Annotated in this window: 95 protein-coding genes and 1 riboswitch (1 of these 96 running past the window's edge); of the genes, 33 read left to right on the top strand and 62 right to left on the bottom strand. The window is 34.0% G+C overall.

Annotated features, from left to right (window positions below):
• The 13 genes from ACNQGJ_RS07290 to ACNQGJ_RS07230 all read right to left on the bottom strand — a co-directional run.
• Positions 1-111, bottom strand: partial view of a leucyl aminopeptidase family protein gene (locus tag ACNQGJ_RS07290; protein ID WP_417971557.1) — the beginning only. 1,323 nt of this gene lie to the left of the window's left edge; only the first 111 of its 1,434 coding nucleotides appear in the window; it begins with the start codon at positions 109-111; the stop codon falls past the left edge of the window.
• 85 nt (positions 112-196) lie between these two features.
• Positions 197-1,333, bottom strand: a complete 1,137-nt coding sequence (locus tag ACNQGJ_RS07285) for an alpha/beta hydrolase (RefSeq protein WP_417971555.1) — start codon at positions 1,331-1,333, stop codon at positions 197-199.
• A gap of 140 nt (positions 1,334-1,473) precedes the next feature.
• Positions 1,474-2,073 carry a bifunctional phosphoribosyl-AMP cyclohydrolase/phosphoribosyl-ATP diphosphatase HisIE gene (gene hisIE / locus ACNQGJ_RS07280; RefSeq protein WP_417971553.1) on the bottom strand — a complete coding sequence of 200 codons (600 nt, stop codon included), beginning with the start codon at positions 2,071-2,073 and terminating at the stop codon, positions 1,474-1,476.
• Positions 2,074-2,120: 47 nt separating this feature from the next.
• Complete coding sequence (gene hisF, locus ACNQGJ_RS07275; RefSeq protein ID WP_417971551.1) at positions 2,121-2,876, bottom strand: imidazole glycerol phosphate synthase subunit HisF; 756 nt, start codon at positions 2,874-2,876, stop codon at positions 2,121-2,123.
• A 23-nt stretch (positions 2,877-2,899) separates the two neighbouring features.
• Positions 2,900-3,205: an NIPSNAP family protein gene (locus ACNQGJ_RS07270; RefSeq protein WP_417971549.1), complete on the bottom strand. Its 306-nt coding sequence runs from the start codon at positions 3,203-3,205 to the stop codon at positions 2,900-2,902.
• Positions 3,206-3,225: 20 nt separating this feature from the next.
• Positions 3,226-3,951 carry a 1-(5-phosphoribosyl)-5-[(5-phosphoribosylamino)methylideneamino]imidazole-4-carboxamide isomerase gene (hisA, locus tag ACNQGJ_RS07265; RefSeq protein WP_417971547.1) on the bottom strand — a complete coding sequence of 242 codons (726 nt, stop codon included), beginning with the start codon at positions 3,949-3,951 and terminating at the stop codon, positions 3,226-3,228.
• A 52-nt stretch (positions 3,952-4,003) separates the two neighbouring features.
• Positions 4,004-4,585 carry an imidazole glycerol phosphate synthase subunit HisH gene (hisH, locus tag ACNQGJ_RS07260; RefSeq protein ID WP_417971545.1) on the bottom strand — a complete coding sequence of 194 codons (582 nt, stop codon included), beginning with the start codon at positions 4,583-4,585 and terminating at the stop codon, positions 4,004-4,006.
• 89 nt (positions 4,586-4,674) lie between these two features.
• Positions 4,675-5,811 (bottom strand): bifunctional histidinol-phosphatase/imidazoleglycerol-phosphate dehydratase HisB, encoded by a 1,137-nt coding sequence (gene hisB, locus ACNQGJ_RS07255; protein WP_417971543.1) that lies wholly within the window; start codon positions 5,809-5,811, stop codon positions 4,675-4,677.
• Positions 5,812-5,834: 23 nt separating this feature from the next.
• Positions 5,835-6,884 carry a histidinol-phosphate transaminase gene (gene hisC / locus ACNQGJ_RS07250; RefSeq protein ID WP_417971541.1) on the bottom strand — a complete coding sequence of 350 codons (1,050 nt, stop codon included), beginning with the start codon at positions 6,882-6,884 and terminating at the stop codon, positions 5,835-5,837.
• Positions 6,874-8,166 (bottom strand): histidinol dehydrogenase, encoded by a 1,293-nt coding sequence (gene hisD / locus ACNQGJ_RS07245; RefSeq protein WP_417971539.1) that lies wholly within the window; start codon positions 8,164-8,166, stop codon positions 6,874-6,876. Before hisD ends, hisC begins: the two co-directional genes overlap by 11 nt.
• Positions 8,167-8,232: 66 nt before the next feature.
• Positions 8,233-9,090, bottom strand: a complete 858-nt coding sequence (hisG, locus tag ACNQGJ_RS07240) for an ATP phosphoribosyltransferase (protein WP_417971537.1) — start codon at positions 9,088-9,090, stop codon at positions 8,233-8,235.
• Between the two features lie 281 nt (positions 9,091-9,371).
• Positions 9,372-9,881: a hypothetical protein gene (locus tag ACNQGJ_RS07235; RefSeq protein WP_417971535.1), complete on the bottom strand. Its 510-nt coding sequence runs from the start codon at positions 9,879-9,881 to the stop codon at positions 9,372-9,374.
• Positions 9,882-10,010: 129 nt separating this feature from the next.
• A complete protein-coding gene (locus ACNQGJ_RS07230; protein ID WP_417971533.1) occupies positions 10,011-10,145 on the bottom strand; it encodes a hypothetical protein in 135 nt (44 codons plus the stop codon).
• 102 nt (positions 10,146-10,247) lie between these two features.
• On the opposite strand from ACNQGJ_RS07230, the gene ACNQGJ_RS07225 reads away from it, so the two are divergent.
• Positions 10,248-12,347, top strand: coding sequence for an LTA synthase family protein (locus ACNQGJ_RS07225; protein WP_417971531.1), 2,100 nt, complete (start codon positions 10,248-10,250; stop codon positions 12,345-12,347).
• A 52-nt stretch (positions 12,348-12,399) separates the two neighbouring features.
• On the opposite strand, the gene ACNQGJ_RS07220 is transcribed toward ACNQGJ_RS07225, so the two are convergent.
• Positions 12,400-13,398 (bottom strand): zinc dependent phospholipase C family protein, encoded by a 999-nt coding sequence (locus tag ACNQGJ_RS07220; protein WP_417971529.1) that lies wholly within the window; start codon positions 13,396-13,398, stop codon positions 12,400-12,402.
• A 99-nt stretch (positions 13,399-13,497) separates the two neighbouring features.
• Between ACNQGJ_RS07220 and ACNQGJ_RS07215 the strand changes: the two genes are divergently transcribed.
• A complete protein-coding gene (locus tag ACNQGJ_RS07215) occupies positions 13,498-14,247 on the top strand; it encodes a YoaK family protein (protein ID WP_417971527.1) in 750 nt (249 codons plus the stop codon).
• Here ACNQGJ_RS07215 and ACNQGJ_RS07210 read toward each other — a convergent pair.
• The 15 genes from ACNQGJ_RS07210 to ACNQGJ_RS07140 form a co-directional block, all read right to left on the bottom strand.
• Positions 14,231-15,100 carry a YeiH family protein gene (locus ACNQGJ_RS07210; protein ID WP_417980330.1) on the bottom strand — a complete coding sequence of 290 codons (870 nt, stop codon included), beginning with the start codon at positions 15,098-15,100 and terminating at the stop codon, positions 14,231-14,233. The genes ACNQGJ_RS07215 and ACNQGJ_RS07210 overlap by 17 nt on opposite strands.
• A gap of 183 nt (positions 15,101-15,283) precedes the next feature.
• Entirely contained in the window at positions 15,284-16,180 is an 897-nt protein-coding gene (locus tag ACNQGJ_RS07205) for a LysR family transcriptional regulator (protein WP_417971523.1), read from the bottom strand.
• A gap of 19 nt (positions 16,181-16,199) precedes the next feature.
• Positions 16,200-18,227, bottom strand: a complete 2,028-nt coding sequence (locus tag ACNQGJ_RS07200) for a hypothetical protein (RefSeq protein WP_417971521.1) — start codon at positions 18,225-18,227, stop codon at positions 16,200-16,202.
• Positions 18,228-18,294: 67 nt separating this feature from the next.
• Positions 18,295-19,041, bottom strand: a complete 747-nt coding sequence (gene fabG, locus ACNQGJ_RS07195; RefSeq protein ID WP_417971519.1) for a 3-oxoacyl-[acyl-carrier-protein] reductase — start codon at positions 19,039-19,041, stop codon at positions 18,295-18,297.
• Positions 19,042-19,115: 74 nt separating this feature from the next.
• Positions 19,116-20,438, bottom strand: a complete 1,323-nt coding sequence (locus ACNQGJ_RS07190) for a Na+/H+ antiporter NhaC family protein (RefSeq protein ID WP_417971517.1) — start codon at positions 20,436-20,438, stop codon at positions 19,116-19,118.
• A 63-nt stretch (positions 20,439-20,501) separates the two neighbouring features.
• Positions 20,502-20,598, bottom strand: a riboswitch (SAM-I-IV-variant riboswitch).
• A gap of 134 nt (positions 20,599-20,732) precedes the next feature.
• Positions 20,733-21,155, bottom strand: a complete 423-nt coding sequence (locus tag ACNQGJ_RS07185; protein WP_417971515.1) for a hypothetical protein — start codon at positions 21,153-21,155, stop codon at positions 20,733-20,735.
• Between the two features lie 217 nt (positions 21,156-21,372).
• On the bottom strand, positions 21,373-22,245 hold the full coding sequence (gene sucD, locus ACNQGJ_RS07180) for a succinate--CoA ligase subunit alpha (RefSeq protein WP_131916671.1): 873 nt from the start codon (positions 22,243-22,245) through the stop codon (positions 21,373-21,375).
• Positions 22,246-22,339: 94 nt separating this feature from the next.
• Positions 22,340-22,702, bottom strand: a complete 363-nt coding sequence (locus ACNQGJ_RS07175; RefSeq protein WP_417971513.1) for a nuclear transport factor 2 family protein — start codon at positions 22,700-22,702, stop codon at positions 22,340-22,342.
• Position 22,703: 1 nt separating this feature from the next.
• Positions 22,704-23,633 carry a UDP-3-O-(3-hydroxymyristoyl)glucosamine N-acyltransferase gene (locus ACNQGJ_RS07170; protein WP_417971511.1) on the bottom strand — a complete coding sequence of 310 codons (930 nt, stop codon included), beginning with the start codon at positions 23,631-23,633 and terminating at the stop codon, positions 22,704-22,706.
• Positions 23,634-23,740: 107 nt separating this feature from the next.
• Positions 23,741-24,307 (bottom strand): elongation factor P, encoded by a 567-nt coding sequence (gene efp, locus ACNQGJ_RS07165; protein ID WP_417971509.1) that lies wholly within the window; start codon positions 24,305-24,307, stop codon positions 23,741-23,743.
• Positions 24,308-24,440: 133 nt separating this feature from the next.
• Positions 24,441-25,226, bottom strand: a complete 786-nt coding sequence (lpxA, locus tag ACNQGJ_RS07160) for an acyl-ACP--UDP-N-acetylglucosamine O-acyltransferase (protein ID WP_417971507.1) — start codon at positions 25,224-25,226, stop codon at positions 24,441-24,443.
• A gap of 71 nt (positions 25,227-25,297) precedes the next feature.
• Positions 25,298-26,686, bottom strand: coding sequence for a bifunctional UDP-3-O-[3-hydroxymyristoyl] N-acetylglucosamine deacetylase/3-hydroxyacyl-ACP dehydratase (locus tag ACNQGJ_RS07155; RefSeq protein WP_417971903.1), 1,389 nt, complete (start codon positions 26,684-26,686; stop codon positions 25,298-25,300).
• On the bottom strand, positions 26,679-27,722 hold the full coding sequence (gene lpxD, locus ACNQGJ_RS07150) for a UDP-3-O-(3-hydroxymyristoyl)glucosamine N-acyltransferase (RefSeq protein WP_417971505.1): 1,044 nt from the start codon (positions 27,720-27,722) through the stop codon (positions 26,679-26,681). The genes ACNQGJ_RS07155 and lpxD overlap by 8 nt, the downstream gene beginning before the upstream one ends.
• 40 nt (positions 27,723-27,762) lie before the next feature.
• On the bottom strand, positions 27,763-28,992 hold the full coding sequence (locus ACNQGJ_RS07145) for an HD domain-containing protein (protein ID WP_417971503.1): 1,230 nt from the start codon (positions 28,990-28,992) through the stop codon (positions 27,763-27,765).
• A 123-nt stretch (positions 28,993-29,115) separates the two neighbouring features.
• Entirely contained in the window at positions 29,116-29,910 is a 795-nt protein-coding gene (locus ACNQGJ_RS07140; RefSeq protein ID WP_417980328.1) for a 3-keto-disaccharide hydrolase, read from the bottom strand.
• A 256-nt stretch (positions 29,911-30,166) separates the two neighbouring features.
• On the opposite strand from ACNQGJ_RS07140, the gene ACNQGJ_RS07135 reads away from it, so the two are divergent.
• The 4 genes from ACNQGJ_RS07135 to ACNQGJ_RS07120 are packed head-to-tail and all read left to right on the top strand — an operon-like array spanning position 30,167 to position 36,370.
• Positions 30,167-30,655, top strand: coding sequence for a GbsR/MarR family transcriptional regulator (locus ACNQGJ_RS07135; protein ID WP_417971499.1), 489 nt, complete (start codon positions 30,167-30,169; stop codon positions 30,653-30,655).
• Between the two features lie 27 nt (positions 30,656-30,682).
• Positions 30,683-31,798, top strand: coding sequence for an efflux RND transporter periplasmic adaptor subunit (locus ACNQGJ_RS07130; protein ID WP_417971497.1), 1,116 nt, complete (start codon positions 30,683-30,685; stop codon positions 31,796-31,798).
• A gap of 11 nt (positions 31,799-31,809) precedes the next feature.
• Positions 31,810-34,980, top strand: a complete 3,171-nt coding sequence (locus ACNQGJ_RS07125) for an efflux RND transporter permease subunit (protein WP_417971495.1) — start codon at positions 31,810-31,812, stop codon at positions 34,978-34,980.
• On the top strand, positions 34,970-36,370 hold the full coding sequence (locus tag ACNQGJ_RS07120) for an efflux transporter outer membrane subunit (RefSeq protein WP_417971493.1): 1,401 nt from the start codon (positions 34,970-34,972) through the stop codon (positions 36,368-36,370). The genes ACNQGJ_RS07125 and ACNQGJ_RS07120 overlap by 11 nt, the downstream gene beginning before the upstream one ends.
• 116 nt (positions 36,371-36,486) lie before the next feature.
• On the opposite strand, the gene ACNQGJ_RS07115 is transcribed toward ACNQGJ_RS07120, so the two are convergent.
• Positions 36,487-36,813: a hypothetical protein gene (locus tag ACNQGJ_RS07115; RefSeq protein ID WP_417971491.1), complete on the bottom strand. Its 327-nt coding sequence runs from the start codon at positions 36,811-36,813 to the stop codon at positions 36,487-36,489.
• A gap of 19 nt (positions 36,814-36,832) precedes the next feature.
• A complete protein-coding gene (locus ACNQGJ_RS07110) occupies positions 36,833-37,372 on the bottom strand; it encodes a GNAT family N-acetyltransferase (RefSeq protein ID WP_417971489.1) in 540 nt (179 codons plus the stop codon).
• Positions 37,373-38,132: 760 nt separating this feature from the next.
• Between ACNQGJ_RS07110 and porX the strand changes: the two genes are divergently transcribed.
• From porX to ACNQGJ_RS07085, 5 genes are all read left to right on the top strand, one after another.
• Positions 38,133-39,686, top strand: coding sequence for a T9SS response regulator signal transducer PorX (porX, locus tag ACNQGJ_RS07105; protein ID WP_417971487.1), 1,554 nt, complete (start codon positions 38,133-38,135; stop codon positions 39,684-39,686).
• Between the two features lie 80 nt (positions 39,687-39,766).
• On the top strand, positions 39,767-40,174 hold the full coding sequence (tsaE, locus tag ACNQGJ_RS07100) for a tRNA (adenosine(37)-N6)-threonylcarbamoyltransferase complex ATPase subunit type 1 TsaE (RefSeq protein ID WP_417971485.1): 408 nt from the start codon (positions 39,767-39,769) through the stop codon (positions 40,172-40,174).
• A 9-nt stretch (positions 40,175-40,183) separates the two neighbouring features.
• The gene (locus ACNQGJ_RS07095; RefSeq protein ID WP_417971483.1) at positions 40,184-40,657 is read left to right on the top strand and encodes a GNAT family N-acetyltransferase; all 474 of its coding nucleotides are present in this window, start codon (positions 40,184-40,186) and stop codon (positions 40,655-40,657) included.
• Between the two features lie 94 nt (positions 40,658-40,751).
• Positions 40,752-41,951 carry an alanine dehydrogenase gene (locus ACNQGJ_RS07090; RefSeq protein ID WP_417971481.1) on the top strand — a complete coding sequence of 400 codons (1,200 nt, stop codon included), beginning with the start codon at positions 40,752-40,754 and terminating at the stop codon, positions 41,949-41,951.
• A gap of 36 nt (positions 41,952-41,987) precedes the next feature.
• Positions 41,988-42,362, top strand: coding sequence for a DUF4258 domain-containing protein (locus ACNQGJ_RS07085; RefSeq protein ID WP_417971479.1), 375 nt, complete (start codon positions 41,988-41,990; stop codon positions 42,360-42,362).
• 169 nt (positions 42,363-42,531) lie between these two features.
• Here ACNQGJ_RS07085 and ung read toward each other — a convergent pair whose 3' ends face one another.
• Positions 42,532-43,212, bottom strand: coding sequence for a uracil-DNA glycosylase (gene ung / locus ACNQGJ_RS07080; RefSeq protein ID WP_417971477.1), 681 nt, complete (start codon positions 43,210-43,212; stop codon positions 42,532-42,534).
• Between the two features lie 113 nt (positions 43,213-43,325).
• Between ung and ACNQGJ_RS07075 the strand changes: the two genes are divergently transcribed.
• From ACNQGJ_RS07075 to ACNQGJ_RS07060, 4 genes are all read left to right on the top strand, one after another.
• Entirely contained in the window at positions 43,326-45,491 is a 2,166-nt protein-coding gene (locus tag ACNQGJ_RS07075) for an endonuclease MutS2 (RefSeq protein WP_417971475.1), read from the top strand.
• Positions 45,492-45,609: 118 nt separating this feature from the next.
• Positions 45,610-45,816: a GIY-YIG nuclease family protein gene (locus ACNQGJ_RS07070; RefSeq protein WP_417971473.1), complete on the top strand. Its 207-nt coding sequence runs from the start codon at positions 45,610-45,612 to the stop codon at positions 45,814-45,816.
• 217 nt (positions 45,817-46,033) lie between these two features.
• Positions 46,034-46,450, top strand: a complete 417-nt coding sequence (locus ACNQGJ_RS07065) for a thiol-disulfide oxidoreductase DCC family protein (RefSeq protein ID WP_417971471.1) — start codon at positions 46,034-46,036, stop codon at positions 46,448-46,450.
• Positions 46,451-46,526: 76 nt separating this feature from the next.
• Positions 46,527-46,649 (top strand): hypothetical protein, encoded by a 123-nt coding sequence (locus ACNQGJ_RS07060; protein ID WP_417971469.1) that lies wholly within the window; start codon positions 46,527-46,529, stop codon positions 46,647-46,649.
• Positions 46,650-46,716: 67 nt separating this feature from the next.
• Here the strand turns inward: ACNQGJ_RS07060 and ettA are convergent, their stop codons facing one another.
• The 3 genes from ettA to holA form a co-directional block, all read right to left on the bottom strand.
• A complete protein-coding gene (ettA, locus tag ACNQGJ_RS07055; protein WP_417971467.1) occupies positions 46,717-48,411 on the bottom strand; it encodes an energy-dependent translational throttle protein EttA in 1,695 nt (564 codons plus the stop codon).
• Between the two features lie 70 nt (positions 48,412-48,481).
• Positions 48,482-48,664, bottom strand: a complete 183-nt coding sequence (locus tag ACNQGJ_RS07050; RefSeq protein ID WP_417971465.1) for a CAL67264 family membrane protein — start codon at positions 48,662-48,664, stop codon at positions 48,482-48,484.
• Positions 48,665-48,729: 65 nt separating this feature from the next.
• Positions 48,730-49,734: a DNA polymerase III subunit delta gene (gene holA / locus ACNQGJ_RS07045; protein WP_417971463.1), complete on the bottom strand. Its 1,005-nt coding sequence runs from the start codon at positions 49,732-49,734 to the stop codon at positions 48,730-48,732.
• A gap of 101 nt (positions 49,735-49,835) precedes the next feature.
• On the opposite strand from holA, the gene ACNQGJ_RS07040 reads away from it, so the two are divergent.
• Genes ACNQGJ_RS07040 through ACNQGJ_RS07030 form a run of 3 tightly spaced genes read left to right on the top strand, consistent with a single transcriptional unit; the run spans position 49,836 to position 52,181 of the window.
• Positions 49,836-50,285: a type I restriction enzyme HsdR N-terminal domain-containing protein gene (locus ACNQGJ_RS07040; RefSeq protein ID WP_417971461.1), complete on the top strand. Its 450-nt coding sequence runs from the start codon at positions 49,836-49,838 to the stop codon at positions 50,283-50,285.
• A 13-nt stretch (positions 50,286-50,298) separates the two neighbouring features.
• A complete protein-coding gene (locus ACNQGJ_RS07035) occupies positions 50,299-51,306 on the top strand; it encodes a glycosyltransferase family 2 protein (RefSeq protein ID WP_417971459.1) in 1,008 nt (335 codons plus the stop codon).
• A gap of 41 nt (positions 51,307-51,347) precedes the next feature.
• Positions 51,348-52,181: an OmpA/MotB family protein gene (locus tag ACNQGJ_RS07030; protein WP_417971457.1), complete on the top strand. Its 834-nt coding sequence runs from the start codon at positions 51,348-51,350 to the stop codon at positions 52,179-52,181.
• A gap of 115 nt (positions 52,182-52,296) precedes the next feature.
• Here the strand turns inward: ACNQGJ_RS07030 and ACNQGJ_RS07025 are convergent, their stop codons facing one another.
• From ACNQGJ_RS07025 to ACNQGJ_RS07015, 3 genes are all read right to left on the bottom strand, one after another.
• Positions 52,297-52,917, bottom strand: a complete 621-nt coding sequence (locus ACNQGJ_RS07025) for an L-threonylcarbamoyladenylate synthase (protein WP_417971455.1) — start codon at positions 52,915-52,917, stop codon at positions 52,297-52,299.
• Positions 52,918-53,031: 114 nt separating this feature from the next.
• Positions 53,032-55,368, bottom strand: coding sequence for an ATP-dependent helicase (locus tag ACNQGJ_RS07020; RefSeq protein ID WP_417971453.1), 2,337 nt, complete (start codon positions 55,366-55,368; stop codon positions 53,032-53,034).
• Between the two features lie 125 nt (positions 55,369-55,493).
• Complete coding sequence (locus ACNQGJ_RS07015; protein WP_417971451.1) at positions 55,494-56,264, bottom strand: sulfite exporter TauE/SafE family protein; 771 nt, start codon at positions 56,262-56,264, stop codon at positions 55,494-55,496.
• Positions 56,265-56,394: 130 nt separating this feature from the next.
• Here ACNQGJ_RS07015 and ACNQGJ_RS07010 point away from each other — a divergent pair, with 130 nt between their 5' ends.
• The gene (locus tag ACNQGJ_RS07010; RefSeq protein ID WP_417971449.1) at positions 56,395-56,916 is read left to right on the top strand and encodes a DUF7935 family protein; all 522 of its coding nucleotides are present in this window, start codon (positions 56,395-56,397) and stop codon (positions 56,914-56,916) included.
• A 37-nt stretch (positions 56,917-56,953) separates the two neighbouring features.
• On the opposite strand, the gene ACNQGJ_RS07005 is transcribed toward ACNQGJ_RS07010, so the two are convergent.
• Positions 56,954-59,017, bottom strand: coding sequence for a M1 family metallopeptidase (locus ACNQGJ_RS07005; protein WP_417971447.1), 2,064 nt, complete (start codon positions 59,015-59,017; stop codon positions 56,954-56,956).
• 103 nt (positions 59,018-59,120) lie between these two features.
• On the opposite strand from ACNQGJ_RS07005, the gene ACNQGJ_RS07000 reads away from it, so the two are divergent.
• Positions 59,121-59,858 (top strand): Dph6-related ATP pyrophosphatase, encoded by a 738-nt coding sequence (locus ACNQGJ_RS07000; RefSeq protein WP_417971901.1) that lies wholly within the window; start codon positions 59,121-59,123, stop codon positions 59,856-59,858.
• Positions 59,859-59,893: 35 nt separating this feature from the next.
• On the opposite strand, the gene ACNQGJ_RS06995 is transcribed toward ACNQGJ_RS07000, so the two are convergent.
• The 5 genes from ACNQGJ_RS06995 to ACNQGJ_RS06975 form a co-directional block, all read right to left on the bottom strand.
• A complete protein-coding gene (locus ACNQGJ_RS06995; protein WP_417971445.1) occupies positions 59,894-61,114 on the bottom strand; it encodes a sensor histidine kinase in 1,221 nt (406 codons plus the stop codon).
• Between the two features lie 309 nt (positions 61,115-61,423).
• Positions 61,424-62,908 (bottom strand): aminopeptidase P N-terminal domain-containing protein, encoded by a 1,485-nt coding sequence (locus ACNQGJ_RS06990; protein ID WP_417971443.1) that lies wholly within the window; start codon positions 62,906-62,908, stop codon positions 61,424-61,426.
• A gap of 253 nt (positions 62,909-63,161) precedes the next feature.
• Positions 63,162-63,587 (bottom strand): hypothetical protein, encoded by a 426-nt coding sequence (locus tag ACNQGJ_RS06985; protein WP_417971441.1) that lies wholly within the window; start codon positions 63,585-63,587, stop codon positions 63,162-63,164.
• A 202-nt stretch (positions 63,588-63,789) separates the two neighbouring features.
• Positions 63,790-64,335: a DUF1697 domain-containing protein gene (locus ACNQGJ_RS06980; RefSeq protein ID WP_417971439.1), complete on the bottom strand. Its 546-nt coding sequence runs from the start codon at positions 64,333-64,335 to the stop codon at positions 63,790-63,792.
• 66 nt (positions 64,336-64,401) lie between these two features.
• Complete coding sequence (locus tag ACNQGJ_RS06975) at positions 64,402-66,318, bottom strand: ATP-binding protein (RefSeq protein WP_417971437.1); 1,917 nt, start codon at positions 66,316-66,318, stop codon at positions 64,402-64,404.
• Positions 66,319-66,602: 284 nt separating this feature from the next.
• Between ACNQGJ_RS06975 and recG the strand changes: the two genes are divergently transcribed.
• The 6 genes from recG to pheT all read left to right on the top strand — a co-directional run bounded on the left by recG (position 66,603) and on the right by pheT (position 78,035).
• Positions 66,603-68,708, top strand: a complete 2,106-nt coding sequence (gene recG, locus ACNQGJ_RS06970) for an ATP-dependent DNA helicase RecG (protein ID WP_417971435.1) — start codon at positions 66,603-66,605, stop codon at positions 68,706-68,708.
• 288 nt (positions 68,709-68,996) lie between these two features.
• Positions 68,997-70,055, top strand: a complete 1,059-nt coding sequence (locus ACNQGJ_RS06965; RefSeq protein ID WP_417971433.1) for an efflux RND transporter periplasmic adaptor subunit — start codon at positions 68,997-68,999, stop codon at positions 70,053-70,055.
• Between the two features lie 68 nt (positions 70,056-70,123).
• Positions 70,124-73,219 carry an efflux RND transporter permease subunit gene (locus ACNQGJ_RS06960; RefSeq protein ID WP_417971431.1) on the top strand — a complete coding sequence of 1,032 codons (3,096 nt, stop codon included), beginning with the start codon at positions 70,124-70,126 and terminating at the stop codon, positions 73,217-73,219.
• Between the two features lie 87 nt (positions 73,220-73,306).
• Positions 73,307-74,620 (top strand): TolC family protein, encoded by a 1,314-nt coding sequence (locus ACNQGJ_RS06955; protein WP_417971429.1) that lies wholly within the window; start codon positions 73,307-73,309, stop codon positions 74,618-74,620.
• A 28-nt stretch (positions 74,621-74,648) separates the two neighbouring features.
• Positions 74,649-75,512, top strand: a complete 864-nt coding sequence (locus tag ACNQGJ_RS06950; protein ID WP_417971427.1) for a bestrophin family protein — start codon at positions 74,649-74,651, stop codon at positions 75,510-75,512.
• Positions 75,513-75,614: 102 nt separating this feature from the next.
• Positions 75,615-78,035: a phenylalanine--tRNA ligase subunit beta gene (gene pheT / locus ACNQGJ_RS06945; protein ID WP_417971425.1), complete on the top strand. Its 2,421-nt coding sequence runs from the start codon at positions 75,615-75,617 to the stop codon at positions 78,033-78,035.
• A 120-nt stretch (positions 78,036-78,155) separates the two neighbouring features.
• On the opposite strand, the gene ACNQGJ_RS06940 is transcribed toward pheT, so the two are convergent.
• From ACNQGJ_RS06940 to ACNQGJ_RS06910, 7 genes are all read right to left on the bottom strand, one after another.
• A complete protein-coding gene (locus tag ACNQGJ_RS06940) occupies positions 78,156-78,710 on the bottom strand; it encodes a fasciclin domain-containing protein (RefSeq protein ID WP_417971423.1) in 555 nt (184 codons plus the stop codon).
• A 166-nt stretch (positions 78,711-78,876) separates the two neighbouring features.
• On the bottom strand, positions 78,877-81,555 hold the full coding sequence (locus tag ACNQGJ_RS06935; protein WP_417971421.1) for a DUF7619 domain-containing protein: 2,679 nt from the start codon (positions 81,553-81,555) through the stop codon (positions 78,877-78,879).
• A 270-nt stretch (positions 81,556-81,825) separates the two neighbouring features.
• Positions 81,826-83,421: a T9SS type A sorting domain-containing protein gene (locus ACNQGJ_RS06930; protein WP_417971419.1), complete on the bottom strand. Its 1,596-nt coding sequence runs from the start codon at positions 83,419-83,421 to the stop codon at positions 81,826-81,828.
• 4 nt (positions 83,422-83,425) lie between these two features.
• Positions 83,426-83,992 (bottom strand): leucine-rich repeat domain-containing protein, encoded by a 567-nt coding sequence (locus ACNQGJ_RS06925; RefSeq protein ID WP_417971417.1) that lies wholly within the window; start codon positions 83,990-83,992, stop codon positions 83,426-83,428.
• 393 nt (positions 83,993-84,385) lie between these two features.
• Positions 84,386-86,164, bottom strand: coding sequence for a 30S ribosomal protein S1 (gene rpsA, locus ACNQGJ_RS06920; RefSeq protein WP_417971415.1), 1,779 nt, complete (start codon positions 86,162-86,164; stop codon positions 84,386-84,388).
• A 448-nt stretch (positions 86,165-86,612) separates the two neighbouring features.
• A complete protein-coding gene (locus ACNQGJ_RS06915) occupies positions 86,613-87,224 on the bottom strand; it encodes an ATPase (RefSeq protein WP_417971413.1) in 612 nt (203 codons plus the stop codon).
• The gene (locus ACNQGJ_RS06910; RefSeq protein ID WP_158616090.1) at positions 87,217-87,381 is read right to left on the bottom strand and encodes a hypothetical protein; all 165 of its coding nucleotides are present in this window, start codon (positions 87,379-87,381) and stop codon (positions 87,217-87,219) included. Before ACNQGJ_RS06910 ends, ACNQGJ_RS06915 begins: the two co-directional genes overlap by 8 nt.
• 551 nt (positions 87,382-87,932) lie before the next feature.
• Between ACNQGJ_RS06910 and ACNQGJ_RS06905 the strand changes: the two genes are divergently transcribed.
• Positions 87,933-88,226, top strand: a complete 294-nt coding sequence (locus ACNQGJ_RS06905; RefSeq protein WP_417971411.1) for a hypothetical protein — start codon at positions 87,933-87,935, stop codon at positions 88,224-88,226.
• A 69-nt stretch (positions 88,227-88,295) separates the two neighbouring features.
• Positions 88,296-88,928: a hypothetical protein gene (locus ACNQGJ_RS06900; RefSeq protein ID WP_417971409.1), complete on the top strand. Its 633-nt coding sequence runs from the start codon at positions 88,296-88,298 to the stop codon at positions 88,926-88,928.
• A gap of 131 nt (positions 88,929-89,059) precedes the next feature.
• On the opposite strand, the gene ACNQGJ_RS06895 is transcribed toward ACNQGJ_RS06900, so the two are convergent.
• The 10 genes from ACNQGJ_RS06895 to ACNQGJ_RS06850 form a co-directional block, all read right to left on the bottom strand.
• On the bottom strand, positions 89,060-90,436 hold the full coding sequence (locus ACNQGJ_RS06895; RefSeq protein ID WP_417971407.1) for a nucleoside permease: 1,377 nt from the start codon (positions 90,434-90,436) through the stop codon (positions 89,060-89,062).
• Positions 90,437-90,513: 77 nt separating this feature from the next.
• On the bottom strand, positions 90,514-91,206 hold the full coding sequence (cmk, locus tag ACNQGJ_RS06890) for a (d)CMP kinase (RefSeq protein ID WP_417971405.1): 693 nt from the start codon (positions 91,204-91,206) through the stop codon (positions 90,514-90,516).
• Between the two features lie 62 nt (positions 91,207-91,268).
• On the bottom strand, positions 91,269-92,291 hold the full coding sequence (porQ, locus tag ACNQGJ_RS06885; protein ID WP_417971404.1) for a type IX secretion system protein PorQ: 1,023 nt from the start codon (positions 92,289-92,291) through the stop codon (positions 91,269-91,271).
• A 166-nt stretch (positions 92,292-92,457) separates the two neighbouring features.
• The gene (gene lon / locus ACNQGJ_RS06880) at positions 92,458-94,908 is read right to left on the bottom strand and encodes an endopeptidase La (protein ID WP_417971402.1); all 2,451 of its coding nucleotides are present in this window, start codon (positions 94,906-94,908) and stop codon (positions 92,458-92,460) included.
• 361 nt (positions 94,909-95,269) lie between these two features.
• Positions 95,270-96,595 carry an MFS transporter gene (locus ACNQGJ_RS06875; protein ID WP_417971400.1) on the bottom strand — a complete coding sequence of 442 codons (1,326 nt, stop codon included), beginning with the start codon at positions 96,593-96,595 and terminating at the stop codon, positions 95,270-95,272.
• A 377-nt stretch (positions 96,596-96,972) separates the two neighbouring features.
• Positions 96,973-97,788, bottom strand: a complete 816-nt coding sequence (locus ACNQGJ_RS06870) for a M48 family metallopeptidase (protein WP_417971398.1) — start codon at positions 97,786-97,788, stop codon at positions 96,973-96,975.
• Between the two features lie 89 nt (positions 97,789-97,877).
• Entirely contained in the window at positions 97,878-100,277 is a 2,400-nt protein-coding gene (locus ACNQGJ_RS06865) for a glycoside hydrolase family 31 protein (protein ID WP_417971396.1), read from the bottom strand.
• Between the two features lie 195 nt (positions 100,278-100,472).
• Positions 100,473-102,380, bottom strand: coding sequence for a 1,4-alpha-glucan branching protein GlgB (glgB, locus tag ACNQGJ_RS06860; protein ID WP_417971394.1), 1,908 nt, complete (start codon positions 102,378-102,380; stop codon positions 100,473-100,475).
• 69 nt (positions 102,381-102,449) lie between these two features.
• The gene (locus tag ACNQGJ_RS06855; RefSeq protein ID WP_417971392.1) at positions 102,450-103,730 is read right to left on the bottom strand and encodes a glucose-1-phosphate adenylyltransferase; all 1,281 of its coding nucleotides are present in this window, start codon (positions 103,728-103,730) and stop codon (positions 102,450-102,452) included.
• On the bottom strand, positions 103,727-105,148 hold the full coding sequence (locus ACNQGJ_RS06850) for a glycogen synthase (protein WP_417971390.1): 1,422 nt from the start codon (positions 105,146-105,148) through the stop codon (positions 103,727-103,729). Before ACNQGJ_RS06850 ends, ACNQGJ_RS06855 begins: the two co-directional genes overlap by 4 nt.
• Positions 105,149-105,313: 165 nt before the next feature.
• On the opposite strand from ACNQGJ_RS06850, the gene ACNQGJ_RS06845 reads away from it, so the two are divergent.
• Genes ACNQGJ_RS06845 through ACNQGJ_RS06835 form a run of 3 tightly spaced genes read left to right on the top strand, consistent with a single transcriptional unit; the run spans position 105,314 to position 107,263 of the window.
• Positions 105,314-106,180, top strand: a complete 867-nt coding sequence (locus ACNQGJ_RS06845; RefSeq protein WP_417971388.1) for an alpha/beta fold hydrolase — start codon at positions 105,314-105,316, stop codon at positions 106,178-106,180.
• A gap of 41 nt (positions 106,181-106,221) precedes the next feature.
• Positions 106,222-106,611: a peptide-methionine (R)-S-oxide reductase MsrB gene (gene msrB / locus ACNQGJ_RS06840; protein ID WP_417971386.1), complete on the top strand. Its 390-nt coding sequence runs from the start codon at positions 106,222-106,224 to the stop codon at positions 106,609-106,611.
• Between the two features lie 4 nt (positions 106,612-106,615).
• Positions 106,616-107,263 (top strand): endonuclease III domain-containing protein, encoded by a 648-nt coding sequence (locus ACNQGJ_RS06835; protein WP_417971384.1) that lies wholly within the window; start codon positions 106,616-106,618, stop codon positions 107,261-107,263.
• A gap of 38 nt (positions 107,264-107,301) precedes the next feature.
• Here ACNQGJ_RS06835 and ACNQGJ_RS06830 read toward each other — a convergent pair whose 3' ends face one another.
• On the bottom strand, positions 107,302-108,924 hold the full coding sequence (locus ACNQGJ_RS06830) for an amidase (RefSeq protein WP_417971382.1): 1,623 nt from the start codon (positions 108,922-108,924) through the stop codon (positions 107,302-107,304).
• Positions 108,925-109,643: 719 nt separating this feature from the next.
• Here ACNQGJ_RS06830 and ACNQGJ_RS06825 point away from each other — a divergent pair.
• Positions 109,644-112,040, top strand: coding sequence for a glycosyltransferase (locus tag ACNQGJ_RS06825; RefSeq protein WP_417971380.1), 2,397 nt, complete (start codon positions 109,644-109,646; stop codon positions 112,038-112,040).
• A 1,131-nt stretch (positions 112,041-113,171) separates the two neighbouring features.
• Positions 113,172-115,343 (top strand): SprB repeat-containing protein (locus ACNQGJ_RS06820; protein WP_417971378.1); only part of this gene is annotated, 2,172 nt, incomplete at its 3' end.

Here is a 115,343-nt window from a genome sequence, read left to right as displayed (position 1 = left end):
TTCCAATCCATTGTACACAATAGGAACAATACTTTTTGAATACGTTTCATAAACCGGAATCAAAATTGTTCCTGAAAAATCAGTTATGTTTTGTACTATATTTGTTTTCATTTGATCGTTTAATTTTTGTCTGCAATGGATTGATTCATATAAATGCAGTACGTTTTCTTTAGTTGAGACCGGATAAATAGAATATTTACGATTCTTTTGTATTAAAAAATAACCATTCTATTGCTTTGGGAAATTCATCACTCCAAAAAGTTTCATTATGTTTTCCTTGCCTATTAATGCTTAAATTAATCATCGATTTGACTTTTACAAATTCACTCAAAAGTAGATTTTCTTTAAAACTTTTTACATCCTCAATCATGGTTTTACTTTCATCTCCCCCAGCATAAAGATAGATTTTTGTATCTGCTGAATAGGCCTTTTTCGAATTAATTTTAAGTTCAGGAACTACCCAAAGCGACGGCGAAAAAATCATTAATTTACCATAAACTTCCGGGTTTCTCAATCCACTAAAAATAGTGATTAATCCGCCCATAGAACTTCCTCCAATTCCGGTAAATTCACGTTCTTTTTTAGTTCTAAAATTACTGTCTACGTATGGTTTTAGTGTATCCGTTAAAAAACGGATGTATTTTTTTCCATGTCCTTTTCCTAATACTGTTTTACCCACATTGTATTCTTGTACACGATCCTCTTCCGCATGTTCAATGGCGATTATAATAATTTTACCAATTTTATATTCTGACATTACCGCCAATTTTTTATCAATTTCCCAATTGCCAAATTCGGCTGATTCATTGAATAAGTTTTGGGCATCCTGCAAATACATCACCGGATAGCTCTCGCTTGAGTTATCGTAATCATGTGGTAATAAAGCCCAAATTTTCCTGGTTGTATTGAGCTGTGGAATTATAAATTCATCTGAAATCAGCTGAACTTGTGGTAAAAAAGATTGCTTAAACGGCAACCAATTTTTTCTCCATCTTGCTACATGTTCTTTTTGAACACCAGTATGATTAAGCGTCGAACGATTTTCTGTTCGATTACCATGGCTGTCAATTTCTACTTCACTCCAATCACCTTTTGTAAATTTATACAAAAGCGCTGCAGGATAATCAAAATCATGGTGAAATTTATAATGGTATAAACCAATACCCATTCTCTCCATCATAAATTCTTTGTCCTGAGTAAGCCAATTATTAAAATTTCCTGAAATATATACCGGTCTTGAATCATCTTCATCTGTTGTAAGGATTATATGTAGACCTGTATTTAGTATTGAATTATTTATCTGTTCTGGAAATATGGTATTATCTGAATTCATCACTTGCATTGGGGACTTTTAATTGTAAAATAATAGTAAATATAGGGGATTGGCATTTGAAATAAAAGAAAAAAGAAAAACCCAATAGTATATTCATTTACTATTGGGTTTTATTGATGTAAATTCTTTAAAAGAAATTTCTATTTTTGACGTGTTTTTAATACTTCAACGACGTCATTCAGCTTATATCCTTTGGCTTGTAATAAAATAAGATAATGAAAAAGCAAATCTGCACTTTCGCTTAAAAACAAATCATCGTTATCATCTTTGGCTTCAATAACTACTTCTATCGCTTCCTCTCCTACTTTTTGTGCAATTTTGTTGATCCCTAACTTAAACAATGAGGCAACATAACTTTTTTCAGAGTCTGCATTTTCTTTTCGAAGTTGAATTGTATGTTCTAAATTCGAAATAAAGCCATAATGTGCTGTATTTTCGTCCGCCCAACACGTATCGGTACCTTTATGACAAGTTGGTCCATCTGGTTTCACTTGAATCAATAACGTGTCGTTATCGCAGTCATTTTTGATGTCAATCAAATTCAAAAAGTTGCCACTTTCCTCTCCTTTTGTCCAAAGTCTTTGTTTTGTGCGACTATAAAATGTTACTTTTTTAGTTTCAACAGTTTTTTGGTACGCTTCGGCATTCATGAAACCTAACATTAAAACTGTTTTAGTTTCGCTGTCCTGAATTATTGCGGGAATTAATCCATCTGTATTTTTTGAGAAATCTATGTTCATGTTTTTTTAGTCTAAAGTTTAAAAGTCGAATGTCGTAATGGAAATATCTAAATTCTGACTTCTATATTATTGTTTTTAAGGGCTGTTTTTAATGTTTTAATTTTAATTTCTTTAAAATGAAATATACTTGCGGCCAATGCTGCATCGGCTTTTCCAACCACAAAAGTATCTACAAAATGTTGAATATTTCCTGCTCCTCCCGAAGCAATTATAGGAATATTAACTAATTCCGAAAGTCTTGCCAAAGCGTCATTTGCAAATCCGTTTTTAGTTCCATCATTGTCCATGGAGGTAAACAGGATTTCACCTGCACCTCTTTGTTCCACTTCTTTGGCCCAATCAAACAGGTTCAATTCAGTTGGCACTTTTCCGCCCACTAAATGAACAATCCATTGTCCATCTATCTGTTTGGCATCAATCGCGACAACAACGCATTGGCTACCAAATTTTTGTGCCAAGTCATTGATCAACTGCGGGTTTTTCACTGCAGATGAGTTAATGGAAACCTTATCAGCTCCGTTTTGCAATAAAATTTCTACGTCACTGACAGATGAAATTCCACCACCAACGGTAAACGGAATATTAATCGTCGAAGCGACTTTTCGTACCAAATCAACCAAGGTTTTTCGTCTTTCTTCCGTTGCCGAAATATCCAAAAAAACCAATTCATCAGCACCTTCATCCGAATATATTTTGGCCAATTCCACTGGATCTCCTGCATCACGCAAGTCCACAAAATTAACACCTTTTACGGTTCTTCCGTTTTTTATATCAAGACAGGGAATAATTCTTTTTGTAAGCATTTTAGTTGTTGTTAAAATCTTTTTTATTCAAAAACAGGACGTAAAAAGGTTCGTTCATAACTCAATATACATTTCGTGTCTTCTGCAATTTTGAAGGCTTCTATACACTCTTGATCTTCTAAAATCAGCCTTCTATAATTTTCGTATTCGGATAAACTAGGAAACGAAAACATTGCAAATGCTATATTATTTGCGCCTTCAGACGGCAAAAAATAACCGTGATGCTGCCCGCCAAAACGGTTGACTAATCTAATCCATCTTTTACCATACTCTTCAAAAATATCCAATTGAAAAGGGTCAATAATATATTTTACGTAACAAGTTATCATAATTTAAGCTTTGAGTTTGACTATTTACTAATTATAAACTGTTCCAATTGTTTCAACGAAATTCGTCCTTCATAAATGGCCTTACCAATTATTGTTCCTTCACAACCCAATTCAGCTAGCTTTGGTAATTCATCAAAAGTTGAGATTCCTCCTGAAGCAATCAATTTTATACCGCTGGCTTCCGCCAAAATTTTCGCGTATAAATCAAATGATGGTCCTTCAAGCATGCCGTCTTTGGCAATATCGGTACAAATTACATACTGAATTCCCTTTTTTTGATACTCTTGTATAAAGGGAATCAAATCTTCATTCGAATCCTCCAGCCAACCAGAAACTGCTACTTTTTCATTGTTGGCATCTGCTCCCAAAATAATTTTATCAGCGCCATATTCTACAATCCATTTCTCGAAAACTGCTCGGTTTTTTACTGCGATACTTCCGCCGGTAATTTGATTGGCACCACTCTCAAAAGCAATTTTCAAATCGGAATCGGATTTTAATCCACCACCAAAGTCAATTTTCAGTTTGGTTTTAGAAGCAATTTGTTCTAATATCTTATAATTGACAATTTGGCTTGATTTTGCGCCATCTAAATCAACTAAGTGAAGGTATTCTATTCCGTGCGCTTCAAATGATTTGGCCACTTCAAGAGGATTTTCATTGTATATGATTTTGGTATTGTAATCCCCTTTTGACAAGCGAACACATTTTCCGTCGATAATATCTATTGCGGGTATTATTCTCATTTATTTAAGTCTTAAAGTGTAAAAGTCAAAAGTCATAAAGACCCAACTTAATTTATAATTTTAAAAAATTACCAAGAATTTGCTCTCCAACGTCACCACTTTTTTCGGGATGAAATTGAGTTCCATAAAAATTTTCGTTTTCTAATGCTGAGGAATATTCTAGCTCGTAATTAGTTGTGGCAATAGTTTTTGTACAAAGAGGAGCATAAAAACTATGGACCAAATACATGTATTCATTCTCGGCAATTCCTTTGAACAGGTCTGATTTCAAATTGTAAATTTGGTTCCAGCCCATTTGTGGCACTTTTACTTTTGGCGTAAATTTGATCACATCAACATCAAAAATCGCCAAACCTTTTGTATTCCCTTCCTCAGATTTGTTGCACATCAGTTGCATACCCAAACAAATTCCTAAAACGGGTTGTTTTAAGTTTGGAATCAATGAATTCAAACCACTTTCTAAAAGCATTTTCATTGCTGAACTTGCTTCTCCAACGCCTGGAAAGATCACTTTATCGGCTGCTTTAATTTCGTCCGGATTATTGCTCAAAACTGCTTTAAATCCCAATCTTTCGATGGCAAACATAATGCTTTGAATGTTTCCTGCGCCGTAATTTATGATTACTATTTTCATTTATATTGGTCTTAAAGTTGTAAAGTCAAAAGTCATAAAGTCAGTACCGAACCACTTTTAGACTTTAAGACTTTTGTCTTTCGACTGAATTAAAGCATTCCTTTCGTACTTGGCAAAATCATCTTTTCGGTATCCCGCTTTACGGCTACTTTTATTGCTTTGGCGAAAGCTTTAAAAATGGCTTCAATCTTGTGATGTTCGTTTGTTCCTTCGGCTTTGATGTTGATATTGGCTTTCGCACCATCCGAGAAGGATTTGAAGAAATGATAAAACATCTCTGTTGGCATTTTTCCTACCATCTCCCGTTTGAATTCGGTTTCCCAAACCAGCCAGTTTCTGCCTCCAAAATCAATAGCCACTTGGGCTAAGCAGTCATCCATTGGCAAACAAAAACCATAACGTTCAATACCTAATTTATTTCCTAATGCTTTTGCAAAAACTTCTCCAAGTGCAATCGCTGTATCTTCAATCGTGTGGTGTTCATCTACTTCTAAATCTCCTTTCACAAGGATTTCTAAATCCATTTGCCCGTGACGTGCAATCTGGTCCAGCATGTGGTCGAAAAAAGCAATTCCGGTTTCAATTTTACTTTTTCCTGTTCCGTCCAGGTTTACGTTGATGTAAATATCCGTTTCGTTTGTTTTTCTCTCTATTGAAGCGGAACGTTCTTCTAATTTCAAAAACTCATAAATGGTTTTCCAATCCGTAGTTTGCAAGGTAATAACATCTTCCAATTCGTGTCTTTTGGAGGATATTTCATCACCGCCTAATTCTTCGTCCGTATTGATAAAAATCGCTTTTGAACCTAAGTTTTTGGCCAATTCCACATCTGTTATTCTGTCTCCGATGACGAATGAATTTTTTAAATCATACTCTGGATTATTAATATATTTTGTCAGCAAACCTATTGCTGGTTTGCGCGTTGCTGCATTTTCGTGTGGAAATGTTTTGTCAATTAATACCTCTTTGAAAACAACGCCTTCATTTTTAAAAGCTTTCATAATTAAATTATGCACGGGCCAAAAGTTAATTTCCGGATGCGAATCAGTTCCTAAACCATCTTGATTGGTTACCATCACCAATTCGAAATCCAGTTCGTTAGCTATTTTTCCAAGGTATTGAAAAGCTTTTGGATAAAATTCTAATTTTTCAAAACTATCCAATTGATAATCATTTGGTTCTAAAACCATTGTTCCGTCACGATCTATAAAAAGTATTTTTTTCATTAAAAAAGTTTAAAGTTGAAGATTTAAAGTTGTTTTAAAACCTCAATTAATTTCATATTTTCTTGTTCAGTTCCAACAGTAAAACGCAAACAATTATCACATAAAGGTTGGGTTGTTCTGTTTCTAATTACGATTCCTTTTGCAATCAATTCATCATACCTTTTATTGGCATCATCCACTTTTATCAAAATAAAATTAGCTTCTGTCGGATAAATTTTTTCGACAAAATTTACATTAAGTAATACTTTAAGTAACTCTTCTCTTTGCTCAATAATAGAGCTAATTTCAGCTTTTATTTGTTCTAAATTATCTAAACGTTGCAAAGCTTTTTTTTGAGTAAGTTCATTCACATTGTAAGGGGGCTTTATTTTATTTAAAACCTTAATCACTGCGGCAGAGGCATAACAAATTCCTAATCGGATTCCAGCCAATCCATATGCTTTAGATAACGTTTGGGTAATGACTAAATTTGGATATTCATCTAATTCATTAATCCAACTATCTTTTTTAGAAAAATCAATATACGCCTCATCAATCACCACTAGGCCGTTAAAATTTTTCAGTAAATAAACTACGCTTTCATCCAAGAAAGAATTCCCGGTTGGGTTATTTGGCGAACACAAAAAGATTATTTTGGTGGTTGAATTGATAGCTTCTATAATTTTTTCAATTTGAGGTTGAAAATCTTCTGAAAGCAAGACTTCTTTATTTTCTACGGCATTAATATTTGCCAAAACGCCATACATTCCGTAGGTTGGAGGCAAAGTAATTACATTATCTTTTTTTGGTTCGCAAAATGCTCTGAATAACAAATCCAGTACTTCATCGCTTCCATTACCAAGCAAGATTTGATTTGTTTTGACATTTCTTAGTTTAGCCAAAACCTCTTTTACACTAACTTGTTGTGGATCTGGATACCGATTTATACCATTTTCAAAAGGATTTTCATTGGCATCCAAAAAAATCATATCCTTAGTGTCAAAATCTTCAAATTCATCACGAGCCGAAGAATATGGTTTCAATTGCTTTACGTTTTCTCTAACCAAATTATTTATATCGAAATTATTTCCCATTTTGAATCGCTTTTAATCGTAATGTAACTGCATTCTTGTGTGCTTGTAAACCTTCTGCTTCTGCCATAATTTCGATTGCTCTGCCGATATTTTGTATTCCTTTTTCAGTTATTTTTTGAAAAGTCATCGCTTTAGTAAAACTATCGAGATTTACACCGCTATAATTCTTGGCATAACCGTTGGTTGGCAAGGTGTGATTCGTTCCTGAAGCGTAATCACCAGCACTCTCAGGAGTGTAATTTCCTATGAACACAGAGCCAGCGTTATAAACGCCATTGCTGTAAAAATCATCAAATTCAGAACAAATAATAAAGTGTTCCGGTCCATATTCATTTATTAATTCCAAAGCGATTTTATCATTTTCGACAAAAATTAATTTAGAATTAGCAATCGCTTTTTCAGCAATGGCTTTTCTTGGCAACGCTTTTATTTGGATTTGTATTTCATTCTCAACAGCATCAATTAATTTTTTGGAAGTAGAAACTAAAATTACCTGACTGTCAGCTCCGTGCTCTGCCTGTGATAACAAATCAGAGGCTACAAAAGCCGGAATAGCAGTATCATCGGCTACGATCAATAATTCCGAAGGACCAGCCGGCATATCGATTGCCACTCCAAATTGCGTTGCCAATTGTTTAGCGACCGTAACATATTGGTTTCCAGGACCAAAAATTTTATATACCTTAGGAATCGTTTCCGTACCAAAAGTCATTCCTGCAATCGCCTGAATGCCGCCTACTTTCAAAATTTTGGTTACGCCACATAAATTTGCAGCATATAAAATTGCGGGATTTATAGCGCCATTTTTATCCGGAGGAGAACATAAAACAACTTCGTTACAACCTGCAATTTCTGCAGGAACGGCTAACATCAATACTGTCGAAAATAATGGAGCTGTTCCTCCAGGGATATATAAACCTATCTTTTGAATCGGTCTTTTTTCCTGCCAACAGTTAACTCCTTCGATTGTTTCTACTGCTACTCTTTTCGTTTTTTGTGCTGTATGAAATTTTTTAATATTTAACTTTGCAAGTGAAATCGCTTCTTTTAAATCTGTAGAAATTGATGCAATGGCTTGTTCAATTTCAGCTTTAGTAACTTCAATTGTATCTATTTTAGCACCGTCAAAAAGTGATGTATATTTTGCCACAGCAATATCTCCCTTTTTTTGTACTTCCTTAAATATTTCTTTTACTGTCGCCTCAATATCATCAACAGTTTTTGTAGGTCGTTCTAAAATGGAGGTCCAGGTTTCTGGTTTTGGATTGTATATTTTATTCATGATATTATTTTTAAAAGCAAAGTCCACAATGAATTTTCAGATAAAATTCTTTAAAATTTAAAACTCTTATAGTACCATTTTTTCGATTGGGCAAATTAAAATTCCCTCGGCTCCTGCTTCTTTTAATTGATCAATCACGTCCCAAAAACTGTCTTTATCAATTACCGAGTGCACACTGCTCCAGCCTTCCTGTGCCAAAGGTAGTACGGTAAGACTTCGTAAAACGGGAAGAATTTTACCAATAGCTTCAATTTTATCGTTAGGAACATTCATCAAAATGTATTTTGATTTTCTGGCCCTTAAAACGGATTCAATTCTGAATTGTAATGTATCTATTAATTTTTGAACTTCTGGAGTGACTTTTGGGGAAACAGCTAACACCGCTTCGCTTTGCAAAATAACTTCTACTTCTTTCAGATTATTTTTAAATAAAGTACTTCCACTGGAAACAATATCGACAATTGCATCTGCTAAACCTATATTTGGAGCAATTTCTACCGAACCTGAGATTTGGTGAATATCAACCTTTAGTCCAAAAGAACTGAAATAATCGTTTACTGTATTCGGATACGATGTTGCAATACGCATCCCGTCTAAATCTTTTAATGAATTGTATTCGAACGTTTTTGGAACAGCAACAGAAACTTTACATTTTGAAAATCCTAATTTTTGTGCAATTATAATATTTTTCCCTTTTTCAACTAAAAGGTTATCTCCAACAATAGCTGCATCTACAACGCCATCAATTAAATACTGAGGAATATCAGAGTTTCGAAGAAATAAAACTTCTAACGGAAAATTTGTTGCTGATGCTTTTAGTTGATCATTTCCATTATTTATAGAAATACCGCAGTCTTTTAAAATTTGAATGCTGTCTTCGTTTAATCGTCCTGATTTTTGAATTGCAATTTTTAATGTACTCATTTTGTCTTTTTTGTTTTGTTTAAAATATTTTGATTGAGTACAAATATTGGGTAATAAAAAACCCGTTTGATGTACTCAAACGGGTTTTTAGAATATGATGATTTACACACATATTATTAACACATCGCTTGAGAGCAATAATGAAAATGATGATGATGCAATTGATTTGTAAACATTTTTGTGTGTCTTTTAGAATTAAATTCTTTTGCAAATATAAGAGATAAATTAATTAAAAAGCAATTTTTATTCTAACTTAAATATTAATTTTTGTTAAATTAAATTTATTTAACATCCTCTTTGTATTCTTTATTAATAGTTGAATTTTCATTTACAGTTTTGGAACCAACAGGAACGTCTCTAATTTCTGTATGTCGAATTTCACCTCCGGTTGTCCCTACTTTTTGGAGTAAAAAAAGACTTGCAATTCCCAAACCAAGAATCAAAAACGAAATTACTTTTTCTTTAGAATTATTCCTGAAACTTAAAAATAAAGTCAAGAGAGATAAACCTCCCAGAGCGTATAATAAAAGCGCCAATTTTTCTGCTAATTCTTCATGTTCATGAATAATAGCTTTACCAATATTTGGGAAATCCTCAACCATCTCCTCTGCTCCTTCGCCTGTTCCCATACTGAGCGCTCCAAAAATAGCCGCAGTAATGAACACAACGTAAGCCGTATTTTTAACCGAAATATTATTCAAAAACATTCCTGCAATTAAAATTGCAATTCCAAAAATGGTTCCGATTAAAGGAAAATGGTTTACAACCATGTGTAAATGAGCATCATTCATATTATTTGTATTTAATTAATTAGTTAAATCGAAAACAGCTTTTTTTAAAATTCTTGAAGAAGTATTAATTAATGTACTAAGAAGTGTTTCGGCAAATTTTCTCGATTTCTCGTTAACTTTGACATCAACTTACTTAAATGGATCTTCGTTTTTTTGATTCGGCAGTAAAAGTACGAAATTTTTGTTGTTTTCTGTCATTATAGCTTCAGATGGAATTGTCATCCCTTTTTCGATAGCAGTTATAATTTCAGCTTTTGCAAACATTCCTGTTACTAATTTTTTACTTTATAGCTTCGTTTAAAACAGTACGCAATTCTTAAAAGAAAGGTGAAAATTATGCATACTTTTGTTCACAAAAACTGCACAATGAATTTTCTTAAAAAATCGTCACCTTTCTATTTTTTATTGCTCTTTTACATTACCGTAAGCTTTTTTTTACGAGTTGTCCTCTACTTTCATCCCATAACACAAACATCATTTTCTTGGACTGATACACTGTCCCTTTTTGTGTTTGGGTTTATATCTGACTTTTTTATTTTTGTTTTACTCAGTGGATTTTTATGGCTTTACCTCATTTTTATATCCAATTGTAAATATTTAAAACCGTACAGTTATATTGTTTTAGGATTATTAGTCGCTCTATTGCTTTATGTTTCATCCGGAAAAACCATACTCAATGAATATGGCAGTGCTTTACCCAAAATTGCAATAAGTTTTGTAGCAATAAAGACATTTTTGTTTGGATTATTACTTTTCCTTCCAAAATACCGAAACCAAATCAGGTTTTGGTTGTTCACATTTGTAATTTTTCTTTACGTGATTTTAATTTTACAAAATGGAATCAGCGAATACTTTTTTTGGAATGAATTTGGCGTAAAATACAATTTTATCGCAGTAAATTACTTGGTGTACACCAATGAAGTTCTTGGAAATATTATGGAATCGTATCCTGTAATCCCATTGTTTTCAGCACTCTTTATTATTGCAGGGATAATAACGTATCTCATTGTAAATAAATCAAAAAACTATATTGAAAACATTCCTGGTTTAGTAGAAAAAATAAAATTGTCTGGAATATATGTAGTGCTGATTGGCCTTTCTTTGCTAGCGATACCATTTTTGTCCGCTAAAGAAAAATCTCAAAATGTTTTTGCAAATGAACTACAAGCCAATGGTATCTATAAATTCTATCTGGCATTTATGCACAGTGAACTGGATTATTTTAAATTTTACAAAACAATTCCGAATAGCGAAGCATTTGCACAATTAAAGCAACAAATTCCTTCTATTTCAGGAGAGACAACGTTGCGACAAATAAAAAATGAAGCTGCGGAAAATCATAAAAATGTGGTACTGATAACAATCGAAAGTTACAGTGCGGAGTTTTTGAAGATGTATGGTAACGAAAAAAATATTACGCCATTTTTAGACAGTTTGGCAACCAAAAGTTTAGTTTTTACAAACCTCTATGCTGTAGGTAATAGAACGGTTCGTGGTCTTGAAGCCGTTACTTTATGTTTACCGCCTACCGCTGGGGAAAGTGTGGTGAAACGTGAAGACAATAAAAATAAATTCTCAACGGGACATTTATTCAAACAAAGAGGCTATGCCGTAAAATTCATGTATGGAGGCGATGCTTTTTTTGACAATATGGAAGATTTCTTTTCAGGAAATGATTATGAAATTGTTGACAAAAAAACGTTTGCACCAAATGAAATTACTTTTGCTAATATTTGGGGCGTTTGTGATGAAGACATGTATAATAAAGCAATTCAAGTAATGAACAAAGAAGCAGCTGCTGATAAGCCGTTCTTTAATCATATTATGACCGTGAGCAATCACAGACCTTTCACTTATCCAAATGGTAAAATTGATATTCCAGGTGATGCAAAATCTCGTGATGGCGGTGTAAAATACACAGATTATGCAATGAAAAAATTCTTTGAAATGGCCAAAAAACAACCTTGGTTTACCAATACCGTTTTTGTAATACTAGCCGATCATTGTGCTTCCAGTGCAGGAAAAACAGAACTTCCAGCAGATAAATACAGGATTCCGGCAATGATTTACAGTCCTGGTTTTATAAAACCTCAAAAATATACGCACTTAATGTCACAAATTGATGTTATGCCAACGGTATTTGGCTTACTTAACTTTGATTATCAAAGCAAATTTTATGGTCAGGATGTTTTACAACCGAATTACAAACCCAGAGCATTGATTGCTACGTATCAGGATTTAGGATTAATAAAAGACAATATTTTGACCATAATTTCACCCAAACAGAAAGTCAAACAATTTCAATTATCGTTAAAACCAAATCAGAAAGTAAGTTCTGATTTTCAAATTTTTTACGATCAGATACTCTTAACTAAAGAAAGAACAGATTTAGTACATGAAACAATAGCGTACTTTCAAACGGCCTCATATATGTTGAAGGAAAAGAAAGATCAACAAATCAATTAAAAAAACGGGTGCGATTAAATTCACACCCGTTTGTTAATTATAAATTTATTGATTATTCTTTTTCATTTATTAAACCAAAAAGATTTCCTTTTTCAAAAATTTTTAAATCCTTTTTCAAATTTTTATTGTTGCGTTTGGTAAGTTCAGCAGCATCAAGAGTACTTAAATCTGGCTTTCCTGCATTTACCCAAGCCGTGTACCAAAAACTTGCTGTAGCTGTAATGGCTTTTTTCATTTGTTGTTCGACCATTCCGTTTAAATCGGTGTGTAATTTAGCTGCATATTCATCAGAATATAACATTCCGCCATATTTGTTTTTGACAACATTACCAGCTGCATCTGTTACGTACATTTTATTTTCTGTAGTTGCAATTCTTAATTTTTTATCAGTAGCCAATAGTGGTTCCACTAAACTGTGGGTATCAAAAATTATATCCCAAGTTGCTTTGTCTACATCCTCTAAATATTTTCCCTGTGCTACATTCAAGTTGTAATTTTTAGCAAATAACTCTGGCAAACGGCTTTCCCATAAAGAGTGAATTCCTTTTTGATTGGTATTTTGTCCATCGTGATTATCTGATGTATGCAACGGCATGTGCGCATCTGCAATGTAATGACCTAAATCACCGGCGATAAATAAGATTTCATTTTTTCTTTTGTCCTTGAATGCTTTAGTCAGTTTCACCATCATATCCTGAATGTACCAAGGTAATATTCCGTTTTTATTCAAAAATTTCTCATCATATTTCAGTTTAGCGTCTTTCATTGTTTTAGGCAAAGCTGCTGCTGCGCCAAAATTTTCCATATCAAAATAATGACGTGGTGGTTCTTCTTTATCATTCAAAACATTTCTTCTCAAATCTGGAACAGTAGATTCTTGCGTAATAAAATCAATATGGTTGTAAAAAAAAGTCTGTAATGGTTTTGGAAGTGCCATTACTGCCGCTCTATTGATTCGTTCATGTCCTATAACTCCCCATGACAAAAGAAAAAAAGCAACTGCAAGAGTAGATAACACAACAAGTGTAGGTCTGATTGTAAAATTTTTCATTAATTTTATTTTTTTGAAGTACAAATGTATTTCTTTAAATCGTTATTAGAAAAAATTGGCTTTAAGATTCTGTTAATAAAAAAAGAAAACGACAAAAATATGTTTAGACATCAGGGAAAAAACAGAACTTTTATACATAATCTTCGTTTAGCCACTTTATTATCTTTTGTTGCGGGAATTGTAAATGTTACGGGAGTTTTATCAATCCAAACATTGACTACCAATGTTACGGGTCATTTCGCCTACTTTGCCGAAGAAATAATGAAACGAGATTATACCGCCGCAATTACTTTTTTTGTGTTCACGATTTTCTTTTTATTTGGCGCTTTTGTCTCTAATTTTTTAGCAGAATTAATTTCTAAAAAACATCCAAATTTATCTCATGTCATTCCTATTTCGCTGGAGATGATAGTTTTGATCAGTGTTGGGATTTTCGGAACACAATCAACATTATCAAGTTATGAAGGAAAATGCATTGCTTTTTCGTTGCTTTTCGCAATGGGAATACAAAACTCATTGGTGACAAAAATATCTCAGTCAATAGTGAGAACTACCCATTTAACAGGGCTTTTTACTGATTTGGGAATTGAATTATCCCAATTATTTTTCTATAAAAAGCCCGAAGAAAAGAAAAAATTAAAAACCAGTATTTACTTGAGATTATCCATTATTGTGTTCTTTTTTATTGGCTGTTTTTCAGGTGGTTTTCTTTATAATTTATTGGAAATAAAAACGCTGTATGTTGCTGCAACCTTTTTATTAATAGCACTTTTGTATGATTACATTAGACTGCAATTTCATGTTATCAAACGAAAGACCTTTCAACATAAACCTATCGTAAATAAATAATCGAAAGTAAAGTAACTACTGCGATGAATGTCCAAAGTAAAACTCCCTGCGCAAGCGGTTTTAAACCCACGGATTGCAAAACAGTTTTATTCAATCCGGCTCCAATTAGAAACAAAGTTACCGTCAGACCTATTTTGGCAACGGAAACTAAATGCGTCCCTATGCGCTCCATTTCCGGCAAATAGGTATTTATAATCATAGCCAGAATAAACAATCCAATAAAATAAGGAATTTTTATTTTTTCTGATTTATTTTTAAAGATAAAGGCTGTAATCATTGCTACAGGAATAATCCATAACGCACGTGCTAATTTTACCGTCGTGGCTATCTGCAATGCTTCCGGACCATATTTAGTGGCAGCACCAACTACAGAACTCGTATCATGAATTGCAATGGCACACCATAATCCAAACTCTTTTTGTGTTAAATCCAACCAATGTCCCACCGCTGGAAATAAAAATAACGCCACTGAATTTAAAATGAAGATTACTCCTAAAGCAACGGAGGTTTGTTTTTCATTAGATTTTATTACAGGAGCAATTGCTGCAATCGCACTACCACCACAAATTGCAGTTCCGCAGGAAATTAAATGAGATGTTTTGTGTTCGGTTTTAAACCATTTTCCAAGAAAAGTTCCTAAAACCAAAGTAGTTAAAATAGAAAAGACCGTAAACAAAAAACCTTCTTTTCCTTCAGAAATAGCGCTGTGAACATTCATTCCAAACCCTAAACCGACTACAGAAAATTGCAGGAAATAGTTTGTCGCTTTATGATTCAACTTTAAAAAGGGATGTCCAAAAAGATTGGCGACAACTAATCCTAATAGTAAAGCAATCGGGGGAGTAACCACCATTGTTGTGCAAAATAACAGCAATACAACAAAAATGAGTTGCTGAACTGTGGCATTTACTTTAAAAAAAATGAAAGATTCTTTTTGAACTAGTTGTTGATGCGTTTCCAATGTAAAATTATTGAATTAATACAGTGCAAAGGTGGATAGATAGATCTTTTTATACCAATCGCAAATTATAATCCGTCATAACTTTAAATTATAATGATTTGAAATATTATGAATAAACAAATCCGATAGTGAATCGCTTTTTCCTTGCAGAGTAATGACATAAAAGGAACGTTCAATGATGAGATCTTTAATGTCTAATATGAGCAATTCATTATTTTTAAGTTCTTTTTCTATCGCATGAATCGATATAAAAGCCACGCAATCCGAGTTCATTAGATAGGATTTAATGCTTTCAGTACTTCCTAACTGCATTTCAATTTTTAATTCTGACACTTTAATTTCAAATGGTTTCAATGCATGCTCAATAACTTCAAGCGTTCCAGATCCTTGTTCTCGCATTAAAAAACGCATCTTTTTAAGATCCTCCTGCGTCACTTGATCAAGCCGTGCCAAAGCATTGGAACTCTTACAAACCAAGACCAATTCGTCTTTTAAAAACGCGGTATATTTAATTGACTTATTTTTAGATTGACCTTCAACAATTCCTATTTCAATTTCTTGTTTTAATAAAGCATTCTCTATTTGTTCGGTGTTTCCATTCAATAAACTGACTTTTACATCTCGTAATTTTTGATGAAAACGAGCTAAAAGTGGCGGAATTATATACTGAGAAATCGTAGTACTGGCTCCTAATCGCAACACCCCAGAACGTTGATTAATCAGCGTACTCATATCAAAATCAATTTCGCGGTACACTTCAAAAATGTTTTTGGTATGTTTTAATAGTATTTCACCAGCGGTTGTCAGTGCGATTTTAGATCCATTTCTGTCAAAAAGTTTGATTTTATATTGTTCTTCTAATTCTTGAATATGCTTTGAAATGGCGGGTTGCGTAATAAACAATTCGGTCGCAGCTTTTGTAAAACTCAAACGCTTGGCAACAGTATAGAATACTTTTAGTCTAAAATCCATGTTATTTAATTGTATTTTACTACAGTAATCCGTTGTATTTTCGAACAAACCATTCGGTTGCCAAAAAAATTGAAATTAAAACTAATAACCAAATCCAATCAATCAATGGAGTTTTAGTAACGATGTTCTTTTGAATCGCCTTATATTCTTCATTTTCTAAAAGTGTTTTAATCAACACGTCGATTTGGTCTGTAAAATATGCTTTCCCTTTTGTTTGCGTTGCTAATTGTGTCAATTTCTCCACATCAGGATTGACAAATTGCTTTTCGATATCAAAATCAAGAATTTCAAAACTACTGGAATACGTGGTTTTAGAATTTAATTCTTTAATCGTGAATGCATACAGTCCGGCTTTCAGTCCGTCGAGATTGACTTTGTAAAAACTATTACCTTTTAATAAATCGTAATTTTTAGTTTGCTTCGTTTTAGTATTTGTTACTGCAATAGTCAAACGTGCTTTTTCATCAAACTCATAATTTTTATTGAAAAATTGTGCGGTTATTTCAATCGCTTCCCCGGAATTATAAAAACTTTCATGTTCAACCACTAATGATTTTTTAGAATTATTAGAAGCCAAAAATTGAATAATCTTATCCATGAAAACATCATATTTTTCAAATAATTGATTACTGACATGTGTTTGCAAACGCCATTTCCAACTGTTTTCACCGAAAAGATAAGCGGATCGCTTGCCTTGATTTTCTGTAAAAGCCAATAAAGGCGCGCCAGTATCTATAGTTCTGATCTTGGACGAAAGCAAAACAGACACTACTCCTTTTGTTGTGATGGTTCCAAAAGCATTTTGTAAAGGCGGTAAATTTTCAAACCCGATATTCTCAACTGCAAACAAATTAAACTGAGCATTAAAGACTGCCAAATAATCTTCTTTTTGTCCGCTCATTTTAAAGCTAAAATTTTCTTGCTGTTGATTTAGAAAATTAAAATCGGTATTGTTTCCAGTAATAATAAACGTATTGATTCCGGCAGCTTTATTACGCTCAAAAAGGGTTTTAAACGCATTAGTCGGTTGGTACAATATAAGAACATTAAAATCCTGTAACGTATTTATTTCGTTTGGTTTGACAATGATTACTTTACGTTGTACATTCGACTCAATGGCTCTTTTTAGTGCTCCCAAATCAGGATGATTTATAGCCGAAACAATAGCAATATTTGTCTTCTGATCAATAACTTCTACCGCAAAATTCTTATTGTTATTGTAGCTGTTTTTTTCCTTTTCTTTAGATGAAATTGTGGCTTTAAAAATCTGTACTCCTATTTTATTTGCCGGTAAAAGTATGCTTAAGGTTGCCGTTTTCTTGGAAGGTGAAAACGTAATTGATTGTTTACTGAATACGATATTCCCTTGTGAAATAATAAAATCGGCCGTTACGCTTTTAGTTCCTGAATACTGTAAAAAAGCTTCTACAGGAAATTTGTTCTTGAGAAAAGCATATTTATTAACGTTCAGCTGATTAATTTTAAAATCTAGGAAAGTAGTTGTATCCCCTACGATTACTGGATATACTTTATTAGCAGCGTTAAAAGTATACACATAATCATTTCCAGAAGTTTGATTTCCATCCGTAATTAAAACCGTTGGATAGATTACGTTTTTATAAATGCTTTTTAGATTTTTAGCTACAACATCAATATTTGTTTGTGTTCCTTTAAAATCAAATGTTTCTGCAGGTTCAAAATCGTTTGAAAACTGATACGATTGTACGTCAAATTTCTCTTGTAAGTCTGCATTGGATTGTATTTTTTTATACAATTCTATTGCTTTTTCATTGGCATTCAAAAATGAGATAGAACTAGAATTGTCAACAATAATAGGTAATGGGGTTTTTATCGTTACCAGCGTATTTTTGGTTACTATTGGATTAATCAACAATAATAATATTCCAAAAATGGATCCAAAACGTAAAAAAGCCAAAAACAAACTCACTTTCGATTTGTTTTTGGCTTTATAGCTATATTGAAAAAATGACAAACTGCCAGCTATTAGTATAGAAAGTAGTATTAGTAGAACGGTAGCTGTTGTCATTCTTTTTTTATTTTAAACGATTAGTTTTAAATTTTGAATTATTCCATCATTTGTAATTTATATTTATTTAGGTAAGCATTCCTCCACAAACATTCATCACCTGTCCCGTTACATAAAGACTCAAATCCGACGCGAAGAAAAGACATGCATTTGCAACGTCTTCAGACGTTCCGCCGCGTTTCAATGGGATTCCGTCTCTCCATCCTTTTACAACATCCTCATTTAATTTAGCCGTCATTTCTGTTTCTATAAATCCTGGAGCAATTACATTACAACGAATATTACGAGATCCTAATTCCAATGCTACAGATTTTGAAAAACCAATAACACCCGCTTTAGAAGCAGCATAGTTCGTTTGTCCCGCATTTCCTTGCACTCCTACAACTGAACTCATATTGATTATAGAACCGGAACGTTGTTTAAGAAAAGTACGTTGAATTGCTTTGGTCATATTAAAAACGGATTTCAAATTGACATCGATTACATTATCAAAATCTTCTTCGGACATGCGCATTAATAGGTTGTCTTTGGTAATTCCGGCGTTGTTAATCAAAATATCAACCGTTCCAAATTCAGCCAAAACCTTGTCTACAAGAGTTTGCGCTTCATTAAAATCGGCTGCGTTAGACTGATAACCTTTGGCTTTAATTCCAAGAGTATTCAATTCGTTTTCCAGTGCCAAAGCAGATTCTACTGATGAACTATAAGTAAATGCAACATTTGCACCATGTTTTGCAAAAACTTCTGCAATTCCTTTTCCAATTCCGCGACTCGCACCAGTAATTAGGGCTACTTTTCCTTCTAGTAATTTCATGTTCTATAGTTCGTTTGTGTTTTTTTTTATAAGACAAATATAGCAATTCAATTCAAAAATTTTATATCAAAAGCTTAAACTTTCAAAAATCTATGAATCCATTTATCCCAAAAATTACTGTAAATAGCAAATACTGTAACCAAAAACAAAAATAGCAGATACCAAGCGTTACTTAGTAAATCTAAGAAATTCAATTTTCCATTTGCAAAACTTAAAATTAACAACACTTGAGCACCATAAGGCAAAATTCCTTGAGTAATACATGCAAAAATATCCAGTAAAGTTGCCGTTTTTTTAGCGCTTAAATTATATTCATCGTTAATTTCTTTAGCGATAGCACCTGTGATAACAATAGAAACCGTATTATTAGCAATTGCCATATTAGTAAAACATACTAAAGTTCCAATTCCCATTTGAGCCGATTTTTTATTCTTTATTCTGGATTTAATTTTATGAATAACAAAATCAATTCCACCTGCTTTCTCCACAAGTGCCGCTAAACCTCCAGTAAGCATGGACAACAAGAATATATCCGTCATGCTAGTAAATCCTTCGTATATTTTTTGTGCAAAAACTAAAATAGTAAAATCAGTACCAATAATTCCAATAATTCCTGCCACAACGATTCCGATAATTAATGTAGTGAAAACATTAATCCCAATTATAGCAAGGACAATCACCAACAAATACGGTAAAATAGTAATTAAATCATAACTTGATTTTGGAATAGCGACTGCCGTAATTTCTGAATTTAAGCCTAAATAGAAAAGTAAAAAAATTGTTATTATTGAAGCTGGAAAAGCAATGAATAGGTTGATTTTAAACTTATCTTTCATTTCACATCCTAAAGATTGAGTTGCGGCAATAGTTGTATCAGAAATCATCGATAGATTATCCCCTAACATGGCACCTCCCAACAAGGATCCCGCGATTAATCCTAGTGGAGAACCGCTTTTTTCAGCTAAGCTTACCGCAATTGGTCCTAATGCCACAATAGCGCCAACTGAAGTTCCTGTTGCAGTAGAAAGAAAGGAAGCAATAAGGAAAATGCCCAACGGGAAATAAGCAACATCAATATTGTTAATTCCTAAATTTACCACTGAATCAACTCCTCCCATTGCCTTAGTAACAGTAGCAAAAGCACCTGCAAGCAAATAAATTAAACACATAGTGATTATTTTACTTTCACCACAACCGGATATTAAGGTATTTACTTTGTCTTCTGTTGTTTGTTTAAAAAGTAAAAAAGCAGCGATAATACCCAACAATACAGCTACTGGAGAAGGAAAAGCATAAAAATCATTAAGCCAAATTCCAGCCCCTAGGAAGGTTAAAATAAAAATAAATAATGGAAGTAAAGCTAGTGCATTTCCTTTTTGTTGCATTTTCTTTGTCATAAATAAGGTTATAAAAATAAATCTATTATTACGACAAACAAAAACCCAATATATAAAAATGATTAAAACAACATTTTTTCCAAAGTATTTGGCTTATCGTTTTAGCACCTTGCTTGTTGCTGCAGGTTGCTATCCTATTAAAGGATTCGTGATAACGGATGCAAAAGTACTTAATTATTTATGAAATGATTTCAATTTCAGTCAAAAAATGTCAATTTACACAAAAGCGCCACACAAAAAGGTGGCGCTTTTATATAAAAAACTGAATTGTCAAATTTTAAACTATCGTGATAATTAAAAAGCTACATTCCATTTTGGCAATCTTCCAGTTTCGTCAAGAAAATTTTGTAAAACTTGTCCTTCTGCAAATGTTGGAATTACTTTAGTTTTATCATTAAATGTTTCGTACCAAACTACTTCTAACGTACTTATATCGTCGATTTTCATTTGGGCTGGCCAAGAATACTTTCTTCCAGTTTTTGCAAATTGGTGTCCTTCTACAATTTTTTCTTTTAAACCGCCGTTTTTAATTTTCAAAGTTCCGTTATTTTGAACAGTTCCAGTAGAACCCACCATAATTAACTCTTTTTCATCCCCTACTGAATACACTAAAAATATTCCAGACCCTTCTGAAGCATTGCAAACTTCAGCTAAACTTTCTTCTGTAGTAAATGAAAACTGATTGCTAACTTTGAATTTTTTTAACTCTTTGTACATATTATTTTATTTTTATTTGAACTGGATTCGACAAAAAAATACCCCACAAAATCGTGAGGTCCATTAGAAACCATTTGTTTATGTTTGTTTTTATTACAACTGAATCCGCATAAACAGATGTATTTATTAAAGTGCAAAGATATTTCTTTAATTCAATTTATAATAAAAAAGCCCCACAAAATTGTGAGGCTTTTAAAATATTTAATTAGCGTTTCGATTATCCTAAAACTTCTTTTACTTTTTTACCAATTTCAGCTGGAGAATCTACTACGTGAATACCACATTCTCTCATGATTTGTTTCTTAGCTTCCGCAGTATCGTCAGAGCCTCCAACGATAGCACCGGCATGTCCCATTGTACGGCCTGCTGGAGCGGTAACTCCTGCGATGAAACCTACAACTGGTTTGCGATTACCATCGGCTTTAATCCAGTGCGCAGCATCAGCTTCTAATTGTCCACCAATTTCACCTATCATTACGATACATTCTGTTTCCGGATCATTCATCAATAATTCAACTGCTTCTTTCGTAGTTGTTCCAATAATTGGGTCTCCACCAATTCCAATTGCAGTAGTAATTCCTAATCCTTGTTTTACCACTTGGTCAGCAGCTTCATACGTTAATGTTCCTGATTTAGAAACAATACCAACCGTTCCTTTTTTGAAAACAAAACCTGGCATAATACCAACTTTAGCTTCACCCGGAGTGATTACACCTGGACAGTTTGGACCTATTAATCTAGAATTTCTTTCTTTAACATAACTATTTGCTTTTATCATGTCAGCAACAGGAATTCCTTCAGTAATTGCAATAATTACTTTAATTCCGGCATCTGCAGCTTCCATAATTGCATCTGCAGCGAAAGCCGGCGGAACAAAAATGATAGTTGTATCAGCTCCTGCTTGTTCTACAGCATCTTTCACAGTGTTGAAAACAGGCCTGTCTAAGTGCGTTGTTCCCCCTTTTCCTGGAGTTACACCACCAACAACGTTAGTACCGTACTCAATCATTTGAGAAGCATGGAAAGTTCCTTCACTTCCTGTAAAACCTTGAACAATTATTTTGGAATCTTTATTAACTAAAACACTCATGATATATTTTTTATGTTGTTTTTAAAATTGTAATGCAAAAGTATAAAATAGTAATCAGTTATCAGTATTCAGTATTCAGTTTTTTGATACTAAATTAGGATAATTGACTCATTTGATACCCTCGAAAAAGTTTATTGTCTTTTATTTGCCAAATTACCATAAAATGCGCCAGTAACATTTCTTCTCTGGGATTCTCAATCGTTTTTACAAAATGAGAGTACCGTACCGAAATGGTATCATTTTCACTTACAAGATGACTAATTCTAACCTTGGAACGTACATAGGCTTTACTCAAATCATGGGACAGAATTAACAATGAATCATAATCCAATTGAATCAATCCTTTACTGCTATTCCATTCAACGATAACTTCAGGATGCAAAAAATCTTTCATGACTTCGCTATCGATAAGAGCATCCGATTTGTAAAATTTCTGAACGATTTCTTTAGGAGACATATTACTTTAATTTATTAAGAATTTCTGGTATTTTCTTGATATTAGCCAGTTGTTTCAATTTTTCTCTTGATTCTTCAATCGGAGTACCAAAATAGGATTTCCCTCCTTCAACGGATTTCGTAACGCCAGTTTGACCAAGAATTACGGCCTTTGCTCCTATTGTTATCCCGCTGGTGGTTCCTACTTGCCCCCATATTGTCACATCGTCTTCAATTATGACGCAACCTGCAATTCCGGTTTGTGAAGCAATTAAGCATCGTTTTCCAATTACAGTGTCATGACCTACATGTACTTGATTGTCAATTTTTGTACCTTCGCCAATAGTTGTATCACCTGTCACTCCTTTATCAATCGTACATAGGGCACCAATTCCCACATTATCTTTGATGACCACTCTTCCGCCTGAAAGTAATTGATCATAACCGTCAGAACGTTTTTTATAATAAAATGCATCTGCACCCAGAATAGTCCCTGCATGAATAATTACATTATCGCCAATCACGGTGTAATCATAAATCGAGACATTAGAATGGATCAAACAATTTTTACCAATAACAACATGATTCCCAATAAATGTATTTGGCTGTATTACAGTCATTTCTCCTACTAAAGCTGAAGTGGATATTGATACATTTGAAAATTGAAAAGGTCTAAAATAATTGGTTAATTTATTGAAATCTCTAAAAGGATCTTCAGAAATCAGCAATGCTTTTCCATCAGGACAAGGTACATTTTTATTGATTAAAACTATAGTTGCTGCAGAATTTAATGCTTTGTCATAATACTTAGGATGATCTACAAAAACAATATCCCCGAATTCAACAACATGAATTTCATTCATTCCACTCACTGGAAAATTTTTATCCCCAACATATTCGCAGTCGATGATATTTGCAATTGCTTTTAAAGTATAAACTTTTTGGAATTTCATTTTTTTAGTTTTTAGTCTCAGTTTTCAGTCCCAGTTTTCAGTCCCAGTTTTCAATCTTTACCGACACGAACTGCCTACTGAGACTGAAAACTGAAAACTTATAAAAACTATTCCTTAACACGTTCCATGTAAGAACCTGATGTAGTGTCAATTTTAATTTTATCTCCTTCATTAATAAACAAAGGAACATTTACGGTTGCACCCGTCTCAACAGTTGCTGATTTAGTTGCATTTGTAGCAGTATTTCCTTTTATTCCTGGCTCAGCGTAGGTTACTTCAAGTATAACCGATGCTGGCATATCTACAGAAAGAGGTAAATCAGTTTCTGTATTGATACTAACCATCACATTTTCACCTTCTTTTAATAAATCTGGTGAATCTAGTATGTTTTTATTTAATGTGATTTGTTCAAAAGTTTCGGTATTCATAAAATGAAAATCTTCACCTTCTGGATATAAAAACTGAAATTTATGGTTTTCTACTCTAACTTCTTCAATTTTATGACCAGCCGAAAACGTGTTGTCCAACACTTTTCCATTCGTTAAACTTCTCAATTTAGTTCTAACAAAAGCAGGTCCTTTTCCTGGTTTTACGTGAAGAAATTCGATGATTTTGTAAATATCGTTATTGTATTTAATACACAATCCGTTTTTAATATCTGATGTTGATGCCATTTTTTATTTTTTTGTTTACCCCACCCCAACCCTCCCCGAAGGGGAGGGAGACTGGATGGAAATGTGTTACTTAATTATTTTTATATGTTTACGTTTCTATCTCCCTCCCCTTCGGGGAGGGTTGGGTTGGGGATTAATAATTCCCTGAATATCCTTTCATTACGCCTCTAGATGAATTTCGGATAAAGTCAATAATTTCATCTCTTTCCGGTGTCGCTTCCATCTCTGCTTCAATAATACCTAAAGCTTGTGTTGTATTGTAATTTTTTTGATATAAAATTCTATAAATATCCTGAATTTCTCTGATTTTTTCAGTTGTAAAACCTCGTCTTCTCAATCCTACAGAATTAATTCCAACATACGACAAAGGCTCTTTTGCTGCTTTTGTAAAAGGAGGAACATCTTTTCTTACCAATGATCCACCAGATATCATCGCGTGATCTCCTATGTGAATAAATTGATGAATTGCTGCCAATCCGCCAATTACAGCGTAATTTCCAACCGTTACATGACCCGCCAAAGCTACTCCATTTACAATAATAGCATTATCACCAATGTGACAATCGTGAGCGATATGTGCCGTTGCCATTACCAAGCAATTATTACCTAACGTAGTTTGTCCGGATGCTATTGTTCCTCTATTAATAGTTACACATTCTCTAATCGTACAATTGTCGCCAATTATTGCTAAAGAATCTTCACCACCAAATTTTAAATCCTGTGGTACCGCCGAAATAACTGCGCCAGGGAATATATTACAATTTTTTCCAATTCTTGCGCCTTCCATAATGGTAACATTTGAACCAATCCAAGTTCCGTCTCCAATAACTACATTATTGTGAATGGTTGTAAAGGGTTCAATGACAACATTTTTAGCGATTTTAGCGCCTGGATGAACATAGGCTAGTGGTTGATTCATATTCTATATTTAATCGTTTAACTGTTTAATCGATTAACCGAATCAACGATTAACCACATTAACAAAAAAATCTATTGTTTCTTAGCAATTTGTGCCATTAATTCAGCTTCAGCAACTAGTTTTCCATTTGCGTAAGCGTTAGCCTGCATGTGACAAATTCCTCGTCGGATAGGCGTAATTAAATCACACTTAAAAATCAAGGTATCCCCAGGCAATACTTTATGTTTGAATTTAACATTATCTATTTTCATAAAATAAGTTAAATAATTTTCAGGATCCGGAACGGTACTTAAAACCAGGATTCCGCCCGTTTGTGCCATCGCTTCAACAATTAAAACGCCGGGCATCACTGGCGCTTCAGGAAAATGTCCCACAAAGAAATTCTCATTCATCGTAACGTTTTTCATACCCACTACATGGGTTTCCGACATTTCAATGATTCTGTCAATCAATAAAAATGGTGGTCTATGGGGAAGAACAGCCATGATTTTATGAATGTCCATTAACGGCTCTTGATGTAAATCATAAACAGGAACATAATTTCTTTGCTCAATTTTTATAATTTTGGCCATTTTTTTAGCAAACTGTGTATTGACAAAATGCCCTGGTTTATTAGCAATTACTTTACCTTGAATTCTAGTTCCAATTAAAGCTAAATCACCTACCACATCAAGTAATTTGTGTCTTGCCGCTTCATTTGGATAATGCAATGTAAGGTTGTCTAAAATACCATTTGGTTTAACGGTAATCTCGTCTTTACCAAAAGCGATTTTTAAATTCTCCATCGTTGCCGCAGAAATTTCTTTATCTACGTAAACAATTGCATTATTTAAATCACCGCCTTTTATTAAACCATTTTCTAACAATGATTCTAATTCGTGTAAAAAACTAAAAGTTCTTGACTCCGATATTTCAGTTTTAAAATCTGAGATGCTTTTCATTGTAGCATTTTGAGTGCCAAGTATTTTTGTGCCAAAATCTACCATTGCAGTAACGGAATAATGATCGTTTGGCATTACTAATATTTCACATCCTGAGGCTTCATCTGTAAAAGAAATAACTTCTTTTACGACATAAACATTTCGTTTCGCATTTTGCTCCTCTATTTCTGCTTTTTCAAGGGCTTCGACAAAATATTTTGAAGAACCATCCATAATAGGCAGCTCAGAGGCATTTAATTCGATGATTACATTATCTAAATCACAACCAATTAGTGCCGCTAGAACATGTTCAGGGGTCTGAATTTTAACACCTAGTTTTTCTAGATTAGTTCCTCTTTGCGTGTTTACAACATAATTAGCATCTGCTTCAATAATAGGATGTCCTTCCAGATCTACTCGAACAAAAGTAAAACCATTATTGACTGGAGCAGGTTTAAAAGTCATTTTTACTTCTTTACCGGTGTGTAATCCAACTCCAGTTAGCGAAATTTCTGTTTTGATGGTCTTCTGTTTAACCATTGTTTCCATTTTTTTGGTTTAATATTTGTTTTTTTAATTCTTTTATTTCTGCAACAATTTTAGGCAAATTTTTGAAATGAACATATGATTTACTAAAATCATTGTATCCAAATGAAGGGGTTCCTTGCAATATTTCGTGATCTTTTATATTGCGTCCCACTCCTGATTGGGCTTGAATTCGAACATTATTACCAATGGTCAAATGTCCCGAAATTCCAACCTGTCCCCCAATCATACCATTTTTTCCGATTTTTGTGGAACCAGCAACTCCTGTTTGAGCGGCAATAACGGTGTTCTCGCCAATTTCAACATTATGTGCGATCTGAATTTGATTGTCAAGCTTCACACCTTTTCGGATAATAGTAGAACCCATTGTAGCCCTATCAATAGTTGTACAAGAGCCAATATCTACATTGTCTTCAATTATTACATTTCCTATTTGTGGAATCTTACTGTAAGTCCCATCTGGGTTTGGTGCAAAACCAAAACCATCAGCACCTATTATTGCTCCGGAATGAATGGTACAATTATTCCCAATTACGGTCTCCGAATAGATTTTTGCGCCAGCGAATAAAATTACATTATCCCCAATTAACACATTATCCCCAACAAAACAATTAGGATATATTTTTACATTTTCGCCCAAAACTACATTCTGACCCACATAACTGAAACTACCAAGATATAAATTATCTCCGTATTTTACACTTTGTGACAGAAAAGAAGGCTGCTCTATTCCGGTTTTATTCAATTTTACCTGATTGTAAAACTCTAATAATTTTGAAAATGCGGCATACGCATCAGGTACTTTTATTAAAGTCGTAGTTAAAGGCGATTCTGGTGTAAAAGTTTCATTAACAATGGTTACTGAAGCTTTTGTAGAATATATATAATTGAGATATTTAGGATTTGATAAAAAAGTAAGCGATCCCTCAGTCCCTTCTTCGATTTTTGACAATCTAAAAACTTCCACCATAGGATTCCCTACAACTTCTCCTTCTAAAATCCCTGCTATTTGTTCTGCTGTAAATTTCATCGCGACAAAAATATAAAAAAATAGATTTTAAATGACTTTTTTATAGCAGTTGTTTTGGGAAACAGATATAATACTTGGTCACTAATTTAGATAACGATTTTAAATTCAGCTGATCAGAAGATTCAATTACGTCCTCAATTGTACAATCTTTTTTCAAAATTCGTATCGGTTCCGCCTCTTTGCTATAGGCTTGATTTTTTATTTTGCCTTTAAAGATAAAATAATTGGTTTCTGATAATGAAATATTATTTTCCAATGCAAAACGCTCCTTTAACGGTTGCAATTCTTCAGTTGCTACTTTTTCACTAGTCAATTTTATTTTCAATAAATCTCGGTTTACTATCATTTTACTCAAAGAGGACAGTATAAAATCATCCTGTTTTTGCCAAGCTTTTAAAGCTCCAATAATATCAAAATCATCTAATTGAGCAAATAAATCCAAGGTTTCAGCATCAAAAGTAGCTAGGGTGACTTTGTTTTGCATGAAAAAAAATAAAGGCTCACTGCAAGGCAATTGAATTCCTTTCAAGGTTAATTCTTTAGCACGTTTTAAGATTTTCATCAAAATTAACTCTGCCACTAAACTCGTTTTGTGCAAATACGCCTGCCAATACATCAGCCGTCTGGACATTAAAAATTTCTCTACAGAATATATTCCTTTTTCCTCAATGACTAAATAATCGTCCACCACGTTCATCATTTGAATCAATCGTTCCGAGTTGACATTTCCTTCTGCCACGCCCGAGTAAAAACTGTCGCGTTTCAAATAATCCATTCGATCCATATCCAATTGACTGGAAATCAATTGCAGCATGAATTTTCGATTGTATTCGCCTTTAAAAACCTGAATTGCCAAACTTAACTGACCGTTAAATTCCACATTCAATTGGTTCATAAATAAGAGCGATATTTCTTCGTGATGCACATCTTCAACAATACTTTTTTCCATCGCATGCGAAAAAGGCCCATGACCTATATCATGCAATAAAATAGCAATGTACAATGCATTTTCTTCATCGGGAGATATAGAAACTCCTTTGAAACGAATTACTTCAACTGCTTTTTGCATTAAATGCATGCAACCTAAAGCGTGATGAAAACGGGTATGATTTGCTCCCGGATATACTAAATACGACAATCCCATTTGGGAAATTCGACGCAAACGCTGAAAATAAGGATGCTGAATTAAATCGTAGATTAAAGCGTTTGGGATGGTTATAAACCCATAAATAGGGTCATTAAATATTTTTAGCTTATTGATTTGACTCACTATAAGTTTGTTTTTAAGGTCAACAAATATAAGTAAATTACTGTTCAAAACAGAAACGTACCTAAATGGGTCTTGCATCCAAAAAAAAAAGGAGCGTTTTTAGCGCTCCTTTTGTATTCTCTTTTAAAGTTTTCTAATCCAAATATTTCGAAATTGATTTTTAGAATCATGATCTTGAAGCGAAATAACATCATCGCCATGAGACTCAGGATAATTGTGCAAACCGATGTAAAGTGTTAACCCGTTTATAGTCGTATTGTTTTGTACTAAAACACCATTTAAAAATACGGTGATTCTGGCTGGAGCATCAATTTTGCCATCAGCTTTGAATCGTGGCGCAGTATAAACTACATCGTAAGCATTCCATTCTAATGGTGTTTTTACAACGTTTACTAATGGCGGATGATCTTTATAGATACTTCCAGCCTGACCATTATTGTAGGTTCTATTATTGTAGGAATCTAAAATTTGCAATTCGTATCTGTTTTGGAAAAACACACCACTGTTTCCTCTGGCCTGTCCTCCATCTAAAACGATATCCGGTGCGCTCCATTCCAAGTGCAACTGGCAGTCACCAAAGGTCATTTTAGTTTGAATGGCTCCTGAGCCTGGAACAACTTCCATGTAGTCTTGGTCGACAATTTTCCATCCGGCAGGCTTGTTTACATCTTTTTGACTAACCCATTGCGATAAGTTTTTACCGTCAAATAAAATAATTGCATCCGAAGGTGCGTTGCCCAACGTTTTAGCTGGCGTAATTACTTTTACCAACGGTTCCCAAATTTCCGTCATTTCGGGTTGCATCAGCATTGGGGAAACCTCTGGCGGAGTATTCACATATTTGTGTTGCGCCATAGTTGCTGTAGCTGAAAAAATGGCAATCATTAAAAAAGAGTTCTTGAAATTTTTAGCATTCATAGTAGGATTCATTTGGTTTATTAAAATATAAATTAAAAGTTATTGTTCTCTTTTCAATATTAAGCATTTTTTTTTCACGAACTAACTTTTAATCTAAATATAACTAATTGATGAATAAACTTTAGATTTTTAGATTTAAACTGCAGTTTCTGTTAGCAAATTAAAGGGAAACCGGATGTTAAAACAATTAACATAATTTTAAGTTCGTTTAGTTCGGTAAAATGTGAACTAACTGTATTTTTGCAAAAAAAAAATTATGGCCACTACACAAAAAGAGAAAGAAGAGCTTATTGAGATGTTCGGAATTCATTTTGAGTTAATGTATAATTTATCGCCACTGGGTTCACGAATTCTTGGACTGCTAATAATTGACGGTTGTAAAACAGGCTTAACTTTTGAAGAAATCGTTGAAAAACTAAGTGCCAGTAAAAGCTCTATTTCTACAAACTTAAACTTGCTTTTAAAAATGGATAAAATAAATTATTATACTTTATCCGGTGACCGAAAAAAATATTTTAAGCCTTCTCCATTCAGTGAAAGATTGACAAATTATATTAAAATACTGGATTTTGAAAAAAAAATAATAGATAAATTAATTTTTTACAGAGAGAAAACGGTCTCGTGTGCGGAAGAACAATTTAATATGCAAAATGTCAAAGCCTATAAAGCCCATGTTTGCGAAGTAGAAGAACTTTTAATTAAAACTATTGATAAATTTAAAGAAATAGAACGAAATAACGCGTAAATATAAATCCAAAACCCAATTATAAAAATGAAAAAGTTTTCAATATTTTCAATATTTGCTTTGCTAATTTTAGCATCCTGTGGCAATAAATCAGAGCCTCAAATGGCCGCTCAAGTCGCAGTTCCGTTCCCCGTTAAAACTATTGTAGAAGAAGATGCGGTTGTTTATCAGGAATATACTGCCAATCTCGAAGGACAACAAAATGTAGAAATTCGTCCAAAAGTAAACGGATTTATCCAGAAAATCTATGTAGATGAAGGGCAACTTGTCAAAAAAGGACAATTACTTTTCAAATTAGAAACACAAACGTTAAACCAAGATGCCGCTGCAGCAAAAGCGATGGTCAAAGCTGCTCAGGTCGAAGTGGATCGATTGAAACCTTTAGTAGATAGAAAAATCATCAGCAATGTTCAGCTGGAAACTGCCAAAGCAAAATTAGTTCAAGCCAAAAGTGCTTATGGAAGTATTGCAGCAAATATTGGTTTTGGAACAATCGTTTCTCCTGTAAATGGCGTTATTGGAAGTTTGCCTTTCCTAGAAGGAAGTTTGGTGAGTTCAACCAGCGAAATGCCTTTAACTACGGTTTCAGATACTAAAATTGTTCGTGCTTATTTTTCGATGAATGAAAAACAATTGCTATTTTTTAATAAAACGTTCAAAGGAGCAACAGCTGCACAAAAATTGAAGGCAGTTCCAGCAGTTTCCTTGCTGTTAATTGACAATACTGAATACGATCAAAAAGGAAAAATCGCCACAATGAACGGTTTAGTAAATCCAACGACAGGAACTACACAGTTCAGAGCAGAATTTAGAAATCCGGAAGGATTATTAAGAAGCGGTAGCAGCGGAATTATCCGTTTGCCTATTGTTCAAAAACAAGTTATTCTAGTACCGCAGAATGCTGTTTTTGAAGTTCAAGGAAAACAAATTATTTATGTTGTAGGACCAGGAAACAAAGTGAAATCTAGAATTATTACAACAAACGGGACTTCTGATTTAAACTTTATTGTGACTGATGGTCTTACTGCAGGCGATATTGTAGTAACGGAAGGTGCATCTAAACTAAAAGATGATATCGTAATTGTTCCGCAACAAGCAAAAAATGAAATAGTACTAATAGAAACATCAGCCTCAGCTAAATAATAATTCACAAGATGCTTAAAACTTTTATTGAAAGACCCGTTCTTTCGACCGTAATTTCGATTCTAATAACTATTTTAGGGGTTTTAGGATTGATGTCATTGCCTGTAGAACAATACCCTGAAATTGCGCCTCCAACTGTTCAGGTTAGCGCAACATATACCGGAGCAAACGCAGAAACTGTACTAAATAGCGTCGTGATTCCTTTAGAAGAAGAAATCAATGGCGTAGAAGGGATGACCTATATGACATCCTCGGCAGCAAATGATGGCTCTGCTAAAATCTCTGTATATTTTGAACTGGGCGTTGACCCCGATATTGCAGCGGTAAACGTTCAAAACAGAGTTTCGCGTGCTACCAGTAAATTGCCTCAAGCAGTAGTACAAACAGGAGTTACAACGTTGAAAAGCCAAACAAGTGCCTTATTATTCTTTGCTCTATATACCAACAACAAAGACTTTGACGAGACGTATATTCAGAATTATGCCAAAATAAATTTGGTGCCAAAGTTACAACGTGTAAAAGGAGTTGGGCAAGTAAATGTTTTTGGAGCCAAAGATTACTCGATGCGAATCTGGATTGATCCAGCAAAAATGGCGTCGTATAATGTTTCTCCAAAGGAAATTCAAGCGGCATTGCAAGAGCAAAATGTAGAAGCCGCTCCCGGAAAATTTGGTGAAAATGCCGAAGGTGTTTATGAATATGTAATCAAATATAAAGGAAGACTTTCTGAAATTACCGATTATGAAAACATTGTTATAAAAGCTACCGGAAATGGAAATTTCCTTCACTTAAAAGATGTTGCGACAATAGAATTGGGAGGTTTTAATTACGGAACCAAGAATATCGCAATGGGTAAACAAGGAGTTGCGGTAGGTGTATTTCAAACTTCGGGTTCTAATGCTCAGGATATTATTGCAGAGGTAATGACCATCCTGGAGGATACAAAACCAGATTTCCCAAAAGGAGTGGACTATGTAATTCCATTTAATACAAAAACCTTTCTGGATGCTTCTATTGATAAAGTAATCACCACTTTAATTGAAGCTTTTATTTTGGTGTTTATTGTAGTGTATATCTTCCTGCAAGACTTTCGTTCTACCTTAATCCCCGCAATTGCAGTTCCTGTAGCTATTATAGGTACGTTTTTCTTTTTGCAATTATTTGGATTTTCGATCAATATGTTGACTTTGTTTGCCATGATTCTGGCCATTGGAATTGTCGTCGATGATGCCATTGTCGTCGTCGAGGCGGTGCACGCCAAACTGGATGAAGGAGCAAAATCAGGAAAAGAAGCAACTATGTCAGCGATGAGCGAAATAACAGGTGCTATTATTTCCATTACAATGGTTATGGCAGCTGTATTTATTCCGGTTTCATTCTTGAGTGGACCTTCAGGAGTTTTCTACCAACAATTTGCTATAACATTGGCGATTGCGATTTTGATTTCTGCCATAAATGCCTTGACGTTAAGTCCTGCATTATGTGCCTTGTTTTTAAAACCACATGCCGACTCGGAACATCACAATGCAAATTTGAAAGATCGATTTTTCATAGCTTTCAATACTAGCTTTGATCGAATGAATAATAGATATGTTAAGTCTCTAGGATTCTTAGCACGAAAAAAATGGATTACAGTGGTTGCCTTAATCGTGTTCTCAGGAATCACTTTTATATTATTCCAAAGTACGCCTTCTGGATTTATTCCAAATGAAGACCGTGGAATAATCATGGCCGATCTAACATTGCCGCCGGGAACAACATTGGAGAAAACCCAAAAAGCAGTAAAAGAATTGGACACCATTCTAGGTTCAATGGATATTGTGGAAGCCAGAATGAGTGTGGTTGGATTTAGTTTATTGAACAGCGTAAATGGAGGTTCTTATGCCTTTACGGTAATTAAATTAAAAGACTGGAAATACCGTAAGGAAGCCAATCAATCCGTTGATGCTGTAGTGAAAGAACTGTTTGGAAGAACGGCTCACTTCAAAGATGCAAGAGCATTATTTTTCACCCCTCCAAGTGTTCAGGGCTTTGGTTCAGCTGATGGGTTCGAGTTAAAAATTCAAGATAAAGGAGATGATGATTGGACTACGGTGAGTAAAGTGAGTAATGAATTTTTAGCAGAATTAATGAAAAGACCCGAAATTCAATACGCGCAGACTAATTTTAATCCAACATTCCCACAATTCCAAATGGATATTAATGTGGAAAGAGCCAAAGATGCCGGTGTATCGATTTCGGATATTTTCAATACAATGCAAGGGTATTATGGAGGATTGTATACTACGGATTTCAATAAATTTGGTAAGCAATACCGTGTCATGATTCAGGCAAAACCGTCTGATCGAGCGACCGAAGCTTCAATCAATAACATTTATTTAAAAAATGCTGCAGGACAACAAGTAGCAATAAGTCAATTTATAGATTTAAAAAGAATCTATGGTCCTGAAGCGGTAGCGCGATTTAATATGTTGAAAGCGGTAAATGTGAATGGAAAAGCAAATCCGGGATACAGCTCTGGTGATGCGATTAAAGCCATACAGGAAGTAGCGGAGCAACATTTGCCCAAAAGCTACAGTTATGAGTTTTCAGGAATGACACGTGAAGAGATTATGGCCGGAAGTCAGGCAATTGGAGTGTTCTTACTTAGTTTGATATTTGTTTATTTCTTATTAAGTGCCCAGTATGAAAGCTATTTAGTACCATTATCAGTATTGCTCTCATTGCCTGTAGGTTTAGCGGGCGCGATCGGTTTTATTAAACTAGCAGGGTTAGAAAATAACATTTATTTCCAAGTTGCCTTGATCATGCTTATAGGACTATTAGCCAAAAATGCGATTCTGATAGTCGAGTTCGCCATCCAGCGAAGACGACAAGGAATGGATATTACACAAGCTGCTATTGAAGGTGCAAAAGCACGTTTACGTCCTATTTTGATGACATCTTTAGCTTTTATATTTGGTTTATTGCCTTTGGCTTTGGCTTCTGGAGTAGGAGCAGTTGGTAACCGTTCTATCGGAATGGGAGCAGTTGGAGGAATGTTAGTTGGAACAATTTTAGGGGTATTTGTAATCCCAATTTTGTTTATCATCTTCCAAGGATTACAGGAAAGAATTACAGGAAAACCATTTGGAGAAAAAGAATCTGATGTTATACTTTTAAGCGAAGAAAATGAAGAATAAACTAAATAGAATAGTCGTGTTGGTTATAGTAGCAACGGTACTACAATCGTGCTTTGTTGCCAAAGATTACAAACGACCAGAATTAAAAACAGAAAATTTATATCGAAACGAAATCGTCTCAACCGATACCACTTCGCTGGCTAATGTTGCTTGGGACAACGTTTTTACGGATGCGCTTTTGCAAGGATATATCAAAAAAGGATTAAATAATAATCTGGATATCAGAATTGCTATGCAAAATATTGTAGCTGCTGAAGCCACTATGAAACAAGGAAAAGCGGGGTACTTCCCTACTCTTTCTGTAGGTGCCGATTGGACACATCAAGAACTTTCTAAGAACAGCCAGTTTGGTGCATTGTTGCAAGACAGAAGTACAGATCAATATCAGTTGACAGGAAGTTTATCTTGGGAAGCTGATATTTGGGGGAAAATAAGAAGCAACAAGCGTGCAACAAATGCCACTTATCTGCAAACAATTGCAGCAAACCAAGCGGTAAAAACACAACTGATTGCTAGCATTGCAGCCACATATTATCAATTACTTTCTGTAGATGCTCAAATAAAATTAGCAGAGCGAACGTTGATAAACAGAAACCAAAGTATCGAAACTATTATTGCGCTAAAAGATGCAGGAACGGTAACAGAAGTTGGCGTGAAGCAAACCGAAGCTCAAAAATATGCGACCGAAATTATCATAGCTGATCTTAAGAATACTATTATTATTCTTGAGAACACGATGAGTATTCTTATGGGGGAAGGTCCTGCTACAATTGCGCGAAATACTTTTGAAACACAATCCATTCAACCATCAATTACACTTGGTGTTCCAGCAACATTGCTAAGAAACAGACCAGATGTGATTGCGGCTGAATATAACTTGATTTCAAATTTTGAACAAACCAATATCGCCAAGAGTAATTTTTATCCAACATTAAAACTTACTGCAGCAGGTGGACTTCAAAGTATTGATTTGAAAGAATGGTTTAGTGCCAATTCGATTTTTGCAAATGTGATTACGGGTTTGACTCAGCCTATTTTCAATCAAAGACAAATTAAAACACGATTTGAAATTGCAAAAGCCAATCAAGAAAGGGCTTATCTTCAGTTTGAGCAGTCATTATTAACCGCTGGAAAAGAAGTTTCTGATGCTTTGGCACAATACAATAATGAAACCTATAAACTTACCGTTAGAGAAAAACAAGTCGATGCATTGAATAAAGCCACCGATTATTCGGATGAATTGCTCACTTACGGCTTGGTCAATTATTTAGAAGTTTTGACAGTAAAAGACAATGCTTTAAATGCAGAACTAAGCTTAATAGACAATAAATTCCAACAATATAGAGCAATAATTCAGTTGTACAGATCCCTTGGTGGTGGCTGGCAATAATGAGATTGCTTGACTAATTATTATTGATTCCTTTTTGTTCATAACCACTGCTTATTGTATAGGCAGTGGTTTTGTCATTTAAATTATAATTATATTGAACGGTATTATTAATTTTATCAGTGAAAAATTACATTATAAAAAAATATAAAACCAAAACAAATAAGCGTCAGAAATACAAATCCAGAGAACATACTTTTTTCGGACTCAATTACTGGTTTGTTGTCTTTGTATAAACTCATTACCACTCCGTTTAGTCCATATCCCAAAATAAATTTACACATTACTTCTTGATCATTTTCAATTATTTTAAAATGATGCGTTGCTCCCGTTATGGAACGTTTTTCCGAAACTACTTTTCCGTTTAATAGTATAGTTTCTTTTGCCATAAAAGAATTAAAAACTTCTATTTTATTGTCTCCAAGATTGATTGTGGTAAATTTCATATTGTGTTTGTTAATTTTATTAATCAGTTGCTAAAATAGCGTAACCGTAATTATCGGACCAGCCGGATGATAACGGCAACAATTTTCGGGTGTGCGCTTCCCTAGTCATTCCTGTTTTTTCCAAAACACGGACGGAACCAATATTTCCCACCGCACAACCCGCTTCTATCCGATGCAGATTCAGCTCATCAAATCCAAAACGGAGAATTTTTTTTAAAGATTCTGTTGCGTAGCCTTTATTCCAATAATCTTTGTGGAATTTAAACCAAACTTCCGCATTTTTATATTTTAACTTCCCCAAATTGATTCCTATCAATCCTATAATTTGGTTTCCGGTGTTTATTTCGACCGCAAAAGTAAAATGGGTCGTAAATTCTTTATGATTTTCAAAAATCCATTTTTCTAACAGTACCTTTGTTTCTTCTATAGCTGTAGGAATTCCTAACGTATTAAATTCATCCGTTTCTTTCAAAGAATGCAATTGGTGAATATAATCCAAATCCAAAAGCGTAATTGGCCTTAAAATTAATCGTTCTGTTTTGAGAATTATAGTGTTCATTTTTTGTTTTTACTTATTTACCCCGATCTCGCCAAGCTCCTTTTCAAGCAATTAATTTTATATAATTGAATTTTATTTCTTCTTTATCTGCTCAACAGTGATTTTATTAAATATTATCCTTAACAATCCTGTAATTGAAATAAAAGCAAATACAATCACTAGTCGATATTCTTGAAACATAGTATTGGGATATAAATCCGTTAAAGCGATTATTAGAGTTGTTAAACTGCCAATCCAAATAAATGCAATAGAGACGATAAGGATTTTTTTCATATTTCTGTACTTGTATAATGTTTTATTGTTGCAGATCATCATTTGCGTCTGTGAGACAATGGTTGATAACTTGTATACTAGTCTGACAATTACTCGATTATTGTTGCATTCAAATATATAATAAATTCATTACAAGAAAGGAGTTGCATTCCCTTTTCTGAAAACTTTTGGTACCCATACGTTATACTAAACCGCAATCATTCTTGTATGCGCGTCAGGAATGGAAGCGGCATCCTTTTTCGTGTTCTCGATACTCCCTGAAAATGCAAATTCGAACTGACGAAAAAGATACAGCGTACAGCCCGACACAGACGGAGTTTACGGAGGACGAGTCACGCCAAAGAACAAACCCTTATCATAGAATTCTACTTTTATAAAATGCTGCATAGGAGTGTTAAAAAATTATCATAATATTAGCAGGTAGCCGTTGCAAAAAAATGTAATTTGGCACTTTGATTTAGTACTTTCAAACACTGTTGATACAACTATGGATAAAATAAAAATACTTTGGGTAGATGATGAAATCGACCTTTTGAAACCACATATCTTGTTTCTGGAAAAGAAAAATTACGAGGTAACGACCTGTAACAACGGGTTGGACGCCATTGCAATTTTTGAGGAAAACAATTTTGATATCGTTTTCTTGGATGAAAATATGCCCGGAATGAGTGGCTTGGAAACCCTGTCAGAAATGAAGGAGAAAAAATCGTCGGTTCCGATGATTATGATTACCAAAAGCGAGGAAGAATATATCATGGAGGAAGCCATAGGTTCTAAAATTGCCGATTATTTGATCAAACCTGTAAATCCAAATCAGATTCTGTTGAGTCTGAAGAAAAATCTGGATCATTCTCGATTGATTTCGCAAAAAACGACTTTGGATTATCAGAAGGAATTCAGGAAAATCACCATGGAAATGGCAATGGTGAATTCCTATGAAGACTGGATTGAGTTATATAAGAAATTGATTTTTTGGGAACTGGAGCTGGAAAATATTGATGATCAAAGTATGATTGAAATACTGGAATCCCAGAAAACAGAAGCCAATTCGCAATTTGGAAAATTTATTGAGCGTAATTACGAGGATTGGTTTGCACCAAAAGCAGATAAACCGGTTCAATCACATACTTTATTCAGAGAATTAGTGGTTCCAGAAATTGTAAAAAAAGACAAACCAATTCTATTTGTCGTGATCGATAATTTGCGTTACGATCAATGGAAAACTTTTGAAAGTGTGGTGGCTAATTATTATAAACTAGAAAAAGAAGTGCCATATTACGCTATTCTTCCTACGGCGACTCAATATGCGCGGAATGCTATCTTCTCTGGTTTGACGCCGCTGGAAATGGAAAAACAATTTCCGCAATATTGGAAAAATGATCCGGAAGAAGGTGGGAAAAACCTTTTTGAAGCGGAGTTTTTGACGGCACAATTGAAACGATTGGGCTTGAATATTAAGGAAGACTATTTTAAAATAACGAATCTTGCAGGTGGAAAAAAACTGGTAGAAAACTTTAAATCGTTGAAAAATAATGATTTGGTTACTATAGTATACAACTTTGTAGATATGCTTTCACATGCCAAAACAGAAATGGATGTTGTGAAAGAACTTGCCTCCGATGATAAAGCGTATCGCTCGCTCACGTTGAGTTGGTTCAAAAATTCTCCGCTTTTAGAAATCATTCAACAAGCTCAAAAAATGGGTTTCAAACTGATTTTGACTACCGATCACGGAACCATAAACGTAAAAAATCCATCAAAAGTGGTGGGTGACAAAAACACCAGTTTGAATTTGCGTTACAAAACCGGACGCAGTTTGACCTACGAACACAAAGATGTTTTTGCGGTAAAAGAACCAAAAAATGTTGGATTACCTACCATAAATATGAGTAGTTCTTATATTTTTGCAAAAAATGATTTGTTCTTGGCGTACGTCAATAACTACAATCATTATGTGAGTTATTACAAAAATACGTATCAGCACGGTGGAATTTCATTGGAAGAAATGATTATTCCGTTTTTAGTTTTTAATCCAAAATAAAAAAATAATCCTATTGCTGCGGTCAGTTTACCAAAACAAATGCACGAACTCTTAAGTACTGAACATCGAACTCTTAAATTATGAATATCATTTTTTCTCAAAACCAACTTGAAGAAGTGGCTACACAAATTATTGCGCAAAACCCGAAAAAAGTGCTTCTTTTTCATGGAGAAATGGGTGTTGGAAAAACAACTTTAATCAAGCAACTGTGTAGAACCCTTGGCGTAAACGGCGCGACGAGCAGTCCAACCTTTTCTTTAGTTAATGAATACGAAACTAAAGACAATCAACTCGTTTATCATTTTGATTTTTACAGATTGAATAAGGAAGTCGAAGCTTTAGATATGGGTATCGATGAATATTTGTATTCCGGTAATTGGTGTTTTATCGAATGGGCAGAGAAGATTCCAAATTTAATTCCTGAAACACATTCGATTATAACTATTTCACTTCTTCCTGATGGAAAGCGTTCATTAACCATAAGCTAAAAAACACTAATGAGTTTACATAATACCGTAGAAATTATCCCTTTTTCGACTACTTTTGCAGCTGCTATAAAAACCTTGAATCTGGAATGGCTGAGAAAATATTTCAAAGTAGAACCCAAAGACGAAATTGTACTTTCGGATCCCCAAGGTCAAATTATAGACAAAGGCGGAATGATTTTTTATGCGAAATACAATGATGCTATTGTAGGTACCGTTTCCTTAATAAAAATTGACAATACGACCTTTGAATTAAGTAAAATGGCGGTGACAGATGGTGTTCAAGGTATGGGAGTTGGAAAAAAATTAATACTGCATTGCCTTGCTGTTGTAGAAGCGAAAAAAATCGAAAAGCTGATTTTGTATTCGAACAAAAAATTACTGCCTGCGATTCATTTGTACGAAAAATTTGGTTTTATAGAAGTTCCATTGGAAGGTGGCGTTTATGAAAGAGCGGATATCAAAATGGAAAGAATCACACACTAAATTTAAATACAAATTCCCTTGTATTTATCCCTTTAATAGTGCGCCTTTTTTTAAAAGTTTTTACGTAAATTGTACCCCTAATTTAACAACATCAATGTCAATTACTATAACTCCATTCACAAAACAACAGCTATTGCCTCAAGAAGAAAAACTTGAAGTTGCCAGAACAAAAAGCGAGCTTTTTATCGGTATTCCAAAGGAAACCAGTTATCAAGAACGCCGTATCTGTCTCACTCCAGACGCTGTTAACTCGCTGACTTACCATGGACATCGGGTGATGATTGAGGCTGGCGCAGGACTGAACTCCAGTTACACAGATAAAGAATATTGTGACGCCGGTGCCGAAGTAACGTGTGATACTAAGAAAGTTTTTAGTTGTCCGATGATATTAAAGGTAGAGCCGGCAACACTTGCCGAAATTCAAATGATGAACCTTGATACGATTTTGCTTTCAGCCATTCAATTAAAAACGCGAAAAAAAACGTATTTTGAGGCTTTGACTAAAAAAAAAATTACCGCATTTGCTTTTGAATACATCAAAGACGAGGATGGAACTTATCCTGCCGTTAAATCATTGAGCGAAATTGCTGGAACAGCCTCGATCCTGATTGCTGCCGAGTTAATGATTACCAATGAATTCGGAAAAGGATTATTATTTGGAAACATTACCGGTGTTCCTCCTACTGATGTTGTGATTCTCGGCGCAGGAACTGTGGGAGAATTTGCCGCCAAAACCGCCATTGGTTTAGGTGCCAATGTCAAAGTATTTGATAATTCAATTACAAAACTACGCCGATTACAGAATAATTTGAATCAGCGTATTTTTACTTCAACGATACAGCCAAAATCGTTACTGAAAGCACTAAGACGATGTGATGTCGCTATTGGTGCCATGCGAGGAAAAGAACGTTGTCCGGTAATTGTAACAGAAACCATGGTAGAACACATGAAACATGGAGCCGTAATTGTTGATGTAAGTATTGATACCGGTGGTTGTTTTGAAACTTCGGAAGTAACCTCTCATGAAAAACCAACGTTCATCAAAAACAATGTGTTGCATTATTGTGTGCCAAATATTCCTTCCCGATATTCTAAAACGGCCTCGTTGTCCATAAGCAATATTATAACGCCTTATTTGATGCAAATTGCTGCCGATGGTGGAATTGAAAGCGCTATTCGTTGTGATAAAGGCTTGAAAAATGGCGTTTACATGTACCACGGAATCCTGACAAATAGTGCCATTGGCGATTGGTTCGATCTGCCAAACAACGACATTAATTTAATTGTTTTTTAAGAAAACTTTCTGCTACCTTTGCCAAAAATTTAATTCATGAAGTTTATACATCGTTTTGCCTATTATTTGGTAGGTTTAGTAATCGGATTATTTTTTGTAGCGTTAGTTTTTAGTGGTAAAGATACTCGTTGCAATTATTTTCCTAATGCAAGAGTATTAAATGATCTGAGAAATAAACCCTTCCATTATTCTGACAATGCATCACAAATTTTGGCTGAAAAATGGATTGATACTTCTGATATAAAAAACACATTACAATTTGGTGATGTGAATTTTGATCAAAGCAATACTGAATTAAAAAAAGGGAAGCTATATATCATCGAAGGAAAGACAATTAAAAACCAAGAGATTACTTTGAAAGTGATTAATTACTCCGATAAAGCGGTTTTAGAAGATATAATCAAAAAATAGACCGTAGTCATAGTTAGTAAGGCTTAAATTCTTCCAATGCTGATAGTAGAATTTGGGCGTGACCCTACGTAAAAAATTCGGGTCGTGCTGTATGTTCCCGCTTTTTTTGACAGGCTGAAACGCCTCTCAAAAAAGAGCTCCACTTCCATCACTCACGCAAACCGTATGACTATTCTATTGAATTCCAATTAAGCAACCTCGTTCCATTTTGTTTTAAATAGTCATTTGTTTTACTAAAATGTTTATTCCCAAACCATTTTCCTTGATTGGCGCTCATAGGCGAAGGATGCCCGGATTCTAATACCATATGCTTGTTTCGGTCGATTTTGAGTCCTTTTTTGTGGGCAAAATTCCCCCAAAGCAAGAAAACAACATGCTCTTTTTCTTCGGAAATTTTTTGGATTACAGCATCCGTGAATACATTCCATTTCAAATTTTTATGACTGTTCGCATTGTCTTCCCTAACCGTCAGTGAAGCATTCAACAGTAAAATGCCCTGCTTTGCCCAAGCTTCTAAATTCCCAGATGTAGGCATAAAAATAGTTCCCAAATCATCACTCATTTCTCGAAATATATTACGCAACGAGGGCGGAATTCGAATACCGTCATTCACTGAAAAACATAAACCATTGGCTTCTCCTTTTCCATGATACGGGTCTTGACCAATGATAACCACTTTTACATCTTTAAAACTACAATGGTTGAATGCAGCAAAAATCAATTCTTTCGGAGGATAACAGGTATGATTTTTGTACTCCTCGGTAACAGTTTCCGTTAAAACCTGAAAATAGGGCTTGTCGATTTCATCTGATAAAATGGATTGCCAAGCTGGATTGAGATCGAATTGCATGTAATTTATTTTGCCGTAAAGTTCGCAAAGTTTTTCATAAAGTCTGCTAAAAAAATTACTGCATTTCACTCTGAATCTTTGTAACTTTGAACCTTTACAATTTAGCTCATAAAATGATATCCATCACCGAAAAAACATTACAAGATTTACAATTTCCTACTGTTCTCGAAACCATTTCGACAATTTGTAATACTGATATTGGAAAACAAAAAGCATTAGAAATAACCCCTTTTAAAGATAAGGAAACCTTGATGCAAGCATTACTGCAAACGTCAGAATATGTTTCGTCTTTCCAAAATAACAATGCCATTCCCAATCATGGATTTGACGCCATCACCAATGAAATAAAATTTTTGGCCATTGAAGATAGTTTCTTAGAAGTGGGCAGTTTTAGAAAAATAGCCACCATTTCATCAACCACTAATTTCCTGTTGAATTTTCTGAGAAAATTCGAAGATTATTATCCAAATTTAAACGCAAGAGCAAACCACGTTGAGCTCACCAAAGAAATCGTAACAATGGTCGATGAAGTCGTCGATAAATATGGCGAAATAAAAGACAACGCGTCACCGGATTTACTGAACATCCGCAGAAACATGAATGTCGTTCGTGGTAAAGTCAACCAAAGTTTTGGATCAGCTTTGACACAATACAATAGTTTGGGCTACTTAGATGATATTAAAGAAAGTTTTGTACAAAACAGACGCGTTTTAGCCGTTTTAGCGATGTACCGTCGCAAAGTAAAAGGATCAATTATGGGCAGTTCCAAAACAGGAAGCATCGCTTATATTGAGCCTGAGGCTACCTTACAATATTCCCGTGAGTTGAGTAATTTAGAATATGAAGAAAAAGAAGAAATTACACGAATTTTAAAACAGTTATCCAATCAAATTCGACCTTTTTTACCGCTGTTAATTAAATATCAGGATTTCCTTAGTGATATTGATGTTATTGCCGCAAAAGCAAAATATGCCAATAAAATTAATGGAATTTTACCTACCATTACCGAAAACCGCCGACTTTATTTTAGAGATGCGTACCATCCTATTTTGTATTTGAACAACAAACGCAACAACGAGATTACGCATCCACAAACCATTGAATTACGGCAGGAAAACAGAATTATTGTAATTTCCGGTCCTAATGCTGGTGGTAAAACCATTTCGTTAAAAACCGTTGGATTATTACAATTAATGCTGCAGTCCGGAATGTTAATTCCAGTACATGAACGCAGTGAAACGTTCTTATTCGATCGGATTTTAACTGACATTGGTGACAATCAATCTATTGAAAATCACCTAAGTACATATAGTTATCGATTAAAGAACATGAACTACTTTCTTAAGAAGTGCAATAAAAAAACGATGTTCCTAATTGATGAATTTGGTACCGGTTCTGATCCTGAATTAGGAGGCGCTTTAGCCGAAATTTTCTTGGAAGAATTCTACCATCGGGAAGCTTTTGGTATTATTACAACGCACTATTCAAACTTGAAAATTCTGGCTAACGAATTGCCTTTTGCTACCAATGCCAACATGATGTTTGATGAAAAATCATTGGAACCCATGTATAAATTAGCTTTAGGACAAGCAGGAAGTTCCTTTACGTTTGAAGTCGCTTTAAAAAACGGAATTCCTTTTAGCTTAATCAATCGAGCCAAAAAGAAAATTGAAGTTGGAAAAGTACGTTTTGATAAAACGATTGCCACACTTCAAAAAGAGCGTTCAAAGATGGAAAAAACGTCACAAACCCTCAAAGAAGAAGAAACAAAAGCACGAGAGGAAGGAAAGAAAATGGAAACCATAAATGTAAAGATTAAACAAAAACTGGAAAGTTATCAGGAATTGTACGACAGTAACCAGAAAACAATTTACATTGGTCAAAAAATCGAGGACATCTCGGAGAAATATTTTAACAATAAAAACAAGAAAGAATTACTTGGTGAATTTTTGAAAATCATTGAAATCGAAAATTCAAAACGCAAGAAAGCCACAAGCAAAGAAATAAAAGCATTGATTGAAAAGAAAAAAGAAGTAATTCAAGAAGTCACAGTTCAGGTAGAAGAAATTAGAAAAGAAAAGAAAGAGAAGAAATTAAAAGTGGTAATTGAAAAACCAAAACCGATCCTAAAAGTAGGCGATCGCGTGCGAATGTTTGACGGAAAAGCAGTAGGAAGTATTGATTCGATTGAAAAAAATAAAGCAACAGTTAATTATGGCATCTTTACGTCAAAAGTAAGTCTGGAAGCACTTGAATTCGTTGAAGCAGGAAAAAAGTAGACTAAAGTCATTGCGAGGAACGAAGCAAACCCACTAGCACGAGTAACTATATGAGTAATTTAAGACATACAACATGAGATTGCTTCGTTTCTCGCAATGACAAATGCAAATAAAAACTATGAAACCCGGATTTATCTATATCATTACTAATAAATACCAAACCGTAGTTTATATAGGTGTCACTTCAAATCTTCCACAAAGAATTTTGGAACATAAAGAAAAAAGATATCCTAATTCATTTTCTGCTCGTTATAATGTGAATGTGTTAGTCATTATGAACAATTCCAATGGATTGGTGACGCCATCGCAAGAGAAAAGCAAATAAAAGCAGGTCCAAGAGAAGCAAAAAATGAACTAATTCGTTCAATAAATCCAACTTGGGAAGATTTATTTGAAGAAATTAAAGATATAATGACGGAATAACTCTCGTAAGACAAACACAAATCATTTTGAGGTACGAAGCGATCACACTAACAAGGACGCAAGTTGAGCAACAAAATGCTATTGCTTCGTTCCTCGCAATGACATAACAAAACAAGAAAATGCTTAATATTCCTAAGGACAAAAAAATAATCCTCTTTGACGGCGTTTGCAATCTATGTGATTCGGCCGTACAAAAGATCATTAAACATGATACGAAAGATGTTTTCAGGTTTGTTGCCTTACAATCAGTTTTAGGTCAAAAAATCGTCAAACATTTAAAAATTGATACACAAAAAACGGACAGCATAATTCTGTATGAGCCTGGTTTCGCATATTATTACAAATCAGAAGCTGTTTTAGAAATTGCAAAACATTTAGGTAGCATATTTTATTTCATTACTTTTTTTTCGATATTACCTACTTCGTTCAATAACTATATTTACGATTACATCGCTAAAAACCGCTACAAATGGTACGGAAAAAAGGAAGCTTGCCTGATTCCCACAAAAGCCTTGAAAGCTAAGTTTTTAGAATAATTAACGATTATGATAAATATCATGCCTTTTATTTTGTAAGAATATTATATTTGAACAATCTTAAATTTGATTAATTATGAAAGACATTTCGCTTTTTTCTTGGGATAACGGTTCATTTATAATGATAGTTGTATTTGGTTTAGTAATTTTAGGACTGGTTGCGGCAGTTTTAATTATGATGAATTCTGATAAAAAATAAAAAACAGCACAAAAAAAGAGGATGACCGTGGACATCCTCTTACTGCTTTTAAAGAAATAAGAACGAATTAACTTCTAATTAATTTTCTGTATTTCAATCGCTTAGGCGTTAAATCACCACCCAAACGTTTTTTCTTATTTTCTTCGTATTCTGAGAAACCACCTTCAAAGTAGTACACTTCCGAGTTTCCTTCGAACGCTAAAATATGCGTACAAATTCTGTCCAAAAACCATCTGTCGTGAGAAATAACTACCGCACAACCTGCAAAATTCTCCAAACCTTCCTCTAATGCACGAAGTGTGTTAATATCCAAATCATTCGTAGGCTCATCCAGTAGCAATACGTTTCCTTCTTCTTTCAAAGTCATCGCAAGGTGTAAACGGTTACGTTCTCCTCCAGAAAGCATGGACACTTTCTTATTTTGTTCACCACCGCCAAAATTAAATCGTGACAAATAAGCTCTTGAATTAACTTGTTTTCCGCCCATCATAATCAATTCCTGACCATCAGCAAAGTTTTCCCAAATCGATTTTTCCGGATTTATATTCGAGTGTGCTTGATCAACATAAGCGATTTTTACAGTATCTCCAATTAAAAACTCTCCTGAATCTGGCTTTTCTTCGCCCATAATCATTTTGAAAATTGTTGATTTTCCCGCACCATTTGGCCCAATAATTCCAACAATTCCTGCTTGTGGTAAGGTGAAATTTAAATTATCATACAGCAATTTGTCGCCAAAAGCTTTAGCAACATTTTTAGCTTCAATAACATTAGTTCCTAAACGAGGTCCATTTGGAATATAAATTTCTAAATTTTCATCCAATTGCTTTTGGTCTTCGTTCAATAATTTATCGTAGTTCTGCAAACGCGCCTTTTGTTTCGTTTGACGACCTTTGGCTCCTTGACGAACCCAGTCCAGCTCACGTTCTAAATTTTTTCTGCGTTTTGAAGCTACTTTTTCTTCCAGTGCCATACGGCTTGATTTTTGATCTAACCAAGAAGAATAGTTCCCTTTCCATGGAATTCCTTCACCTCTGTCTAATTCCAAAATCCAACCGGCAACATTGTCCAAAAAGTATCTATCGTGCGTAACGGCGATAACCGTTCCTGCGTATTGTGCTAAATGTTGTTCTAGCCAAAGTACGCTTTCGGCATCCAAGTGATTCGTAGGCTCATCGAGTAGTAATACGTCAGGTTGTTGCAACAGTAAACGGCATAAAGCGACACGACGACGCTCTCCACCAGATAAATTCTTGATTGGCGTATCGCCTTCCGGGGTACGCAAGGCATCCATTGCAATTTCCAGTTTGGTATCAATTTCCCAAGCTCCCAGTGCATCAATTTTATCTTGTAGAAGCGCTTGACGATCCATTAATTGCTCCATTTTGTCAGCATTTTCATAGACTTCCGGCAAACCAAAACTATCATTGATTTTATTGAATTCATCTAAAACTGCCATTGTTTCAGCAACTCCTTCTTTTACAATTTCGATAACCGTTTTACTGGCATCTAAAATAGGTTCTTGTTCTAAATAACCTACCGTATGGCCAGGGGCAAAAACTACATCACCTTGATAGTTTTTATCAATACCGGCAATAATCTTTAATAAGGAAGATTTTCCCGAACCATTTAAACCTAAAATACCAATTTTAGCACCGTAAAAAAAACTCAAATAAATGTTTTTTAGTACTGGTTTATCTGCTCCTTGATAGGTTTTACTCAATTTTGACATTGAGAATATCACTTTTTTATCGTCAGCCATTTCTGTTTTTTAATTTAAAATTACGTTATCTATTCTCTCTTTCAATCTTGGATCAATATTAAAATAAGTATTAAAGTCTGCCTTTAAGTGAACTAAACACCCACGCATTAGCCAAAAAACCAACACCTACAGCTGCAAATCCCCAGCCTGCTACATCATCATATCTAAAAGCGCCTAATGCAATCAGCAACAAACCCATTACAATCATTAATAAAGTAGCCCAGCCTAAAATAGTATTTTTATTCATTCCCATATATCTGTTATTTGTTAATAATAACCCGAAGTATCGGGAATGCAAATATCGGAATTTTTTGTCCTTTAATTAAATATTTTATAAAGCATTTCTCGTAACAAATCGGATTGTGACATCGCATTAGCGCCAACACCTTTACTTTTTACATCAATATCTCTTAAAGCACCAACTATTTGACTCACTTTTTTCATTGGGTAGTTTTTCAAAGCTACATCATATTCTTTCAGAAAAAATGGATTTACGCCCAATATTGCAGCCACATTCTTTGGATTTCTGTCTTTCAAACCATGGTATTTCAATAATTGGATAAAAAATCCAAAAACCAAACTCGTCGTTACCACCATTGGATTGTCTTTTGGATTCTGGGCAAAGTTTTCTGCAATCGTATAGGCCTTTAACTGGTTGCGTTCGCCAATTGCTTTTCGCAATTCAAACACATTAAAGTCTTTACTGAAACCTATATTTTCCTCAATATGTTTAGGAGTTATGGTACTTCCAACAGGTAAAACAATCTGTAATTTCTCCAGTTCATTGTTTATTTTACTTAAATCTGTCCCTAGAAATTCCACCAACATGGCATTTGCTTTGGGTTCGATCGAATATTTTTTACCTGATAAAACACGTTTAATCCACTCTCCTACTTGGTTTTCATAAAGTTTTTTACTTTCGTAAACAATACCATTTTTAGCCAATAGCTTCGTTACTTTTTTACGTTTATCCAACGTTTTGTATTTATAGCAAAAAACTAAAACTGTCGTTGCCATTGGGTTTTCAGCATAATTTTCCAGTTTATCTATGGTTCTGATTAGATCTTGAGCTTCTTTTACGATTACCACTTGACGTTCGGCCATCATTGGATACCGTTTTGCTGTCGAAATGATATCTTCTATAGAAACATCTCTGCCATATAAAACAGTCTGATTAAAGCCTTTTTCCTCTTCGGATAACACTTTTTCCTCAATATAATTCGATAGTTTGTCAATATAATACGGTTCTTCACCCATTAAAAAATAGATTGGTTTGATGTTCCCGCTTTTTATATCATTTACAATTTTTATAACCTCGTCCATTTATTTAGTGTTCAGTGTTCAGTTACGGTGTTCAGTCTGGATCGTACAACATCTCCAAACTTTAAACACCAAACTTTCAACTTATTTTATATTTTTGCTTCATGCAAAAACTCAATTTTCAGCTTTATAATTTTCGTTTCAAAAATAGCGAAAATAAAGTCTCCATTTTTGATGAAATCAGGAAAAAATTTATCATTCTTACTCCTGAAGAATGGGTTCGTCAGCATGTAGTCCAATTTTTATTGGAGGAAAAAAAATATCCCAAATCATTGATTAACGTGGAAAAAGTTTTAAAAGTCAATGGCTTACGCAAAAGATATGATGTCGTCGTTTTCAATTCTGATGGTTCTATTTTCATTTTAATCGAATGCAAAGCACCTGAAGTAAAAATTGCGCAAGCCACTTTCGACCAAATTGCCCGTTATAATATGACAATGAATGCCCAATTTTTGATGGTAACTAATGGATTGAATCATTACTTTTGCCAAATGGATTTTGAAAATGAAAAATATCAATTCCTTTCCGAATTGCCTGTATATAAAATTGTCTAATCAGATACTTTAAATGAAAATAGCCGTTGTCATCCTGAATTGGAATGGAGTTTTATTGTTAGAAAAATTTTTACCTTCGGTAGTGAAATATTCTTTGGAAGCTACCGTGTATGTTGCTGATAATGATTCGACAGATGATTCTGTTTCTTACGTGAAAACTTTTTTTCCATCGGTTAAAATTATAAAAAATTACACTAATTTGGGATTTGCAGAGGGTTATAATCAAGCTTTACAACTCATCGAGGCTGATTTTTTTGCATTGATAAACTCTGATATTGAAGTGACAGAGAATTGGTTACAACCCATTCTTAAAACTTTTGAAAATGAGCCAAATACTGCTATAATTCAACCTAAAATTCTGGATTTTAAAAATAAAGAGTACTTTGAATATGCCGGTGCTGCCGGTGGTTTTATAGATCAATATGGATATCCGTATTGTCGTGGTCGTATTTTTGACACTTTAGAAAAGGACAACGGGCAGTATGATGATAACTGCGAAATTTTCTGGGCAACAGGGGCATGTTTTTTTATCAGAAGTACTGTTTACAGAGAATTAAATGGTTTTGATGCTGTTTTTTTTGCACATCAGGAAGAAATTGATTTGTGCTGGAGGGCTTTTAACAATGGATATAAAACAAAATACATTTCAGAATCATTTGTGTATCATGTAGGCGGAGCGACTTTGCAACTGGGAAACCCGAAGAAAACATTTTTGAATTTCAGAAATTCATTATTGATGCTGACTAAAAACCTTCCTAAAAATAAAATGTATCCCGTTCTTTTTAGTAGAATGGTTTTGGACGCCATTGCAGGAATACAATTCCTTATGAAAGGAAAATTCAGTCATTTTGCTGCAATATTAAAAGCACATTTTTCTTTTTACAAACTTTTTTTAGATCATTATAAAAAAAGAACAAAATTTCAAGAACAAAAATACTATAACACAAAAAGCATCGTTTACATCTATTTTATTAAGAAAATCGTTGTTTTTAACGATTTATTTAGAATAAAACAAATATAAAAAAAGTAAATTTGCCTTTAACATTAAATTAATATCATAATATGAAAAAAATAGTAATCGCCTTATCTGTGTTAGCGCTTTTGACGTCGTGTGTCTCTAAAAAGAAATATACTGATTTAGAAGCCAGAAATAAAGAAACTCAAGATTTGTTAAATACTGCAACAGTAAAATTAAATGCTTGTTTAGAAGAAAAATCGGCACTTTCTGCTACTGCATCTTTCTTGAAAGAGCAAAACCAAGGATTAATAAGTACTTCTAAAGACATGACAATCTTGTCTACGAAAGGAGCTGAAAATATTGAAAAAGCTTTAGAATCTATCAAAGAGAAAGATTTAAAAATCAGCAGAATGCAAGATGCTTTAACTAAAAAAGACAGTGTAACACTTGCTGTAGTAACTAGTTTAAAAAGCGCTGTAGGAATCTCTGATCCAGATATCGAAATAAATGTTGAAAAAGGAGTAGTATTTATATCTATTGCTGACAAATTATTGTTTAAAACCGGAAGTTACGAGGTAACTGATAGAGCAAAAGGTGTTTTAGCTAAAGTAGCTAAAGTGATAAATGACAAACCAGATTTTGAATGTATGGTTGAAGGTCATACTGATAATGTTCCTTACAACGGTTCTGGCATTTTATTGGACAACTGGGATTTAAGTGTGAAACGTTCCACTTCTATTATTCGTGTATTAACAACTCAATTAGGTGTAAAACCAGAACAATTGATTGCTGCAGGAAGAAGTTCATACATTCCTTTAGTAGCTAATGATTCAGCTGAAAACAGAGCTCGTAACAGAAGAACACGTATTGTGGTTTTACCTAAAATCGATCAGTTTTACGAAATGATTGAAAAAGAAATGAAAAAACAAAGACCATAAAAAAGTGATCAGTTTACAAATTTCATAAAAAAACGTCTTGAGAAATCAAGACGTTTTTTTTATGGTTTTTACGGAACGCTAATCCCGACACTTCGGGACAAAACATAAAGGCTAATTAAAGAATATCCAAACTTCCTTTACCTTCTCTAACCACAATGGGTTCATCACCAGATAAATCAATAATCGTAGAACCGATGTTATCGCCATAACCGCCATCGATAACGAGATCAACTAAATTTTGCCACTTCTCAAAAATGAGCTCCGGATCAGTCGTATATTCAATAACATCATCATCATCATGAATGGAGGTCGAAACAATTGGGTTTCCTAACTGCTTTACAATTTCTAATGCTATCGAGTTATCAGGAACCCTGATTCCGACCGTGGTTTTCTTTTTAAATTCCTTGGGTAAATTATTATTTCCAGGTAAAATGAACGTATACGGTCCCGGCAAGGCTCTCTTCAACAGCTTAAAAGTAGCGGTGTCAATCTGTCTTACATAATCAGAGATATTGCTCAAATCGTGGCAAATAAAGGAAAAATTAGCCTTGTCCAGCTTTACTCCTTTAATCTTTGCGATGCGTTCCAAAGCTTTGGTATTAGTAATATCACAACCCAATCCATAAACGGTGTCCGTAGGATAAATCACCAATCCACCTTCTTTTAAAACCTTCACTACTTTGGCAATTGCCGTTTCATTGGGTTTGTTTTCGTATATTTTTATAAATTGAGCCATCGGATTTAAGATTTTTGATTAACGATTTTTGATTTCCTGATTTAAAACTTCAGTCATCTGATTTTAGATTTACTCAAACTATCACTGAACCCTTAAAAACTGACCACTTAGGTACTATCCTATAATATCGAGTTTCGCAAAGCGTAACAATAATTTCTTTATTCCACCAACTTCAAATTTGATTTCGGCTTTTTTATCCGCTCCTACGCCTTCTAGGTTTAAAACTTCGCCTTTCCCAAAACGTTCGTGCATTACGATATTTCCTGTAACTAATTTATTATCAAACAAATTTGCACTACCACTTGTTGCTGCGTTGCTACTAACAGGTTTTAATTTTCGAATATTTATATCTGATTTCGGTTCATTATCTGAACTATATTTTGGTGGTGCTCCATTGGCCGGTTTTGCCAATCGCAGTCTTGATTTATCTACATCGCCAAAAATATCGCTATCAATCATTGGTTTAAACCTGTAATTCGATTCGGCTGGTGTTAGATATTCTAAATATTGTGCATCAATTTCCTCAATAAATCGGGAAGGTTCACTATCCGTCAATTTCCCCCAACGGTAGCGCGATTGTGCATAGGTTAAATACGCTTGATGCTCCGCACGTGTCAAAGCTACGTAGAACAAACGACGTTCTTCTTCGAGTTCACTTCTCGTACTCATACTCATCGCACTCGGAAACAAATCTTCTTCCATCCCCACCACAAAAACATGTGGAAATTCAAGTCCTTTAGCCAAGTGAATCGTCATCAAGGCCACACGGTCTTCATCACTGGTGTCTTTATCTAAATCTGTTGCCAAAGCCACGTCTTCCATAAATTCAGACAATGCGCCACGAGCGCCATCAATTTCTCTTTGTCCTTCGGTAAAATCTTTGATACCGTTTAATAATTCTTCAATATTTTGGATTTTTGCCATTCCTTCCGGAGTAGAGTCTTTCTTTAATTCTTGAACTAATCCTGTTTTTTTTGCAACGTGATCAGTGATGTAAAACGCATCTTGATTTTGATTTATAACCTGAAAACTTTGAATCATCGTTACAAAATCTTGCAATTTTTGCTTGGTTCCCGAATTCAGTTTTAAATCTATTTTATCTATATTCTGCATCACTTCCCAGATGGAACGTTTGTAGTGATTAGCCGCAATCAAAAGTTTTTCGACTGTTGTATCACCAATTCCACGAGCTGGATAATTGATTACCCTAATCAGCGCTTCTTCATCTTTTGGATTAATAACCAATCGCAAATAACACAACACATCTTTGATTTCTTTCCTTTGATAAAAAGACAATCCACCATAAATTCGATACGGAATATCTTTTTTTCTGAGTGCATCTTCCATTGCACGCGATTGCGCATTGGTACGGTATAAAATTGCAAAAGAACCGTTGCTAAGCTGGTTTTGCATCTTTTGTTCGAAAATGGTGCTGGCCACAAAACGCCCTTCTTCGGCATCGGTCATGCTGCGGTGCACTTTTATTTTTGGACCAAAATCATTTGCAGTCCAAACTATTTTATCCAGCTTTACTTTGTTCTTATCAATAATGGTATTGGCTGCTTCCACTATATTTTTTGTCGAACGGTAATTTTGTTCCAGTCTAAAAGTTTTTACCCCTTCATAATCTTTCTGAAAATTTAAAATGTTGTTGATATTCGCACCCCGAAATGCGTAAATACTTTGTGCATCATCACCCACTACACAAATATTCTGGAATTTATCAGATAATGCACGTACAATCAAATATTGAGAATGATTCGTATCCTGGTACTCATCCACCAGTATATAACGGAAACGGTTTTGGTATTTGGCCAAAACTTCTGGGAAACGAGTCAGTAATTCATTGGTTTTCAATAACAAATCATCAAAATCCATCGCTCCGGATTTAAAACATTTATCAACATAATTTTGATAAATTTCTCCTAATCTTGGCTTTTTAGCCATTGCATCCGCTTCTTGTAATTCAGGATTGTTGAAATAGGCCTTTACGGTAATCAAGCTATTTTTATAACTGGAGATTCTGCTTAAAACCTGCTTTGGTTTATACACATCTCTATCCAATTGCATTTCTTTGATAATCCCGGAAATGCAACGCAATGAATCTTGGGAATCATAAATAGTAAAATTTGAAGGATATCCCAAATGATCGGCTTCGGAGCGTAATATTCTGGCAAAAACCGAGTGAAAGGTTCCCATCCAAAGATTTTTGGCTTCACTTGCGCCAACAATTTGAGAGATTCGGGTTTTCATTTCCCGTGCCGCTTTATTGGTAAACGTAAGCGATAAAATATTGAAGGAATCAACACCCTGATTCATCAAATAAGCAATTCTAATAGTCAACACACGCGTTTTCCCAGAGCCCGCACCAGCAATGATAATCATTGGCCCATCTTTTTGAAGAACAGGTTCCCGTTGGGCTTCGTTGAGTTGATCGATATATTTATGCATGGAGAAATTTAAATTTATTATGCAAAAATAAGAATTTAAGATTTAGAAAACAGGTTTATATTATAATCATAATAAGTTCTGATTTAACCAAAAATGTACCTGCTGTAAAGTCTTTAGTACAGTTGCTACTCTTTAAAAAAGACGTCATATGCAAAACGGATTAAGGTGCCTACAACCACAACCAAAAAGAAAATCCGAATAAAACTATTTCCTTTATTAATGGCCAATTTAGCGCCAATCCAGCCGCCAAGAGCATTGCTGGCAGCCATTGGCAATGCAACCGCCCAAATTATTTTACCTTTTAAAATAAAAAGGCAAATCGAACCAAAATTAGTCGACAGATTTACCATTTTAGCATTTGCGGAAGCATGTAAAAAATCGAAGCCCATAATGGCAATAAAAGCCACAACCAAAAAACTTCCAGTTCCCGGGCCGATAAATCCATCATATAAACCGACTACAAAACTAATTCCAATAGCATTCCAAATTTGCGTTCGCGAGGAATGATTTTTTTCAATGTGTTGTCCAAAATTTTTCTTGGCATACGTGTAAATCACTAAAAAAGAAAGAACAACCAGCAATAATGGTTTCATAAAATCGTTCCTCACATAGGTCAACAAAGTAGAACCTAAAAATGCTGATGGAAACGCTAATAGCATCATAATGGCCAGCAATTTCCAGTTCATATCCACTTTTTTAAGATACTGATAGGCTGCAAACGAAGTACCACTAAAAGCAGGAACTTTTAACGTGCCAATTACCGTCGACACAGGAAGATTAGGTAATAAAATCAAGCCCATAGGAGTTTGTATCAAGCCGCCGCCGCCTACAACAGCATCTATAAATCCTGCAGCAAAAGCAGCCAAACAAAGTAAAACTAATATGTAGGTTTCCATTTAATCTTTTATTTTTATAATTCCCGTTGTGTTTGGCAAAAATACTATTCGAATTGATTTATTGCTATAAAAATGAAATTGATTTATAGTCAAAAAAGTATATTTTTGCTTTTATAAACTTTATCAAAACATGGATACTACAAAAATTATAGAATTACTAAGTTATACACTACCGGCAATTGTTACAGGTCTTGTTGCCTATTATTTTTTTGATCTCCATACCAAAAACGAAGAAGGAAGACGTCGTTATTTACTGAACAAAGAAGCACAAAAAAATTCTTTACCCTTGCGTTTGCAAGCGTATGAACGCATGTCATTGTACATGGAACGCATCAACCCTACTAAATTATTAATTCGGATTGTTCCAATTTCTAAGGATAAAAACGATTACGAAAACCTGATAATTACACAAATTGAACAAGAATTTGAACACAATTTAACCCAGCAAATATACATGTCAGATGAATGTTGGACAATTATCGTCACGGCAAAAAATGCTACAATCCAAATGATTCGAAAAGCAAACAGTAGTGATCGTGTTGACAATGCCGATACATTGCGCGAAGTAGTTATCAGTGATTTGATGGAAAAACATTCGCCTAGCAATGCTGCTTTAGCTTACATCAAAAACGAAGTGAGTCAGTTGTGGTAAAACGTTATAAATAAATAAATCTTTGTTGATTTCTGACTTATTCTTTCAACAATCGATTCAATTGAAACTGTTCGGCTTCATTTAAATCTGCGACTATTCTTTCTAAAGAAGCGTTCGTTTCTGGGTTTTTTAATAATTTTCTAATGTTATCTCTACCAAATTTCGAGAATTGCCACATGTGATGGGTAGTTGCATTTACTAAATTCACTAAAACAACATCATTTATTATTTTGAACGCAAGCAGTTTCTCTAGAGCATTTTGTCTCGTATTCGCTTCGTAATTACGGGATGAATACGTTATTAATTCGTTTGCCAATGCTGCTTTATCTACAACATAATCTGGCGTTGATAACGCGAGAGTCAGCCACAACGTTCTTAAATTATAATCATTGAAACCCACCCAAGTTTTTGATTTCTCTAAATATTGGGTGCGTCGCTCAGGAAAATTATTCCATAAACTATATAGCGCGATTTCTTGTGTTTGATACGATTTGTCCTCTAATAAAGTTTCATATTGCGCTCTGAAGTTTTTAGGAATTTCGATAAATGATGCAGCAACCGCTTGACGAACTTGTACGTTTTTAGTTTCTAAAGCCAACGTTAACAGCGATTCTTTATCTTGAAAACCTTCCTTTTTTAATTGATTCACAACTGCTTCTTTTACCGAGAAATGCACTTCGGACTGGAGTGTTTTTTCAAGAAACTCTTTTTTGGCTGACAAGGGTATATTTTTTAATTTCTCGACTTCAAACAACACTTGAATTGATTTATTTTTAAGCAATAAAGTATTGGCTAGTTGGGTATTAAAAGCAGTTTCTTCAAGCCATACTTTACTGAAAGCATCCAAATCATAATTGGATACTTTTTTAATTTCAGCAAAGAAATCTAAAGTGTTCACACTCTGAAACGCATGTTTTTTTAAATAGTTTTTCACCGCTTTTTTAAATGCCTTCTCCCCTATTTCTTCGTGTAAAACAAAAAGTGACCAAGCTCCTTTTTGATAAAAAGTTAAGGAACTGGCTTTGGCATTCAAAACGGGAATGGTATCCGTTCGCGATGCAAATTTCAATTGTTGTGCCGACTCATATAATTTAGAATAAAAATAATCTTCTCCATAGATTTCCTTTTCGGCCAATAACGAGTAATATGTAGCAAAACCTTCCTGCAACCAATGGTGTTTTCCACTTTCGGCAGTGACTAAATTCCCAAACCACTGATGGGCCAATTCATGCGCATTGACATTCGTGTAACTTCGGTCCTCAAAACCTGTAGAATCTACCACATAACGGGTGTTGAAAAGCGTTGCCGAAGTGTTTTCCATTCCTGCATACAAAAAATCCCGAACAGGAACTTGTTTGTAAATTTCCCAGGGATACTTTACTCCTATTTCCTTTTCTAAAAAATCAAACATTCTTTTTGAATCACTGTAGGTTGATTCAAATTTAGCAGCATCTTTTGGTTCCAAATACATTTCTAAAGGAATTCCAGATTTTGATTTTTGCGTTTGTTTTTCAAATTTTCCTATGGCAAGCATTAATAAATAGGAACTCATCGGTTTTTGCATTTGGTATTGCCAAACCGAAAGTCCATCAAGTGCTGCTTTAAATTTCAACGTTCCATTTGAAATTACCAGATAGTCTTTATTAATTGTAATATTTAAATTGAAAATTACTTTTTCATTGACATCATCAAAACTCGGAAACCAATGGCTGGTGTATTTTCCTTGTCCCTGTGTCCAAATTTGAACATTGTCATTTGCTTCTGAACCTATGAAATACATGGTTTGTTTTGGCTTAGCCGAATACTGAAAAGTCAGCTTGTATTTTCCTTTTTTAAAGTTAAAAATGATTTGTAATTGTTTTTGTGTATTGCGATAATTAACAGACTTTCCGTTTAATTTCAAATCAGAAAATTCCATGTTTTGCGCATCAATTTTAATAGTATCAACGAGTTTCAAAATCTCAAAATCATAATTGATACCGCCCGAAACAGCCCGTTCAACTGGATTAATTGCTATTTTTCCCTGAACCGATTTAAAATCAACAAATTGGGTTTGTTGGGCAAAAGTGAATGTGGAAATAAAAAATAATAGGTATTTCATTATAATGGCATTTAATGCTGCGGTTTTCAAAGTTACAAAGGTTTTCCAAACTAATCCGACTAATTTTGTAAGTTTACCTTCAGAATATCAGAAGAAAATTACAGTGAAAAAGAAAGCCCTATTTAATTGGAGCAGCGGAAAAGATTCTGCGCTTGCCTTATACAAAACCCTACAAAATCCCGAATTTGAAATCGCTTGTTTATTAACCAGCGTAAATCAACAATACCAACGCATTTCAATGCACGGTGTTCGAGTAGAATTATTGGAACAACAAGCCCAAAGCATCGGATTGCCGCTTGAAATCATGCAAATTCCCGAAATGCCCACGATGGAAGCCTATGAAAAGGTCATGCAGGAAACCTTGGCAAAGCTAAAAAAACAAGGCGTTACGCATTCCATTTTTGGAGATATTTTCCTGGAAGATTTACGTAAATATCGTGAAGATAAATTAGCAGAAATAGGTTTCACAGGCGTTTTCCCGCTTTGGAAAATCCCAACTCAAGATTTGATTCAAGAATTTATGGGCTTAGGCTTTAAAACAATTGTAGTTTGTGTCAACGAACGGTTTTTGGATAAAAGCTTTGTGGGTCGAGTTATCGATCAAAATTTCATTGACGATTTACCTGAAAATGTAGACGTTTGTGGTGAAGACGGCGAATTTCATACCTTTACTTTTGATGGTCCTATTTTTTCTAAACCCATAGCTTTTGAAATTGGAGAAATCGTCTACCGAAAATATGAAAAACCAGAAAAAGAAGATTCTTCAGATACTGCTTGCGATACGAGTTACTCTGATGCATTTGATTTTGGATTTTGGTATTGTGATTTAATACCAAAATAATTTTTGCAAATAACAGCAAATAAGAAAGGAGAAATTTATACAATTAATTCCGGTACGCGACTTAAAGTAAACATAAATTTAGATCCTTTCCCCATTTCAGACTCAACATTTATGGTTCCGTCGAAGGCTTCCACTATTTTTTTTACTGTAGCTAAACCGATTCCGTTTCCTTTTACTCCATATCGATCTACTGTTGAGACTACTTCAAATATGTCAAAAATAACGTTATGAAATTCTTTTGAAATTCCTGGTCCGTTGTCGCTAACGGCAATTTTATAACAATCACTTTCTTCAATTACTTCGATTTCAATCTCAATATTTTCTTTATCATTATACTTTATTGCATTGGTAACGAGATTAATCAATATTTGCTCAATCGCCGTTTTATTGATAAATAGAAAACTGACATTGGATTTGAATTTAATAGAACAATTGTTTTTAAAAATAAAAAGATTCGAAAGTTCTTTTTCTAAAACAGAAATACTCACTTCACTATTGTTTTCTTTCTCTAATATGTTCGATTTACTATACGCTAACAAACTGTCAATCATCTCTCTCAACTTAGAAGAAGACGTTTTAATTAAATGAATAATTTCTTTGCCATCCTCGTCAATTATTTCATTGTAGTTATCAATAAAAACATCACTCAACCCGGATATATTTGCCAAAGGAGATTTCAAATCATGCGCAGCAATGTAAGCAAATCGCTCCAACTCCTGATTCTTTTTTTCTAGCGCTTCTAACGTTTTTTCTAATTGTAATTTTTTCAATCTTAATTCCAATAATTTCATCGTTTGAACAGAAAGCGCTTTTAACGAACGAATTTGATCTGGCGTCAAAACTTTTGGCTTATGATCAATAACACAGATGGTACCAAGTGGCATTCCTTCCTCATTTGTCAACGGTACACCGGCGTAAAAAATCACATTTTCTTGTCCAGCAACAATTGGATTATCATGAAAACGAACATCATTTCTCGCATCTGGAATGATAAAAATATTTTCAGGATCGTTTATGGCATGCGCACAAAAAGAATAATCTCTTGGAGTTTCAGAAACATCAAAGCCTGTATGTGATTTAAACCATTGGCGTTCTTCATCAACAAAGGTGATTAGCGCAATTGGTGTTCCACATATTTGTGACGCTATCAATGTCAAATTATCATATTCTGCTTCGGGTAAAGTATCTAAAATAGAATAAGATTCCAATAATTTAATTCGTTCTTCTTCTAGAATATACTTTTTTGGTGCAATCATTTATGTGGTATTTTTTTAATGCTTTATTTTTTGAAATATTTTGTATTTAATCCTACAGTCAATATTTTTAATAGAACTTATTCGTCTACAATCAATCTTAAAGTCGTACAAGACTTTGCAAAAGTATCAATTTTCTCAATCTTTGCTTTCGATAGGCATTTTTTTTACATAAATTTTAATACAAAAAATAAAGAACTGTTCTAAAAAAACTGGAAGGACTCCTTGATTAATAACCTCTGTGGTTATTTAATAAAGCACCGCAATAAAAAGACAAACCCAAAATTAATCTCAACCTTTAAAACAAAATTACTAATCTAAACTTGGTACTTTAAATGTATCCAGAACGCTTTTTTCCGTCATAAGTGCTTCAATTTCATCTGATTTTCTTGGTGCTTCACCAGATAAATTTAATGGTCCATTTGTGGTAATCAAAATATCATCTTCAATTCGCACCGCAATTCCCCACCATTTTTTATCACAATCACTACCAGTAGGAATGTAAATTCCTGGTTCAACCGTAACGACCATATCGGCTTCAAAAGCATTATACAAACCTGGATCGTGAACATCTAACCCAATGTGATGTGAAGTTCCGTGCGGAAAATATTTTCTGGAGTCTTGTTCCGTTTTAACAATTCCTAATTTCACTAAACCAGCACTAATTATTTTGCGAGCCGCAACATCCGGAGCATTAAATTTATTCCCAACTTTTGCAGCATCAATTCCCGCTTCTTGAGCTTCATATACTAAATCATAAATTAGTTTTTGCTCGGTCGAAAATTTTCCATTAGCAGGAATTGTACGGGTTACATCGGCAGTATAACCATGATATTCCGCTCCTAAATCCATCAAAACTAAATCATTTTCGACTTTCATTTTGCTGTTTTCAATATAATGCAACACACAACCGTTGTTCCCTGCACCTACGATTGACGGATACCCTTCAAACTCGCTGCCATACTTTTTATACACAAATTCGTGAATTCCCTGTATTTCCGTTTCTGACATTCCGGGATGCATTGCTTTCATGATTTCTCTTTGTCCCATTGCCGAAATCCGAATGGCTTTAGTCAATAAAACCAACTCTTCTGTTGTTTTTTTCTCACGTAAACTCGCCATATAGGTCAAAATCGATTTGGTATTTATGGTAGCCTTTTTTACAGTGACACTTTTTTTAGCATTCATTTCGATTTGTACATTCGAATTCATTTGGGATTTTACTTTTTCGTTGTACCCAATTTGGGATTTAAACGCTCCAATTAATTTGTACAAATCAGCTTTTTCATTTTTAGAATTTCGGGTATCTTCTTCAAATTCCTTGAAGAAAACAGTGTCGAAATTTCCATAATCAATCCCCGAATTTAAAAACGCTTCGCCATTCAAAGCATTTTCAAAACCCAACTCTTTTTTAGCGCCTTCAGTTCCTAAACGCACTCCTGTCCATTGCTCCGCTCTTGGATTCTTTTCCTGAACATACAGCAATTCATGAAATGATTTTCCGTCTTTATTAGTTTGAACGTTCGAAAAAATAATCAGAACTGAATTGGGTTCTTTGTATCCTGTCAAATAATAAAAATCCGGATCTTGATGGTAGATAAAATCCACATCATTGGCTCGATTCCGAATAGGATTTCCAAAAAATACGGCCACACTATTCTTAGGCATTTTGGCACGCAACGCTTCTCTGCGCTCTTTATGGAATTGAGCCGACAAATAATCGGTTGGATTTCCGTTTTGTGCTACTGCTGCACAAACAAAAAGAACCGTAAAAACGAAAGAAAATTTTAAATTCATAGCGATAAAATTTTAGAGTTTTGCAAAACAAAGACGAGGTCTAGAATGAATTAATTAGTTCGTAAATATAATTTTTTTGTCCGTACAAACTAATATTTTATGGAAAGACTAATTCTTTTATTCGTTTAAAAATAGAAAAAGAGCATCAAAAGTTTTTCAACTTTTAAGTACCCTTTCGCAAAAGTGCTTCATCATTCTAAAATTAACCAAAACTAAATTTTATGAAAAATGTTTTTTAATAAGCACTTATATTTTACTTTTTGTATTCTAATCCTGGACCGTCGCAGCTTTTCCAAGTACTGGACAAGGAATTATTGCCAGTCAAATAGAGTACTTCTTTTAGATTTCCGTAACAGTTGCCTATAAGTTCGCTGTCATTGGGATATGTTAATTCAAAATCAATTCTGTCAGATTGAGTTGTAGTCGTGTAAGTTCCTGAAATGGAAGTTTTAACCGAATTTCTTTCTCTGGATTTTATAAATGTTCCATTAGTGTTGAATATATAAAATTCCTGCCATTCCATTGCTGCACCCGTAGTTTCAGAATTAGGAATAGAACCCGACATCGAGACCAAAGTCCATTTTCCGTAATAACCAGTGTTGTCCATTGTTTCAGCATCATCTTTTGAACAAGAACTAAAAACACAAAGAAAAGCAATAAGAATAACAAGATTTTTCATGTATCAGTTTTATAGATAGTAAGTAGATGATAGATCACACAAAAGGTTGCGTCAAATTATAATTATTTTTTTCTAAAGTTAAGAAATTGCTCAAATCGATACTATTTATAGGTTCTCAGTTATATAAAAACAAATAGCCACAGATTCACTGATTTTAAAAAGCGGAGAATTTGTGGCTTATTTTTTTACTTGTGAAGCTTATTTACCTTTCCTCGTAGAGTTTAAGCAACTGTGTCACCGTATTCCAATTGCGGATTGTTGCGGTTACATTTAGTTTTTTCTCAATGTATTTTTGATCAAATCGAGTTTTTCCGGCTCCAACAGCGTATTTAATGAAGATTCTGCTACCGTCTATACTGGCTTCGTCCGGTTTAAATTGGCTAATTTTCAAATCATTCATACTGGTGCTTTGCAACGTGGTCGAAATAAAAGCCACGTATAACTTCTTGCTGTCAATATCTTTTTCCTTAAAGAAAGGATTGTTTTTGAAACACGCTTCTAAATCTGCGGAACCAATAACCACAACAGGTACTTCATGAGCAAAAGCCTTGAAAATTTCCTGCTTGATTAGAAAACCAACTTTTGCAGGACTTTCTTCCTCCGTGTCCACAAAAACATTCCCGGATTGAATATAGGTTTGCACATTTTGAAAACCAATGGCTTCCAAAGTCGTTTTTAGCGCCTCCATTTTTATCATACTGTGACCGGAAACATTGATGCCACGTAATAATGCGAGATGAGTTGTCATTTTTTAAGCTTTTTATTTTTGCGAAGATATTGAGTTTAGAGGGGATTTTGTTTTATATGGATTAATTTATATGGCTAATTTACTTTGTCTTTCATATAACTCCATTCCTGGAACTTCAGAATATCTTTCATTTAATCTATTTCTTAATCCAAAGAGTCTTCTTTCAGCAGAGTCAACTATTTGTGAAAATAAACAAATTTGAACTTTTCCCATTTCAACTTTATTCGCATTCATAACTGTTTGGATTGGTTGAACTTTTTCATTAAAACTATCACCTACAACAAAAGCATTTATATAAGGAGTTTCTATTAATGATCCACAACTCATAAAATCTTCAACATATCCTACTGCTTGATTTCTTTCATTTCTTGAAAGTTTAAATCCGCCTTTTTTAAGTTCAATTATTAAAATTTTATTAATTGATGGCAAACTATTTTCTTTATCAAAAGATACTGTCCCTGTTATTGAAAGTGTGGAATTACCCATAACTACTAAATCAGGTCTTTTTTTGTTATTATTAAACACACTTTTATCAATCTTTTTTCCAAATACTTTTTCAACTGAAACTTGTAGCTGATTATTTGAAGAATATTCAGGCGAATCAAATTCTGGTCCAAATATCCATCTTGCACTTGCAACTAATGGATGTAAAACATGTAATTCATCAACTGAATCATCATTTGATAATTTTCTAATTGCTTCAATAACAGAAATCCTTTTATCAATTTCATCTAGCACCGTTAATGCGTCTTTTATTGTCCAATTATCTAAAATATTATTCAACCCAATAATATCTTCAGTAGAAAGAACAGATAGCTTTTGTAATAGTTGAGTTCCGCTTCTCGTTTTTTCAAGATTAATTAACGTTTCAACAGCTAACGAAATAGAATCTTCTCTGGCAGTTGGATTTAAAATAGTTATATTGTTTATAACTTCATTAAATTCATATTTAGCAAGAGGACTTAATTCATTGTATTCTTTAATATAATCTTGTTTAATCTGTTTAGTAGTTTCCTCTACATTATCTAAAGCGATTTTTGAAAACATAAGTTGAATGCAGTTATCAATTTTTTCAAATATTTCATCTAAAATGTCATGTCTTCTAAATCCAGTCCAATCTTCAAGAATATAATCTGATAAATCATCTGTGCGTACAACAACAGAAAATCTTTTAGCTAATTTTGTTCTACCATCTAAAACCATATATTTTCCAATAATCCAAGATGGTTCACCTACTAATCTTCCTCCTTGCCAAAAAGCTATTCCTTGATATAATGTTGATTTTCTCGCTTTTTTTGAATCAATAAGATTCACATTAAGTTTTATTCCATTTATATTTATTTCTTTTGAAAAAATTAATCCTGAATGATCTTCTAGCTCAATCGTTTGTCTATTAATTGAAACTATAAACTTTGGATCATGAAGAAATCTAGCAGATATAATTTCTAAAATATTTTCTGCTTTTGGGAGATTTTTTTCAACAATTACTTCCAAGCGAGTTCCGTGTTTCGCTGTTTTATTAAATTCTTCATCTTTAATTATAAAAGGTTCATTTTCACTTTTAGTTGTAACGGTAAATTTTGATTCATTTCCTTCTTTACTTGTTATAACATCATATTCATTATTAAAACATAACATCCCATGTCTTCCGACACCATTTCTTCCGTAAGCAAATCTTTTTAAATTTACACCTTTTGGAAATTCAACTTTTTTTCCTTGATGTTTTAGTCTATTGTAGCCTAATTTCATCCATCTAGAATAAAATTCTTTTTTTGTCAATCCAGCTCCATTGTCTTCAATTGTAAGTTTTTGACCTCTTTCTTGTGGAATAAAAATAAGAACTTCAGTTGCGCCTGCGTCCCAAGCATTTGCAACAATTTCTGTTAAAGCAACTTCAGCAGAACTTCCTAAATTGCCTAATGTTCTAATTAAATAATCTTCTTCAAAAAGAGAACCTTGAATGTATTCTTTGTTTTTTTTCATAGGAATTTTAATTTTACATTTAAAATATGAATTGTACAATCACAAATGTTTTATTATTGAAACTAGAAACTATAGCAGGTAATATATTCTGCTAATATAAAAATAAATTTTCATGAAGTTTAATTAATTTCTTACAGCAATTCCAAACATTCCCATTTCCAAATTTCCAAACAAAAAACTATCTTCGCTGCATCAAATTAAAAATCCGTTTTAATCTGCGTTTTGTCATCTCGAGCGAAGTCGAGAGAAGCAAATCCGTTTTATCCGTGTCCAAAAAAATCTAAATGCAAAACCTCCTACTCACTCCCATCGAATACCTCAAAGGCGTTGGTCCCAATCGGGGCGAATTGCTGCGCAAGGAATTGGGGATTTATAAGTACGTGGATTTGGTTAATTTTTTCCCTAACAGATACATTGACAGAACGCGCTATTACAAGATTAACGAACTGCAAAACAATAGTGCCGAGGTTCAGATTATCGGTAAAATCATCAATATCAAAACCGTAGAATTTGGCAGAAACCAAAAACGATTGGTAGCAACTTTTGTGGATGATACGGGCCAAATGGAACTCGTTTGGTTTCAAGGTCACAAATGGATTCGGGAGAGTTTGAAGCTCAACGAAATTTGTGTGATTTTTGGGAAATGCACCTCTTTTGGGAATGCGTTCAATATGGCACATCCGGAAATCGAGTTGATGAGCGAACATGAACAAAGTTTGCGTTCGGCAATGCAACCCGTGTATCCTTCGACAGAAACCTTGACGAATCGCGGGATTTCAAACCGGGTGATTAACAAACTGATGCAACAATTGTTTCTGGAAACACAAGCGTTGTTTACGGAAACTTTGCCGGATTATTTAATCCACGAACTGAAGCTAATTCCTAAAAAAGCAGCTTTATTCAATATTCATTTTCCAAAAAGCGCTGATGTTTTGGCGAAAGCCAAATTCCGATTAATATTCGAAGAATTGTTTTTTATCCAGCTGCAATTAATTACGAAGAATCTCATTCGAAAACACAAAATAAAAGGACATCCATTTGCCACAGTGGGTGAAAATTTCAATGATTTTTATCAGAATCATTTGCCTTTCCAACTGACAAATGCCCAAAAAAGAGTCATCAAAGAAATCCGAACTGATATGGGCAGCAACGCCCAAATGAACCGTTTGCTGCAAGGTGATGTAGGTTCCGGGAAAACAATTGTGGCTTTTATGAGCATGCTTTTGGCACTTGATAATGGCTTTCAAGCGTGCTTGATGGCACCCACGGAAATTCTGGCAAATCAACATTTCATTGGTTTATCCGAATTGGCCGAAACGTTAAATATAAACATAAGAATCCTAACGGGTTCTACTAAAATAGCACAACGCAGAATTATCCATGAAGAACTGGAAAACGGAACGTTACACATTCTTATCGGAACACATGCTTTACTAGAGGACAAAGTAAAATTTAAGAATTTAGGACTGGCTGTAATTGATGAACAACACCGTTTTGGCGTAGAACAGCGCTCTAAATTGTGGAAAAAAAATGTGATTCCGCCACACGTTTTGGTGATGACCGCCACGCCTATACCCAGAACTTTGGCGATGAGTTTGTATGGCGATTTAGATATTTCCGTAATTGATGAATTGCCTCCTGGACGAAAACCGATTCAGACCGTTCATCGTTTTGACAGTAACCGGTTGAAGGTTTGGAAATTCCTTCGGGACGAAATTGCTTTGGGTCGCCAAATCTATATTGTGTATCCGTTGATTCAAGAATCGGAAAAAATGGATTTTAAGGATTTAATGGACGGTTATGAAAGTATTTCCAGAGATTTTCCGCTGCCGCAATATTCTATTTCCATTCTGCATGGAAAGATGAAACCAGCGGACAAAGATGCCGAAATGAAACGCTTCTCGGAGGGGAAAACCAATATTATGGTGGCCACAACAGTAATTGAAGTTGGTGTGAATGTTCCTAACGCCAGTGTGATGATTATTGAAAGTGCGGAACGATTTGGATTATCGCAACTGCATCAGCTTCGCGGCCGCGTGGGTCGTGGTGCGGAGCAAAGTTATTGCATTCTGATGACGAGCCATAAATTGAGTTCTGACAGTAAAACCCGTATGGAAACGATGGTGCAAACCAATGATGGTTTCGAAATTGCCGAAGTGGATTTGAAACTACGTGGACCGGGCGATTTAATGGGAACTCAACAAAGCGGCGTGCTTAATCTTCAAATTGCTGATTTGGTTCGAGACAGAGATACCTTGGCATTAGCCAGAAATTATGCTTTGAAATTACTGAAAGAAGATGCGGGCATGCAAAAACCGGAACATGCTGCTTTGCGAGCAGTTTTTATAGAAATGACCAAAAAGAAAAACATTTGGAATTATATTAGCTAATCGATTACGTGACATTTTATCAGTTTAAATTCCAATGCCTTTACTTTGTAATAAATAAAGTGGTATTTTTTTACCATTTGAATTAAACCATTTCACTTTTTTACAGTCCTAGAAAATCAGAAAGCGAGCCTTATTGTGTTTATTAGTTGTTGCTACATTTTGTTACTGTTAATATTTGTATGTACAAACGTTAAATAAAAATTAACTACTCGCCTATTCCCATTCCTAAATATTAGATTTGTATTTAACTAAAATTATTGATACCTAATCTTACTTTATAAAACAACTATGAAAATAAAACACCTTGTCTACGCCTTGTTAACTATCGGAATAATTGGATTTATTGTTTATCGAATTTCAGAGAATAAAAGTAAAAACGGAGATTCAAATGATCCTAAAGGAAAAGGAAAACAAATAAACGTAAGCGGTATGGTTGTGCAATACCAAACATTTGATAATAATTTATCGCTTTCCGGTTCTATTGAAGCCAATGAACAAGTAGAGATTCGCAGTGAAGTTTCAGGAATTGTAGAAGGAATTTATTTTCAGGAAGGTAGTAATGTGAGTAAAGGACAAGTGCTTTTTAGGGTCAACGATTTAGAATTAAGAGCGCAACTGCGACAAACTTCCACGGCAGAAGGATTAGCGTCGGAAAATGAAAGAAGAGCCAAGTTATTACTTCAAAAAGAAGCTATTAGTCAGGAAGAATATGATTTGGCACGTGCTGATTTAAAATCGGCACAAGCCCAAAGTCAGTTAATTAAAGTCCAAATTGCAAAAACATCAGTACGAGCGCCATTTTCCGGAAAAATTGGCTTACGCTCCATTTCACCAGGTACTTATATTACGCCAGCAGTATTAGTTGCTAAGTTGGTGAACGTTGGGAAACTAAAAATTACATTTTCAATTCCAGAAAAGTATGCCAATCAAGTTAAAAAAAATACAACTATAACATTTAAAATTGCAGGATCTGATAAAAATTATACGGCTACTGTATATGCTATCGATCCAGAGATTGCAGTCAGTACCCGTACATTACAAGTACGTGCCATTGCAGATAATAAGGACGGCAAGTTATTACCGGGAACATTTGCGGATGTCGAATTGCCATTGGATATTATAAAAGATGCTATCGTTGTTCCTACAGAAGCTATTATTCCAGTACAAAACGGAAAAAAAGTTTTTATTTCCAGTAATGGTCAAGCCAAAGAAGTAATGATAGAAACGGCTACAAGAACTGATGCGTCAATTTTAGTTCTTTCCGGTTTGAAAGCAGGTGATACCGTTATTACCAGTGGTGTAATGTCATTAAAAAATGAAACTCCTATAAAAGTTCAAATTAAATAGATTGACATATTAGATTCCATAAAAGCCATCAAAAATCTAAATTTAGCCATCAAAAATTTAAAATCTAAATGAGTTTATCAACCACAAGTATTAAAAGACCCGTACTGACAATTGTTCTCAACCTAGCAATCGTGTTGTTTGGAATAATAGGATATACTTTTCTAGGTGTTCGCGAATTTCCTTCAATTGATCCTGCACAAGTTTCTATCCGTACGAACTATTCAGGTGCAAATGCCGACATTATAGAATCTCAAATTACGGAACCTATAGAAAAAGCACTTAACTCGATTGAAGGAATTCGAAATATTACTTCGTCGAGCGTGCAAGGAAGCAGTAATATTACTGTTGAATTTAATTTAGATAAAGATCTTGAAGCTGCAGCCAATGATGTTCGGGATAAAGTTTCCCAAGCCGTACGAAGTTTGCCGCAGGATATTGATTCGCCACCAGTCGTTTCTAAAGCAGATGCTGACAGTCGTGCAATAATTTCGATGACAGTTCAAAGTGATTCCAGAAATTCGCTAGAATTAAGTGACTATGCCGAGAATGTTATCGCTCAAAGATTAGAGACCATTCCCGGTGTCAGTGGAGTCCAGATTTGGGGACAAAAAAGATTTGCGATGCGATTGTGGATTGACCCTGTCAAGTTAGCCTCTTATGGATGCTCTGTAGCTGAAGTGAGAGATGCTTTAAATCAACAAAACGTTGAACTGCCTTCCGGTAAAATAACGGGAGACAATACTGAACTGACGGTGAAAACGGTTGGAAATCTTTCTACTCCCGAAGAATTTAATAATATCATTATTCGATCCGAAGGAGGAAAAACGGTGCTTTTTAAAGATATCGGTACCGCTGTTTTAGGTCCGGAAAATTTAGAAACAAAGATGACTCAGTCTGGTCTGCCTTTAGTGGGTGTAGCAATTGTACCGCTTCCTGGGGCCAACTATTTAGATATTTCGAAAGAATTTTATAAAGAATACGATAATCTAAAAAAAGATTTACCCAAAGATATCAAACTAAACATTGTTATTGACAGTACCGTTTTTGTTAAAAAATCAGTAACCGAAGTAGCCGAAACCCTGTTGATTTCTATTATTCTGGTGATTCTAATTATTTATTTATTCTTTAGAGACTGGGCAATTGCCTTTAGACCCTTAATAGATATTCCCGTTTCGCTGATTGCGACTTTCTTTATCATGTATCTTTTTGGGTTCTCCATAAATGTATTGACTTTACTCGCTATTGTTCTTGCTACAGGATTGGTCGTAGATGATGGAATTGTTGTCACTGAAAATATTTTTAAGAAGGTTGAAGAAGGAATGTCTCCAATTGAGGCTGCCATAAAAGGCTCCAATGAAATATTTTTTGCAGTAATCTCTATTTCAATTACTTTGGCTGCCGTATTTTTGCCGGTGATTTTTCTCGAAGGATTTGTGGGACGGCTGTTTCGGGAATTTGGCGTCGTCATTGGTGCAGCAGTATTAATTTCAGCTTTTGTATCCTTGACGCTGACTCCAATGCTAAATGCTTATTTGATGAAAGGCGGAGAACAAAAAAAATCAAAGTTTTACATCTATTCAGAACCTTTTTACCAAAGATTAAATAGCGGTTACGCCGATGCCCTAAGTACATTTATGAAAAAAAAATGGCTTAGTTTCCCAATTCTTATCGCTTGTTTCGGATTAATTTATATCTTTTTCAATTTATTACAAAAAGAAACAGCTCCTTATGATGACCGAAGTGCTATTGTCATGCGAATGACAACTCCTGAAGGTTCTTCTTATGAATATACGGATCGATTTATGCAGGAACTATCACAATTAGTAGATGATTCTATTCCGGAAAAAGAGGTTGCTTTAGTAATCACATCTCCTGGTTTTGGGTCCTCGTCGGTAAATAGTGGTTTGATTCGAATGGCCCTCTCAGAAACTAGTGAAAGAGAAAGTTCCCAAAAGGAAATTGCCGAAAAATTAAACCGATTAACAAAAAAATACCCCGAAATTAAAACTTCCGTTATTGAAGAACCTACTATTGCAGTAAACAGACGGGGAGGTTTGCCCATTGAATACATCATTCAGGCACCAAATTTTGAAAAATTGCAAGAAAAAATTCCTCAATTTATGGATGAGGCCGCTAAAAACCCTACATTTTCAGTTACCGATGTAAACTTAAAATTTAACAAACCTGAAATCAACGTTACTATCAATCGGGAAAAAGCAAAAAGTTTAGGAATCTCTGTCATGGACATTGCGCAAACCCTGCAACTTTCTTTAAGTGGCCAACGCTTTGGTTACTTTATGCGAAACGGAAAACAATATGAAGTCATTGGACAATTTGAACAAAAAGACCGATCAAAACCGTTGGATTTAACTTCTATGTATGTGAAAAACAGTTCTGGCGAATTAATTCAAATGGACAATGTAGTGACAGTTGAGGAAAAAAGTAATCCTCCTCAATTGTACCATAATAATAGATACATGTCAGCAACAGTGACTGCCGGACTGGCACCTGGGAAAAGTATCAGTGATGGTATTGATGCTATGAATGAAATCAAAGCGAAAGTACTCGATGATTCCTTTACAACCGATTTAGGGGGAGAATCCAGAGATTTTGTCGAGAGTAGTTCTAATACTACTTTTGCTTTTGGATTAGCCTTACTGTTAATATTTTTGATTCTGGCGGCACAGTTTGAGAGTTTTATTGATCCGTTTATTATCATTTTGACCGTGCCAATGGCAGTAGCGGGAGCTTTATTTTCCCTTTGGTTGTTTGATCAGACTTGGAATATCTTTAGCCAAATTGGAACTGTAATGCTCATTGGATTAGTGACCAAGAACGGAATTTTAATCGTGGAATTTGCCAATAAACTGAGAGAAGAAGGAAAACCAAAACTGGAGGCTATTTTAGAAGCTTCTGAAGCGAGACTTCGTCCTATTTTAATGACAAGTTTGGCCATTTCATTGGGAGCCTTGCCTATTGCTTTGTCTTTGGGTGAAGCATCCACCAGCAGAATTGGTATGGGAGTTGTAATTGTAGGGGGAACTATCTTCTCGTTGGTTTTAACGCTGTTTGTAATTCCAGCAATGTATTTAATGTGGTCTAAAGCCAGAAAACATTATCCTGAGTTTGATCATATTGAAGAATATGAAAAAGAAGTAAAATAATCAGAATGGAACGCTGATCACGCGCATAAAAAAGATACCTACGATTTTTAGATAAAATTCGTTGATTCGTGGTTTAAAAATATAATTATGACACATACTAAAATATTATTTCAAAGTTTTATATTACTCTTATTTTGTATTGCAAAAACGAATGCTCAGGAAGTATTGACATTGGAAAATGCTGTAAAAATTGCATTGGAAAACAATTACGAAATAAAAATTGCTGCCAATAATTTAACCATACAAAAAACAAACGTAGCAATAGGAAATGCTGGAATGTTACCCACTGTCACCGCAAATGTTATTGATAATAACAGTATTCAAAACAGTTCACAAACGCGTCAGGACGCAACAGTAACCGATTTAGACAATGCCAAAAATAATAATTTAACGTATGGGGTTGGACTGGATTGGACGGTTTTTGACGGATTACGGATGTTCGCCAGATTAAATCAGTTGAAAGAATTGCAAAAATTAGGGGAAGCACAGCTAAAGTTAACCATAATCACACGAATCAGTGATGTTAATGCTGCGTATTACGATTTAGTACAGCAGCAGCAGCAATTAGCCGCTTTGGATACGACAATTGTTATTTCGAATCAACGATTGACTTTGGCACAAAACCGATTTACCATTGGAAAAGCATCTAAATTAGAAGTTTTAAACGCCCAAGTAGATTTGAATACCGATCAGGTTGCGTTGCTAAGACAAAAAGAATTATACGCCAACAGTAAGATTTTATTAAATCAATTGATGGCCAGAGATGTTACCACTAATTTTAAAATAATTGATGAACTTGAAGTGGATGCACTGTTATTACTTCCGGAATTAACCGTTTTAGCCGAAAAACAAAATCCGCAGTTAGAAGCTCAAATTATTAATAAAAGAATAGCCGAATTAGAATTAAAACAAATTAAAGCAGGGCGCTATCCTACTTTGCGCGTGAATACCGGCTACAATTTTTCTGAAAGTCAGTCGAGTCTCGGCTTTGTGGCACAATCACAATCAAGAGGTTTAAACTATGGTTTTAGTGCGTCTTTGAATATCTTCGATGGTTTTGCACAAAACCGAAATGAGAAAATAGCCAAAATTCAAATTGAAAATTCTAAATTAAATATAGATCAGCAAAATTTAGCTTTACGCTCACAATTGGCTTCTTCGTATCAAACGTATTTAACCAATTTAGAATTGATTGCTTTAGAAGAAAGAAATGAATCGATTGCCAAACAAAATCTGAATATTACGCTGGATAAATTCAGAATTGGGACCATTACTACCTTAGAATTCAGAACCGCACAATTGAATTATGTCAATGCTAAAGTACGTTACAGCAATGCGCAATTCCAAGGTAAATTATCTGAAATTGCGCTACGAGAATTGGCAGGAAATCTTAATTTTTAATTTACTTTTGTTAAAAATAGTATCTTAAATGGTTTCATATAATACAAAAGACTGGTTTACTTTTATTTTTCGTTTTCACAAAGCGGACACTTTTAGAACGCTACTGCCAATAATGTTTGCTATTGGGCTTTATTCTGGAATTATCGGTTATTTAGAGGTTGAATATTGGAAATTAGCGGACGATAGTTATGTAAAGAACATTACAATCATGCACGGAATGCTTGGTTTTGTAATTTCATTATTACTTGTTTTTAGAACCAATACTGCTTATGATCGTTGGTGGGAAGGTCGTAAAATGTGGGGTGCATTAGTCAACAATAGCCGTAATTTAGCCATTAAATTATCAATTATTTTGCATGATGAAAAAGACAGGAAGTACTTTCGAAAAATGATTCCTGGTTATGCCTCCATTTTGCATAAACATTTGAACGATGAGGATACCAGCAAACAATTGTTTGAAGATGTTGATTTAGAAATTGCGCATCACAAACACAAGCCCAATCAAGTAGCTAAAATGTTGTTTCAGAAGATTAATGATTTATACGACTCCAAAAAAATAACTGGCGATCAACTAATTATATTAAACGAGGAAGTAAAATCATTTACTGATATTTGTGGTGTTTGCGAACGAATTAAAAACACGCCTATTCCCTACTCCTACAGTGCCTTTCTTAAAAAATTCATCTTCTTTTATGTGATGACTTTGCCTTTTGGATATGCTTTTAGTTTGGGTTATTATGTAGTTCCTGTTGTTGTCTTTATTTTTTATGTTTTGGCGAGTTTAGAGTTAATTGCTGAGGAAATTGAAGATCCTTTCGGTACCGATGCGAATGATTTACCAACTCATAAAATTGCGGAGAACATTAAAAAACATGTGGAAGAATTAATTTAAAATGTCGAAAAAAAACAAAGAAAGGTTTTAAAACTTTGTCCCTTACTCGCTTTGAACCTCACGAAACATTGATTATATTTGCAATCTTATTAAAATTGACAGATGAAAATATCTTACAACTGGTTAAAACAATTCATTAAAATAGACTGGAAATCCGAAGAAACAGCAGCATTACTAACCGATTTAGGTCTGGAAGTAGAAATTGTTGAAAAATACCAATCGGTTAAAGGCGGATTAGAAGGCATTGTTGTGGGACATGTACTTACCTGCATTCAACATCCGGATGCCGATAGACTAAAAATTACTACCGTAGATTTAGGAAATGGAATTCCCGTACAAATTGTGTGTGGTGCGAACAATGTTGCCGCAGGGCAAAAAGTACCGGTTGCAACAATTGGAACTACATTATACGATGCTGCAGGTGTTGCTTTTTCAATAAAAAAAGGAAAAATTCGCGGACAGGAAAGTCACGGAATGATTTGTGCTGAAGATGAATTAGGTCTTGGTGAAAGCCACGACGGAATTATGATATTGGACGATACATTAGAACCAGGAACTCCTGCTGCCCTCGTTTTCAAAATTGAAAATGACGAAGTTTTCGAAATTGGTTTAACACCCAATCGTGCCGATGCAATGAGTCATTTAGGAACTGCGCGTGATTTAAGAGCCGGAATGCTGCAAAGTGGTGTAAACGTCGAATTAATTACACCTTCTGTGAGTAATTTCAGAGTGGATAAAAGAACTTTGAAAATTGATATCGATGTAAAAGAGCCTAAACTAGCACCCAGATATTGCGGAGTAACTATTTCTGGTATTGAAGTTAAACCCTCTCCAGCTTGGTTGCAAAATAGATTGAAAGCCATTGGATTAAATCCAAAAAACAATATTGTCGATGTCACTAATTACGTTTTACACGAATTAGGTCAGCCGCTTCACGCTTTTGACGCTTCAAAAATTAACGGTAAAATAGTGGTTCAAACACTTCCTGCCGGAACAAAATTTACTACACTTGACGATGTCGAAAGAAGCTTACACGAAGAAGATTTAATGATTTGTGATGAAAAAGGACCTTTATGTATTGCAGGAGTTTTTGGAGGAAAAAAATCAGGAGTTTCTGAAAGCACCAATTCTATATTTTTAGAAAGTGCTTATTTCAATCCCGTTAGCATTCGTAAAACTGCTAAAAGACATCAATTAAACACGGATGCTTCTTTCCGTTTTGAAAGAGGAATTGACCCTACTATTACAGAATACGCATTGAAACGGGCTGCTTTATTAATTCAAGAAGTGGCCGGTGGAGAAATAACATCTGATGTTGTTAATATGTATCCAAAGAAAATTGAAGATTTTTCTGTGTTTTTAAACTTTAGCAAAGTGGCTAAAATTATTGGACAAGAATTGCCAAAAGACACTATTAAGAAAATATTAGTTTCGTTAGACATCAAAGTAAACAGCGTTTCAGATGCCGGATTGGGATTGACTATTCCTTGTTACCGTGTAGACGTTCAGAGAGAAATAGATGTTATAGAGGAAATATTGAGAGTGTATGGATACAACAATATTAATTTTTCTAAAAAACTAAATGCTACCGTTTCTAATTCGCCAAGAAACGAAGATTACAAAATGCAAAATTTGATTGCCACACAATTAAATTCACAAGGATTTAATGAAATGATGGCAAATTCACTCACTACTGCGTCGTATGTTGCACTTTCTGAGGTATTGAATCCAACAAACAATGTGACGATGTTGAATCCGCTAAGTACTGATTTAGCTACCTTGCGTCAATCCTTACTGTTTTCCGGACTGGAAGCAATATCTTATAATATTAATCGGAAAAATGCCGATTTGAAATTGTTTGAATTTGGAAAAACGTATCATAACTATCTTGCCGGTTACGAAGAGAAAAAGCATTTGGCTTTATATCTTTCCGGAAATAGAAATCAAGAAAATTGGACTAACGCTCAAAAACCATCCGATTTCTTTTTGTTCAAAGGATATGCCGATGGAATTCTATCCAGATTAGGCATTCAAAAAACACAAAACGTACCAGTAACTTCAGATGTGTTTTCTGAAGGGATTGCGATCAGCGTAGGAACCGAAATAGTGGTAGAATTAGGAATAGTTAAAAAATCAATATTAAAACACTTTGGAATCAAACAAGAAGTATTTTTCGCAGATTTTAATTGGGCTTTGATTTTAAAATTAATTTCTGCCAAGATAAAATACACTGAGATTCCTAAATATCCGGAAGTTCGTAGAGATTTAGCATTGTTAATAGATCAAAGCGTAACGTATGACAGTATTTACAATATTGCACGTCAAACCGAGAAAACACTCTTAAAAGACATTAATTTATTTGATGTCTATGAAGGAAAAAATCTTCCTGACGGCAAAAAATCATACGCGTTAAGTTTTACAATTCAAGACAGTTCTAAAACACTAACCGATGTTCAAATTGATAAAATTATGAGCAAACTGCAACATAATTTTGAAAGTGAACTTGGAGCCAGCTTACGATAATAACTTTTTTTATAAATTAAAAAATCCCATTTCTAAAATTAGAAATGGGATTTTTTATACAAAAGAACCCTACAAGTTATTGGGTTCTTAGGACTAACAAAATACTAACCTAAATCAAAATTATTGTTTTGGTAATACTACGGCATCGATCACGTGAATAACACCATTTGATTGATTAACATCCGCAATCGTAACTTTAGCTTTATTCATATTCTCATCTGTAATGTATAAATCTTTTCCTTGCATCCAAGCTGTTAAAGTTCCACCACTAACCGTTTTCATTGTAGCTTTCCCATTCCCCTTTTTAATAGCTTTTGCAATATCTGAAGCATTCATCTTTCCTGCAACAACATGATATGTAAGGATTGTTTGTAACGTTTTTAAGTTCTCTGGTTTTAATAATGTAGTTACAGTTCCAGCTGGCAATTTATCAAACGCTGCATTTGTTGGAGCAAAAACGGTAAATGGTCCTTTACTTTTTAATGTTTCAACTAATCCAGCGGCTGATACTGCTGCAACTAAAGTGGTATGATCTTTTGAGTTTACAGCATTTTCAACAATGTTTTTAGACGGATACATCGCAGCTCCACCAACCATAACTGTTTTTTGAGCGAATGAAGATGCTCCTAATACTACTGTAAATAATGCAATGGATAAAAATTTTCTAGTTTTCATAAAATTTATTTTTTAAGTTATATAATTTTATTTACGGTGTTTAAATGAATTTGGTTTTAAAAAATAAAATTATTTTAAATTATTAAATATTATGAAGCAATAAAATATTCCATAAAAAAACCGTTTCTAAAAATAGAAACGGTTTTTTATCGTTCAACTGGAATGCTTAATTTTTAATGAACTTCAAACTCGAACTTCCTTTGTCTGAATCTATTTTAATGAAATAATTACCCGTTTTTAAATTCGATACATCAATTTTAGAAATTACTTTTACATTAGGAAGCGCTATAACCAGTTGTCCCAAAATATTATAAACAGCAATCGATTTCACTTCAATTTCTTTTGTTGTAACAATATTCAGGGTTTCATTTACAGGGTTTGGATAAAGAGTAAAATAGTTTGAAAATTCAAAATCTTGTATTTCCAATGTTTTAAATATTGAAGTTGCTTTATTCGTTACAATTGGAAAATTATAATCAAAAAAGATACTGGCCTCATTTATAAAAGTATCATTCACCACTAACGTTGGTTTGGTCTTAATTTTGAAAGCGATATAACCATCATTATTTGCATCATCAATAGGAAGATTGACGTTCTCAAAGATAAATTCTACTTTGTTGCCGTCACTTATTTTAATGATGTAGGAATGACTTGCTTTTGTCGGAAGTAAAGTCGAAATATCAAATTTTGACAAATCAATTATATCTTTCACTACAATATTTTGGGCTGGATAAGTTCCGGTATTTTCAAAACGAATTAAATAATGCACATATTCTCCTATCAAACTTGGAGAAATCGTTGTGCCTTCTAAACAGATTTTGTCATTTGGGTCGAACGAACCTACAACCGTCTGATTCAGTGTGAATGTATTGTCTTTTGGAGTTTCATCCGTTATGGCACTTGCTATTGTTGCTTTATAAGCCAAAACATAACCATTATTCACTGCTGGAGTTTCCATAGGAGAATTCACGTTTAGAGTAAATGTAATTTCGCGAGTTTCAAATGGCAATAAATTAGTAAAATCCCACGATAAATTATTCGTCGTTTGGGTTGTAGTTACAGGATTCGACACAACTAAATCCAAAACGGCATCATTGAAAGATAGATTTACAGAACCCGATTGTGTTGTATTGCCTTTATTTTTATATATGATTTTATACTTCGCGTCAAATCCAGGTCTTGCAGGTTGCAATGGCAATAAAGTAACTTCTAAATCGGGATGGGAACCATTGCGCGTAACACAAAAATCTTGTACAAACGGACTGGCTTGTGTTGGGAAAGTAACGTTTACTGTTGCTGGAGAAATAGTGAAATAATTTGAGTTTTCTAATGATGGAGTGATAGTATAAGTTCCTGCTTGCACAGGAATGGAATAATTTCCTGCGGTACTGGATATTAAACTTCCAATTGTTGGGCCATTAGTTATATTAAATTTTAAATTTGGAACAATAACATCAAGAACATCGCATCCATTAGTATTACTGTCTAACTTATTTTTCCCTTGTATAGAATAAAACACTCCTCCAGGTACAAAAGAACAGTAGGAATTAACTTGGCAGTTTGTATATCCTAAGTTGTTAATTAAATTTTGTGCCCTTGTTATGCTTTTGTCTTTTATACATATATATATCAAATTTGGACAATTTGAAATCTTAAAATTCTCGTCAGTTAGATAATTAAAAGATTCATCAAAATATTCTGGGGTCGAATTTTTCATAAAAATAGAAATTAGATTTGGATTATTACTGCAATTGAAATAATAAAATGTACTTACAGGCAATACAATAGTATTCAGCAAATTGTAAGATAAATTCACACCTTCATCTATAATAAAACTAGGAAAAATAATTGAAGTAAGTAGGTTATGACTACAATTCAATCCTGATGAAATTCCTGTTAAATTCGCTGATAAATCTAAAGAAGTTAGATAATTATTGTTGCATTTCAAATTCTTCAATCCAGTAACCCCTGTTAAGTTTATACTAGTTAAAAGGTTTGAACTACAATTCAAATACTCCAGTTTATTAATTCCTGTTAAATCTAAACTTGTTAATCGGTTCAAACTACAATCTAAATTATTCAAATTGATAAAACCTGACATGTCCAAGCTGTTTAGTTGGCTTGATCTACAAACTAAAGTAGTTAGTTTAGTTAACCCCTGTAAATCTGAGATCGTTAATTGGTTTTCACTACAATCCAAATAAGCTAGAATGTTTGATTTATCAAAATTAATTTTATTTAATTTGTTTGACTGACATTCCAAGTTAGTTAGGTTTATTAATCCAGAGATATCAATACTTACAATCAAGTTATTACCACAGCTTAATGATTGAAGATTGGTTATACCACGTAAATCTAAAGTTGTTAATTGATTACTAGAGCAGTATAAATTTTTTAGATTTGTTAAACCACTAATATCTAGTGAAGGAAGTAAATTACTATAGCAGGATATAAATTGAAGATTTGTTATGCCACTTATATTTAATGTTGACAATTGATTACTAGAGCAATATAAACTTTTTAAATTATTCAAACCCGTAAGATTAAGATTTGTCAATAAATTTGAACTACATTGTAATGTTTGAAGGTTTGTGAAACTTGTTATTCCACTTAAATCAGATATATTAGAATTATATAAATATAATTCATAAACATTCAATGCTTCAGTAATTTGAATTTCACCATCTCCATTCTTATCAATCACAATAAAATTTAAATTAATATCTTTTGCAGTATTCACAGCCAACAACTTCGCTTTAAAATTCGCGTCTGGAATACTAACGATCTGTGCATTAACTCCATTAAAAACGATCAAAGCAATAACTAAAAAGTAAATTTTTTTCATTTTATAATTATTTAGTTATGTAAATATAATTCAATAAATCATTTAATATTTTTTTTCTTACAAAAATTTAATACTATTGAACAATATAAAAGCATTCTAATTAACTCAACAACAAATATTTAAACAAAAAAAAGCCCCGCAAATTGCGGAGCTTTCAATATTCAAAAAATTTCAAGAAATTATTTTTTCTCTGATTTTTCCATTTTAGCTTTCAATGCTGCCAATCCAAGATTTTAGAATTGGCATTTTTATTTTGATAATATAAAGAATTTATTCCTTAATAAATCTTGCATTAGAAGTACCTCTATCGGAATTAATTTTGATGAAATAATTCCCAGTGGTTAAACTCGAAACATCAATTTTTGAAACTTTTTCAGCATTCGGAATAACCAAAACCAATTGTCCTAAAGTATTGTAAATACTGATGGATTTTACTTCAATAGTTTCTTTTGAACTAATATTCAATACTGATTTAGCAGGATTTGGATACAAAGTAAAATAGCTTGAAAACTCAAAATCCTGAATCCCTAATGTTTTAAATGTTGAAGTTGCTTTATTAGTTACAATTGGGAAATTATAATCAAAAAAGATACTCGCATCATTAGTGAAAGTATCACCAACAACAAGTGTCGGTTTAGTTTTTATTTTAAAAGCAATATACCCATCATTGTTTGCGTCATCAAATGGAAGATTAATATTCTCAAAAATAAACTCAACCTTGTTTCCTTCAGAAATTTTGGTAATATAAGAATGACTCGCATTAGTTGGAATCAAAGTCGAAATATCAAATTTGGATAAATCTATCATATCTTTTACAACAATATTTTCGGCGGGAAAAGTTCCTGTATTTTCAAATCGAATTAAATAATGAACATATTTACCAATGTCATTATATGAAACAGTCATTCCTTCAAGACAAGTCTTGTCATTTGGATCAAAAGAATTTACTACAATTTGATTAAGATTAAATGTATTATCAGTGTTATTTTCATCTATTGCCAAGATATTTATTTTAGTGACATAATTTAAAACAGAACCACTGTTTACTGGGGGAACTTCAACAGGTGAATTAACATTTAAAGTTACAATGATTTCTCTTGTTTCTAATGGTTTTAGATTTACAAAATTCCAATTTAAGTTACTAGCACTTTGAGAATCTATTAAAGGTGTAGAATTTAAAAAATCTAAGATAGAATCATTAAAGTTGAAATTAATGGAACCTGATTGTACAACAGTTCCTTTATTTTTAAAAACTATTTTATATTTAGCATCAAAACCTGGACGTGCTCTATTAATTGGTATTGTTGAAATTTCTAAATCATTATGGTTTCCATTAGTCGTAATACAAAAGTCTTGAAAATTAGGACTGCTTTGAGAAGGAAAATTTAATATTACATTAGTTGGTGCAATGTTAAAATAAGTTGGGTTTTCTAGAGTGGGTGTAATGGTATAATTTCCAGATTGAACAGGGATGTAGTAATTACCTGATTTATTTGACACTATGCGACCTATTGTAGTGCCATTATTAATTGAAAATTTTAAATTTGGAAATGCACTATCGGTATTATCACAACCATTTGAATCAAAATCAAATCGACTCTTTCCTTGAATTGTATAGAAGATTCCTCCTGGATTAAATGAACAATAACTATTTAATGTACAATTAGTATAACCATATTTTGTTAACATCGCTTGTACATTTTTTAAATCGACATCATCGGCACAGATATATTGTAACGTTGTAATATTACCAAAATCTAAAAGTGTTTCTGATTTACCATTTTTCATAAATAAACTTACAAGAGGATTTACATTAAATCCAAAAAACACAAGATTAGGTGAATCACTTACATCTAATGTTGTCAAATTATTAATACCACAATATAAAAGATGAAAGACTAGTCAGCCCACTTAAGTTTAGTGATGATAATTGATTTTCTTGACAATTCAAATATTGTAAATTATTCATCCCAGTAAGGTCCAGAGATTTTATTGGACTGTTATCACATTTCAAATTTTGCATATTTACTAAACCACTAACATTTAATGAAGTAATAGTACCGTTTGCACTACAATCTAATAGTGTAAGATTTATTAATCCAGACAAATCTATTTCAGTTATTCTATTTTGGTTGCAAGTGAATTTTTTGAGGTTTAAGAAACTTTTAATTCCTTCAACACTTAAAATTTGATTTGATGTAGTAGTTCCAAGCACTTGTAATTCATAAACTTGTAACGCTTCACTAGCTTCAATTTCCTTATTGTTATTTGCGTCAATTTTAAAAGCAACACCTGCTAAGTTTTTTGCTACTACAGTAAGGTTTGTAGAAGTTTGAAGTAGTCTTGCTTTAAAAATTGGATCTGGAATATTTACAATCTGTGCGTTTGCGGTAGTAAAAGAGCATAAAGTCAATAATAAAAAGTAGATTTTTTTCATTTTGAAACATTTAAGTGGCAAATGTAATGAATAATGAATTATTTAATAATCTTTTTCTTTTAAAAAATTTAAACACAAAGTTCACGAAGGTTTTTCTTCGCCAGTTCGTAAACTCGGGTCAAATGATTGGTTATGCTATTGGAAGAGAAAAACAAATTAAAGCGGGTTCAAGAGCAAAAAAAAGTCGCTTTAATCAATTCAATAAATCCAAATTGGAATGATTTATATGAAGAAATAAAAGATATAATGACCCTTTGAGTTCAATGCAAGTAGGAATGTTGTATTACGACAAAAGATTGCCGCACTTCACTGCGTTACGCTCGCAATGACATATAACAAAAAAAAAGCCCCGCAAATTGCGGGGCTTTCTATATTCAAAAAAATTTCAAGAAATTATTTTTTCTCTGATTTTTCCATTTTAGCTTTCAATGCAGCTAATACATCATTGTTATCTCCTAAAGTTGCAGCTGGTGCATTTGTAGATGATGCAGATGAAGTATTTTCAGTTGCAGTTTTCACATTTTTCTCTTCTTCTTCACGGAAGATAGCAGTGTGAGATGCAACAACTCTTTTGAATTCTTTGTTGAATTCGATTACTTTGAAATCAGCTGATTCTCCTTTTTTCAATTTCTTACCGTCTTCTTTTTCAAGGTGACGAGTAGGAATAAAAGCAACGATATCATCTCCGAATTCTACAGTAGCTCCTTTGTCAACGATTTCAGAAATTTCACCGTTGTGGATAGTTCCTACAGCGAAAGAATCTTCATACTGATCCCAAGGATTAGCAGTAGTTTGTTTGTGTCCTAAAGATAATTTACGACCATCAACATCTAATTCTAATACTACTACATCAAGTTTCTCACCAACATTTACAAATTCAGATGGGTGTTTGATTTTCTTAGTCCAAGATAAGTCAGAGATGTAAATTAATCCATCAATTCCTTCTTCTAGTTCTACGAAAATTCCAAAGTTTGTAAAGTTTCTAACGATACCTGAATGTTTAGAACCTACAGGATATTTAGAAGTGATATCAGTCCAAGGATCTTGAGACAATTGTTTGATACCTAATGACATTTTACGGTCATCTCTGTCTAATGTTAAGATCACTGCTTCAACAACATCTCCTACTTTTACGAAATCCTGAGCAGAACGTAAATGAGTAGACCAAGACATTTCAGAAACGTGGATTAAACCTTCAACACCTTCAGCAACTTCGATGAAAGCACCGTAATCAGCGATTACAACTACTTTACCTTTTACTTTGTCTCCAATTGCTAATTTAGCATCTAGAGCATCCCAAGGGTGCGCGTTTAATTGTTTCAATCCTAATTGAATTCTTGTTTTTTCGTCATCGAAATCAAGAATTACAACATTTAATTTTTGGTCTAATTCCAGCACTTCACTTGGGTGGTTAATACGACTCCAAGAAAGGTCAGTAATGTGAATTAATCCATCAACACCACCTAAGTCAATAAAGACACCATAAGAAGTAATGTTTTTAACAACACCTTCTAATACTTGTCCTTTTTGCAATTGACCGATGATTTCTTTTTTCTGGATTTCAATATCCGCTTCAATAAGCGCTTTATGAGAAACAACAACATTTTTGAATTCGTGGTTGATTTTCACCACTTTGAATTCCATCATTTTGTTTACATATACATCGTAATCTCTAATTGGTTTAACATCAATTTGAGATCCTGGTAAAAACGCTTCAATTCCGAAAACGTCAACGATCATACCACCTTTAGTTCTGCATTTTACAAAACCATTAACGATTTCGCCTGTTTCGTTAGCCGAAATAACTCTGTCCCAAGATTTGATAGTACGTGCTTTTCTGTGAGATAACACTAATTGACCAGTTTTATCCTCACGGATGTCAATTAACACTTCAACAGTATCACCTACTTTTAATGCTGGGTTGTAACGGAATTCATTCAATGAAATAACACCTTCCGATTTTGCGTTGATATCAACGATAACGTCTCTATCTGTAATTCTAACAACTGTACCATCTACCACTTCTTCTTGATCCGTAGCGATAAATGTTTTTGAAACTAGTTCTTCGAATTCTAATAAGTTTTTTTGATCAACAGCATCAATACCTTCTTCGAAATTGTGCCAGTTAAAATTTGCTAAAAACTCTTCTTGTGATTTTACTTGTTCAGACATGCTGATTAAAAATTTGTATTCTGTATTTTCTCGAGTTTCTTACTGTGCTAGAAAACAACAGAAGTTGTTTGTATAATTAATGGAACCCTAAAGGAAACTCTTACTCACCAAAAGGTTTGCAAAAGTAACACTTTTATCTTGAACTGCAAAATAATTTAAATGCGATAATGTATTGGTTTTTAGGAGCAGTACGTTTTGGGGTTTTTATGACTATTATTCCAGATTTCGCCTTTATCTCTTCACTGCGTTACGAGGATATCGGCTCTATCGGGGCTATTTATGACTTTTAGGATTTCAAAAACAAATGCATCCTAAAAAAACAAAGCATTAGTTGAAAATAAAAAAATAAACCCACTTATTTTCCTCTATACAATTATCATACAAAATCTCCCTTGCTTCTTATCTGCTATTGCACAAATCCTTTCGTGTGATAGCAACTTGTAAAACATCAGCTAATTTGGTTTCTCTTTTTAATTATATCTGGAATCAAAGATTTCAAATAATCAGGTATTTTTGTTATTGAAGAAACTTTTCCTGATTCAATTGATAAAATATGGGTTGGATGCTTGAGGTATTTTGACGAATCGAATAAATCTATGTAGTCAAAATAATTGAAAAAAGAATTTAAATTATTATATCCATCATTATATCGCTTTTCTATTTCATTTTCAGGCACATAATGTCCTCCATTTTCAACTCGGATGGCCACCCTTTTTTTAGCTTCTTGTATGGAGTCAAGACACAGAAAAATAAGATACAAATCATATCCATTATTTTTAAATATTTCAGGCCAATGAAGAGGTGTCGAATTGAAGTTAGTTTCATAACAAAAGCTGGATTTGTTATCGATTGCTATTTTTACCTGGCTTTCTAACTCATTAAATGCCATCCTATGAGCCATTGCTTCTTTCAGGTCCGAATCAATCAAAGAATTATAGAATCTTAAAAATTGATAATCATAATCAAAAGGAGTAAAATTGTCAGGAGCTAGCGGTTTAGAAAAAGTTGATTTTCCAGACCCATTGCATCCTGCTATGATAAGCAAAACAGGCTTAGACATTCTTGAATTGTGGAGCTATAATGGGCTTTTTTTGATTTTTTCCCAATTTCAAGTTTTCTTCATAAACAGCTACTTGTACCTTAACTGAAGGCATTACTTTTTTCATTTGCTTTAAAGCAAACTGTACTCTTTGGTTAGTATTTGAAATATTTTTCATAGTCACAAATTTACAAAAAAATTAAATAGTACAAATGAGGTAGCATAATAAAAAAATAACCTCTTTACTTATTGTCGTTTTTGATTTAACAAAATTCATTTGTTTTTTTTTACACAAATGCAACACAACTCCGCTTTTCGTTACAAACGAAGTTCACTGAATTCCAATAAAAACATAAGCTAACCGAAGTAATCTCCCGATAAAATCGGGAGGATTTCCATTGTATTCTGGGTTAATTAGGATATTTGTATATTTGGATTTAATTATTGTGGTATAATTATCATCTTTATCTAACCAGAATTGGGTAGCTTTATTTAATTTCATAGCACTTAAACAAGTTAGCGGTCAGTCATATAAATTTTGTCAAAACAATAAACAATAAAAAAAAATGAAAAAAAATATAGCATTAGTAATTTTTCTATTTTTCTTGCAATTTTGCCAAGCACAATGTCTCATGACATTCGATGAATTAGAAAAATCAACCTACTTGAATTTATCAGATTTTGAAACTTTTGCATTAAAAAAAGGTTTCTCATATAACAGTGATAAAGATGTATATATATATATATGATCCTGAATACGCGCAAGGAGCAAATCCTCAGTTAATAAGAAGCAAGGGCAAAAATAATTCTAACCTAATTCAGTACTTTTTTTTTCAAAAATCTCAATATCTAAATTACAAAACAGCTTTGGAAAGTAAAGGGAGATTAGAAGATTCGCGTGTAGAAAATAATGCTTTAACATCTCAATACAGTTACGATAATCGATTGGCGATGTTAATAACCAAAACGTTTGAATCAATGACAGTTTACATTATCAATATTTCAAACGAAAAACTAAATTGAAATATGTAATCCCAACCATCGCAAGAGCGAGGTAGCTTTGGCTGCAATGTAAACACACTTAATGGAAATATGGCTGAAATAAAGAATCCAGACGGAAGTTTACAACTTCAAAATCCAGAAGCTGAAATAGTGAGCAAATTGGCTCTCGATTTAGTTACAGGATATTATGCATATGTTTCAGCTATTTCTTTAGCTATAGATATACGTTCAGATAAATTAATTCCCGAAGTTCTTCCAAATCAAATTGTGCCAGTTGGTTTTGTAAAAAGTAAAGGCGATCCTCTTGCCCACACCTTTGATTTTAGATTATACTTAGAACAAGCGAGAGAAAACGAGTTTGTCATTAATCAATTAGAACGTGTTTATTTAACTGGTGCATTGTTATCAATCGGAGACGCATTGATAGATCATAAGTACTTTAATGATTTTCACTCACCAATTTTTCAACTTATTAGACATCTTAGAAATGGAATAGCTCATGGAAATAAATTCGACATAAGAAACTCTCAAGAATTAATAGACCATCCAGCACACGATAGAGTTCCGCAGAACCATAATCCAACAAAATTTCAAATTACTCCTGAATTAAATGGCACCAATGTTCTTTTTGACTTTATGGATCCTGGTGATATATTAAACACATTACATCAAGCGGGCTTTCATTTAATGGATTTGGCTTGCGGTGTGGAAAAGATGACGTAAAAAAAAACACAGTACCTTTACTCTTCACTACGCTACTAGGATAATGGCTCCATCGCGGCTAAATAGTTTTACCCCGATTTTTCAGCATAAAAAAACCCGATAACTTTTAAATGTTATCGGGTTATATTTTTCTAATGACTTACATTTTCAACATCTACAGGATTGTGTTTGTGCTTGAATAAAATAGCAAATGCTACCGCGATGATCAACGCATAAATTGCAAAAGCCAGCCAAATTGTATGCCAGTCTTTCATGAAAATGGCTTTACTAAACAATCCATTGGATGTAATTGAATTCCCTTGCGCTGCAACAAATTCTAACATCTTTGGATTAGTCGTTTCTGTTTCCAGAAAACCAGCCAGATCTGTAGTATTATTAAATGATTTTGTAAAGTATTTATCAATAGCCCATCCCGAAGTAAAACTTCCCAACACCGCTCCAAAACCATTGGTCATCATCATAAATAAACCTTGTGCCGAAGAACGATTTTTTGAATCCGTATTGGTTTCAACAAATAATGATCCTGAAATATTAAAGAAATCAAATGCCATTCCATAAACCACACAAGACATGATAATCATCCACAATCCGCTTGTTGGATTTCCGTAAGCAAATAATCCAAAACGCAATACCCATGCCAACATACTTATCAACATCACTTGTTTGATTCCAAAACGTCTTAGAAAAAAAGGAATCGCAAGAATAAATAGCGTCTCTGAAATTTGAGAAATTGACATTATTATGGTGGAATATTCCACAACGAAAGAATCCGCATATTTTGGAAAATGTTTAAATTCATCCAAGAAAACATCTCCGTACGCATTTGTCAATTGTAAAGCTCCCCCTAAAAACATAGAAAAAACAAAGAATAAAGCCATTTTATAATCTGCAAATAATTTAAACGATTCTAAACCTAATGTTTCCATAATGGAAGCATTCACTTTAGACAAGCGTTGCGGTTTACATTTTGGTAACGTAAAAGAATAAATTCCTAAAAGTACCGCAGCTAAACCTGCGATGTAAAACTGATATTCAGTTGCTTTATTTCCTGTTAAATTGGTAATCCACATCGCAACAATAAAACCTATTGTTCCCCAAACCCGAATGGGAGGGAAATTTTTAATAATATCTTTATTATTTAATTTAAGTGCATTATAGGATATAGAATTACTCAAAGCAATCGTTGGCATATAAAAACACATCGCCAAAAGCATAATATAAATAAAGGTTTCCGGAGTGGAAACTTGTGGTATGTAAAATAAAACGGCAGCGTACAAAATATGAAGAATTCCGTATAATTTTTCAGCATTTACCCATCTGTCAGCGATAATTCCAGTTAGAGTAGGCATAAATAAAGAAGCAATTCCCATAGTTCCAAAAACTAATCCAAACTGGGTTCCTTCCCAATTCTTGGTGCCAAACCAGTAATTCGCAATGGTAATTAACCAAGCTCCCCAAACAAAAAACTGAAGAAAACTCATTATTACCAATCGATTTTTAATTCCCATAAGATGAATTGTTTTTTATTTTTAAAAAAAAATTAACAAGGCGTAAATCTACTATTAAAAATGAGATCTGCAAATAATTATATCGTTTTAGTAATTTCATTTACTAACTCTAATACAAGCTCGAATTGTTCCTCGCGATTCAAATGTGAATTATCAATTTCGATAGCATCTTCAGCCATTACCAAAGGAGAATCTTTACGGTGTGTATCAATATAATCTCGTTCTTCTACATTTGCCAAAACTGCCTCAAATGACACCGTATCTCCTTTTTCAACCAATTCGTCGTAACGTCTTTTTGCTCTGGTAGTTGCACTTGCAGTCATAAAAATTTTAAGCTCGGCATCGGGAAAAACTACAGTACCAATATCCCTTCCATCCATTACTATTACTTTGTCTTTTCCCATTTTCTTTTGCTGTTCGACTAATTTCGCACGAACCTCAGAAACTTCAGCTACTTTACTGACAAAACAGGAAACTTCAATCGTTCTAATTTCTGTTTCAACATTAATATCATTCAAAAACATTTCGGCAAAACCCAAATCAGCATTGAATTTAAAATGCAATTTTATATTTGGTAAACTGTTAATTAAAATTTGTTTATCAAAAAAATCAGCGCTTATGTAACCATTTTGCATCGCAAATAAAGTTACGGCACGGTACATTGCTCCGGTATCTACATATATATATCCTAAATGATTCGCGAGTTGTTTGGCCAACGTACTTTTTCCTGTAGATGAAAATCCGTCAATTGCGATGGTAATTTTTTTCAAAATATTTTATTTAAATTTAATAATTAATCAAACTGCTCTGCCATTAGTTTCAAATTGGGAAATTATTCTTGAAAATTAATAGTTAACCCAAAAAGACTTGTATTTCCTGCCAATGTGTATCTGGAATAGGAATAATTAAATTTCAGTTTATTCAGTTTAAGTCCGAAACCTAATGAAACTCCCGAAAAATTACGCTGTTCCTGAAGCCGTAGTTCCTCGGCTCTTCTAAAATTATATCCCACGCGCAGATTAAATGCCTTTTTCGGAAAAAGCTCTACTCCCACAATTACATGTCGCAATGCATTATTTACAAAGGAAATTTTTTCTTGGCTCTCCGTGCCGTCAAACGATGATTCTGCCCTGACCGGATTTGAAAAAGCAATATTCCATTGCTGTAAATTTTCCAAAGTAAGATGCCAACGAATAGGTACATTCTCTAGTTCTTGTGAAACGCCCGCGATGATTTCGAGTGGCAGTTTTTCATTTGTACCATTATAAGTCGAGAACTGAGTTCCGATATTTCGAATAGCCAAACCCCAATTTACATCATTTTTTTCGTCAATAAAAAGCGCTCCTATATCAATTGCACCACCTAAAGAATAATAACTTTCTAAACTGGAAGATATTAATTTTGCATTAGCGCCTAAATGAATTGTAGTATTTGGAATGTTATAGGAATAGCCAACGGAAAGAGCCATTTCGCTTCCGGTAAATTCGGATGTAGGCTGACCATTTTCATCATAACCTTCAAAATTACCATAATTCACATAATTCACACCCGCCTGCAACGTTTGCAAATGCCGATCATACGTGTAAGCATAAGAGGCCGTTCCGTAGGTTACTTCCTTAAAATAACTTCCATAATTTAAAGCCAAATGGTTGTCCATTTCAGCATTTATAGTAGCTGGATTGAAATGAGCCTGATTGACATCATCATCATATATGGTGATTACTTTTCCTCCCAGCGCCGCTTGCCTTGGTGAAGTGACCAAGTTCAAAAACTGATAGGTATACTTGCCTCCTATTTGGCTGTACGATACAGAACAAATTAAAAATAAGGAGTATAATAAAAGTTTTTTTAACATGCTTTAAATTGCAACTTATGTAAGGTAAAACGCGACTGCGAAGATAAAATTATAAATACAATAAATGGCAACTTTAAAAATCGTAATTGCAAATAAAAAATCCAAATTCTAAACACTTACAATCAGGTTTTAGAATTTGGATTTTTAAAATTTTGAATTGATTTTATTATAAATCTTTAGCATTTTTGACTTTCTGATCAGTCAATGCATATTTCAATACTTCGCTCATTTCTTTTACATAATGAAATGACAGACCTTCCAGATATTCTGGTTTTATTTCATCAATATCACTTTTGTTTTCATGACACAAAATAATTTCTTTAATATTCGCTCTTTTGGCCGCGAGAATCTTCTCTTTAATTCCACCAACTGGCAACACTTTTCCTCGCAAGGTAATTTCTCCTGTCATCGCCAAGTTTTTCTTTATTCTTTTTTGTGTAAACAAAGAAACTAGGGACGTCAACATCGCAATTCCGGCACTAGGACCGTCTTTTGGAGTTGCACCTTCAGGAACGTGCAAGTGAATATTGTATTTAGATAGTATCTCTGAGTTTAATCCTAAAAGCGTCGCATTCGCTTTGATATATTCTAAAGCTACGGTGGCAGATTCTTTCATTACGGTACCTAAATTTCCGGTAATGGTCATCGTACCTTTTCCTGGAGAAAGCAACGATTCTATAAACAGAATATCACCACCGACAGAAGTCCAGGCCAAACCAGTTACCACACCGGCAACATCATTGTTCTCGTATTTATCTCTTTCTAATCTTGGAACACCAAGTGTTTTTATGATATCGTCGTCTGTTACTTTTTTGTTATACTCTTCTTCCATTGCAACGGATTTTGCTGCGTTACGGATTACTTGAGCAATTTTAGCTTCTAAACCACGAACTCCCGATTCCCGTGTGTATCCTTCGACAATTTTCTCCAATTGTTTTTTACCAATGCTTAAATCCTTAGTCGTTAAGCCGTGTTCTTTCAATTGTCTTGGAAACAAATGCTGGCGTGCAATTTCTACTTTTTCTTCAATCGTATAACCCGACATTTTGATAATTTCCATTCGGTCTTTCAACGCAGGTTGAACCGCAGCCATATTATTAGACGTAGCGATAAACATGACTTTTGACAAATCATACCCCATTTCAAGAAAATTATCATAAAACGAATTGTTTTGCTCTGGATCTAACACTTCCAGTAATGCTGACGATGGATCGCCTTGATTACTGTTTGATAACTTATCAATTTCATCCAAAACAAAAACCGGATTTGATGTTCCTGCTTTTTTCAAACTTTGAATAATTCGCCCTGGCATGGCACCGATGTAGGTTTTTCTATGTCCGCGAATCTCCGCTTCATCACGTAAACCACCGAGAGAAATTCGAACATATTTTCGACCCAATGCTTCAGCTATAGATCTACCAATTGATGTTTTTCCAACTCCCGGAGGTCCTGTCAAACAAATAATTGGAGACTTCATATCATTTCGCAATTTTAAAACTGCTAAATGTTCTATCATTCTTTTCTTAACATCTTCAAGACCAAAATGATCTCTATCCAATATTTTCTGTGCTCTTTTTAAATCGAATTTATCTTTAGAATATTCGTTCCAAGGCAGTTCTAAAAACAACTCTAAATAGTTTCTTTGAATTCCAAAATCTGGCGCCTGTGGATTCATTTTGCGCATTTTGGACAATTCTTTAACGAAATGTTTTTTGGTTTTTTCGTCCCATTTTTTAGTCAAGGACTTCTGCAACATTTCATCCATTTCTTCTTCCTGAGAAACACCACCCAATTCTTCTTGAATCGTTTTCAATTGTTGGTGCAGGAAATATTCGCGTTGTTGCTGGTCTAAATCGAAGCGAACTTTAGACTGAATGTCATTTTTCAACTCGAGTTTTTGCAACTCAACATTCATATGTCGCAACGTTTCTAAAGCTCGATCTTTCAGTTCATTAATCGCTAATAGATCTTGTTTCTCTTTAACCGATAAATTCATGTTTGAAGTAACAAAATTGACAAGAAACGACTGGCTTTCAATATTTTTGATAGCAAACGTCGCTTCACTTGGAATATTTGGACTTTCTTTAATAATTTGAATCGCCAATTCCTTAATTGAATCCAAAATTGCAACAAATTCAGTATCGTTTTTCTTCGGTCTTTTTTCCGGAACCTCTTTAATTTTTGCCGTAATGTATGGTGTGTCAGTAACAACAGAATCAATTTCAAAACGTTTTTTACCTTGAAGAATTACAGTTACATTCCCGTCAGGCATTTTTAATACGCGCAAAATACGGGCTACAGTACCTATTTTATGAATATCATCTTTTGTGGGATCTTCATCTTCCTCATTTACTTGAGCAACAACTCCTATAGTTTTCCCAACGGCATTCGCGTCATTTATCAATTTTATAGATTTATCGCGACCAGCAGTGATTGGAATCACAACTCCTGGAAATAAAACCATATTTCGCAACGGTAAAATAGCCAGTAATTCCGGTAAAGCCTCATTATTCATTTCCTCCTCATCTTCAGGAGTCAAAAGTGGAATTAAATCTGCTTCTGAATCAAATTCTTGAAGTGACAGATTGTCAATAGTAAGTATTTTATGATTTGACATATATTATTTAAGTCTTTTTGTCATTAAAAATTTCATTATTTAAGCAAATATATGTTTTCAAAGTAGTCTTTTTATATAAAATCAATCTTTGATAGTCATAATTTACTTAGCGGTAAAAGAGTCAATCTCTGTGCCAAAATATAATCTTTTTATCCTATTTTCATTATAAAGAGATATTTTAGGCACAACAAACAACAACCAAATAAAACCATTCTGAGCACGTTTTGATGCTTACTTAAGTGTTTCATGTGATATGAAAATAGCTAGGAGAACAATAAATTTCAGCAGTGATTTAAATGGTCCAAGAGCTATTTCGAGAGCTTAATTTTAAGAAAAATACATTATTAGGGAAGATGCTTTATTAGTTTAAAACACTTTTTTTTGGAACTCTTTTTAGTAACAAAACCGCCACAACAAAGAATACGCCAAGAAATACAATTGCTAATCTTGGACTTCCAGTGATTTGATCAATAACGCCATAGATAATCATACCAATAACAATTCCTATTTTTTCAGCAACATCATAAAAACTAAAAAAAGAAGTAGTATCCTCTGTTTCAGGTAATAATTTAGAATATGTTGAGCGCGATAAAGCTTGAATACCACCCATTACAAGCCCAGCTATACTTGCCATGATATAAAAATGTATTGGTAAAGTGATAAAAAACGCAAGTGCACAAAATACCACCCAAATACAGTTAATCACTATCAAAGTTGGAATATTTCCAAATTTTTCTGAGGCTCTTGAAGTGAGAACGGCACCAAGAATCGCAACTAGTTGTATTATTAAAATACAAATAATTAAACCTATTGTGCTTTCCGCTTTGGATGACCAAGCAATTTCTTGTGCTCCAAAATAAGTGGCAACTAGCATCACCGTTTGTACGGCCATACTCGAAACAAAAAAACTTCCTAAATAACGACTTAGTTCAACGTTTTCTTTTAGTAGAAACCAAACCTTTTTTAACTCTTTAAAACCGTTAAAAATAACATGGTGAGTTACTTTACGATCAGCATTTTTATTGCCTTTTGGCAAAAAATAATACGTGTATTGACTGAATACTATCCACCAAACTCCTACCATAACAAATGAATACCGCATGGCTTTCATAGCTGCCTCTCCATCTGTTCCGGTAATTCCAAAAAGTTTTGGTTTCATGATCATAGCCAAATTGATGAGCAATAAAATAACACTTCCGATATATCCAAATGAATATCCTTTGGCACTAATTTTATCTTGTTGCTCCACATAAGCAATATCTGGTAAATAGGAATTATAAAAAACCAAACTTCCCCAATATCCAATTAAACCTAGGAAATAAAATGCTAGTCCAATGTATATATTTGTAAGATTAAACAAGTACAACCCCATACATGACAGCGCTCCTAAGTAGCAAAAGAATTTCATGAATGATTTTTTATTTCCCACATAATCTGCAATACCTGATAATAATGGCGAAATAAAAGCTATTAATAAAAATGCTAAAGCGGTAATAAAGCTTATTAGAGCTGAATTTTTGAGATTCATACCAAAAACATCAATGTAATGATCTCGCTCAGAAAATAAAGCTTCATAAAAGATGGGAAATACTGCAGATGCAATGGTAAGCGTATAAACTGAATTGGCCCAATCATAAAAAGCCCAAGCATTTAATAATTTTTCACTCCCTTTTTGTAAATCTGCCATATTTATCTTTTTTATGATACGAATTTATTTATTATTTTCTAACAACGATATAAAAAGCAATTAATTTACAAAGTAATAAATAACTAATGAATCAAAGGACGCTAACTCGTGATAAATCATGTACAATAAAAAACAGGCTTTCCCTTTTCAAGGATAGCCTGTTTAAATAATTTTATAATCATACTATGTTAATCTGTCGGTGCAATTATTCAAAACGTTATTTTGAATATTTTTGGTAACGTAAAAAGGCATAAAAACTGTATCTAAAATCTTTTTTTACTAATAACTGTCTAATTCTCGATATAATTTTCTGTCTGAAAGCACTCGAACTGAAAAAAATTATCTCAAAAACTACTCGCATGTAACGGATTACGTTACTACCTATTAATAACTCCGACTTTAGCTGCTAAAGCTTTTGCTTCCGGAATTAACGTTTTTAAATTTGCAATTCTCGTAGCATCAGACGGGTGTGTACTCATAAATTCTGGTGGTGCTTGACCTGAAGATTTTGCAGACATTCTAGACCAGAAAGTAATAGATTCCTCCGGATTATATCCAGCAATTGTCATTAAAGTCAGACCAACTTTATCCGCTTCAGTTTCGTGACCTCTACTAAATGGAAGCATTACACCAAACTGAGATCCTAATCCATACGCTTGACCCCATATTTGTTGTGTTTGTTCACTTTTACCTCCAGTCGCTACTGCAACACCTACAGCTCCTAATTGTTGCAATTGTGCAGCACTCATACGTTGCGCACCGTGATCTAGCAGTGCATGCGAAACTTCATGTCCCATAACCGTTGCTAAGCCAGCATCATTTTGTGTGATTGGTAAAATACCGGAATACACAACAATTTTTCCTCCTGGCATACACCATGCGTTCACTTCTTTATTGTCAATCAACTTATATTCCCAACGGTAATCATTCAAATATTTTGTTTGCCCTAAATAGGTTAAATATTTTTCTGCAGCTGCCTTAATCCTCGTTCCAACTGTTTCTACTCTTCTTGCATCGGCAGTTCCGGTAATCACTTTATTTTCCTTCAAAAAAGTACCATATTGTTGAAAAGATGATGGAAACAATTCACTGTTTGAAACAATATTAAAATTTTTCTTACCTGTTATAGGATTCGTTGCACAGGAATAAATTAATCCTACTGCAAAAATCCCTACTAATAAATGCTTTTTCATGATCTTAGATTTTAAATGTTAAACAAAAATACAATTATTACATGCATATAAATTTACATAATTAAATGAAAAAGTATCAATTTTTTTTGTTATTCTCCAGTGATATGAAATGTTGTAAATTCCTTATCAACAATCAAGTAGCTTTCATTTTCTAAAGTGTTTTTATCAAATGATACTTCCACATTATCAATCTCAATCATTTTAACTTTAAAGGGTAATCCGATAAGATTTATTTTATATTTCGAATAATTCGTATCGTATTTTCCTTCTTTATGCAACTGAACAATCAGTTCATTCTCTTTACCGGTTATTTGAAACGATAGAAAACTGTACCTCCCTTTTTTATAATCATAACCATCTTGCGCATCTTCATAAACTACAGACTTTTCTTTTCCCTCTTTATAATAAATATCGAGTGTTAATTCATCAAATTCTAATTCTCCAACATATTGTTGAACCGGATATTTAGGAATGATTGCTCCCGCTTTTACAAAAATTGGAATCTGATCAAATTTAGTATCTACCCAAATTTCTTTTCCTCCATTAACTTCTTCGTTGGTCCAATAATTATACCAATATCCTCGAGGAATATACATCCTTCTGCCTACAGCATTTGGTTCTAAAATTGGGCAAACTAATATTTGATTTCCAAAAACAAATTCGTCATTTCTATAATGCGTTTGAATATCTTCCTGATCATAATATACTAATGGTTTCAACATGGGGATTCCCTCCTCAATGTACTGCCAAAACATGGTATATAAATACGGTAACAATTGATATCTCAAATTTACGAATTTTCTGGTAATATTTATTACTTCTTCATCAAAAGCCCAAGGCTCCTGATCACCGTGATCTCCAGAAGAATGTGTTCTGCAAAACGGATGAAAAACACCTAATTGAATCCAGCGTGCATATAATTCGCCTGATGGCTGCTCTGCAAACCCACCAATATCAGAACCTGTAAAACCCATACCAGAAATAGACATGCGTTGCACCTGAATATTTGCAATCCATAAATGCTCCCAAGTGGCAACATTATCTCCGGTCCATGATGACGTATAGCGCTGTGCTCCAGCATATGCTGATCTTGTTATTACAAAAGGCCTTTTTGGATATGCAAATCGTTTCACACCGTGATATGTGGCTCTGGCCATTTGAGTACCGTAAATATTATGTGCTTTTCTATGACTACAAGGGTTTCCATCGTAATCGTGACGCACATCCATGGGAAATGTTTTATTAGGAACCTCCATTACTGCAGGTTCATTCATGTCATTCCATACTCCTTTTACACCAATTTCCGAAATTAATTCTTTGAATAATCCAGCCCACCATTCTCGTACCGCAGGATTTGTATAATCCGGAAAATTACATTCTCCTGGCCATACTTTTCCTTTCATGTATGGACCATCAGCTCTCTTACAGAAATAATCTTTTTCTAAGGCCTCTTTATATACATCGTATTCTTTATCAATTTTTATTCCCGGATCAATAATTACTACTGTTTTGAAACCATCTTCGGCTAATTCAGCCACCATTCTTTTGGGATCAGGAAAATATTCTTTATTCCAAGTAAAACATCGAAAACCTTCCATATAGTCAATGTCTAAATATATCGCATCGCATGGAATTTTTAATTCTCTGAATTTTGCGGCAACTTCTTTTAAATTACTTTCGGGATAATAACTCCATTTACATTGGTGGTATCCAAGTGCCCAAAGTGGGGGTAATTCCGGTTTACCGGTCAAATGAGTGTATGTAGTGACAACATCTTGCATTTCTGGTCCGTAAATGAAATAGTAATTCATTTCTCCTCCTTCGGCCCAGAAACTGGTAACGTTTCTTCGTTCGTGACAAAAATCAAAATAAGTCCTAAACGTATTATCAAAGAAAATACCGTACGATTGTTTGTTTTGTAATCCAATATAAAACGGAACTACCTTGTACAACGGTTCTTGGTCTTTTTGAAATGCATATTGATCTGTCGCAAAATTCTCCAGTCTCTTTCCTTTTAAATTCAGTTGGGTTGCTTTATCACCAAGTCCGTAAAAGCATTCTCCATCTTTTGAAGTTTTACTCATTTTTACAATGTTTCCGCCGTATTCATAGCTTTCTTCCCAATGGAAACCTAATTCATCCTCTAAAATAATAGTGTCCTCCAAATCAAAAATAGACAATCTCATATCTGTTTTTTGAATTCTACATTTTACTTTACTCGTTTTTATCTGATAATACTCTTCCACTTCAGAAACCTCAAGAAAATTGTATCCATGTGAATGATTTTGATCAACTGCATAGGAAAAATCGTTGCTAAAATACCCTTTTGTCGTAAATCTAAACCGAATTAAACTATCTCTTAATACGGTTACTTTTAAGATGACACTGTTATCGGTATGAAAATAAATTGAATCTGCTTCATGTTCAAAAGAAACTATTTTTGTGGGATATAAATCTCCTTTATATTCTAATTCTGTATTTGTAATCATGTTTTCTGGAATTAATTCTAATCAATTTTTGGTTTTCAAAAATACAAAAATACTTTTAAGCTTGTGTAGATCTGATTTTTATTAAAGAGAACGTTGTAGTTTTTTAATTTAACAATTCGCAATATATACTAATGGTTTCCATTATCAATGAAAACCATTGGTAATACTTATTTTAAAATAAGGGAATTTTTTAACTTATGAAATCTTATATACAGTAACGCTTAAAGGTGGCAAAAGCAACTCGGTAGAATAATCTTTTCCATCATAAGGCATTGCTTCAATTGCTATTTTTTTAGCGTTAGAAACTCCGCTTCCGCCATAATTTAAAGCATCAGTATTAAAAATTTCTGTCAATTTTCCTTTTTTGGGTAAACCTATTCGATAATTAGGGCGAACAACTTGAGTAAAATTGCAAACCACTATTACATCGTTATTTGAGTCATATCCTTTTCGAATGAAAGACATTACAGCATTTTGATGATCGGAGTAATTTATCCATTCAAACCCTTCGGGACTAAATTGTTTTTCATGCAGCGCGGGTTGTGTTTTGTACAATTTATTCAAATCCGTAATCAATTTTTTCACGCCTTCGTGATATGGATATTGCAATAAATGCCAATCTAAACTTCCTTCAAAATTCCACTCGCTACTTTGTCCAAATTCACTTCCCATAAATAATAATTTAGTTCCGGGATGTACAAACATATAGCCATACAATAATCTTAAATTCGCAAATTTCTGCCATTCATCGCCGGGCATTCTACCCGCAATAGATTTTTTTCCATAAACTACTTCATCATGGGAAAGCGGTAACATGAAATTTTCCGAAAAGGTATACGTCATTGAAAAAGTCAAATCATTTTGATGGTACTTTCTATATACGGTATCTTTTTGAAAATATTCTAAAGTATCGTGCATCCAGCCCATCATCCATTTCATACCAAAACCTAAACCACCAACGGATGTAGGTCTGGAAACCATAGGAAACGAAGTACTTTCCTCTGCTATAGTTTGCACTCCTTCATAATTTAAATAAACAGCTTCGTTAAATTCCTTCAAGAAACTAATCGTATCTAGGTTTTCCCTACCTCCATAAATATTAGGTTCCCATTCGCCTTCCTTTCTGGAGTAATCTAAGTATAACATAGATGCAACGGCATCCACACGCAAAGCATCAGCGTGATAATGGTGTAACCAAAATAATGCATTACTGATAAGGAAGGAACGCACTTCATTTCGTCCATAATTAAACACTAAACTTTTCCAATCTGGATGATAGCCTTTTCTACGATCAGGATGTTCAAAAAGATTTGATCCGTCAAAAAATCCTAAACCATGAGCATCATCTGGAAAATGAGAAGGAACCCAGTCCAGAATAACTCCAATTCCGGCTTCATGTAGTTTATCAACCAAATACATGAATTCTTGCGGATTGCCAAAACGGGAAGTTGGCGCAAAATATCCCACTAACTGGTATCCCCACGAAGGATCGTATGGATATTCCATGATTGGCATAAACTCTACGTGGGTAAAACCTGTTTCTTGTACATAGTTTACTAAATCTTCGGCAAATTCCAGGTACGTCAAAAAACGATTTTCTTCGCCGTGACGTTTCCAAGAACCTAAATGTACTTCATAAACAGAATAGGGTTTGTCTAAACCATTATGATTTTGACGTGTTTCCATCCAATTTTTGTCGTTCCATTTATAGTCTAAATCCCATACTACAGATGCTGTATGGGGTGGTTTTTCACAGTAAAAAGCAAAAGGATCTGCTTTTTCAGTGACAATTCCATTACTACTGGATTGAATTTTATATTTATAGGTTGTCCCTTTTTGAACATTTGGAATAAACCCTTCCCAAATACCCGACGAATCCCAACGTACTGCTAATGGATGTTCGCCTTGCGTCCAGAAATTGAAATCCCCAACAACAGAAACCGAATGAGCCGTAGGGGCCCAAACTGCAAAGTAAACTCCGTCTACTCCATCAACTGAAACGAGATGTGCGCCTAGTTTTTCGTAGAGTCGAAAATGTTTCCCGGCTTTAAATAAATCGATATCAAAATCTGTAAAAAGAGAATGCGAAAGAACTGTACTCATATAACAATTGTATACTTCTGCTTGTTAAAAAAAAGCAAAATATTAATGTAAGAAAAAATAATTTTAAATTTACTTTATGATGTAATTGTCTGGGATAACTGCTCCTTTTTTAATAACAACTATTCCGTCTTTAATGGCATACAATTCATTCGAAAAATCTTCTAAATGATTGCCTCCATTGATGTAAACATCATTACCAATGCGGCAATTTTTATCTACAAGAGCATTGTTTATAAAACATCGTTCCCCAATTCCTACCAATTGTCTGTCGTTTTTAAGGTCTTCATTCATATCATCAATATTTTGATAGAAATCATTCCCCATTACGTAACAATTCTGAATTATAGTTCCGTCTCCAATTCTGGATCTAATCCCGATTACGGAATGGTTTATTTCTTTGGCATTCAAAATACAACCTTCGGAAATTAACGATTTATCAACCATTGTTTTTTGGAATTTTGAAGGGGGCAATAATCTAGGTCTTGTGTAGATTTTATTATCGTTATCGAATAAATTAAATTTAGGTAAATCTTCCGTTAATCCAATATTAGCCTCAAAAAAGGAATCTATATTACCAATATCAGTCCAATATCCTTCGTATTGATAGCTCAATATTTTTCTATGACCTACCGCTTGCGGAATAATTTCTTTACCAAAGTCTTTTGTTTCTTTATTGGACATGATGTCTACCAATAGTTTTTTGTTGAAGATATAGATTCCCATCGAGGCTAAATAATGCTTGCCTTCGCTCTTCATTTGTTCACTCACATCAGATTCCCATTCTGGCAACAATTCTTTGGCAGGTTTTTCAATAAAAGATTCAATACAACTTTCGGAGTTTGTTTTTAATATTCCAAATTCAGGAGCATCCTTCGCATTAACCGGTAAAGTAGCAATTGTGATGTCGGCTTCTCTTTTAATATGCTCTTCTAACATTGCATCGAAATCCATCTGATACAATTGATCTCCGGAAAGTATCAATGCATAATCAAAATCATGATTTAAGAAATGAGGCATACATTGTCTTACAGCATCTGCCGTACCTTGAAACCAGGTTGGGTTATCAGGCGTTTGTTCGGCGGCAAGAATATCAACAAAGGCATGACTAAAAATACTAAAATTATACGTATTTTTAATGTGTGCATTTAGCGAAGCTGAATTAAATTGCGTCAACACAAACATCCTGTAAATATCGGAATTCATGCAATTTGAAATAGGAATATCAACCAATCTATATTTACCTCCTATTGGCACTGCAGGTTTGGATCTTGATTCTGTCAATGGATATAATCGGGAACCTTGTCCTCCACCTAAAATAATGGCAATAACATTTTTCTTTTTAACTTTCATTTCTTGTTAATTATTAGATTGTACATTTCTATATATTCCTGACAAACACGCTCCCAAGAATGGTCAGTGTTCATCGCTATTTTTTGTATTTTGTTGAGATGCGCTTTGTCATCGTATAAGTTTAGGGCTCTTTGAATCGAATAACAAATATCTCCTACCGTTGCCTGATCGTGACAGATACCGTTTCCATCATCACCAAAATCAATTACGGTATCTCTTAATCCACCTGTTCGCCGCACAATAGGAATAGTTCCATACCGGAGCGAATACATTTGGTTCAAACCACAAGGTTCTACTCGTGAAGGCATTAATAGAAAATCAGAGCCAGCATAAATCAAGTGCGCTAATTCCTCATTATAACCAATAAACGTATTGTAATTCCCTTTATAATCTTGTAATAAACGATTTAATTGATTTTCAATAGTTGTATTTCCTGAACCTAAAATCAAAATATTAAGTTGTTGATAGTTCTCTGATAATGCAAGAGCGGCAGCATGTGGTAATAAATCACCTCCCTTTTCTTCTAATAATCTTCCAATAAAACTAAAAAGCGGTTTGGTTGGATCTAAATTAAAGAGGTTGCACAATTTTTCTTTATTCTCCTGTTTACCTTTTTCGAAATTTTTAATCGAATAATTTTTTTCCAGCATCGCATCTTGCTCCGGATCCCAAACTTCAATATCTATCCCGTTCAAAATTCCTTTGGATTTGTAACGTACTAGATTAAACAATGATTCTAATCCATTGGCGGAATAGTTGATTTCATTCAGATAATTTGGTGAAACTGTCGTAACGGCCCAAGCACATTTAATGGCTACAGCCAAGGAATTAATACACTTATCCCATTCTAAAACTTTCACATGAGCCAAATCAAATTCTGGTATGTAATGCAATTTATCAAATCCAAACTGTCCTTGATACAAACCATTATGAATGGTAATCATCGTTGGTGTATTGCGTAGTTTTTCATATTTATTAGAATACAACATCATAAAAGGAATTAATCCGGAATGATGATCGTGACAATTGATAACATCTGGAACTTCATTTCTACCTGATATCCAATCTAATGTGGCTATTTGAAACGATAAAAATCGCTCAGTATCATCTTCATATCCATAAACGTCTTTTCGGTCAAATAATTCTGGAATTTCAACCAAATACAACTCAAATCCAAGTACATCAGTTTTTTCTTTTAGAATATTAAAAGGGAAATTAAAGTCTCCCAATTTTACATGACCCCAATGTACACATTCAAAATCATGTTCTTTTTTGAATTTTGTTTCATAGCAGGGGATTACAACTCTTACAAGATGTCCTGCATTATTTTGATATTTTGGTAAAGCCCCCACCACATCTGCTAAACCACCTACTTTTGCTACAGGATAACACTCTGCACTGATATGAAATATTTCCATATATGAAATTTTGTTGTTTTCAGTTAATTTATATACTTGTGTACTATTTATTATTTGAGCCTTTTATATTAATCCCATTAAAACTTTATAAAAAATACTACTTTTATGTTTTCTAAATTTAGTAAAAAAAAATTAACATAATAACTCGCATGAAAATTTATTAAAATGACAAAAAAAACTTCTATTCATACGCAATCATTGAAAATTCCTAAGGTTATCTTATTAACCAGTAAATTAATCTCTTTTATTTCGCCAAAACTGATTACATTATTTGCTGCCAAATTATTTACTACTCCAATAAAACACAAAATTCCAAAAAGAGAATTAGAAATGGAGCGAAATAGTCTGCAACAATTAGTCAGAATTCCTACAATTGATAAAGAAGTGGTATTATATCAGTATGGAAAAAGCGAAAAAAAAATTTTACTGGTTCACGGTTGGTCTGGCCGCGGTACACAACTATTCAAGATAGCGGATGAATTACTTAAAGTAGGATATTCTACTATTAGTTTTGACGCACCTGCACATGGAAAATCGCCTGGAAAAACCACCATTATGGTTGACTTTATCGCTACAATTTTAGAAATAGACAAGCAATTTGGACCGTTTGAAGCTGCAATTGGCCACTCACTGGGCGGAATGTCTGTTTTAAATGCTGTAAAAAAAGGGTTGCGGGTCAAGCATGCCGTAGTTATTGGAAGCGGCGATATTGTGGAAGATATTATGGATGATTTTGTAGCTAAATTAGAATTGAAACCAAATATAAGCACCCTTCTACGTTTGCATTTCGAAAAAAAATACGAAGAAAAAATGGACAGCTATTCTGCCTACTTAGCTGCCAAGGAAATTACTATTCCAGTTTTAGTAATCCATGATAATGATGATACAGAAGTTCCGGTACAAGCGGGAATACACATTCATAAACACTTAAAAAATGGAACTTTAATTTTAACTAACGGATTAGGTCATCGGAAAATTCTTGGCAACGCTAAAATAATTGAAAAAACAATTCAATTCATTCAAAACAAATAACTGTTAAACAACGTTATCTGTAAAATAAATAATCTGAAATCATGAAATATCCTTTAGAAAAAACAGAACAAGAATGGAAACAACAATTGGGAGAGGAACGCTATCGAATCCTTCGACAAAAAGGAACAGAATCCCCTCACACTGGAACCTATAATTTGCACTATGAAAAGGGAACTTACTGCTGTGGAGCCTGCAATGAACCTTTGTTCGAAAGTAACTCTAAATTTGATGCGCATTGCGGTTGGCCTTCCTTTGACGAATCTATTCCGGGAAAAGTTGAATATATTTCAGATGTGACTCACGGTATGAAACGCACGGAAATTTTGTGTGCAAATTGTGGCAGTCACCTCGGACATGTATTTGATGATGGACCAACCAAAACCGGACAACGCTATTGTGTGAATTCTTTATCTGTGGATTTCAAAGAATAATACCATGGATCTATTTGGAAATACTACTGACTGGGCTGAAAAATTAGAACCTATTCTAACAAAATATCAAGGGAGAAAACATCCATTAGAATACTCTAATTTATACCAACTTGTGGTAATGGTCGTTTTATCTGCACAAGATTCCGATGCGAATATTAATCAAATTGCCCCTATTCTATTTGAAGCCTATCCAAATATGGAAAGTTTAGCTGTTTCTAATCGGGAAGCATTGATTCCCTATATCTCTAAAGTTAGGAATTTTGGTACCAAAGCGAGCTGGCTTATAGAATTAGCGCAAGCCATCCAAAAAGATAAAAATATCCCACTTACTATGGAAAGTTTGGTTGCACTAAAAGGCATTGGAAGAAAATCAGCTAATGTGATTATGCGTGAAGCAAAAGTTCCAACGGAAGGTATTATTGCCGATTTGCATGTTATTAGAGTGGCACCCAGAATTGGATTAATGCCAGAAACTAAAGACGGAATTAAAGCCGAAAAACAACTCATGCAAGTGTTACCCAGAGAAATTTGGGGCGAAATTGGAATGGCTATTTCATTCCTGGGAAGAGAAATTTGTAGACCACAACCCAAATGTCCTGAATGTTCTATTACTGAAATATGCGCCTATTATAAAAAAACAGTAAAAGGGTAAAAGCGAATTGCTATTGCCCTTTTACTGTTTTTAATATTTTATAAAAAAGAAGCTTTTAATGTGGCTGTAACTCGCTTTTTAGATGCTTGTTCATATGCATAGCCCAATCCTATTAATTCTCCCTCCATATATGAAGTTCCAAAAAAGGACAATCCAACAGGAAGATTATACACCATCCCACATGGAACTGTGATGTGTGGATAACCACTAGCAGCAGCAGGAGAAGTCAATGAATAGCCTCCCCAACGATCCCCGTAAATCATATCAATACTACAAGCGGGGCCCATGGTAATTCCACAAATAGCATCTAACTTATTTTCGTTAAAAATGGTGGTTAAAATCCTCTTCATTCCTTCAAAACTTACTGTTAAAGCCTCTTTATAATTTTTATCTTCTAATCCTTTTTTTGCGTTAGAGCTCTCTAATGTTTCTTGTTTAAAATAAGGCATTGCTTTATCTTCATTTGCACTATTAAAATCAATTACCTCTTTTAAGGTTTTTACTTTTGCATTGGCTGTAGCTAAATATTTATTCAATCCGTCTTTAAATTCGTATTGCAAAACTTCAAATTCGGCTTGACCCAAAGCATTAATTTTATCAAAATAGTCAATTTCGATAATGGTTGCACCTTGTTTTTTTAAAAGATCTTTAGCGTCTTCTAAAAGTTTATTCATGTATTTATTATTTCCTTGCGGTTTTTTCTCAATTCCGATGCGTTTGCCTTTTAAAGCATTTACATCTAAAAACGTAGTATAGTCCTTTTGAGTCTTTCCTTTGCTTTCAAGCGTTACTGAATCTTCACTATCAATAGCAGCCATAACGCCCAATAAAATTGCTGCATCCGTTACAGTTCTTGCCATTGGACCTGCCGTATCTTGCGTTTTTGAAATAGGAATAATTCCAGATCTGCTGACCAAACCTACAGTAGGTTTAATGCCTACAACACCATTTACAGATGCAGGACAAACAATAGAACCATCTGTTTCAGTTCCAACCGCAACAACACAAAGATTAGCGGACACAGCAGCACCTGAACCCGCGCTGGATCCACAAGGATTGTGATCTAGAATATAGGCATTTTTTGTCTGACCGCCTCTGCTACTCCATCCAGAGCACGATTGGGTCGAACGGAAATTTGCCCATTCACTTAAATTTGTTTTTCCAATAATTATTGCTCCTGCAGCTCTGAGTTGTTTCACTACAAAAGCGTCATTTGAAGCAATATTTCCTTCCATTGCCAAAGACCCTGCAGTCGTCTGCATTTTATCAGCGGTATCAATGTTGTCTTTTATTAAAACGGGAATTCCATGTAAAGGTCCTCTACTTTTACCCGCTTTCATTTCTTTATCCATTGCAACAGCAATAGCAACTGCGTCAGGGTTGACTTCAATAACCGAATTCAATTGTGGGCCATTTTTGTCAATAGTTTCAATACGTTTTAAATACAATTGCACTAATTGTTCTGAAGTATATTTTCCAGACGCTAATTTCTCTCTTAAACTCCCGATGGTTTCTTCATCAAGTTCAAAGTTCGTTTTGGAATCCTCAGCAGATACTACATCTTCCTCTTTTTTGGTATTGGAGTTACACCCTGTAATTAAAAGTGTGGTTAAACCTGCGGAAGCAAGTGTTGCAGTAGTTAAAAAAGATCTTCTTTTCATAGGTTAAAACATTTATTTGGATAATTATTGAATAAATTAATGCCCTAAAGTACTTTTTTTTTACCAAATTCAATACGCTATTAATTAGAACAAACGTTAAATTTTAAATGCTATCAAAAAGTTTACACAAAACTTCAAAAATAGGTCCTTCCCCCGCTATATTACTGTTCAACAAAATATTTTCATCCTTAAGAATATCTTATTCTTTATTGTTTAACTATTTTTAATTCTGGTAGAGATTCACACGATGTATTGGTCTTTATTCTCGTAACAAAAAAATTTACGGCTTGAGTTCCATCATTTAAATCGCAAAATCAGAAATACGGTATTCTACGGCACGTTTTGTTTTAAACTTTTGTAAAAAAGCGAAAAAATTTGCATAAAAAATCATCATAAACAGATAATGATTTTGAATGCTTTTTTTAGTTCAAAAATAGTACGAAAGCATAATTTGTGAAAAATTTATAGCGACCTCCAAGAATTTTAGTATAAAAAAGAATAAAACCTTACAATATTTGTTCAGTCGTTTATTTATAATGACTTGATATTGTGCAAATAACACAACTTTTTAACAAAACTTTATAACAGATTTTAACATTGTAACTCGAACTTTACATTTCGACATCTTACCTTTTATTTAGCCTTGCCATTGAACGAATAAGTAGTGCATCTGTTGCCTATCTTAATTACTGAAAGAATTAATGCTTAATACAAAAAAAATGAAAAATAGAATCACCACTAAAAGTTCCAATATGCGATCTACCGGAAGTCTAGAAAAAGGACATTCCTCTACATCGAATGATATCTATATTCCTAAGACTAAAGAAAAGTTACCAGAAATTTTATTTATTACTTCGTATCCCCCTCGCGAATGTGGCATTGCAACTTATTCTCAAGATTTAATTAAGGCATTGGATAACAAATTTAAACATTCGTTTAAAATAAAAATTTGTCCGTTAGAATCCAAAAACGAACAACATGTTTACTCTGAAACAACACAATATATTCTGAATACTGACCATTCAAATGCTTTCCAAAATTTAGCAGCCAAAATAAATTATAACGCTGCAATTCAGATTGTATTGATACAACATGAATTTGGTTTCTTCAGAAAAAATGAGGCCGATTTTAGACAGTTTTTAAATGCGGTTCAAAAACCTGTAGTCATTGTTTATCATACCGTACTACCAAATCCAAATGAATTATTAAGAGAAAATGTAAAAAAAATAACTGGATTGGTTCATTCTATTATTGTAATGACAAGTTCATCCGCAAAAATATTAGTAAATGACTATGGAGTTCCTCTGGAAAAAATTACGATTATTGCACATGGAACGCATTTAGTTCCTCATTCTGATAAAGTAATTTTGAAGGAAAAATATAAATTAACGGGTCGAAAGGTACTTTCCACTTTTGGGTTACTTAGTTCCGGCAAAAGCATTGAAACCACGCTGGATGCATTACCCAATATCATTAAAGAAAATAATGATGTCCTGTTTCTAATTATTGGAAAAACACACCCATCTGTCGTAAAAGAAGAGGGAGAAAAATATCGATTAATGCTTGAAGCAAAGATTGAAGTTTTGCAACTGCAAAATCACGTACAATTTATAAATAGTTATTTGTCCCTATCGGATCTACTGGAGTATTTACAACTTACCGATATTTACTTGTTTACATCCAAAGATCCAAACCAAGCGGTAAGTGGCACTTTTTCTTATGCCATGAGTTGCGGTTGCCCGATAGTCTCCACTCCTATTCCACATGCATGCGAAGTATTGTGTGGGGAATCCGGAATTATTATAGACTTTGGAAATATTCAACAATTAGCCACAGAAGTGAACCTTCTGTTATTTGACAAGCAGTTGAGAAAAAACATTAGTGCCAATGGATTGCACAAAATAGCACCAACAGCATGGGAAAATGCTGCAATTGCATACGCTTTGTTATTCGAAAAAATTGCAGACGATACACTTTCATTGCATTATGAAATCCCCGAAATTAATTTGGACCACATAAAAAAATTAACAACTTCTTTTGGAATGATTCAGTTTTCTATTATCAACAAGCCAGATATAAATTCTGGTTATACATTAGATGATAACGCGAGAGCAATGGTTGCAATGTGCCAACATTTTGAACTGACAAAAGATATAGCCGATTTAGAATACATCTATATTTATTTTAATTTTATCAGATATTGTATTCAGTCAGAAGGTAATTTCTTGAACTACGTAGATGAAAACCGTGAATTTACAGATCAAAATAATACAACTAATCTATCTGATTCTAATGGAAGGGCGATTTGGTCATTAGGATATCTGATCTCAATAAGTGATTTGATACCCCAAGATTTAGCAAAAGCTGCAACAATAATAATAGATACCGCTTTGTTAAATGTAAGTAAAATTCATTCCACAAGAGCAATGGCATTCATAATAAAAGGCATATATTATCGTAATACAAAAAATAAATCCGATCAAAATACAGCTTTAATAAAAGAACTGGCCAATCGATTGGTTCAAATGTACAGACACGAATCCGACAATGATTGGACTTGGTTTGAAAGCTATCTTACGTATGGAAACAGCATTTTACCCGAAGCCTTACTGTGTGCTTGGCTAACTACTGGAGATATTATTTATAAAGAAACTGCGAAATCCTCATTCGATTTTCTTTTGTCAAAAATATTTAGAGGTGAGTCCATAAAAGTAATTTCTAATAAAGGATGGCTGCAAAAAGAAAATGAGGCGATCCCTAAACCCATTGGAGGCGAACAACCAATAGATGTAGCCTATACTATTTTAGCATTAAGCAAATTCTATTATGTCTTTAAAGAAGATGCCTATCTACAAAAAATCGAAATTGCTTTCAGTTGGTTTTTAGGAAACAATCATTTGCAGCAAATCATTTACAACCCCTGTACCGGAGGATGTTATGATGGACTGGAAGACACATACATCAATTTGAATCAAGGAGCAGAATCTACTGTCAGTTATTTGATGGCAAGACTTACTGTTAAAAAAATAGTGAAAAAAACGCCTAAAGGTAGCAGTGCGCCCGAAAGTCAAATGGAGCTTTATATGAAATTGAATAGTAAAAATCAATTTGCATAATATCTCTGTAAGATTCGGATTTTTACACGTAAAACTGCTATTTATCCGGACTCAAGTCTCATAAAATATCTGTATTGTAAAAGCCATCTCAATCCATTTGAGATGGCTTTTTATTAATCCAAAATAAATATTTGTTCTTCTGGGATTTTGGAGTAGATTTTCCCGCAATAATAAGTCTCAAATTTGTGATTTTAAAATGAATATGAGTACACTTAATTCATTAAAGTGCTACAATAATGTAATGGTATTAACATAATTTTATAATTAACAAAATTGTTGTAATACTATTACTAACAAATTAACTGTCAAGCAATTACATCTGTTTCTGATTACTAATTCAAGGCTGTAAAGCTTTTCTTATTGGAGCGTGTTCTTTGTCGGAAATTATAGAATTTTATCGTTTTAAAGTCTTTTATTATTTTCTTTATTGATGTAATGCCTAACTTTATTTTAGAAAAAATTATTCGTATTAAGTTGTCATATAGCAACTTAGTACATTTTAGTCTTGCTTTTTTTATCATTTTATTTTAATGATTTAATTTAAACGAGAAAAAAATTAAGTTTTTTTTTAAACGAATTTAAGTTTGTGTTAGGATATAGATTTTGTTCCCCGCATTTTATATACCTGTGTTTGATGGCTCCCTTCAATTATTTAATATTTGAAGATTACTGAAGAGTGGTTGGATGCATTTACCCAATGTGTAACCTTCCAATAATAACCTTTTACCAGTATTTAATTTAATCGTTTTGAAATTAATCTAATAAATTTTTACAAATCGATTTCGGTGGAATGATAAAGATGTATTTATTGTCTTAATAAAAATATTCTTTTGATGATTGTTGCCTTCATTATTTTATTTGAAGTTGTGTACTTACCCCAAGTCTGTTTACTTCCTAATTAAATCAAATATATGGTGTTAAAATACTATTATTATGAAAAAGAATACATTTTTTAAGTTTTTCGATTTTTTATACAACAAAATAATATGTTGCTTTTTAACGAAAAACACTATTTCTAAATTAAATTTAAAAAAATTTAATAAGAGAAACCCTTCTGCTTATCTGTCAAGATTATGGTGTCTTTATTGGCGCCAATGGCTTACTGTGTCACTTCTGATAGTGACAATTTTGATGACAAATAATACCGTTACTGCACAAGGATCTATTAGAGGTATAGTACCTGTAATATCGCCTAAAAGCGGTTCCGGAGTTGATGGCGATGCCTTCGCGCATTCTCCTGCTGGATATGAAAATGTAGGTGACTTGTTTGACTCTCAGCATCCTACAGTTGCCGGTCACGGTGTGATTAACCCATTCACGGGCGAATTACTGTATCCGGGTCAAACTTTTTTTCTACAGGATAGGTATATAAATGATTTAAGCATTTTTACTGCATCCAACAAAATCAATGACGATCCCAACACATATACTTGGGGTCCGGGTAGTTCACCAAACAAAAATGAAATCCAAAATGCTGGTGTTCATTTTTCTTATGGAGATCCTGCATTAGGTGGATTGTCAACTGATTTATGGGCTTTATTTGCGGGTGATCGTCAGGTTACCATGGGTAGTAGTTATATTGATTTTGAGTTTTTACAGAAATCTATGACTATCACTGGGGCAACTACCAGCGCTACTGGAGAAATTACTGGTGGCAGCGGAAGTTTCACTAGTTTAGGAACTGACGGCGGTCGTACGGTCGGTGACATTTTGATCACTATTGAATTTACCAATGGTGGTGGGGATGCAAATGCAGTAATTCGAGTATGGACTGCAAAAGCAGGAGGTGGCTTTGAATATGTAATTCATCCCCACTCAGAATTTTTAGGTAGAATTTTCATAACGAATAATACTACTATTACCCATGTACCATTTGATGTATTTGGAAGCGATCCTAACAACACTGGTGTTGGTGGAGATTACGCTCCAAATCAATATGCAGAAGGTGCAATCAACCTTACCCAAGTATTCAAACTTGCAAGCGATCCTTGTTTTTCACTCAGTACAGTATTTATTAGAACTCGATCTTCTGGTAATTCTGAACAATCTGAATTGAAAGATTTTCCAGGTGCTCCTATTCAATTTAAAGTAGACTCAAATCCAAAGGTAGCCGCAGTTGCTACCAGTTCCATATGTAATGGCGGATTTGGTTCAATAAATCTTACTGTAACCGGAGGTCTTGCTCCTTATACTTTTTCATGGACTGGCCCAAATAATTTTACAGCAAGTACTGAAGATCTTAGTAGTATTACGGCCGGTACCTATCAATTTGTTGTAAGAGACGCTAAGGGTTGTACTTCTTCCGGTTCTGTAGTTTTGGCTGAACCACAACCCATAGTGGTATCATCCGCTACTGCCAATAATCCTCTTTGCTTTGGTGTTGCCAATACGGGCTTTACCATCACTGCAACAGGAGGAACAGGCACGTTAATGTATTCAAGTGACAATGGAGCGACTTATGTGGCTTCAGGAGTATTCACCGGACTTACCGCGGGTACTTATACTTGGAGAGTAAGAGATGCTAATAATTGTTTCAGAACAGGAACAGTGACTATCACAATCCCTACGGATATTACTGCATCTGCCGTTGCCAATAATTCACTTTGCTTTGGTGTTGCCAATACCGGCTTTACTATCACTGCAACAGGAGGAACAGGCACATTCATGTATTCAAGTAACAACGGGGCTACTTATGTGGCTTCGGGAGTATTCACCGGACTTACCGCGGGTACTTACACTTGGAGAGTAAGAGATGCTAACGGTTGTATCAAAACAGGAACAGTGACTATCACAATCCCTGTTGATATTACTGCATCTGCTGTTGCTAATAATCCACTTTGCTTTGGTGCTGCCAATACCGGCTTTACTATCACTGCAACAGGAGGAACAGGCACATTGATGTATTCAAGTGACAATGGAGCGACTTATGTGGCTTCAGGAGTATTCACCGGTCTTACCGCGGGTACTTATACTTGGAGAGTACGAGATGCTAACGGTTGTATCAAAACAGGAACAGTGATTATCACAATCCCTGTTGATATTACTGCATCTGCCGTTGCCAATAATTCACTTTGCTTTGGCACAGCCAATACCGGCTTTACCATTACAGCAACTGGAGGAACAGGCGCGCTACAATATTCAAGAGACAACGGCGCTACTTACGTGGCTTCGGGAGTATTCACCGGGCTTACCGCGGGTACCTATACTTGGAGAGTACGAGATGCTAACGGTTGTTTCAAAACAGGAACAGTGACTATCACAATCCCTGTTGATATTACTGCATCTGCCGTTGCTAATAATCCA

The sequence above is a fragment of the Flavobacterium cryophilum genome, from assembly GCF_048286555.1.
In the GTDB taxonomy this organism is placed as follows: domain Bacteria; phylum Bacteroidota; class Bacteroidia; order Flavobacteriales; family Flavobacteriaceae; genus Flavobacterium.
This window is presented reverse-complemented; position numbering and strand designations above follow the sequence as displayed.

Bases quoted from the DNA above. Each gene is read 5' to 3' on its own strand.
- ACNQGJ_RS07285 (WP_417971555.1), bottom strand. From the start codon at position 1,333: ATGAATTCAGATAATACCATATTTCCAGAACAGATAAATAATTCAATA.
- hisIE (WP_417971553.1), bottom strand. From the start codon at position 2,073: ATGAACATAGATTTCTCAAAAAATACAGATGGATTAATTCCCGCAATA.
- hisF (WP_417971551.1), bottom strand. From the start codon at position 2,876: ATGCTTACAAAAAGAATTATTCCCTGTCTTGATATAAAAAACGGAAGA.
- ACNQGJ_RS07270 (WP_417971549.1), bottom strand. From the start codon at position 3,205: ATGATAACTTGTTACGTAAAATATATTATTGACCCTTTTCAATTGGAT.
- hisA (WP_417971547.1), bottom strand. From the start codon at position 3,951: ATGAGAATAATACCCGCAATAGATATTATCGACGGAAAATGTGTTCGC.
- hisH (WP_417971545.1), bottom strand. From the start codon at position 4,585: ATGAAAATAGTAATCATAAATTACGGCGCAGGAAACATTCAAAGCATT.
- hisB (WP_417971543.1), bottom strand. From the start codon at position 5,811: ATGAAAAAAATACTTTTTATAGATCGTGACGGAACAATGGTTTTAGAA.
- hisC (WP_417971541.1), bottom strand. From the start codon at position 6,884: ATGGGAAATAATTTCGATATAAATAATTTGGTTAGAGAAAACGTAAAG.
- hisD (WP_417971539.1), bottom strand. From the start codon at position 8,166: ATGAATAAAATATACAATCCAAAACCAGAAACCTGGACCTCCATTTTA.
- hisG (WP_417971537.1), bottom strand. From the start codon at position 9,090: ATGAGTACATTAAAAATTGCAATTCAAAAATCAGGACGATTAAACGAA.
- ACNQGJ_RS07235 (WP_417971535.1), bottom strand. From the start codon at position 9,881: ATGAATGATGCTCATTTACACATGGTTGTAAACCATTTTCCTTTAATC.
- ACNQGJ_RS07230 (WP_417971533.1), bottom strand. From the start codon at position 10,145: ATGTTTGCAAAAGCTGAAATTATAACTGCTATCGAAAAAGGGATGACA.
- ACNQGJ_RS07225 (WP_417971531.1), top strand. From the start codon at position 10,248: ATGAATTTTCTTAAAAAATCGTCACCTTTCTATTTTTTATTGCTCTTT.
- ACNQGJ_RS07220 (WP_417971529.1), bottom strand. From the start codon at position 13,398: ATGAAAAATTTTACAATCAGACCTACACTTGTTGTGTTATCTACTCTT.
- ACNQGJ_RS07215 (WP_417971527.1), top strand. From the start codon at position 13,498: ATGTTTAGACATCAGGGAAAAAACAGAACTTTTATACATAATCTTCGT.
- ACNQGJ_RS07210 (WP_417980330.1), bottom strand. From the start codon at position 15,100: ATGGTGGTTACTCCCCCGATTGCTTTACTATTAGGATTAGTTGTCGCC.
- ACNQGJ_RS07205 (WP_417971523.1), bottom strand. From the start codon at position 16,180: ATGGATTTTAGACTAAAAGTATTCTATACTGTTGCCAAGCGTTTGAGT.
- ACNQGJ_RS07200 (WP_417971521.1), bottom strand. From the start codon at position 18,227: ATGACAACAGCTACCGTTCTACTAATACTACTTTCTATACTAATAGCT.
- fabG (WP_417971519.1), bottom strand. From the start codon at position 19,041: ATGAAATTACTAGAAGGAAAAGTAGCCCTAATTACTGGTGCGAGTCGC.
- ACNQGJ_RS07190 (WP_417971517.1), bottom strand. From the start codon at position 20,438: ATGACAAAGAAAATGCAACAAAAAGGAAATGCACTAGCTTTACTTCCA.
- ACNQGJ_RS07185 (WP_417971515.1), bottom strand. From the start codon at position 21,155: ATGTACAAAGAGTTAAAAAAATTCAAAGTTAGCAATCAGTTTTCATTT.
- sucD (WP_131916671.1), bottom strand. From the start codon at position 22,245: ATGAGTGTTTTAGTTAATAAAGATTCCAAAATAATTGTTCAAGGTTTT.
- ACNQGJ_RS07175 (WP_417971513.1), bottom strand. From the start codon at position 22,702: ATGTCTCCTAAAGAAATCGTTCAGAAATTTTACAAATCGGATGCTCTT.
- ACNQGJ_RS07170 (WP_417971511.1), bottom strand. From the start codon at position 23,633: ATGAAATTCCAAAAAGTTTATACTTTAAAAGCAATTGCAAATATCATC.
- efp (WP_417971509.1), bottom strand. From the start codon at position 24,307: ATGGCATCAACATCAGATATTAAAAACGGATTGTGTATTAAATACAAT.
- lpxA (WP_417971507.1), bottom strand. From the start codon at position 25,226: ATGAATCAACCACTAGCCTATGTTCATCCAGGCGCTAAAATCGCTAAA.
- ACNQGJ_RS07155 (WP_417971903.1), bottom strand. From the start codon at position 26,686: ATGGTTAAACAGAAGACCATCAAAACAGAAATTTCGCTAACTGGAGTT.
- lpxD (WP_417971505.1), bottom strand. From the start codon at position 27,722: ATGAAATTTACAGCAGAACAAATAGCAGGGATTTTAGAAGGAGAAGTT.
- ACNQGJ_RS07140 (WP_417980328.1), bottom strand. From the start codon at position 29,910: ATGAATGCTAAAAATTTCAAGAACTCTTTTTTAATGATTGCCATTTTT.
- ACNQGJ_RS07135 (WP_417971499.1), top strand. From the start codon at position 30,167: ATGGCCACTACACAAAAAGAGAAAGAAGAGCTTATTGAGATGTTCGGA.
- ACNQGJ_RS07130 (WP_417971497.1), top strand. From the start codon at position 30,683: ATGAAAAAGTTTTCAATATTTTCAATATTTGCTTTGCTAATTTTAGCA.
- ACNQGJ_RS07125 (WP_417971495.1), top strand. From the start codon at position 31,810: ATGCTTAAAACTTTTATTGAAAGACCCGTTCTTTCGACCGTAATTTCG.
- ACNQGJ_RS07120 (WP_417971493.1), top strand. From the start codon at position 34,970: ATGAAGAATAAACTAAATAGAATAGTCGTGTTGGTTATAGTAGCAACG.
- ACNQGJ_RS07115 (WP_417971491.1), bottom strand. From the start codon at position 36,813: ATGAAATTTACCACAATCAATCTTGGAGACAATAAAATAGAAGTTTTT.
- ACNQGJ_RS07110 (WP_417971489.1), bottom strand. From the start codon at position 37,372: ATGAACACTATAATTCTCAAAACAGAACGATTAATTTTAAGGCCAATT.
- porX (WP_417971487.1), top strand. From the start codon at position 38,133: ATGGATAAAATAAAAATACTTTGGGTAGATGATGAAATCGACCTTTTG.
- tsaE (WP_417971485.1), top strand. From the start codon at position 39,767: ATGAATATCATTTTTTCTCAAAACCAACTTGAAGAAGTGGCTACACAA.
- ACNQGJ_RS07095 (WP_417971483.1), top strand. From the start codon at position 40,184: ATGAGTTTACATAATACCGTAGAAATTATCCCTTTTTCGACTACTTTT.
- ACNQGJ_RS07090 (WP_417971481.1), top strand. From the start codon at position 40,752: ATGTCAATTACTATAACTCCATTCACAAAACAACAGCTATTGCCTCAA.
- ACNQGJ_RS07085 (WP_417971479.1), top strand. From the start codon at position 41,988: ATGAAGTTTATACATCGTTTTGCCTATTATTTGGTAGGTTTAGTAATC.
- ung (WP_417971477.1), bottom strand. From the start codon at position 43,212: ATGCAATTCGATCTCAATCCAGCTTGGCAATCCATTTTATCAGATGAA.
- ACNQGJ_RS07075 (WP_417971475.1), top strand. From the start codon at position 43,326: ATGATATCCATCACCGAAAAAACATTACAAGATTTACAATTTCCTACT.
- ACNQGJ_RS07070 (WP_417971473.1), top strand. From the start codon at position 45,610: ATGAAACCCGGATTTATCTATATCATTACTAATAAATACCAAACCGTA.
- ACNQGJ_RS07065 (WP_417971471.1), top strand. From the start codon at position 46,034: ATGCTTAATATTCCTAAGGACAAAAAAATAATCCTCTTTGACGGCGTT.
- ACNQGJ_RS07060 (WP_417971469.1), top strand. From the start codon at position 46,527: ATGAAAGACATTTCGCTTTTTTCTTGGGATAACGGTTCATTTATAATG.
- ettA (WP_417971467.1), bottom strand. From the start codon at position 48,411: ATGGCTGACGATAAAAAAGTGATATTCTCAATGTCAAAATTGAGTAAA.
- ACNQGJ_RS07050 (WP_417971465.1), bottom strand. From the start codon at position 48,664: ATGGGAATGAATAAAAATACTATTTTAGGCTGGGCTACTTTATTAATG.
- holA (WP_417971463.1), bottom strand. From the start codon at position 49,734: ATGGACGAGGTTATAAAAATTGTAAATGATATAAAAAGCGGGAACATC.
- ACNQGJ_RS07040 (WP_417971461.1), top strand. From the start codon at position 49,836: ATGCAAAAACTCAATTTTCAGCTTTATAATTTTCGTTTCAAAAATAGC.
- ACNQGJ_RS07035 (WP_417971459.1), top strand. From the start codon at position 50,299: ATGAAAATAGCCGTTGTCATCCTGAATTGGAATGGAGTTTTATTGTTA.
- ACNQGJ_RS07030 (WP_417971457.1), top strand. From the start codon at position 51,348: ATGAAAAAAATAGTAATCGCCTTATCTGTGTTAGCGCTTTTGACGTCG.
- ACNQGJ_RS07025 (WP_417971455.1), bottom strand. From the start codon at position 52,917: ATGGCTCAATTTATAAAAATATACGAAAACAAACCCAATGAAACGGCA.
- ACNQGJ_RS07020 (WP_417971453.1), bottom strand. From the start codon at position 55,368: ATGCATAAATATATCGATCAACTCAACGAAGCCCAACGGGAACCTGTT.
- ACNQGJ_RS07015 (WP_417971451.1), bottom strand. From the start codon at position 56,264: ATGGAAACCTACATATTAGTTTTACTTTGTTTGGCTGCTTTTGCTGCA.
- ACNQGJ_RS07010 (WP_417971449.1), top strand. From the start codon at position 56,395: ATGGATACTACAAAAATTATAGAATTACTAAGTTATACACTACCGGCA.
- ACNQGJ_RS07005 (WP_417971447.1), bottom strand. From the start codon at position 59,017: ATGAAATACCTATTATTTTTTATTTCCACATTCACTTTTGCCCAACAA.
- ACNQGJ_RS06995 (WP_417971445.1), bottom strand. From the start codon at position 61,114: ATGATTGCACCAAAAAAGTATATTCTAGAAGAAGAACGAATTAAATTA.
- ACNQGJ_RS06990 (WP_417971443.1), bottom strand. From the start codon at position 62,908: ATGAATTTAAAATTTTCTTTCGTTTTTACGGTTCTTTTTGTTTGTGCA.
- ACNQGJ_RS06985 (WP_417971441.1), bottom strand. From the start codon at position 63,587: ATGAAAAATCTTGTTATTCTTATTGCTTTTCTTTGTGTTTTTAGTTCT.
- ACNQGJ_RS06980 (WP_417971439.1), bottom strand. From the start codon at position 64,335: ATGACAACTCATCTCGCATTATTACGTGGCATCAATGTTTCCGGTCAC.
- ACNQGJ_RS06975 (WP_417971437.1), bottom strand. From the start codon at position 66,318: ATGAAAAAAAACAAAGAATACATTCAAGGTTCTCTTTTTGAAGAAGAT.
- recG (WP_417971435.1), top strand. From the start codon at position 66,603: ATGCAAAACCTCCTACTCACTCCCATCGAATACCTCAAAGGCGTTGGT.
- ACNQGJ_RS06965 (WP_417971433.1), top strand. From the start codon at position 68,997: ATGAAAATAAAACACCTTGTCTACGCCTTGTTAACTATCGGAATAATT.
- ACNQGJ_RS06960 (WP_417971431.1), top strand. From the start codon at position 70,124: ATGAGTTTATCAACCACAAGTATTAAAAGACCCGTACTGACAATTGTT.
- ACNQGJ_RS06955 (WP_417971429.1), top strand. From the start codon at position 73,307: ATGACACATACTAAAATATTATTTCAAAGTTTTATATTACTCTTATTT.
- ACNQGJ_RS06950 (WP_417971427.1), top strand. From the start codon at position 74,649: ATGGTTTCATATAATACAAAAGACTGGTTTACTTTTATTTTTCGTTTT.
- pheT (WP_417971425.1), top strand. From the start codon at position 75,615: ATGAAAATATCTTACAACTGGTTAAAACAATTCATTAAAATAGACTGG.
- ACNQGJ_RS06940 (WP_417971423.1), bottom strand. From the start codon at position 78,710: ATGAAAACTAGAAAATTTTTATCCATTGCATTATTTACAGTAGTATTA.
- ACNQGJ_RS06935 (WP_417971421.1), bottom strand. From the start codon at position 81,555: ATGAAAAAAATTTACTTTTTAGTTATTGCTTTGATCGTTTTTAATGGA.
- ACNQGJ_RS06925 (WP_417971417.1), bottom strand. From the start codon at position 83,992: ATGAAAAAAATCTACTTTTTATTATTGACTTTATGCTCTTTTACTACC.
- rpsA (WP_417971415.1), bottom strand. From the start codon at position 86,164: ATGTCTGAACAAGTAAAATCACAAGAAGAGTTTTTAGCAAATTTTAAC.
- ACNQGJ_RS06915 (WP_417971413.1), bottom strand. From the start codon at position 87,224: ATGTCTAAGCCTGTTTTGCTTATCATAGCAGGATGCAATGGGTCTGGA.
- ACNQGJ_RS06910 (WP_158616090.1), bottom strand. From the start codon at position 87,381: ATGAAAAATATTTCAAATACTAACCAAAGAGTACAGTTTGCTTTAAAG.
- ACNQGJ_RS06905 (WP_417971411.1), top strand. From the start codon at position 87,933: ATGTATATATATATATATGATCCTGAATACGCGCAAGGAGCAAATCCT.
- ACNQGJ_RS06900 (WP_417971409.1), top strand. From the start codon at position 88,296: ATGGCTGAAATAAAGAATCCAGACGGAAGTTTACAACTTCAAAATCCA.
- ACNQGJ_RS06895 (WP_417971407.1), bottom strand. From the start codon at position 90,436: ATGGGAATTAAAAATCGATTGGTAATAATGAGTTTTCTTCAGTTTTTT.
- porQ (WP_417971404.1), bottom strand. From the start codon at position 92,291: ATGTTAAAAAAACTTTTATTATACTCCTTATTTTTAATTTGTTCTGTA.
- lon (WP_417971402.1), bottom strand. From the start codon at position 94,908: ATGTCAAATCATAAAATACTTACTATTGACAATCTGTCACTTCAAGAA.
- ACNQGJ_RS06875 (WP_417971400.1), bottom strand. From the start codon at position 96,595: ATGGCAGATTTACAAAAAGGGAGTGAAAAATTATTAAATGCTTGGGCT.
- ACNQGJ_RS06870 (WP_417971398.1), bottom strand. From the start codon at position 97,788: ATGAAAAAGCATTTATTAGTAGGGATTTTTGCAGTAGGATTAATTTAT.
- ACNQGJ_RS06865 (WP_417971396.1), bottom strand. From the start codon at position 100,277: ATGATTACAAATACAGAATTAGAATATAAAGGAGATTTATATCCCACA.
- glgB (WP_417971394.1), bottom strand. From the start codon at position 102,380: ATGAGTACAGTTCTTTCGCATTCTCTTTTTACAGATTTTGATATCGAT.
- ACNQGJ_RS06855 (WP_417971392.1), bottom strand. From the start codon at position 103,730: ATGAAAGTTAAAAAGAAAAATGTTATTGCCATTATTTTAGGTGGAGGA.
- ACNQGJ_RS06850 (WP_417971390.1), bottom strand. From the start codon at position 105,148: ATGGAAATATTTCATATCAGTGCAGAGTGTTATCCTGTAGCAAAAGTA.
- ACNQGJ_RS06845 (WP_417971388.1), top strand. From the start codon at position 105,314: ATGACAAAAAAAACTTCTATTCATACGCAATCATTGAAAATTCCTAAG.
- msrB (WP_417971386.1), top strand. From the start codon at position 106,222: ATGAAATATCCTTTAGAAAAAACAGAACAAGAATGGAAACAACAATTG.
- ACNQGJ_RS06835 (WP_417971384.1), top strand. From the start codon at position 106,616: ATGGATCTATTTGGAAATACTACTGACTGGGCTGAAAAATTAGAACCT.
- ACNQGJ_RS06830 (WP_417971382.1), bottom strand. From the start codon at position 108,924: ATGAAAAGAAGATCTTTTTTAACTACTGCAACACTTGCTTCCGCAGGT.
- ACNQGJ_RS06825 (WP_417971380.1), top strand. From the start codon at position 109,644: ATGAAAAATAGAATCACCACTAAAAGTTCCAATATGCGATCTACCGGA.